The sequence below is a fragment of the Telluria sp. PB2R4 genome (genome assembly GCF_059685695.1).
In genome coordinates, this window is sequence record NZ_JCASIC010000001.1 from 574,406 (window position 1) to 685,575 (window position 111,170).

The following is a 111,170-nucleotide window of genomic DNA, read 5'->3' on the forward strand; positions in this document are numbered from 1 at the left end:
GGGCCGACGCGCCACTCCGGGACTGGAGACAGGTTCAACAACAGTTCGTTTCCGAGGAGCTGGACGTAACGGGTGCCGTCCCAGGAGTAGCGCACGATCGGCGCGGCCACGCCGTCGTTCTTGGTCGAGCCGTAGTAGTCCGGAGCACCGAACACCCCCAGACCGACCAGGTTGACCTGGTCAGTAAACGTGATCGGAACCTGGTCCTGCGCCTTGGCAGTGGGCGACAGTGCCAGGACGGCGCCGAGGGCAAGGCTACTGCTGCATAACTTCAGTTTTCTCATGACACACCTCATGGTTGCGGGACAGGAAAATTGCCCAGGATGGGCTCTGCCAGCGTATACACGATGCTGCAAGGCAGGCCCCTTCGGGAGCGCAGGTGGAACAAGAGGACCAAGGCAACGCGAGTCATGGTCAATTGCTCCTGAAAGTCAACAAGTTCGGCCACGATGCGCGCCAGCGCTCCAGCACCCACACCGTGAGCCATGCGTAGAGCGCCAGCGCAAGGAACAGGCAGACGCGAATCGTGGAAGCGTGGACGACGTCCTTGCCTTGGACGCTGTCCTCGATGGCGGGCCCCAGCAAGATCAACATGGTCACCAGGACATTTACCCAGTAGGAAGGCGGGAAGGAGCCAGTCTTGATGCCAAATATCCTGGCGCCTACCCAGAACGCCGCAGCCACGATCCACAGGACCAGCATGATCAGGTTCGGCCGCAGCGACAGTCCGGCCCAGATCAACGCCGCCACCAGCGCGCCGGTCAGGGTCGATCCCACCAGCTCCTTACCTGCGGAATGGGCTGTGCTGGCCCCGGCCTGCTGGGCCAGGGACACCGATTTGACGAGCGCCGCCAGATAGGACGCGGGGTTGGTCAGGGCCAGCACGAAGACCGGCAGGACCACCAGGGTCGCGCGCAGCGCGGTCCAGTCTTTTGTACCCGGGACCACGGGCGGGCGGGGCTTCGCCGGTGCGGCGCTGCCGGGTGCAGGCCTGTCCGGGACCAGGGCGTGCCCGAATCCGCTGACCAGGGCGCCGATGGCGAGGCCGAGGGCGAGACTCTCGGCAAGCTGGAGAGCGAGCGCCTGCTCGGCCACACCGGCAACCGGAATCGCCGTGAGGGCGATCGCCAGGATCATCGTCTTCGGACTGGCCACCCCGCCGCCGGCACGGAAGCAGGCGAACAACAGGGCTGCGGTGAGCACGACGCCCGCGGCGGCGTAGTGCTCGAGCAACGGGACCATCAGCACTCCCGCTACCACGACAACGCCGAGCGCCGCGGCCGCGACCAGGCCCTTCAGCAGCGGCATCGGCGGCCCCGGCTTGCATAGCACCAGTGCGGTCACCACGCACAGCACGAAAGGCAGCGACATGTCCAGGCCGTAGGCGAGCAGCACCGCCAGGCCGAGACCCGTCGCCAGCCGTAGTACGGCCTTGTCGGCCGGGTGCGTGGGCACGCGCTTAGTAGACATAGGAAAAGTAGCTCATCAGGTGGATGTAGACCGAACCGAGCCAGTTCAGGAAGCCATGGTCGCCCGTGTACACCAGCACGTCCGCCTGGCCCCCGATCCGCACGGCGTCCAGGTGGGCACGCTCCGATTGGGTGAACTCGACGGCGACCGGGAAGCGCTGCGCCTGGCGCAGCCAGTCACGGTCGTTCTCGATCTGGGGCAGGGCGCCGGCCTTCGCCTGCTGCCCGGAGTCGACCCCGGTGCCCACGCTGCGCACGCGCCCTGTCAACACCTGGCCGGGCAGCACGTCCAGTACGATCGCGACCTCGTCGCCGGGCTGGATATTGCCAAGGTTATTCTCGGTCATGTCCGCGCTGATCCAGAGGTCGTGGTCCGCGATCAGGGTCATGGCGGGCGAGCCGGCCTGGATGAACTGGCCGACGTCGGTACGCAGGTCGGTCACCCGGCCGCGGCTGGGCGCAATCACCCGGGTGCGGTTCAGGTCGAGCTCGGCCTTCTCGATGGCCGCACGGGCGCTGACCAGCTGCGCATTGTTCTCGCCGGGGTCGCCCGCGGCCTCCTGGGCACGGCGCAGGTCGGCTTCGGCGGCCAGCTCCTGGCTGCGCGCGGTGACCCGGTTGGTCTGTGCGTTCTGCACGCGCCGCACCGACAGTGCGCCCGGATCGGCCGCGAAGATCTGCTCCAGCCGCGCCGCATCCTGGCGCGCGTAGACGTGATTGGCTCGCGCGGCCTGCAGCGCCGCCTTCGCCGCCTCGACCGCCGCCACCGACGCATTGACCGAGCGCCGCACCGATTCGTAGTCCGATCGGCTGCGCTGCAACGCGATCCGGTACTGGCTAGGGTCGATGTCGAACAGGGCCTGGCCCCGCTGCACCTCGTCGTTGTTCCTGACATGCACCTTGAGCACGGTGCCCGCCACCTCGGCCGGCACCGGCACCACGAAGGCCTGCACCCTGGCTTGCGACGTGTAGGGCGTGAGCCGATCGGCGACGAAATACCAGGCCAGGCTTGCCACGATCAGGACCAGCACGACGATCGCGCCACGCCGGCTTCCCTGACCCTTCTTTGGCGCAGGCGCCGGTGCGGGCGGGGGCGGGGGCGGGTTCTCGGTCCCCGGCGTCGACGTCTGGGCCTGGGTCTGCACATATTTTGCGGCTTCCTGGTTCATGGCCCGGGCGTTCCGTGAGGTGAGTGCCGGATTGCGGCAGGAGGCGCCGGCAGCGGCGCGCGCAGGATGTCCTTCCAGTCGCTGCGCCGGACCATCACCGCCCGCGTCGCTTCATCTAGCACGGGCCGGGCCCGGCCTTGCTCCCATCCCCCGCCCATCGCCTTGTAGACCGCGATCAGGTTCTGCGCCAGATTGCCGCGACTGGTAAGGAGAAGATCCTGCTGGCTGAAAAAGGTTCGCTGCGCGTCGATCACGCGCTGGAAATCGACCAGGCCTTCACGGTACTGGAGGGTGGCGAGATCGAGCGTGCGCCGGGCCGCGCGTAGCGACTCGGTGAGCAGGGCGATCTGCTCGCGGCTCCTGAGCACCCCGACCGCGGCATCGTCGACCTCGCGCGCCGCGCGCAGGACCGCGTCCTGGTATTGCTCGTGGAGCTGCTGGAAGCGGGCGTCCTGGAGCAGCACGGTATTGCGCAGGCGGCCGTGGTCGAACACATTCCACACCATGTTGGCCCCGACCGCCCAGTCCAGGACACGGGGCGAGCGGTTCGCCGAGGTCGCCGACAGGCCCAGCGAACCGAGCAACGCGACCGAGGGATACAGGTCGGCGGCGCTGACGCCGATCAGCGCGGACTGGGCGGCCATCTGCATTTCCACGGCCCGGAGGTCCGGACGCCGGCGCAACAGGTCGGCCGGCATGTCGACGATGATGTGAAGGCCGGCCTCGGGAATCACGTCCTTGCCGGCGGCCATTTCCGGCAGGGGCCCCGGCGCCCTTGCCAGCAGCGTGCCGAGGGCATTCTGCGCCTGCCTCAGCGCGTTCTCGAGCTGGGGAATGGTCGAAAGCGTGCTCAGGTATAAGGTCCTGGCCTGTTGCACGTCGAGTTCGGATTCGATGCCACGCCTGAACAGCAGCTCCGTGATCTCCAGGCTGCGCCGCAGCAGCACCGTGTTCTGGCCGGCGACGAGCACGCGCGTTTCCAGCGTGCGGATGGCGCTGTAGAGGTTCGCCACCTGGGCGGCCATCAGCACCTGTACGTCGTCGTACTGTGCGATGCTGGCCAGGTAGGCGGCGTCGGCAGACTCGATGCCGCGCCTGAACTTGCCCCAGAAGTCGAGTTCCCAGCTGACGCGCAGCCCGGCATCGAACAGGCTCGCGCTGTTGTCCGGTGCGCCGGCCCGCTTGGCGCCGGCCCGCAGCAGTTCTCCGCTTGCCTGCTGGACCTGCGGGTAGCGCGTGCTGCCGGCGATTCCCTGCTGGGCGCGCGCTTCCATGATGCGCAGGCCGGCGATCCGCACACCCGGATTGACCCGCTGTGCCTCGGCGATCAGGCCATCGAGGACGGGGTCGTTGAAGTTGCGCCACCAGTCCTGTGGATGCGCGCCGGTGCGCCCGCGCGAACTTGCGGCCGCGTCAGCCAGCGTACCGCCTTCCCATGCGGTCAGTCCGGACGGCGTGGCAGGTGCGACGAACTCGGGCCCGGCCATCTTGCAGGCCCCCAGCAGCGCGCTTGCCGCCAGCGCCACAACGCCTGTTCCGGACCGATGCATGCGCGCACCCAGCACAGTCACTCCTGGGTGCTCGTGCCGGGCGCCGTCGGCACACTGTCGGGACTGTTCGCCACCCACCACATGAACGCCTGGTAGCCCAGGGCCAGAAAGACCGCACCGACGAACATGCCGAGGATGCCCTGGGTGGCCAGGCCGCCCAGGGCCCCGAGCAGGATCACCGGCATGGGCGCGTCGACGCCGCGGCCCAGCAACAGCGGTTTAAGGACGTTGTCGAGCATGCCGCCGATGAGGAACAGAATAGTGTAGAGGATGCCCATCGTGGCTTCGTAGCCGCCGCTGCTCCAGATCCAGACGATCACCGGCAGGGTGAGCAGGAGCGCCGGGGCCTGCACGATGCCCATCAGGAGGACCACCAGGGCAAGCATCCCCGCGAACGGGACGCCGGCGACGACCAGCAACAGCCCGATCACCATGGCCTGGATGAAGGCGACCCCGAGCACCCCGAGTGCCACGGCGCGGATCGTCTGGGTGCACAGGACCGAGAATTCGTCGCCGCGCTGGACGCCCACGAGCCGGCCGAAGATGGCCCGGATACTGCGCGCGCCGGGCTCGCCCCAGGCCATGACGATCCCGGCCACGATAAAGGAGAACAGGAACAGAAGTACGCCGCCCGCGGTGCTCGCCACGACCCCCAAGGCGCTGCGCGCCATGTCGGTGACCTGGGCTTGCCGGCTGCGCACGAGTGCCGGCAGGTCGGTGTGGGCCTGCGTCCAGATCTCGTGGATGCGCGCGCCGATGAGCGGCCAGTCGGCTACCCCGGGGGAGGGCGCTGGTACCTTCATGCTGCCGTCGCGTACGCTGGCAACCACGTTCTGGAGCGAATCTGCGAGTGCACCCATCAGGATCGCAGTCGGCGCGCCGATCAGCACCAGGCCGGCCACGACCAGCAAGGTGGCCGCAAGGCCCTGTTTTCCCTTCATTTTTCGGGCCATCTTCTGATGGACCGGATAGAGTGTCACCGCGAGGATGATCGACCAGGCCATCAGGCCCATGAAAGGCGCGAAGATCCGGTAACAGAAGATCGCCAGTCCAATGGCGATGGCGGCGCGGATGAGCACATCGAGCAGCTTCCTTGAAAGCCGCTGCTCGAGGTCGGAATCGGATCCGAAGGGTTGCGTCATCGGCTGGCTTCCGTTTTCGGGTGACATGCTGAACCCTTCGCCTGGTTGTCCACGCTGCTTGCTTGAAAGCCCAGATTAGCGCCGGCTCACAGCGCCAGCCATTGGACCTTGGTCCATGGCTGGCAGCGCCCTTGGCGCGCCAAGGGCGGAGCGCGTGGTCCGTACCAGACCCTTCAATGAGCGGTGTCGTTTTTTGCGAACAGTTTTTTGTAGAGCATCACGAGGCCCAGCACGAACGTACCGGCAACCAGGCCGGTGAGCAGGTTGCCGAGCGCGGGCGCGAGGTAGGTCAGCGCGCCGCCCTGGTGGCCGATGGATTCGATGAAGTGATGGATGGGCGGCGTGCCGTGCGCAATGATGCCGCCGCCGACCAGGAACAGCGCCGCGGTTCCCAGAAAGGACAGCGCCTTCATCAGGTAGGGCACGAATGCGATCAGGCCGCTTCCGGCGGCGCGCAGGCCGCGCCTTGCCGACTTCTCCAGGTAAAAGCCAAGGTCATCCAGCTTGACGATCGCCGCGACCAGGCCGTACACACCGACGGTGAACACCACGGCCACCATGACCAGGGTAAGCGCCTGTTGGTTGAAGGGAGCATCCGGCATGGTGCCGAGCGCAATGACGATGATCTCCGCCGACAGGATGAAGTCGGTCCTGATCGCCCCCTTGGCCTTTTCCTTCTCGTGCTGAACGATCTGTTCGGGCGACATCTGCGCCAGCCCCAGCAGCTGCTCATGGTGCACCTGGTCTTCCTGTGCGCTATGCAGGAATCGATGGAAGACCTTTTCGACTCCTTCGAAGCATAGGAAGGCGCCGCCCAGCATCAGGATGGGCGTCAACGCCCACGGTGCGATGGCGACCAGCAACAGGGCAACCGGAACGATGATCGCCTTGTTGATGGCCGATCCCTTTGCCACCGCCCAGACGACGGGCAGCTCCCTGCTTGGCGAAAAGCCCGACACCTGGTGGGCATTCAGGGCCACGTCATCCGACAGGACGCCGGTGACTTTTTTTGCCGCAACCTTCGTCATGGTGGCGACGTCGTCCGCCATCATGCTGATGTCATCAAGAATAGCCAGCAGGCCGAGTGCCATGGGAAGTCCTCTTCGGCGACGTACAGCGCGGGCCCGGGTACGACCGCCGATTAGCGTGCTCGGGAAGGTGTCATATCAAGCTAGCGCGTTTTCGGCGCAGCGAAATTGGACCATGGTCTGATGCGCTTGGAAGCCGCTCGGTCACGGTGTAGGCCCGAGGGCCAATTGCCAGCTGTGCTGCCCGTCATACATTGAACTGGTCACGCCAGGGCCGGGACGCGCAGTAGAGGCGGGCGGGAGCTGGCGGCCAACCGAGGACCTCCCGATATGGATACGCCTGCAAGACGCAGCACCTGGCTGATGAGCGCATGCCTGTCCCTGGTCGCCGTCCCCGCAGCAACGGACGGCGACGGATCCGCGACATCGCGTTGCGGGACGGACGGGGCAGGGGAGCGAACAGTGGGCGGCCCAGCCCCTGGATCGCCCGCCGCCGAGCGCGACCGGCACCCCATCCCGGAAAAGCAGTGCGCCGGCGCACAGCGTCCCGGACCACACACTGCTGAGGCGGGAACGGGTCCCGCGCGTGAAGGCAGGCAGAGCGTATCCCCGCCGGGAAGTGCACCGGATGAAAGCGGGGGAGCGCCCTGCGATCAGCAGCGGGCACGCCGTATGCATGAACTGTTGAGGAGCTTGCTGTACTGGCCGATCTGACCAACCAGAGCTGGCGACAAAGCACATGTTCATGCCATAGTGCACTCGACATTAGCTTATATAATGTCGAGTTATAGTCCCATGCGTGTTTCATATGCCTCCCGTACTCCCGGGGAAGTCGGCTTGCATGATCAAGCATTCCCGCATGTGCATCGGCCACGCCGCGACGTGTTTCGATCCCTGTCAAAAGGGAGAGGCAGGCGCCATACCGCACGCGCAGACGCTCGCTAAGTTGCGAGAACACAACAGTCCCATGAAATTGACTGCAAATTCAGTTAGAGCGTCAGATCGCTATTTGCTCGGATCAGCACGGCATGAACGCGTATCTCCTGCATATTTACCGAAACCGCTTGCCAGCGCCGCCGGACTATGCATACGTCCTAATTTCTATTTTGCAACTAGCGACGCCCAGCCTTCGTATTTACTAAATAGAATTGTCAAATTCCTCTTAGTCCGAGCAGACAAGCTGTGTATGGCTCAAGGGGAATGCAGCCTGCTGCCGACCCGGCGGCAGATCTACAGACAATAGGAGATCGTTCATGGCAGTAAAAACGAAACTGGCCCGTTCGCTCGCCCTCGCATTCGGGGCGACGGCACTGACGCTGGGCATGAGTTCGACGGTGCTCGCACAATCGAACACCACCGGTAACGTGTACGGCGCAGTCGAGAGCCCGGCCGGCGCCACGGTCGTCGTCGAGAACCTGGACACCAAGCTGCGCCGTACCGCCTCGGTGGAAAGCAACGGCCGCTTCCTGGCTACCTCGCTGCCGCCGGGCCGCTACGCGGTCCAGCTGGTGCGCGACGGTAAAGTGGTCCAGAGCCGCGAAGTCGAGGTGCTGATCGGCCAGGGCGCCGAAGCCGTCTTCTCGACCCAGCAAGTGCAGATCGTCGGCCGCCGCCGCGCGATCGACGTGACCAACACCAACAACGGCGCCATTTTTACTGCCAGCCAGCTGGAGAAGCTGCCAATCGCGCGTAACGTCGAGTCGATCATCCTGATCGCTCCCAACACCACGCAGGGCGACAGCCGCTACCCGAACGGCGCCAACAGCTTCGGCGGCGGCGCGGTGTCGGAGAACTCGTACTACGTGAACGGTTTCCCGGTCACCAATCCACTGACCCAGCTGGGTTACATGGAGCTGCCTTACGGCGCGATCAGCCAGGCACAGATCCTGACCGGCGGCTTCGGCGCGGAATTCGGCCGTTCGGTGGGCGGCGTGGCCAACATCACCACCAAGAGCGGCACCAACCGCTGGGAAGTGGGCGGCATCGCGCAATGGGACCCGAAGAACCTGTCGGCCAGCCAGGACGACATCTACTATCCAGTGCTCGGCGCGACCAATACGGCTGCGACCGATGGCACCCTGTACCGCCGCCGCTCGGTCAATGAGACCGACCGCAAGCTGCTGGGCGTGAACGTCGGCGGTCCACTGATCCAGGACAAGCTGTTCTTCTTCGGCTCGCTGGAGCAGTCCCGTACCGATTTCTCGGGTACCAATGCCGTTACCGGCCTGCGCACCAGCACGTCGGCCGCCGGCCGCGGCTGGGAAGAGTCGGAAACCGACACCACCCGCTACCTGGTGAAGCTCGACTGGAACATCAACGACAACCACCGCCTCGAGTACACCGGCTTCGGCGACACCTCGAAGAAGGACAAGTACCTGTCGGGTTACAACTATGCGACCGGCGCACGCAACGGCACCATCGGCGCAAGCGAGCACTACAAGAACTTCTCGGGCGAGACCCCGGTCGGCGGCATCGTCAACATCGCCAAGTACACCGGCAACATCACCGATAACCTGACAGTGCTGGCCCTCTACGGCAAATCGACCACCAAGCACGAGAACACCTATGGTGCCTATGCGGGCGTGAACCCGAACGTGTACCAGGTGTCGTCCACCCCGTCCACGCGCGTGCCGGAAATCGCCGCCAACTACGTCAACCCGAACCCGGTCAGCGGCAACGTGCCCGTGACTGGCGGACGCGATACGGTCGAGTCCGCACGTCTGGACCTCGAGTACAAGATGGGCAACCACACGATCCGTGCCGGTCTCGATGAGAACCGCCTGAGCTCGGAAGACGCGGGCGTGTTCCGCGCCGGCGGCGGCCTGTGGACCTATGGATTCACCAACACGCCGAATACGCCGATCACGCTGCAGAACGTCCAGGTGGCGACCGCCAGCGGCGGCGGTTACGGTACCCGGGGCTTCTACGTCACCGAAACCAAGTTCACCTCGATTACCGACGCATACTCGGACCAGTCGGCGCAGTACATCGAGGACCGCTGGCAGGTGAACAAGGATCTGCTGCTGACGATCGGCGTGCGTAACGAGCAGTTCGAGAACCGCAACGGCGACAAGCAGAAGTTCATGGACATCAAGGACCAGATCGCGCCGCGTTTCGCAGCATCCTGGGACGTGAACGGCGATTCCTCGTTGAAGGTGTTCGGTACTGCCGGCCGCTACTTCGTGCAGGTGCCGACCAACATCTCGGTGCGCGGCGCCTCGCGTTCGCTGTTCACCACCCAGTCGTTCACCTACACCGGCGTCGACCCGGCCACCGGCGCGCCGCTGGGCCTGAAGGCGCTGGCACCGGCGCCGTTCTCGGCGAACAACGAGTACTTCCAGGTCAAGCACCCGAACACCGTGGCTGCCACCAGCCTGGAGCCGACCTACCAGGACGAGATCACGCTCGGCTTCGAGCGCGCACTGTCGCGCGACATGACCTTCGGCGCGCGCGCGACCTACCGCACGCTGCGCTCGACCATCGACGACATGTGCGACGACCGTCCGTTCAAGGCCTGGCTGGCCCGCAACCCCGGTGTGAACACCAGCAAGTGGACCGGCTTCGGCTGCGCGGCCTTCAACCCGGGCGAGGACAACACCTTCCTGGTCGACTTCGCCAACACCGGCACCAACCTGACGGAAGTCAAGCTGAGCAGGGCGGACCTGGGCTTCGACGAAGCCAAGCGCACCTACAAGGCGATCGACCTGTTCCTCGAGCATCCATTCCGCAATGGCTGGTACGGCCGCGTGAACTATACCTGGTCGAAGAACGAGGGCAATACCGAAGGCCAGACCCAGTCGGACATCGGCCAGCTCGACGTGTCGCACACCATCAGCTGGGACAAGCCTGAACTGATGCGCGGCAAATACGGCCCGCTGCCGAACGACCGCAGGCACCAGCTGAAGGCCTTTGGCTTCTACCAGATCACGCCTGAGTGGATGGTAGGCGGCAACCTGCTGGCGCAGTCGGGCCGTCCGAAGAATTGCCTGGGCGCCGACCCGACCGTGCCGGCCGCGCACAGCTACGGCTCGTACTACGCGACTTGCTTCGGACGTCCTGCGCCACGCGGCTCGGAAGGCCGCCTGCCATGGACGACGCGCCTGGACCTGAACCTGGCCTACATGCCGGCGTTCCTGCCAGGCATGACGGCCAAGGTCGACGTGTTCAACGTCGCGAACCGCCAGACCGTGCAGTCGGTGTCGGAAATGCTGAACAGCGGCTCGACGCAGACGCTGCTGGACAGCTACGGCCGCGTGATTTCGACCCAGACGCCGCGTTATGCGCGCTTCACGGTCGAGTACAACCACAAGTTCTAAGCGTCGGACTGTTTGTGTGAATGGGAGCCGCGGGTGAATGCCCGCGGCTTTTTTCGTTCGGGAGGAGATGGCGTGGGAGGTTGGCAGTTCATTTTTAGATTCCGCATTTAACATAATATAGATTATGCGCAGTACGGGACTTACTAACCACAGTGTTTAAAAACACACTATGCCGGTACGCACCGACCGGAATTTGCAAGCCAGACACAATTTGTCTGGCTTTTTTTACAATTCGACCAGGAGGCAGCGTGCGATATCCGAATCTCCGTTATGGCAACCCGACCGAACTCGCCTACTACGCTATGGGCGTCCCGCTGACCGACCTGGCGCGCCGCCTGCGCCGGGACGAACGCACGGTGCGCGACTGGCTGTCAGGCCGCACGCGGGTTCCTTGGTGGGTTCCGGAGATTCTCAGGTTGCGCCACCTCGAGGCAGACCTACGGCACCGGCAGATGGGCATGGGCGCGCTTCCGGCCCGCCTCGGCGTCGTCAGCGCCGATGTATACATGCTCCCGGCCCAGGACGACAAAAAGCCCGCACGCGGCGGGCTTTCCTTGGTGCCGGATCAGGTCGACCGGCTTACTTGCGGCGCTTGAATCGGCCGTTCTTGCCGCGTGGCGGCGTGCGCTTCTTGGTCATGCTTCGACTCCGGTTCGCAGTTCAATTTTCAGCAAGCGGCGTTCCACCGCAAGCCCCCATTTGAGCAGCCCGAGGCCACCAGCGAGAACGCCGGTACTTACCGCAAGCTGGATGGCCTCGACCGCGCTCATTACTTCTGGCGCTCTGGCAGCAGCACGGCACCCGCCGCCAGCACAGCGCCGATGGCCTGCACGGTCAAGTCGATCTTGACCGGATCGCCACCGAACAACAGGCCCAGCATGGACAGGCCGGCCAGGCTCGACGGCTCGCGCAAACGTGCAAAGATTTTTCGCAGCATGGTGTTTCCTCTCTCAGTTTAATGGCCGCAGGAGCAGCCGGTTTGTTTTTGTCGGTGCCACAGGTACAGCGCGAGCGCCGCGCCGATCATCAGGTATTCGCGGCGCATCAGAACAAGCTCCCCAGCCAGGTTCCAGCGGGACAGGCGAACGAGGCATCCCAGGTGCGGCCCTCTCGGATCGCCCTTTCGCATTCGGTTTCGTTGGTGCGCGGGATGCCCAGGACGTCGCCGGTTCCCAGGACCAGGCCCGACCCGACATCGGCCACTACACCCGGCACCGCTTGCGCGACTTCGCCCAGGCGGCTTTGCAGATACCAGGCACCGACGAACAGCACGCCCGCCGCCGCCGCCAACAGGGTCAGGTCATCGCGGCGGATCATCACACCCATCCCGAGGCGTCGTAGACAGCCTCTTGCGAGATATAGCCCCGGTAGGCGTCGACCGGGTCGCGCTGGCTTGGGAAGTAGCTTTGGCTGGTGTTGTTCGCTGGCCCATTAACGATAGCGCCCAGGAGGCCCGCTACTGCGCCCTGCGCCATTTGCTGCCAGCCGTTGCCGGTGCTCGACGGCATGGACGGAACCGCACCTGGCGGCGGACCGTAGGCGACAGGCGCAGCCTGGCGGCGGCTCAGGAGGAAGAAACCGCCGACCAGGGCGACGGCCAGTAGGGTGTTGTTGTCGCTCATGCGTAGTTTGCTCCGGTTGCGTTGGCTTTCGCCAGGATGGTCGCGTAGTAGTCGCGGGTTTCAGCCGGCGCAGCCGCCAGGCCCTTGCGTTGCACGTTCCCGATACCCCAGTTGTAGGCAGCGAGAGCGTTTGTCCAGTTGCGGCCGGTCGCACGGTACAGCTTTGCCAGGTAGCGCGCCGCGCCGGGAATGGCTTGTTCAGGGTCGAGCGCCGCCGCCGCGCTGCCAAGCTCCTCGACGGCGGTGGCGGGCATGAATTGGGCGATGCCCATCGCGCCGACACGACTGCGCTTGACGCCGCTGATGACGTTCGGCAGATAGCGCGATTCTTTCCACAGCAGCCAGGCCAGTACCAGCGCCGGGACGCCGTAGCGCGCCGCCGCCGCCTCGATGTCCTGGCGGTACGGCGATGAGCCCGAAGGCCAGCCGGTAATCAGTGCTCCCATTTCATCAATCCCATCATAAAAAATGTTCGATTCGTCGTCGCCCGCGGTGCCCTGCTTTTCGTACTGGAAGGCGGCGTACAGCATCGCGCCGCCGACAGCGAGCAGAACCAGGAGCGTGCGATTTTCCATTACAGGACCGTGTAGAGAACGTAATGCGATGCGCCAGCCGGAGCCGATACATACAGCCCCTTGCCAGGCGCCAGCTTGATCCGCTTCGGGACCGGCTCGCCGGTTCCGATGTACAGCCACAACATATCAACGCCGTCGTCCACATTGATCGGTGCGGCGCCAGCCTTTGCAACCAGTGCCCCGCCTGCCGAATTGGTAAACACTTGCTCAACGATCACGCCGTTGATGTTGATGCCTGGCGCGATCAGGGTATTGATTGCCGGTACGCCGCCGTTGGTTACTTTTACTGAATTGGTATAGGACATAAGCGACTCTGCGGTGTTGAGTACCTGGCCGTCATCAAGCGTGACCGGCACGCGTTGAGCGGTGGTGTTGTTGACGCGAATTGACGACAGCGACACCGGCACGGTTTGCGCCAGGTCGAGCGTGACCGGGACGCGCTCGGCGGTGGTGTTCGTGACCTTCACGTTGTTGGCGAACGTCGCGTCCAGGGTGAATTTGTTCAGGGTGTTTGCATCATCGAACTCGCCGGAACCGATGATGATGGAGCCCGTGATTGCACTGGCGCCGTCGAACGATCGGACGAGCCATTGCGACGCCTTCGGGCCTGGCGGCAAGCGGAAACGCTGGCCGGGGCGGAGGGTGATTTCGCCTCCGCTGTCCGGCTTGACGAGGATGCGCGTGTCGCCCGCGCTGGTGCCGGACTCGTAGACGAACAGGTCAGCGGTCGCGCTGAACATGGCTTGCGACGCGGCGGCGGTCAGTTTGAGCGGGTAAGTCTGCATGGTTTTCCTTATCGGGTCATGGCGAAGGCGACGCCGACGACCGCGATGGCCCCCAAGGCGTACATGACGGTTTTCTGGTCGCCGCCATCGCTGGCGTTTTGAAACGCCGCTTGTGTTTTTTCGATTGCATCGGTTGCCATGCCGATCACGGCGGCGCTCGATGCCTGCGCATTCGCGCCCGACGAGCGCACCAGGTCAAACGCCTGCTTCGTCGCTTCCAGGCCGGTCTGGCTTTGCAGCTTCAGGTTGTCGATAGCGCCCTGAATCGACATCGTGGCCAGGCCCACGTTCTGGCCGTTCATCAGGCCCGCGACGTCGAGCGCCTTGGTGGACATGCCACCCATGAGGCCCAGGCTTGCATTCACGCTTCCGTAGTCGGTAACGGTCGAATGCACCGACATATCCCGGTTGTCGGTGAACACGGTATTGTTGCTGTTGCTGGTCGTGTTGTGACTCTGGAACGCCGTGCTGCGGTCGCTCAGGTCGGTGAACGCCGTGCTACGGTCGCTGTTGTCCGCAAAATTCGTGCTGCGGTTGCTGGAGTCGAAAAACGCGGTCAGGTTCGACGTACTGCGGTCGATACTGTTCCCATCGCCAGACAGCGAGACCGCCGAATCCTGCGCTACAGCGCGCTTATCGTTGTAGTCGGTCCAGTTCGTCGTCTGGTTCGTCGTGCTCGTGCTGGAATCGCTCTTGGAGTCGCCGCCGAAGTTGGCCAGGGTCGCAGAGCAGCCCAGGCGCATCAGCATCACTTGTTGCGGGTTGCGGATCATTGGATGGTTTTCCTCATAAAGTATTCGTTGCCTTCCTGGCGGTCGACCTGGTAGCCGATGGCGCGCGCCTTGCGCACCAGGCCGCGCCGCTCGGTACGAAAGCCGACGCCGGACAGGCCGCACTGTTTCGCCTGATGTTCAACGAAGCCAGATAGGACGGCCACCAGGTTGTCTCGCGCCCTCCCCGCCGCCGCAGTGACCCACAGCGCGCCGTTCGACGCCTCGACCAGGTATGCCGCAACGTCATTCCCGCCTTGGTCGTACACCCTGTACGCCGCGCCGCGCTCGACAAGGCGAGCCAGAGAAAACCGCCCCGCCGCGTCGGTCTTGGCCGATTGCGCAGCCGCCAGCAGGCGGCAGGCTTCGGCCTTGTCCATCACGGCCAGGGCGCTGTATCTCATCGGTTTTTCAGCAGCAGGACAGCCGCCGCCGCCAACAGCAGCCACTTCGGATCAAAACCAAGCATCGCGCCTAGACCCGCGCCTGGCGTGGTCTGTGCGGTCTGGTTTGCGTCGCGGTTGCCCGTCGCGGTGGTCGTGTTGCCCTGCCCCTGAAAATTGATGACCCAGCCCGAACCGTCGAAGTTGAACGGCGTGCTGATGGGCGTGCCGGTGGTTGCGTGGGACGACGAGCCCGAAGGCCCGCCGCCGCCCGCCGACAACGAAATGGGCATGGCGGGCATCGTCATCAGTCGGCGCCCATCACGATGAAGGCCAGGCCAGCCAGCAGGATCAGCCCGTTGAGGCCGGTCGAACTGGTCGACGGCTGGTGGCTGGTCGGGTACATAAGCTGACCCGAGGCATAGGCGCTGTTCACCTGTGCCTGAATCGCGCCCTGTGCCGCGCCGCGAATCCCGTTCGCCAGGATCGCGTTCCAGTCCGTTTCACCGTTTGCCTTCGCCGGGTTGACCATATCGGCCCCCAGGCTTTGGTAGGCGCTTACGGGGTTCCCGTAGATCGCCATCTGTTGCAGGTCCATACGGCCCCCTTTACAGGTTGGTCGGGGTGTCGATCACTTCGGCCATCGCCGTCACGACCGCGCCGCCTGCATCCTTGAGGAATGCGTTGAACTCGAAGGAGTCGTACACCATGCCCGATTGCGTGTTGCGCACGGTGGTGATGTGGGCGTCGCTGTTGTTGTCGATGATGAAGTCGACGACGAACACGTTCGCCTGCGGCACCTTCTTGAATTCCGACTGGTCGAAACGGTTGTCCAGGCATTCCTGGTCGAAGATGACGACGCCGTTTTTCTTGACCTCGACACGCTCGATGTTGCCGTTGACGGACGCGGTCCAGTTGGTGCCGTTGTAGAACAGCCATACGCGCTTGATCAGCGCGCCGCGCATGTTCAGCGGCAGGGTGAAGCGGCCCGACGCCGACTGCACGAACTGGAACGGCACCATCTTCAGCACGACCGGATTGCGCTGGCGTTGCTCGAAATAGCCGATGGCGGCGATGGCCGGCGCCACGGCGGTGGCGGCGATGTAGATTTCAACGAACACTTCGCCGATGGGAATCAGGGTCATCAGGTCGAGACCGCCGATTTCCTTCACCGGGAACAGGGCTTGGTCGCGCTCGGTGAAGTCCAGGCGCAGGTAGCGGGTGCTGTCCGCGCTGTTCTTGTAGTTGTTGACCTTGTTGAGCTGGTCGCCGGTGATGTCCCAGATGACGCGCGGGCCGACCTTGACGCGAACGCGCTCGATGTGCGACTTATTGAAAGTCGTGCCGGTCAGTTTGAACTTGATGCCGGTCAGGGTGAACTCTTCCGGCGCGATGCGCAGGGTGGCGATTTGACCAGCGGCGACGCCGACAGCTTGTTGCAACGGTTTATGGAACATGTGTTTTTATCCGTTCAGGGCAGATTGTACGAGGCGGCGCGTGGCCGGGATCTGGTTCGCCAAATAGATGATGGCGAGCGTGGCGATGGCGGTTTTAACCGCGTCTTGCAGCTTCATCGCTTAGTCCGCGATCAGCTTGTCGAGCGGGTGGTTCGGCAGCGCGTTGTTGATGTACTTGGCGACGCCGACAACGGCCAGAATGAACAGGGCTTGCTTGATGTAGGTATTCATGGGTTCCTCGATTAAGAAGTGATCTCGGTGTTGTCCTTCACCAGCTTCCGCAAGGCCGGGATGTGCTTGATGATGAGCGCGCTGATGATGATCGCGCCCAGCGTCGCCAGAATTTCCTGGCCTAGCTTTGCGGGTGTAGGGATGAACGGTCTCAGGTTTGGCATAGGCTTCAAAGGTAGCGGGCGGCACTACGAAAAACTAGAGGCCGCGCCGCCCCTACGCATACGCTTACCCCTAGGCAGGGACCGCCGCGCCCGTTCGGCGTTTTTGCACAGGTTTCATCTGGCTATCCGGCCTTTCTGGCGTGGCTTTCAGGTCGTCGCGCTCGATGAACTTTTCCTTAATGCGGCCGGTGATGGTGATTTCCCCGGCGCGGACCTGGCGATCCGATCGATGCCATTCCAGGTAGTGCAGGTCCGGCAACCGTCCGATCATGGCCGGGTCGACGTCCATTTTTCCGGCGATGGCGACGCGGTGCGGCTTCTCGGCCAGCCAGCCGCAATGAATCAGCGTAGCGTTCGACAGGAACGCCTTGTCGACCTGTGCCGGGAATTGGCTACAGCCGATAACCCACACGCCTTCGTGTCGACCGGAATTGCACATTCGACGCCACAGCGGCGGACCCCATGACGGCGTGGTGAAGTTCGATAGTTCCTCGACCAGGAGCGCGCAGTTACCCGCCGCATAGGCCAGGTTGCACACCAGGTCAAAAATCTTCCGGAAGTGTTCAGGCGTGCAGGACTTCGGGAACACGTAGCGCACGGCGAACGGCTTGGCCGCGCCCGCCGCCGCGACGGCGCGCGCCAGGTCGCCCGCGCTGGTCTTGGTCGCAAACTGCCCGTATTCGTCCTGCGGGTCGAGGATGATGATCCGGCGCGGTTTCAGGCGGCGCAGTTCCCGCTTGAGCCATAGTCCCTTGCCGGTGCCGGACTGGCCCATGACGGCCCATATCTGCGCCTTATTCTCGACTGCCATTGAGCACCTGTAGCGGCTCCGCGCCGTCGACCTTCGGTTCCTTCTTCGCTTCGGCTTCCGCCTTCACGGCCTGGCGCCCTTTGTAGGCGACGTAGGCGGGCATGCTGAAAAACGCTGTCGCCAGGACCAGGCCCAATTCCGGGGAATTGCCTGGCCCGTTCCAGCCGTACTTATCCGCGACAGGCACGATGGCGTTCGCCAGTTCCATGCACTTTTCCGGCGTGTAGGCGGCGGCGGTCTCAGGGAATACAGCGGTGATCGCCCAGGCCAGGGTCTGCGGGATGATGGCCCACTGTGCGGCCTTCTCGGCGGTCAGGTCGACCGGATCGGGCGGCGGCAGGACGTTGCCTTTCTCGTCCAGGTTGCCAGCGGCGGCGGCTTCGTCGTACGCAGCCGCGCCCGCGTCGATGGCGTCAGCCTGGCGGACCATCGCTTCCATCTGCTTGACGTCCATCACGCGCCCCCAATCGGCAGGAGCCAGCTAGCGCGCTTTTTCGGCGGCGGTTGCGTCGAAGTATCAACCGGGGCCGGATCGTCGCTCGGCGGCTGTTTTTGCGGCTCCGGTGCGGGTTCCGCGCCCCTTTCTGGCCGCGTGATCGCCAAAAGGTGCGTTGCCTGCTCCTCGCTTCGGGTATGCAGTTGCGTACCGCAAGCGGCGCAATGCACGTACGGGTAAGCGGTGCCGCTCGCCTTGTCGGTCTTGACCTTGACGAACGCGGCCTGGTGGCCGCACTGGATCGGGCAGACGACGCGCCCCAGGTTTTTCGATGCCATGTTGTTTTCTCTCTCTCAGGATGGACGCGCGCCGCACCCCCATGCGGCGCGCCGGGGCTTACTCGGTCGCGGGTGCAGGCTCTGCGGCCTTCGGCATCGCCGCCAGGACGTCGCCGCGCGTTTGCGCGATGGCGTCGATGACCGCGACGTCGCTGGCTTCGATAGCCCCGGTGATCGCGGTCACGATGACGTCCGGGTCGGTAGCGGGCGGGATCGCCGCGACGACGCGGTCGACCACGGCGTCGACCTGGTCAGGCGTCATCACAACCAGTTGCGGCGCGACGGCTTGGGGCGCGGTGGCGGTAGCGACGATGTCGTCCAGTTCCTGACGGGCGGCGCGGTAAGTGGTTTCGCCGTCGAGACGAAGCCAGCCACTGTCTACCATGCGGGTGAATTGCTCTTGCAGCCATACGAGGCGGGTCCGGGTTGCGTTGTCGATGATGGTCATTGCAGTTCCTTGGTGAGGTGTTGCCAGTTGAGGTATTCCGCCAGGCGGCGGAGGAAATCCCGGAGAGCTACGGTGCGCGCCCAGATCGGAATGCTTCGGTAGAACGCCAGGGCTTCGCGTTCCAGTTCGGTGTTTTTGTCGCTCATTCGTGTCTCCGTTTCAGGTGGTGCAGATGCGCCCCGGCGTATCGCGGGTGCAGTTCCTTGAACAATTCGGCGCGGGCTTGGTCGGCGCGCACGCTCCAGCCGCTGCCGGGGGACAGATCGCCCCGGTTTTCAGTCGCCATGTGGCGCGGCTTCTGCCAGTCGTGCTGCGGTTCGCCCGTACAGTTATTCACACCAGTCCAAGGGGCGGCATCGGCCGTTCCGGCCTCGCCTTCCTTCTCGATGGTCCAACGGTAGCGGGTCGATTCATAGACCTCATGCGGGTATGCGGAGGCGTAGACGCCTGCGGGCTTGTCGTCCTCGTATGTGGCGTAACGGCCCTTGATGGTCACAGTGCGCGCGGCGATCCGCACGGCCAGATTGCGGCGGGCTACCTTCGGGCCACCTTGAGCCATCATGTAATCGGCAAAGCTGGCTTGCTTCGCTACTGCCGGGTCTTCACTTTCGATTTTCTGGCATGCCGCGTGCGCAGCCTTGAGGGCATCAGGCGCATTTGCGATAGCCTCTGTCTTGACTCGGCGTAGTTCACGCCACACACCCACAGGAGCGCCGCCGATTTGCTGAAACTGGCGGATGCCCCACACCTGTGACCAGTAAGTAACGCGCTGACTAGGCGTGATTTCAACCTGGCCGAATATGTCCGTAGCGATGACATAGGTGGTTCCGTTCTCGAATGACTTGTGATCGCCTACGCCGTGGCCATCAATGTTTTTGCTCACATACTTGGCGATGTAGCCAGCAGCAGTTCCCTTGCCCGCTTCGATGTTGACCAGCTTGACGCGGTTCTTTTCCGCGCCCGCTTCGTCGCCATCTTCGGCCAGCGCATAGGTGCGGACGATTTCTTCCATTTGCGCCGCCTGGTCGCGGTCCACGAACAGCAGCATGTGCCAGTGTGGGCAACCGTCGCTGTGCGGCTCGGCGATCCGGAACCCGTACGGACGAATGCCGGCGCGATGCAGGGCGGCGCGGATCAGGCCCCACACGCCCACCAGGTAGGCTTGAGCGTCGCGCGGCGTCGCGCCGTTGTACTTCGGGTTCGTGCCGCCTACGGAGTGAAATTTCGACGGGCAAGTGATCGTCCAGAACATGCCGACATCGCGCAGAGCATCGGCCACCTCCTCGAACCCGCGAATGCGCGTCATCAACTCGCCACGGCGCAGGGTCTTGTTCGCCATGCCGAAGTCCGAAAGCTCCGCGACGGTGTATTTCTGCCCGTGCTCGTTGGTGGCAATGCGCTGTTCAAGTAGCTGGCGGTTCGAGCGGTTTTGCGCCTCTTGAATCAGTGCGGCCTCGCGGCTGATGTAGGGGTCAGCACGTACGGAGGTAAGGCCAAGCTGAATCGCCGTATGTTCGAGGCGGCGCTTCCACTCCGTGCGCAGGTGCTTGCGCCACCACGGTCTATCGAGAGCACGCGCGATCTGTTCGGCGTCGGTCTCGCCCTTCGGGGCGGCGATGCCGTGGCGATCGCACAGAACGGCGACAGCGGCCAGGATCGCATCGGCGGTCTGTAGGACGTAGCAATACTGGTGCACTTCGCGGGCGGCGGCATCGGCGGCATGCCAGATAGCCGGTTCGCCGACAATCACGCCCGCGTCCGTGGCGAGCGGGATGCGCTTGTCATCCTCGACCAGGTCGCGCAGGACATCGAATTTGCGCGCGTGCTTCTCCCGCCCATCACGCTTAAAAACCGCGTCGAGCGCGCGGGCCATGCGCTTTGGGATCGCCCACAGAGAAGGCCGTAACATCAGTGAACCTGACCCTGGCGCCGTAGCCCGCCGTTCATCACTTCCTGACGATCAGGCGCGGCCAGGCCCGGTGTTTCAGAGTTCCCGCCGTTCATGCACTTTTGCACCAGTTGCAGTTCGCCTATCAGCTTGTTCAAGGCCACCCACACGCGGCCACGCTCGAAAGCGTTGAACTTGTTCAGGGCGTCCTTTGCCCGTGCCTTCGGTAGACCAGCGGACAGCAGGGCCACGGTGCGCACGCCCTCGGGGATGCGGAGCCAGAACGCCGCCCGCACGGCTTCGGCGTCCGCTGGCCGCACCAGCAGATCGCGGACGGCCTGTACACGCTCTTGCCGCACTTCGAGCGGCGTCGCGTCGATCTCCCGGCAGATGGCCGTGAATTCCGCCAGGTAGGCGGCGGTCTCGATTTCCTGCGGAGTGCGTTGCAGGCCTGCGGCAGCGAGCGCGGCCAGTTCGATGCGCTCGGCTTTCATCGACGCTCCACACGCAGGTTGAGCGGGCCGGCCACGACAATCAGTTCCGGCCAGCGGCTGATCTTGACGACAGCAGCCAGTCCGACCAGTTCGAGACTCAAGCGGAGCGTGATGCGAGCCACGCACAGATTGACCGTGATATCCATGGCTTACCTCTTGCGCAGCAGTTGAGTGCGCAACAGGTGCGCGATGACCTCATTACGGTTTTTTCCGGTCTTCGCCAGGTAGGCATCGAACTCGTTTTTAACCGTGGCGTCGATGTTGACGGTGAAGGACGCGAGGCCCTTCTTTTCGCGCCAGGCCGCGCCGCGCGGCTTCTTCGGCGGACGCTCGCCCGCCAGGTCGTGATTCGGCAGCATGTCGCCGGTCGAGGAGTCGCCCACGGCTTGCGGGTCTTGGGACAGGCCGAAGCTCATACCCACCCCAGGAACCAGGCGACGAACGGAAGGGCAATACAGGCGGTCCCAGCCAGGGCGGCGAGACCGTTTTCTGTAACGGAAGTATCCAATTTGTAAGATTGTGTTTCGCGCAAGATGCCCTCCCAGGCTGTTTTTTTCCTCGTAGGCGGTAGGTGTCGGGCGGCGCGCATTCAAGCGTATTTGCCTAGGAGGAGGTGTGGATTTCCGCCCGACAACTGGATACTACTCCACAGCCGTGACATTGCGCAAGCGTGGAATGTCACGGCTGTGGGATTCCACGCGTGCGGTGCTTGTCGGGTGTGGAGTACCGTGATACGGTTCGCCCTATTCCTGCCTACGCCTAGGCGGGCCTAGCCCTAGGAGAGCTAAATGACAACAATCGAATACCTAGACGCCGTGAAGAAGCGGTATGGGATCGCGTCGGACTACGCGCTGGCGAAGCATCTTGGTTTCAAGCACACCGCCGTGAGCGGTTACCGGAATGGGCATCGGTTCTTCGATGATGACGCGGCCTTGGTCATTGCGACGGCGCTTGAGTTGAATCCGCTGGTGGTCATCGCGACGGCCAATGCAGAGCGCGCGAAAACACCGGAGCAGAGAGCCCGCTGGATGGGCGTGATGGAAAAATTTTCCGAGTCTTTCAGTAACCTCCTATCCCATTGGGACGGCGTCGACCGCAGGGCTACGCCCCGCTTTTACGCGCAGTGATAGGCAGTAAGTCCCGTACTTGCAAAATATAGATTATGCGGTTATCCATGCATGTCTAGTTTAAGGATGTTGGTCCAAGCGGCGGCCGTCGTGGACCTGAAACAAGATTGAATCTAGACTCGCTGGCTCAATCTTCACTGCAAGAAAGGTATGAACGCAGCCGATACGCCGCCCCCAGCGCAAGTCCCACCAGGGCCATCCAGAACGCGGAAGGCTCCGGCACGCCCGGCACCGGCGTCAGCAGCGTGGAGCCATAGCAAAACACGCCGGTCCGGTCGCACGACGGCGCCAGGATCTCGGTACGGTCATTGATCTCGTCGGCCGAGGTCAGCAACAGGTCGGCGTTGGGATCGATGCGGGTATTCAGGTCGATCAGTTCGCCGTCCGCATACAGGAAAGGACGCCCGTCGATGACGCCGACGACCTGGCCGCTGTTGTTGATGTCGAACGCCAGGCTGTTGGCAGCCCAGGGAGTCAGGTTGGTATAGGTCTGGCCGTCCCACAGGAAGGCATGGTTGCGGCCCGTGGCGCTCGTGAAGGAGCCGGTGACCCAGCCCGCGTCGTTGATGGCCTCGCCGAACACCGGCCTGCCGCCCACCAGCGGCAAATCGGTCAGCGTCCCGTCGCGGTACACGGCGCTGCGATACGCCAATCCGTCAGCCTGGTAGCTGAGCAGCAGCTCTCCACGTCCGTTCATGTCGCCGGGAGCGCTGTTGTCGGGGCCGAAAACATCGACCACACCGGCCCTGAGGATGGCTGCACGAAAGTCGGCGGTCCGGCCTGCGATCTCCCCACGGTCGTTGATGTCGCTGACGTCGTGGAGTCCATAGCGGGCGGTCAGGTCCTGCATGCGTCCGTCGGAATACAGGAAGGAATGGTATTCGCCGGTCTGTGTGCTGGAGATGCCCACCGCCTCTCCGAGGTTGTTGAGGGCGCGGATCTGCGTGACGAAGCCGCCCAGGCTGCCGATCCCCTCCCCCGTCGACCCGCCGTTGATCGATCCCCCCTGATAAGGAATCTCCGGTCCGAAGCTGTTGACCGCATATTGCCCTACGTCGTTGAGCGCCAGGGCATGCGCATACTTGCTGCCCGCAGGAGATGTGGAGAAGTATTCCGGGGCAGCGCCGGCACGCGACGCCAGCACGCCCAACAGCGTCGCCATGCAGGCGCAGCGCAAGCATTTGTTCATTATCCCCACCTCCGTGCGGCGATCTGGATGCCGCGTTTCAGGTATTCTGACCCGTCGCAAACGACCCCTGCCCTGTCTTTGACACACATCAACCGTCTCCAGTTCGCCCGACGGACACATAAGCCGCACATTTGAAACAGCGATATAGCAGATATTTTCTAAGCGATTTTGATGTCGATCAAATAAGCTTGCGCTCCACTTCGCTAAGCTGGGTGTTTGCCGGTCGACGGCGGGGGAATCGATGAGCATCCGCAACCTGCAGCACATGTTTGCCCCCACCTCGGTGGCCGTGATCGGCGCATCGGACCGCCCGGACAGCGTCGGCGCCACCGTCTGGCGCAATCTTGTCGCGGGCGGCTTCCACGGTGCGCTGTGGCCGGTCAACCGGCGTCACGCGCAGGTCGGTGGCTGCCGGGCGTGGGCCCGCGTCGCCGACCTGCCTGGCGTGCCCGACCTGGCGGTCATCTGCACGCCGGCCAGTACCGTGCCGGGCCTGGTCCGCGAACTGGGCGCTGCCGGCTGTCGTGCCGCGCTGGTCCTGAGCGCCGGCCTGGACGCCCCGGACGAGGACGCCGGCACGCCGCGCAGCCTGCGCCAGTCGATGCTCGAGGCGGCCCAGCCGTGGCTGCTGCGCATCCTCGGCCCCAACTGCGTTGGCCTGCTGGTGCCCGGCATCGGGCTGAATGCCAGTTTCGCGCCAGGCGCGGCGCTGCCGGGTCGGCTGGCGTTCGTGGCGCAGTCGGGCGCCCTGGTCACCACCGTGCTGGACTGGGCGGCCGGGCGCCGGATCGGCTTCTCCTGCTTCGTGTCCCTGGGCGACGGCAGCGACGTCGATTTCGGCGACCTGCTCGACTGGCTCGCAGCCGACCCCGGCACCGACGCCATCCTGCTGTATGCGGAGAGCGTGCGCGATGCCCGCAAGTTCATGAGTGCGGCGCGCGGAGCCGCGCGCGGCAAGCCAACCCTCGTGGTCAAGGCCGGCCGCGCAGCCGAGGCGGCGCACGCCGCCTTCAGCCATACGGGTGCACTGGCCGGTTCCGACCTGGTCTACGACGCTGCCATCCGGCGCGCCGGCATGCTGCGCGTGAACACGACGGCCGAGCTGTTCGATGCCGTCGCCATGCTGGCGCGCACCCGGCCGCCCACCGGAGAACGGCTGGCAATCCTCACCAATGGCGGCGGCCCCGGCGTGATGGCCACCGACGCCCTGATCGCCGCCAACGGTGTGCTGGCCCAGCTGGGCCCAGCCACCGTGGCGCGCCTGAGCGAAGGCTTGCCGCCGCTCTGGTCCCACGGCAACCCGGTGGACATCGTCGGCGACGCACCCGCCGAGCGCTACCGCCACGCCCTGGCCGCATTGCTGGACGGGCCTGAGCTCGATGCCGTGCTGTTGATCCATGCGCCGACAGCCATCGTCCACAGCGCCACGATCGCGCGCGCGGTGCTGCCCCTGATCGTGGGCGCCGCCCGCCCGGTACTGTGTTGCTGGCTGGGCGGGCCAAGCGTGGCCGAAGCGCGCCGCCTGAGCATCGAGGCCGGGGTCCCGGTGTTCGACACGCCCGAGGAAGCGGTGCGTGGTTTCCAGCAGCTGGTCGATTACCGCCGCAACCAGGCCGTCCTGACCCAGGCGCCCGGACGGGGCGAGCTGCCGGTGCCGGACCGCCGCGCCGCGCGTGCCCGCATCGACACCCTGCTGGCCGGCGGCGCCATGCAGGTCGGCGAGGTCGACACCAAGGCCTTGCTGGCGGCGTATGGGATCCCGACCGTGCCCACCGAGGCGGTACCGGACCGCGCCGGCGCGCGGGTGTCCGCGCGCCGCCTCGGCTTTCCGGTGGCGCTCAAGATCCTGTCGCCCGACATTCCCCACAAGACCGACGTCGGCGGCGTCGCCCTCGACCTGGCCGACGAGGACGCCGTGGCCAACGCCTGCGACGCGATGCTGCAGCGCGTGCGCGCACTGCGCCCCGCGGCCCGCCTGGACGGCTTCACGGTACAGGCCATGGCGCGCCGGCCACAGGCCATGGAATTGATCGTCGGGATCAGTACCGATCCCGTGTTTGGTCCGGTGGTCCTGTTCGGCCACGGCGGCATCGCGGTCGAAGTCACGGCAGACCAGGCGGTCGGCCTGCCGCCCCTGAACCGGGTGCTGGCGGCAGACCTCGTGAGCCGGACCAGGGTAGCGCGCCTGCTGGCCGGGTACCGTGGGCGGGCGCCGGCAGACCACGAGGCCCTGTATGACGTGCTGACCCGCGTGGGGCAGATGGCGGCCGACCTGCCCGAGCTTGTGGAACTCGACATCAATCCACTGTTGGCCGATGCCGACGGCGTCGTCGCGCTGGACGCCCGGATGCGGCTGGAAGCGCCGCTACCTGGGCGCGATGCGCGCACCCGGATGGCGATCCTGCCCTACCCCGATCACCTCGAACGCCAGGTCGACAGCAGCGTCGGCCCCCTGACGATCCGTCCGATTCGTCCCGAGGATGCACCGGCCCACGTGGCGTTTTTCCATGCCCTGAGCCCGGAAGACGTCCACATGCGCATGTTCGGCATGATGCGCGAGCTGTCGCCGCAACAGCTCGCGCGCTTCACCCAGATCGACTACGCGCGCGAAATGGCCTTCATCGCCACGCGCCCTGCGCCCGGGGGCGCCGAGACGCTGGGTGTGGCCCGCGTCGTATTCGACCCCGACGACCTGCGCGGCGAGTTCGCGGTGACGGTGCGCTCGGACCTGAAAGGGCGCGGCCTGGGACACCTCTTGATGTCCTGCATGCTCGACTACTGCACGGCGCGCGGCGTGCCGCTGGTCGAGGGCATCGCCCTGCCGGAGAACAAAGCCATGCACGCCCTGGCGGCAAGCCTCGGCTTCGCGCTCAGCACCGGCGCCGACGGCACAGTCAGGATGCAGCTCGGCCTTCACGGTCGACCCGGTAGCTGACTCAGTGCGCAGCCTGCCCGCCCGGCTGCGGCGGCCGGGCCGCCAGCCACTTCCGCAGTTCGAGGCCCGCCAGCGTCAGCACCGCCATGCCGCCGGCGGCGGCCAGGGCGCCCGGCGGCGGCGGCGCCAGCGCCAGCATGTCCGCCAGTGACGGAACGAACACGGCCAGGGCAAGCAGCAGCAGCGCCGTGGCGGCGATCGCCCAGAACACCGGGTTGACGACCCGTAAGGTACGCGTGAAACCCTCGCGCTGCCGGTTCGACAGCAGCAGCGCCAGGTTGCACAGCACGATGCCGGAAAAGGCGGTTGCGCGTGCCTCGGGTGACGGCAGCCACGACAGGGCCCAGCCGTACAAGCCCACCAGCAACGCCAACACCCAGATGCCCTGCATCAGTGCGCTGGTCACGGCGGCGCGTCCGAACAGCGCTTCCCCGGCTGCCCGGGGCGGGCGCCGCATCAGGTCGGGCTCGGGCGGCTCGTTCTCGAACGCGAGCGAACAGGCCGGATCGATCACCAGCTCCAGGAACACGATATGGAGCGGATACAGCATCACGGGCCAGCCCAGCAGCACCGGAACCAGGGCCATGCCTGCGATCGGCACATGCATCGCCAACACATAGCACATCGACTTGCGCATGTTGCCGAAGATCCGGCGCCCCGAAGCGATTGCCTCGACCAGCGAGGCAAATCGGTCGTCCAGCAGGGTCAGCTCGGCGGCCTCGCGCGCCACATCGGTGCCGCGCAGGCCCATCGCCACCCCGACATTGGCGGCACGCAGCGCCGGCGCGTCGTTGACGCCGTCGCCGGTCATGGCGACCACCGCGCCGCCGCGCTGCAGCGCCTGCACGATGCGCAGCTTCTGCTGCGGTGCGATGCGCGCGAACACGCTGCTGTTCCGAAGACCGCGCTCTAGCGCCGTGTCGTCCATTGCGCCGATCTGGGCGCCGGTGAGGACGGCCCCTGGTGTCTCGGCTTCGAGGCCGGCCTGGCGGGCGATCGCGCGCGCCGTCTCGGGATGGTCGCCCGTGATCATGACGACGCGCAGCCCGGCTGCACGGCAGGCCGCTATCGCGGCTGGAATATCCGGGCGCAGCGGGTCGGCCAGCGCCGCCAGGCCGAGCAGCTCGAATGGAAAGGAGCCGGGGTCCGGCGGCCAGCTCCCCGGCGTGGCAGGCCCGCTTGCGCGCGCCACCGCCAGCACCCGCAGGCCGGCCGCCGCCATCCGGGCGGCAGCCTCCAGCGCCTCCGCGCCGCCGCGCGCACCGGCCCCGCACATCGCTACCACGGTCTCCGGCGCGCCTTTCGCGGCAACCTGCACGCCGCCGTCGCCGCAGTCCCAGACGTGCACCAGGGCCGGACGCTGCGGACTGAGGCCGTACTCGTGCACCAGCACCCAGCCAGCCGGCGGCGCGCCGCCATCCGGCCATGCGCCACCCGCGAGCCGCCAGAACGCGGCCTCCATCGGGTCGGTGCCGAGCGCACGGCTGGCGCGCAGTGCACAGGCCAGCAATTCCCGGTGAGGCGCCGGCATCGGGCCGCCCGACGCCACGTCATGGATGGCGCCGGCATGCCACAGCTGCGCTACCGCCATCCGGTTCTCGGTCAGGGTACCGGTCTTGTCGACGCACAGCACGGAGGTCGAGCCAAGGATCTCGATCGCCGCCAGGCGCCGGGTCAGGACCTGGTTGCGCGCCAGGCGCCAGGCGCCGATCGCGGGAAACACGGTGAGGATGACCGGGAATTCCTCCGGGAGCATCGACATCGACAGCGCGATACCAGCCAGCAAGGCCTGCAGGGGCTCGCTGCCGCGCAGCACCAGCAGCAGCACCAGCGCAACGCTGACGGCGCCGCCCAGGATCGCAAAACGGCGCGCCAGCACCGAGGTCTCGCGCTGCAGGCGCCCTTGCGGCGGCGCAATACTCCCCAGCGTAGCGCCAATGCGGCCGATCTCGCTGCGCGGCCCGGTGGCGGTGACCCGTGCCAGGCCGTGCCCCTGCACCACCAGGGTGCCGGAATACACCCATGGCAGGTCGGCGCCACCGGGCGCCAGTGCGGCTCCCCGCGCCTGCGCTCCGGCTTCGCTGGCCTCGGGAGCTGCCAGCTTGCCGACCGGGACCGACTCGCCGGTCAGCAGCGACTCGTCCGCTTGCAGGCCCGCGGCCGCCAGCAGGAGGCCATCGGCCGGCACCCGGTCCCCCTCGCCCAATTCGACCAGGTCACCCTCTACCAGTGCGCTGGCCGGAATCCGCTGCGCGCGACCGTCGCGCCACACCAGGGCCGTCGGCGATCCCAGTTCGCGCAGCGCCTGCAGCGCGCGCTCGGTGCGTCCTTCCTGGTACAGCGTCATGCACAGCATGAGGAAGACCATGCCGAACAGGAAGGCGCCCTCGAGCGGCTCGCCCAGTACCAGGTACAGGATCGCGGCGCCGACCAGCAGCAGGTACATCGGCTCGCGCGCGGCATCGAGCGCGATGCGCCGCCAGCGCCGCCCACCGGTGTCCGGCAACAGGTTGGGGCCGTCGCGCGCCAGGCGCCGCGCGGCTTCCTTGCTGTCCAGCCCTGCGGCAATGGAGGGGCCGGCATCAATCTTCATGGGCTGCCCGGTCCGGCTGGCGCGCCGGCTAGCCGCGCCAGCTCGACCCGGTTGCGGCCGCTCGCCTTGGCACGGTACAGCGCCCCGTCCGCTGCTGCGAGCAGCTCGTCGATCCCGGCATGTGCGGGCGCGAGCTCGGCGACGCCAATGCTGATCGTACAGCGCACGACGGCGGATGCGGTCTCCAGGCGGATGGCGGCCACGGCCAGGCGCATGCGTTCGGCGCAGGCCAGGGCGTCGGCCTCGTCCGTCTCGGGCATGACGCAGACAAATTCTTCTCCGCCGACCCTGCCGAAGTAGTCGCTGGCCCGCAGTGCGCTGCTGCATGCCTGGCTCACGGCGCGCAGGAGCGCATCGCCCACCGGATGGCCGAAGTCATCGTTCACCCGTTTGAAGTGGTCGATGTCGACCATCCCGATCGCCAGCGGGTGGCCATAGCGCCGCGCCAGCGCCAGGTCATGGCTGGCGAGCTCGAGCAGGTAGCCACGCGCCAGCACGCCGCACAGGCTGTCGTGGCGCACCGAATACGTCAGCGCGCGCTCGGCCAGGAAGTCCTTGCGCAGCTGGCGGCCCCGGAACAGGGCGACGGCCACCGCCAGGCCGAGCATGACCGCATAGACCAGCACGCTGCTGAAATACACCTGCTCCTGCAGCAGCGCTGCGCCAAGCGCCAGGAACAGCAGGGTCGGGAGCACGACCAGGGCGGACAGCCGATGCAGGCGCGGCTCGACCAGGGCAAGCGGAAGCATGACGCCCGTGATCGCCGGCAGCGCCAGCAGCAGGCCGTCCGGCAGCCGGCTGGCGCTCAGGATCATGGCAGCGCTATGCGTGACGTAGATCAGGCCGCAGCGCCAGGCGAGCGCAATCCGCCCGCGCCAGTGCAGGTAGCCAATGGAACCGAGCAGGACCAGTGCTATCCGTAGTAATGCGGTGGTCGGCGCCTGCTGCGGCGCGATCCAGTAGTCCCATGCGCCGAACAGCACGACGCCGATGCCGAACAAGACGCCGTATGCCGGCAGCATGCCGGTCAGGGCGCGGTCGAGGGCCTGGTCAAATTCGCGCTCGTCTGGAGAATCCAGCTTGCCGAAGCCGCCGGCGGCAGGGCCGCGCCGGCGGCCCTGCCGCCGGCGCCGTGTCGGGGGCGTGGCCGATGCCGCGCGCGCGGCCGCCCCGTCTGCCGGAGCCGGCCCCGGCGTGTGCTCCCCGGCCGCTGCCCGAAGCGGGGGCGGCGTCGCTTTCACTCCCTGCACCGTGGCGCCCGTTCAGGTCGTACCAGGCGGCGGGGATGGCGCCCACGGCTGCGCACCTGTCTCGTCCGCAGATGGCCGAAGCACCATCACCGGCACGGGTGCGTGTGCCAGCACGCCCTGCGTGACGCTGCCCGCCAGCAGGCGGCTCAGTCCGCGGCGGCCGTGCGAGCCCATGATGATGAGATCGCAATGCTGCTGGCGCGCGGTGTCGACGATCGACTCGGCGGCATCCAGCGCATTGCAGGTGACCGGTGTGCAGGGCACATTGGCTTGCCGGGCGAGCGCGGCGACGGCGTCGACATGCTTCTTTGCATGTTCGAGCAAGACGTCTACCTGCAGGCCCGGGTCGTAGGCCATGGCGCCTTCGAGCGACTGGAAGGTCGGCTCGGGAACGGCAACGCCAAGCGCGACGATGGCGCTGCCGCGGGCCTGCGCGAAGTCGATGGCGGCAGCGACGGCCGCATCGGAAATGGTTGAGCCGTCGGTCGGCACGAGGATGCGTCGGTACATGGATTCCCTCCCTAGCGGTGCACCAGCACCGGGATTGCGCTGTGGACGAGGACCTTCTGGGTTTCGCTGCCCAGCAGCAAGCCCTTGACCCCCTTGCGGCCGTGCGAGGCCATGACGATCAGGTCGCACATGTGGTCGCGTGCGGCGTGAATGATGGCGTCGTAGGGTTCGTCGGACACTACCTGCACCGCGGTGCAGGGAACGCCGGCATTGCGGGCGGCGGCGGCCACCTCGTCGAGCATGCGCTGCGCACGCGTCCTGCTCGCCTCGGCATACTGCTCCGGGGTCTGCTCCAGCATCTCGCTGTCGCTGGTGAAAAGGTGGAACGCGGGCGTGGCCGTCATGGCGACCACTTCAGCCCCGATCTCCTTGGCAAAATCGATCCCGGACAGGATCGCGCGCTCGGAGGCGTCCGATCCGTCGGTCGGCAGCAAGATTCGCTTGTACATGGCAGGCTCCAGAAAGTGATGGTCAAGCAGGTTCGACGCTTCCCCGATACAGGATGACCGGGATGGGCGCGTAGGCGAGCACCAGTTGCGGTACCCGGTCGGCGATCAGCCGGTTGACGCCGCACTGTCCATGTGCCGCCATGAAGATGAGGTCGCAATGCAGTTCCAGCGCCACGCGAATGATCTCGTCGTGCTGCGAGGACGGCACCGCAGTCACCACACTGTGCCGCACCCCGGCCTCGTCAGCGAGGCGGGCAACCCAGCCCGCACGCCGGGCCGCCACGCCCAGGGCGCGTTCGCGTGCCGCGTCCGCCTCTTCGGGGCCCGGTGCACGTGCGTGCAGCGAAAGACCCGGCCAGGCCAGGGACAGGGCGACAATCTCGGCGCCGCTGCCGCGCGCGAGGGCGACCGCTGCGGCCGCCGCGCGCTCCGAGAGTGCCGACCCGTCCGTTGGCACGAGGATTTTCCTGATCATGGTGGGCTGGGAAGAGATCATCGATATTCGAGCAGATCGTACTGAGTCTGTTCTTCCCGACCGCGAAAATCTTTGACCCAGATCAAAAACCGACTACACGTAAGATTTCCCGCGCTACCACGGTGCATTGCCCTTGTCGCCGACACCTGCATTCGGTAATCGAAAGACCCCGGCTGCGAATGGCGAGGACGGCCACGGCCGGTGTGGCAAAACGTCAACAAAATAGTAATGGACGAGTTAAAAGACTGTCTATACCATGAATTCAATTGGTCGGACCAATAGCTCCAGTGGTAGGCTCGCAACAAAATTGGACTGATCAGTTTTGTAGTAAAAAAACCAATACACGGAGACATACAATATGACACGTACCCTGCAACGTACCAGCCTTGCGGCCGCAGTCGGCCTGCTCCTGAGTGCCTGTGGCGGCGGCGAAGTCGCCACGCCAACCGGCCAGATGTCAAAGACTTCTTCCCTCGTCGTCTCGTCCTCCTCGAGCACGGGTTGCCCTGCCCTGACCCTGGACGGAATCGACGCCCAGTCCCTCACCGGCGATTCCACCCCGCTCCAGTTGGGCACCTACGGCATCCGGCGGCCGGGCGCGCCGGTGGCCATCGACGGCAAGCATTCGCCATCCAACTACCGCGCCGCCCCGGCGCTGCCGACCTGGCAATTCGCCACCACCGACCCGACGGGCGGCGCCCTGAGCTTCGAATGCGACGTGGCGCCGACCGTCGGCTGGCACGGCTACAAGCGGAGCAGCAGCGGGCACGAGCAGGTGGTGGTCACGGGCGGCCGCAACGCGGCGCCCCAGCACATCTACACCGTGTACAACGGCCAGCAGCTGGTCGCGGCCCTGAACCAGGCCGGCCTGGCGCCCAAGATCATCCGCATCGTCGGCCACATCGACCTGCGCATGAGCGCCAACAACACGGTGTTCAAGGAATACGAAAGCTACAACGACCAGAAGTACGGCGGTTCGATCAGCATCCCGTCGAACACCACGCTGGTCGGCATCAACGACGCCCAGGGCCGTGCCGCACGCATCACCGGCACCACCCTGCTGGTCGGCGGCGAACTCGCGACCGCGCCGGGGCGCGATCCCGAAGCCGACTTCAAGGCCTGGGTCGCGGCCGGCAAGGACGGCGACCTGTACCCCACCTGGACCCGTAACGTCATCATCCGGAACATCGCGCTCGACACGCCGTGGGACGTGAACCCCGAGGATTCAGCCAATGCCTATGCGGACGGCGCGACGATCTCGCGCTCGCAGAACATCTGGATCGACCACCTTACCGTCAGCGACGGCGACACGCCGGACCGGCTGGCCAGCGATACGCGCCACGACGGCGCCCTGGACATCGTGCGCGGCTCCGACTACGTGACCCTGTCGAACAGCAAGTTCTACAAGCACGGCAAGACCACCCTGGTCGGCAACGGCGACAGCGGCCGCGCCTGGAGCGATGCCGGACGGCTGCACGTGACCTTCCACGGCCTGCACTGGCATGGCACCGCCAGCCGCCTGCCGCTGATTCGCTTCGGCCAACTGCACACCTTTAACAACCTGCTCGAAGGCGACACCAGTCCGCTCGACCCGGACATGAAATTCGCTGGCGGCCTGGACGTGCGATACCAGTCGGACGTGCTGTCCGAAAACAACTACTACCTGTTCAAGAACCTGAAGCCGTCTCAGGTCGGCGGCAAGGTCTCCAGCGGCAAGGATGCGCTCAGCTACCGCGCCTCGGGCGAACTGTTCATCAACGACAAGGGCGACGACACCAAGCCCTGGGTCGGCGGTGCGATCGATATCTCGAGCGCCCTGATGTCGGCCACCGGCCTGCCGCGCCTCACCAGGTGGACGCCGCCGTACAACTACACCGTCATGCCCGCCGATCAGGCCTGCGTCTACGTGCAGAACAACGCCGGCGCCGGACGCGTGAACAATCCGGGCACGGGCGCCACTTGTACGGCCGCCAGCAGCACGCCGCCGACCGATCCTACTAACCCAACCAACCCGACCAATCCAACCGATCCGACCGTTCCGACCGATCCGCCGCCGCCGGTGGGCACGCCGGTCTGCACCCGTCTGTTCACCTGCGACAAAGGGGTCGGCGAAACCAAGATGAACGCGGCGGTCACCGCCCCGGTCGGCAGCTCCCTGCTCAATGGCGTGTACACCATTAACGGTGGCGGTAATATTTCGACCTCGACCAGCTACAACTTCTACTTCAAGTACATGCCGCTGACCGGAAATTTCGTCATGACGGCAAGGATGCTGACCCAGGGCGGCAGCGCGAGCGGCGCCCGTGCCGGCCTGCTGGCGACCGAGTCGGTGACCAGCCAGGGCGTCTATGCCTGGACGGCGCGTTACGCCAGTACGGGGGAAATCCGGCGCGCCATCAATGGCGACAACAAGTCGGTCCTGTCCGGCTATTCGACGACCACGCTGCCGGTCTGGGTGCGGATCGAACGTCGCGGCAATGCCCTGTATTCGGCAGCCTCGCGCGACGGCCTGAACTGGACCGAGGCGACCAGCGTCAACGTGACGGCGCCGACGCTGTATGTCGGCATGGCGGTCTCGTCCGGCAGCAATACCCTTGGCCAGAGCGCCAGCTTCAGCAAGCTGAGCGTCGTCGGCGGCGGCCTGAATTAAACAGGAATCGCAACCGCCATGCCGCGGCATGGCGGTCCCCACCGCTTTCCCACCCTATCGATATCGAAGAACAGACAAAATGAAAACTAAACCGATCGCCCTTTTCCTCGCCCTGTGCGCCGGCCTGTCGACCGCTGGCGCCGCGAACATCTCGTATACCGGGGAATTCGCCTACGATAACGAGGTAAAGCTGTTCCAGTTCACCGTCGACACCCTGTCGACGGTCGGTTTGCGCACCTGGTCATATGCCGGCGGCGTCAATGCCGCTGGCGAGACGATTGCCCGGGGCGGCTTCGACCCGATCGTCGCGCTGTTCAACTCGGCCGGCCTGCTGATCGGCGGTGAGGACGATGGCGAGTGCGCCAAGGTCGCCAAAGATTCGGTCACGAAACAATGCTGGGATGTCAATTACGCGGTACAGCTGTCGCCCGGAACTTATACTGCCTCGCTCCAGCAATACAACAACTACAGCAACAGCGAGAACCTGGCCGATGGTTTCTATTACGAGGGAATCGAACACCGCAACTTCCGCGACGGCTTCGTCGACGAACTGCCCAACAAGCGCAATGGCTCCTGGGCGCTCGACATCCTGAACGTGAGCGTGCTGCAGGCTCCGCCGCCGGCCGAGACACCGGAGCCGGCGGCGTTGTTGCTGATGGGTGCAGCGCTGCCCGGTATGCTGGCCGCGCGCCGGCGCAGCCGGAAGGCCCGGGCCGGCAAGTAGCGCGAACGGCGCGGGGCGCCAGCCTAGCCCGCCGCCGCAGGCGCTGCGGGCGTCGCCGGCTTCGCGACCGGGCGTGGCGGCGGCCCCATGCGCTGGTTGGCGTTCTCGATATCGGCGGCGATTAGCCAGCGGCCGTCGACCTTGCGCAGCACCAGCACGAACTTACCGAAGTCGCGCCCCTGCCCGGCTGGACCGTAGGCGCCGACCACATAGGCAAGGTCGCCGGAAGCGCGGTAGTCGAGGGCACGCAAGGTGGTCGGCTGGCCGCCGCCGTGGGCGTAGGCCTGGCGGATATTGTCGTGGCCGCGCGCCGGCGGCTGCCCGCCCGGCAGCGCAAAGCCGTCGGGTGCGAACAGCGCCGCCAGGCCGGCGGCGTCGTTGGCGGCCCAGGCGCGCTCGTACAGACGCAGGACCTGGTCGACCTCGGCGGGAACGGGGACCGACGGCAGGGCTTGAGCGAATGCCGGCACGGCGAGCATGGCGGCAAATAGAGTGGCGGCGAGCGGCTTGCGCATGGGACGGCCTTTGCTGTTCAAGAGAAGATGCCGCCGATTTTAGCGAAGACTTTCATGGATGACTACGAGAATTGGATATGTACTTTGCCACCGACCCTGTCGCATATGCATAAGGCTCAGGGATGGTGTGATCGTTTCAATAACAGGGAAAATAAATTAAAAAATTTCCGCATGGAACTTAATGCCGTTGAGAAACCGGTCGCCCTGTACTTGTGAGCGCAAGTGATGCACTTGCCCACTGAACAGAACGCCCCAGTCAACCAGCCAACGGAAAAGACATCATGCTGAGCCTTCACACCAACAACGCCGCACTGTCCGCACAAAACTCGATCAGCCGCACCCAGAGCTCGCTGTCGACCTCGATGACCCGCCTGTCGACCGGCTACCGCATCAACTCGGCAATGGACGACGCCGCCGGCCTGCAGATCGCATCGCGCCTGAAATCGCAGACCTCGGGCATGGCCGTCGCCATGCGCAACACCCAGAACTCGACCTCGATGCTGCAGACCGCCGAAGGCGCGCTGGACGAAGTCGGCAACATGCTGGTCCGCATGAAGGATCTGGCCACCCAGTCGGCCGATGCCTCGTCGACCGCCAAGGACAAGGAAGCCATGCAGTCGGAATTCGACGCACTGGGCCTGGAACTGAAGAACGTCCTGCAGAACACCACCTTCGGCGGCACCAAGCTGCTGGTGGGCGGCACCATCGCCGGGTCGATGACCTTCCAGATCGGTGCTTCGTCGAGCGAAACCATGGCCGTGAACATGACGACCGACGTCGCGCAGGTCGTGACCGATGTCAGCGCCGCCACCTCGAACTACAACACCACCGCCACCGGCACCGAACTGACCGGCGCTGCCAACGCGACCATCGGCAAGCTCGAAACCGCCCTGGCATCGGTCAACAAGGTCCGTTCGAACCTGGGCGCCGCGGCCAACCGCCTCGAGCACGTGTACAACAACCTGTCGAACATCAGCACCAACAGCAAGGCTGCCACCGGCCTGATCATGGACGTGGACTTCGCGAGCGAAAGCGCGAACATGACCTCGAACCAGATGCTGCTGCAAGCCGGCACCGCGATGCTCAAGCAGTCGAACAGCATGTCCTCGATGGTCATGTCACTGCTGCAGTAATCAAGCTTCCTCAGCTTGAAACGAAGAGCCAGTCCTGCGGGACTGGTTTTTTTTGACGAAAGTGCATCCAAAACCCTTCGTCCCGCGTAGAGCCTGTATCCGCACTGCACCGCCCGTCACCGGCGGCGCAGCGGCGACCGGCAGCAATTTTTTCCACTTCTACGACAGGACGCAACCATGACACCTCATACTTTCGCCAAACTCATCCTTGCTTCGAGCATCACCGCCGCGCTGGCCGGCTGCGGCGGCGGCAGCAACGACCGCGACGACGACATGGCCGCTGCACCGGGAACGACTCCGCCCCCTGCCGCCGTGACGGCGGGCGATATGGTCGTCTTGACGGCCAGCAACCGCCTGGTTTCCTTCAACCGCGCCACGCCCGGCACCGCCCGCACCTCGGTCGCGGTCACCGGACTGCAGGCCGGCGAAAGCCTGGTGGGTATCGATTACCGTCCGGCCGACGGCCTGCTCTACGGGATGGGCAGCAGCGGGCGCATCTACACACTGAATGCCGAGAGCGGCGCCGCCACCCTCAAGGCGACGCTCGCTGCCGACGGCACCGACACCACCGCCCCCTACACTACGCTGGCCGGCACCGACTTCGGCATCGACTTCAACCCGGCCGCCGACCGCCTGCGGGTGGTCAGCAATACCGGACAGAGCCTGCGCATCAATGTCGATACGGGCGCCACGACGACCGACGGCAATATCAACGGCGGCGCCGCCAACAGCGCCATTACCGGCTCGGCCTATACCAATTCGTTCGCCGGCACCTCCGGCACGACCCTGTATGCGCTCGACAGCGCAACCGACACCTTGTATGTCCAGAACCCGCCCAACAACGGCACCCTCGCCACGCCGGTGGCGCTCGGCGTCGACGCCGGCGCGGTCAACGGTTTCGACATCGACGGCGCGACCAACATGGGCTACGCGGTACTGACGCTGGGTGGCGCCCGCACCATGTATACGATTAACCTGGCCGCCACCGGCAATGCGGCCGCGCCGGCCGGCGCGCTGGCCTTGACCGAAGACGTGCGCGGACTGGCGCTGCGCGCCACGACGGCGCCGGTGGTGCTCGGACTCACCGATAACAACCGGATCGTGGCCTTCCGGCCCGCCACCCCCAACGTGCTCGGCAGCGACATCGCGCTCGCCGGCCTGAACGCAAACGAGACCGTGGTCGGCATCGATATCCGCCCACGCGACGGACTGCTGTACGGGCTTACCTCGGCCGCGCGCATCGTCACCATCGACGCCGCCACCGGCGTCACCACGGTCAAGTCCAGCCTGAGCGCCGACGCCGCCGACACCACCCAGCCCTATGCCGGCATGGCGGGCACGATGTTCGCGGTCGACTTCAATCCGGTGGCCGACCGCCTGCGCGTGATCAGCAACACCGGACAGAACCTGCGCATCAATGTCGATACCGGCGCCACGACCACCGATGGGACGATCAACCGCGCCGGCGCGATGCCGATGGTGAGCGCGGCGGCCTACACCAACAGCGTTCCGAACGCGGCAAGCACCCAGTTGTTCGACATCGATACCGACAGCGACAGCCTGGCGCTGCAGAATCCGCCCAACGACGGCACCCTGGTGAACGTGGGCGCGCTGGGCGTGGCGGCAGCGGGCGACGCCGGCTTCGATATCGCGGGCGGCGCCAACGGCATCGCAATGGCTGCGCTGCGCACGACCGCCGGCGGTCCGTCGTCGCTGTACCGGGTGGACCTGGCAACCGGCGCCGCGACCCTGGCGGCCGGCAGCGCCAGCCCGGCGCTGTCGGTGGCGGGGAGCGGCCTGGGCTTGCGCGATATCGCCATCTCGCTCAGGTAAGCGGCAGTCGGAAGGGCCGTCAGATCATCTCGACGGCCCGGCCGATGAACAGGATCGGACCGGTCGGGCGTCCGATCGGCGAGCCGGCCGGCGGCTCGAGGGTGATCTCGAACAGCTGGTTGCGCTGCAGCGGCGGCAGCTTGCCGAGCGGGACCTCGACCGCCTTGCCCGGCTCGACCAGGCCGAGCGAGACCGGCCGGTCCCAGCCGTCCGCCTTGGTCCACAGCTGCAGCGAGCGCGCCGGCGGCACCGCGGTCGGGCGCAGCGGCACCAGCCGCAGGGCACCGTGGCCGCTGGATTGCAGCACCCAGCCGGGCGCCATGTCCTGGGGCGCGGCCAGCACCACCATGTAGCGCGGTGCATCCGGCTGCGGCGGCTGCAGCGTCACGACAGCCATGGCGATGGCGGCCGCGAAACCGGCTGCGGCCAGGCCGCGCCACAGGGCGAGTCCAATCCACCAGCCCTGAAGCCCCGGCGCCGGCGCCGGCGTGCGCACCGCATTCCGCCCCGCCAGCGAACCCGCAATGCGCGGCCACAGCTGCGCAGACGGCTCCACCGGATCGGCCAGCTCCACCAGCGGCAACAGCCGCGCTTCCCATTCGGCCACGGCCGCGCGCAAGCTTGCGTCGTGCGGCAACGCCCTTTCGAGCTCGCGCCGTGCCGAGGCCGGCAGGGTGCCGATCACGTACTGTCCCGCCAGGTCCTGCGGATCCCGATCTGCTGTCCGGCTCATCCCATGCACTCCCGCAAAGCGCTCAGACCGCGCTTGATCCAGGCCTTCACGCTGCCCAGCGGCGACTGCAGGCGCTCGGCGATTTCACTGTGCGAGCAGCCGTCCAGGTAGGCGTACAGGATGCTGTTCCGCTTGGGTGCGTCCAGTCCGACCAGGCAATCGTGCAGGCGCCCGATATCCTGGCGCAGCGCGATTGCGTCGTCCATGCCGGCGCCCCCATCCGCGCCCTGCTCCGCGCCATGGGCGAGGTCGTCGAGCGTCTCCTCGTCGACGCCGATCTCGCGTTCGCCGCTGCGCGCCAAGGTCAGTGCCTGGTTGCGCACCACGCTGTAGATCCAGCCGCGTCCCGCCCCGCGTGCGGGGTCGAAGCTGGCGGCGCGGGTCCAGATATTGATGAAGGCGTCGTGCAGCACGTCCTCGGCCACCTGGCGGTGGCGCACGATGCGCAGGGCCACGCCCAGCAGCCGGCGGGCGTCGCGGTCGTAGATCCGGCGCAGCGCGGCCTGCTCGCCGCGCGCGCAGGCGGCCAGCGCCGCTTCATAATCGAAGTCCGCCGCCGGGCTCATGCGGGACGCCGTTTGCTCATGGGGCACTCCATCCTCGAGATTGTTGCCATGATGTTAATCGAAAACGGCTGAGCAGGCCGCGAAATACGCCGCGGACGGCCGATAACGCGGCTGCGGGGGCGGGTCAATGCCGCTGCACTTGGCTTATGCGCCATTTTCCTTTATACATACTCGGTTTCCATTCTCATGAGCCGACGACGAACTGCATGAATGTCCTGCCACCCACCCTGCGCCTGACTGCGGGCACCGTCGTCAGCGCCACTTGCGTCGTCGCCCTGCTGTATTTCGGACGTGAAGTGCTCGAACCGCTGGCGCTCGCGCTGATCCTGAGCCTGGTCCTGGCGCCGCTGGTGCGCAGCATGACCCGCGTCGGCCTGGCGCGCATGCCGGCGGTGCTGCTGTCGGTCGCCCTGGTCGCCACCTGCGTGGGCGGGGTCGGCGCGGTGCTGTTCGACCAACTGGTGACGATCACGCGCGACCTGCCGCAGTACCGCAAGGCGATCAAGGCCAAGGTGGCCAATGTGCGCGAACTGGTCGAGCGCCCGATCACCCGTATCGAGGCCGAGCTGAGCGCGGTCGCGCCGGTGCCGGCGGTGGAGGCCGCGCGCGTGCGGCGCGGCAACCTGGTCGTCACGCCCAACCAGCCCCTGCCAGTCGAGGTGCGCACCCCGCGTACCATGAAGGACACGCTGGGCAGGGTCATCAACCTCGTATGGGGACCGATCGGCGAAGCCGGCGTGGTGCTGATCCTGCTGGTCTTCATCCTGCTCGAACAAGGCTCGCTACGCGACCGGCTGGTGCGCCTGGCCGGCCAGGCCGAGGTCAGCCGCACCATCCGCACGCTGGGCGACGCCGCCCAGGGCGTCTCCCGCTTTTTCTTCTCCCAGTTCATCGTGAACGCCACCTTCGGCGTGGTGATCGGCCTGTCGCTGTGGCTGGCAGGGATCCCGCATGCCATCCTGTGGGGCGTGCTGAGCGGCGTGCTGCGCTTCGTGCCCTACCTCGGCGTGCTGCTGGCGGGGACCATCATCGCGGTATTCGTCGCCGCCATCGACCCCGGCTGGTCGCTGGCGCTCACCTGCATGGCGATCTTCCTGGCGTTCGAGCTGGTGCTGGCCAATTTCATCGAGCCGAAGGTCTATGGCCACAGTTCCGGCCTGTCGCCGCTGGCCGTGATCGTCTCGGCGCTGTTCTGGGGCGCGTTGTGGGGGCCGGTCGGCCTGCTGCTGTCGACACCCCTGACCCTGTGCCTGGTAGTGGCCGGCCGCCACGTGCGCGCACTGGCGCCGATCACGATCCTGCTGGGCGACGCGCCCAACATGTCCGACGCCGAGCGCTTCCACCAGCGCGTGCTGGCCGGCGAAGCCGACGAACTGACCAAGGATGCGCGCGCCTACATGCGCCGCTACAGCTTCGCGCGCTATTGCGACCACGTGCTGCTGCCGGGCCTGCGGATGGCGGTATCCGACCTCGGCACCGGCGCGATCGACAAGGCCCAGGAAACCCGCATGCGCGGCGTCATCGCCAGCATCGCCGGCACGGTGGCCTCGGGATCGAGCAGCGGCACGCGCGGCCGCCGCAAGCCGGTGCCGCTGCTGGATGCGAACATCGGCACCCACCTGCGCCAGATGCGCGAAGCCCGTTTCGGCCGCTGGCAGGGTTCGCTCGACGTGCCGGCCGGCTCGATCGTGCTGTGCGCCGGCCTGCCCTCCGAGCGCGACGAGTTCCTCACCGAACTGCTGGTGCGCGCGCTGCGCGAGGGCGACGTCGATGCGCGCAGCCTGGTGGTCGGCGCACCGCTCGAACGTCCTGAAGGAAGTACCCCGGAACTGGTCTCGACCGTGTTCATCACCTATCCGCGCCAGGACAATTTCGATGCCTGGAGTGCCGCGGTGGCCGCGCTGCGGGCCGATCTGCCGGAGGCGCTGTTGGTCACCGTGCTGCTGCCCTACGACGAGCAGCTGCCCAAGCGGGCCCTGGTCGAGGCCTATGTCGACATGATCCTGCGCTCGTTCGAGGAAGGCCTGGCCTTCGTGGCGCCGGACCGCAGCGCGCCGGCCAAGCCGGTTGCCGCGCCTGCCGCCGCGCCTGCCACCGATGCCGCGCACTGACGGGACCGCAAGTGCACAGCTGTTGTTTTCCGGCCGCGAACGTGTGAAAAATCACGGGAAGTTGCTGCAGTCTTTACGGTTGATGATATTTCCCACGTAAAATGCTTTCCCATCGGCATTATTTCTATCACGGCGGAATATGAAATCGGTTCAACAAGAAGTCGACGAGCGCAGTAACCTGACTGGCACCAACAAATTCGAGCTGCTCCTGTTCCGCCTTGGCGGCGACGAGAACGGCGAGCGCAGCGAACTGTTCGGCATTAACGTGTTCAAGATCCGCGAGATCGTCGCGATGCCGGAAATCACGGCCGTGGCCGGCGCGATGCCGCACGTGCTGGGCGTGGTCAACCTGCGGGGCCAGATCATCCAGGTGCTCGATTTGCCGGCGATTGCCGGGGTCAAGCCGAAGACCGGCCTGAACATCATGCTGGTGACGGAATTCGCGCGCACCACCCAGGCCTTTGCGGTGGAAAGCGTGGAGGAAATCGTGCGCCTGGACTGGAGCCAGGTGATGTCCGCCGAGCACGCCGCCGGCAGCGGCATGGTGACCAGCATCGCCCGCCTGCCGGAAGAAAACGGCCAGCCGAGCCGCCTGGCCCAGGTGCTGGACGTCGAAACCATCCTGCGCAGCATGAATCCGGATTCCGGTCCCGAAATCAACCAACAGACGGTCGGCTCGAAGATCCAGATCAAGCCGGGTTCGGTCGTGCTGGCGGCAGACGACTCGGTGGTGGCGCGCGCCCTCATCGAGCAAGGCCTGGAGGCAATGGGCCTGCCGTTCATCATGGCCAAGAGCGGCAAGGAGGCCTGGGACCAGCTCAACAGCATCGCGAATACCGCCGAGCTCGAGGGCAAGACCGTGCACGACAAGGTCGCCCTGGTGCTGACCGACCTCGAGATGCCTGAGATGGACGGCTTCACGCTCACCCGCAACATCAAGAAAAGCGGCCGCTTCACCGGCCTGCCGGTGATCATCCACTCTTCGCTCTCGGGCACCACGAATGAAGAGCACGTCAAGAACGTGCAGGCCGACGCCTATGTGGCCAAGTTCTCGGCCGAAGACCTGGCGGGCACGATCCGCCGCGTGCTGCGGCAATAAGCCGCCGGTCATCGGCAAGCTGTGTCAACCCCGATCGCATGACATTCGTTGTGATGTAACAAACGTTAACATAATCACCTTCGTGCGCAGCAGCGAGCGATGTATTATTGGCAACAAGCCGGTACGTTATCGGGGGTACCGGCCAGGCAGAGGCGAAATCCTCTGCCGACCTGACAAGCGGTAAGACGCCTGCAGCACCGCAGCCGATTTCCGCAGAGAGCACACCATGCCGCAACGACGACGCGACGACGAGACCGCAGTAACCGCCGAGTACGCCTTCTTTCTGGCGGAAACCCGGGGCCTGCGCTTCGCCCTCGACTACCTCGACAACTGCCGCATCCCGCGCGACATCCTGCTGCGCGCCTTCGACCAGCCCGAGCGCCGCCGGCGCGTCGAGCGGCGCAAGTATCCCCGCAACGACTGATCCTGCCGGCGGCGCCGCCGCAAGCATCTCCGTGCTACCGTGTCGCCTGGACCGGAGGCGACCATGGCGCGCACCTACCACTGGCAGTCCGACGACGGCGTCGGCCTTGCACACCTGAGCTTGCAACAACTCGATGAGCTGATCGTCGCCGACGGCGTCGTCATCGGCGACCGGGGCGACGGTCCCTTCGGCTGCAGCTACCGCATCTGCTGCGATACTGGGTGGCATGTGCACTCGGCCGAGGTGCACGTGGCCGGCGGCGCCAGGCTGGTGCTCGTCAGCGATGGCGTCGGGCACTGGCACGATGGCGGCGGGCGCGAGCAGCCACACCTGAGCGGCTGCATCGATCTCGACATCGCCGCCCCCCCCTTTACCAACACCCTGCCGGTGCGCCGCCTCGGCGTGGCGCTGCGGCAGCGCACCCGCATCCCGGTCGTGTACGTGCCGGTGCCTTCCCTGGCGGCACACCGGATGGAACAGGCTTAAACCAGGCTGGCCGAGGGGCGCTATCTGTACGAAGGGCCGATCGGCGGCTTCCAGGCCGAACTCGCGCTGGACGCCGATGGCCTGGTGCGGCATTACCCTTCGCTGTTTTCCCGGCTCGGCACCGCCTGAGCGCTCGCGCGCAGGCCGGCCTGCACCCGGCCCAGCAGGGCCTCGAGCTGGCGCCGCTCGCCCTCATCCAGGCCGGCCAGGGCCTGGGCCGCCAGCAGCAGGCCGGCCTGATGCAACTCGGCATGCACGGCCTGCCCCTCGGCGCTGAGATAGAGCAGCGTGCTGCGGCGGTCGGCCTCGTCCGCACGCGCCTCGACCAGTCCCTTTTCGCGCAGCCCCTGCACCAGGCGCGTCACCTGCGCCTTGTCGCGGCCGGAACGCTGCACCAGGTCGCGCTGGCTGGCGCCGGGATGGCGCGCAACATAGCCGAGCGCCTTGTTTTCCATATGGGTGAGCTCGTGCGCGGCGGCGCGCAGCGAGCGGTACTGCTGCGCGCGATACAGATGCATGATTCCGTGGATCGCCTCGAACAGCTCGCCATCGCGCGCCAGCGCATCGTTGCCGCGAAGATGGTTGACATCATCAACTAGATTTTCCATAATGGGTGACATTATCAACTAATTTGGATCGACATGGAACAACTCAAGCAAAGGGGCGTACAACGTGTGCGCCACGAACTCCACATCCGCGACGTTGCCGTGGTTCGCGTCGAAGCGTTCGGCGCCGCGTTTGCACGCATCACCTTCCGGGGCGAGGCACTCGCGCAGTTCAGCTCCGCCTCGTTCGACGACCACATCAAGTTCATCTTCTTGGGCCCCGGTGGCGAACAGGTGCGGCGTGACTTCACCCCGCTCGACTACGACGCCGGGGCGCGCGAGCTGAGCCTGGAATTCGCGCTGCACGGCGACGGCGCCGCGTCCAGTTGGGCACGCAAGGCCGTCGCGGGGCAGCGCGCCATTATCGCAGGTCCGCGCGGCTCGATGATCATTCCCGACGACTACGACTGGCACCTGCTGGCGGGCGACCGCAGCGCCCTGCCCGCCATCCGCCGTCGGCTGGCCGAGCTGCCGGCCGGGAGCCGGGTGTTCGCGGTGATTGCGGCCAGCGGGGCCGACCGGCTGCCACCGGACACGCGGGCGGAGCTCAGCCTTGCCTGGGTCGACGACGACGCGGCGCTGGTCGAAGCGCTGCGCGCCTTGCCCCTGCCCGCCGGCGAGGGTTTCGCCTGGTTCGCCGGCGAAGCCGCAACCGCGAAGCGGGTCCGGGCGCTGTTCGGCGACGACAAAGGCATGGCGAAGGAAGCCATGCGGGTGTCGGCCTACTGGAAGCAGGGCGTGGCCGATCACCACGAAAACCTGGACTGAGCCCTGGATCAGCGCGGCGGGCATGACTTAACGCCTTGATTTGGCTATAATTTCGGCCTTCGCCCCAAGGATTTCGCCATGTCACTGTTTGATCACGAGCTTGAACTGCTGTCGCCTGCCAAAACCGCCGAGATCGGCCGCGAGGCGATCCTGCATGGCGCCGACGCGGTGTACATCGGCGGCCCGGCCTTCGGCGCGCGCCACAACGCCAGCAACCCGCTGGAAGACATCGCGGGCCTGGTCGAATTCGCCCACCGCTACCGCGCGCGCATCTTCGTGACCATGAACACGATCATGCACGACAGTGAACTCGAACTGGCGCGCAAGCAGATCTGGCAGCTGTACGAGGCGGGCGTGGATGCCCTGATCATCCAGGACATGGGCCTGGTCGAGATGGACCTGCCGCCGATCCAGCTGCACGCCAGCACCCAGTGCGACATCCGCACCGTGGAAAAGGCGAAATTCCTGGGCGATGTCGGCTTTTCGCAGCTGGTGCTGGCGCGCGAGCTCACGGTCGAGCAGATCAGGAAGATCAAGAGCGAAGTGGACACCCCGCTCGAATACTTCGTGCACGGCGCGCTGTGCGTGGCCTTCTCCGGCCAGTGCTATATCTCGCATGCCGACACCGGCCGCAGCGCCAACCGCGGCGACTGCTCGCAGGCCTGCCGCCTGCCCTACACCCTGAGCGACGGCCAGGGCCGCGTGGTGGCCTACGAAAAGCATCTGCTTTCCATGAAGGACAACGACCAGAGCCGCAACCTCGAAGCGCTGGTCGATGCCGGCATCCGCTCGTTCAAGATCGAGGGCCGCTACAAGGACATGGGCTACGTGAAGAACATCACGGCCCACTACCGCCTGCTGCTAGACGAGCTGCTCGAGCGCCGTCCGGAATTCGCGCGCGCGTCGAGCGGCACGACCCGCGTGCTGTTCAGCCCGGACGTCGACAAGAACTTCCACCGCGGCCACACCGACTACTTCGCCCTCGGCCGCCAGGAAGACATCGGCGCCTTCGATTCGCCCAAGTACATCGGCGTCGAACTGGGCACGGTCACCCGCATTGGCGCTGATTTCATCGACCTGTTCACCAATGCCGCCATGGCCAATGGCGACGGCCTGAACTACATGAACAAGCGCGAGACGGTCGGCATCCAGGCCAACAAGGCCGAGAAGCTGGGCGAGCTCGAAGACGGCCAGCGCTGGCGCGTGTTCCCGAACGAGATCCTGGGCGCGCTGCCCGGCCTGAAAGTCGGTACGGTCATTCACCGCAACCGCGACCACCAGTGGGAATCGGCGCTGAATAAAAAATCGTCCGAGCGCAAGGTGCGCGTCGACCTGCTGCTGGACGAGCAGCCGGGCGGCCTGCGCCTGACCCTGCGCGACGAGGACGGCATCGAAACCACCACCTGCGCCGACATCGCGCTGCAGCCGGCCCAGCAGGCGGCCCAGGCGGAAAGCGCGCTGCGCACCAGCATTGCCAAGCTGGGCAATACGATGTTCGACGCCGGCACGGTCGAACTGAAGCTGTCGCAGCCGTGGTTCGTCGCGTCGAGCGCCATCAATGCGCTGCGCCGCGACGCCGTCGCCGCGCACGAAGCGGCGCGCCTGGCCAGCTGGGAACGCCCGGCGCGCAAGGCGCCGGCCGAGCCGCCCGCGGTGTACCCCGAACAGCAGCTGAGCTACCTGGCCAACGTCTACAACGAACAGGCCCGGGCCTTCTATCACAAGCATGGCGTGCAGCTGATCGCCGCGGCGTATGAATCCCACGAAGAAGCGGGCGAAGTGCCCCTGATGATCACCAAGCACTGCCTGCGCTTCTCGTTCAACCTGTGTCCGAAGCAGGCCAAGGGTGTGCAGGGTGTGCAGGGCCAGGTCCGCGCCGAACCGATGACCCTGGTCAGCGGCAAGGAAACCTACACGCTGCGCTTCGACTGCAAACCCTGCGAGATGCACGTGGTGGGCGCGATGAAGGACAACATCCTGAAACAGCCGCCGCCGTCGGCCGTGCCGTATTCGCCGATGGTGTTCCACAAGCAGCGCCCGCGCGCCTGAGCGGTGACGCAGCCATAAGCAAAAAAAACGCCGCCCGGTTACCCGTGGCGGCGTTTTTCATGCAGCACGGCGCATCAGTCGACGGTCGCCCCGCTCTGCTTCACGACCTTGCCCCAGCGGTCGTGCTCGGCCGCGACGAACTTGCCGAAGTTCTCCGGCGTGTCGCCCACGAAGTCGGAACCGGTATCGGCCAGCACCTTCTGGAATTCCGGCGCCTTCATGACCTTGATCGCCTCGGCATTGATCTTGGCAATCACGTTCTTCGGCGTCTTGGCCGGTGCGAACATGCCGTACCAGGCATAGGACTCGATCTGCGGCAGGCCCGATTCGGCGAAGGTCGGCACGTCCGGCAGCAGCGCCGAGCGCTTGCCGCTGGTGATGGCGATCGCCTTGACCTTGCCGCTCTTAATGTGCGGCATGATGGCGATGGTGCTGTCGAACATCATCGGGATGTGGCCGCCCAGCAGGTCGGAAATTGCCGGCGCCGAGCCCTTGTACGGCACGTGAGTCATCGGCAGCTTGGTCACGCTGGCGAACAGTTCGCTGGTCAGGTGCTGCGGCGTGCCGTTGCCGGACGAGCCGTAGGAAAACTGGCCCTTCTTCGACTGGATGTGCGCCATCAGCTCCTTGATGTTCTTGGCCGGCATCGACGGATGCACCACCAGCACCAGCGGCACGCGCAGCAGGTTGGTCACCGGGGCCAGGTCCTTGAGCGGATCGAAGCTCATGTTCTTGTACAGGCTCGGGTTGATCACGATCGGCGCGCTCGAGGTGATCAGGAGGGTGTCGCCGTCCGGCTTGGCGCGCGTGACCGCCGCGGTGCCGATGTTGCCGCCGCCACCAGCGCGGTTGTCGATCACGAAGGTCTGGCCCAGCCCTTGGGTCAGACCCTTGGCCAGCGGACGCGCCGCGATGTCGGACGGTCCGCCCGGCGGCCACGGCACCACCACGGTCACCGTCGAGTCCGGCCAATTTTGCGCCAGCGCGCTGAAAGAAATCGCCGAAGCCGCTACTGCACATGCCAGCTTGAGAGTGGTACGTCGGGTGGTACCGAAGAGTAATCGCATAGTCTCCATCCTTTGTTGATGAATTGGTATTGAGCAGACAGTTTATCCTATTCGTCGCCCAGCAACACGGTCGCGGCACTACGGGAAACTACGTAGCGATTTGAGTAAATTATCCACGGATGGGCACGGAGAGCATCTATTTACAACATCGTCGTCAATTTTCACAAAGGAAATGTAGATTTATTAATAGAAATGAATTAGCCTGTAGGAACTCTCCTACTTTACCGCCCAATCATGGACCGCAGCTATCCCTACAGCCGCCGCCTGGTATCACGTGCCCGCCTGCGCAAGCGCGTGACTGCCGTGCTGGTTACCGGACTGGTCGGCGCGACCGCCTTGTACATGATGACGTGGAAGCCTGACCCGCTCGCCGCAGCCGGTCGCGCGCCTGTCTCGGCCCTGCTTGCCGTGAACGACAGCGTCGGCGCCCAGCCGGACCAGCGGACGGTGCGCCGCATCTATCCCTACTCGGTGGTGCCGGGCGGCGTCTCCGGCACGGCCGAACTGAAGCGCATCATCCGGACCGACAGGGTGGTCGCCGCCCACTATGCGAGCTTCGCCGTCGACCGGGCCAGCGCCGTCGTGGTCGACAAGCCGCGCGCCGTGTACGTTTCTTACCGCAAGGGCGACAAGGTGTACTGGACCGCTCGCAAGGTGATGCTGGCCCCGGGCGAAACCCTGCTCAGCGACGGCAGCAACGAAATGCGGACGCGCTGCGCCAACCGCATCTCCGACCAGCCGCAGTACCCGGTGGAAGCCCATCAGCCTGCCATGGAAGAGCTGGACCAGGCGGTCGAGCTGGCCGAAGGCGAACAGTATGCACTTGGCCCGGACGGCCTTCCGGTCGCCATGCCCGGCGAACGCGGCGCCGCAGGTCTGTCCGGCCAGCGTTTCGCCGTGCTCGGCGCCGGTAGCGGCAGCACCACGCTTGCCGGCAAATCCGCGAACGGCGCCAACGCGCCCGCCGCACTCACGACCATGGGATTGTCGGGTTCCTCGAGCAGCATGGGCAGCCGGCCGCGGCCCGCCGGCAGTCCGGCACCAGGCACGCCAACCACTTCGCCAACGACTGGGCCGACGACTACGCCGCCCGCGGCCTCGCCGGAGGCGGTTGCCGGCGCCGACAGCGGCGGCGGCAGTACCACGGCGCCCGTCCCGCAACCGGATGCCGGCCCGGTCGCGCCGGCACAGCATCCCGGGACCGACACGCTGTTGCCCCCAGCCGACGCCGCGCCGCGCCAGGACGGACCGGCCGGCGCTCCCCTGCCTGGCCCGGCGCCAGCGCCCGGCAGCACGCCGCTACCTGAGGCAGAAACAACGCCACGTCCGACCTTGCCCGTCACCCAGCCGGACGGACAACAGTCGGGGGGCGGTAACTCGGACCCGGTCGCGCCGACGCCGCCGGACGGCACCGAGCCCGTGCCGGCCGGCCCCGGCCCGGGACCGTCGACGCCACGAACAGGGCCGCAAACGGGACCACTACCGGGACCACTGCCGGAACCACTGCCGGGACCACTGCCGGGACCACTACCGGAACCACTACCGGAACCACTGCCGGGACCACTACCGGGGATCGAACCGCCCGCACCCACGGAAATCCCCGAGCCGGGCAGCCTGTGGCTGTTCGGCGGCGCCCTGGCCGCGCTGCTCGCGCTGCGGCGCCGGCGCCGGGCCTGAGGGCGCGCGCCTTCAGCCCGGTATTGCCAGGCCCGCCGCCACCGCGGGCCTGGCCCGGAATGCCTCGACCGCGGCCATCACGCGCGGAAAGTCCTGGATACCCACCAGCTCGCCCGCATCGTAGAAACCGACCAGGTTGTTCACCCACGGGAAGGTCGCGATGTCCGCGATCGTGTACTCGTCGCCCGCCAGCCAGCGGTGCTTCGCCAGCTGGCCCTCGAGCACGCCGAGCAGGCGCTTCGATTCGGTGACGTAACGGTCGCGCGGGCGCTTGTCCTCAAGCTCGCGGCCGGCGAACTTGTGGAAGAAGCCGAGCTGGCCGAACATCGGCCCGATGCCGCCCAGCTGGAACATCAGCCACTGGATCACCGTGTAGCGCTGCGCCGGATCGAGCGGCAGGAAGCGGCCGCTCTTCTCGGCCAGGTAGATCAGGATGGCACCCGATTCGAACAGCGGCAGCGGCTTGCCGCCCGGACCATTGGGGTCGAGGATGGCCGGGATCTTGTTGTTCGGGTTCAGCGACAGGAAGGCCGGCGACATCTGGTCGCCGGTCTCGAAGCTGACCTTGTGCGCCTCGTACGGCAGACCGGTTTCCTCGAGCATGATCGACGCCTTCACACCGTTCGGCGTGGGCAGCGAGTACAGCTGGATGCGGTCCGGGTGCTGCGCAGGCCACTTGGCGGTGATGTCGAATGCGCTGAGATCGTGCATGGCGGTCGTCTGTTGGTTGCAGGACTGCCCAGGCTAGCAAACTTCCGGCGATCCTGCCGAAGCCGCCCCGCCCTCAGCCGAACAGCTTGGCGGCCGTCTTTGCGATCAGTTCGCCCTGGTGGCGCGCCCCGCCCAGCTCGAGCTCGCTCGGCTGGCGCTGGCCCTGGCCGCCGGCGATGGTGGTGGCGCCATACGGGCTGCCGCCGACGATCTCGTCGAGCGTCATCTGCGGCGCGTAGCTGTACGGCAGGCCCACCACCGTCATACCGAAGTGCAGCAGGTTGGTGATGATCGAGAACAGGGTGGTTTCCTGGCCGCCGTGCTGGGTCGCGGTGGAGGTAAAGGCGCCGCCGACCTTGCCGTTGAGTGCCCCGCGCGCCCACAGGCCGCCGGTCTGGTCGAGGAAGGCTGCCATTTGCCCGGGCATGCGGCCGTAGCGGGTGGGGGCGCCGATGATGATGGCGTCGTAGTCCGGCAATTCGTCGACCGTGGCGATGGGCGCGTCCTGCTGCAGCTTGAAGTGGGCCTTGGCGGCGATTTCCTGGGGAACCGTTTCCGGTACCCGCTTCAGGTCCACCGTGGCGCCGGCCGCGCGTGCGCCCTCGGCCACCGCCTGGGCCATCTGCTCGATGTGGCCGTAGGTCGAGTAATACAGTACCAGGACTTTCGCCATGCCTTCCTCCGTGTCGTGATGTTCAAAAACCGCATTGTGCTGCCAATGCGGTTTCGGTGTCACGCGGCAGGAGGTCGGGCTTTAAAGCCGGGCTTTAAATCCAGTAGATGAAGGCGGCCAGCAGCACCACCAGCGCGATGCGGACGATGTTATAGGCCGTCTTGTTCCACGCCTTCAGGCGGCGGCGGTACTGGCCCATATAGTAGGAAATGCGGAACAGCTTGCTCACCAGGCCGACCTGGTCGCCGGTTTCGTTGGGCGAGGCGGCCGCGGTCATGACGGTGCGGCCGAACCAGCGGTTAAATGCGCCCGCCCAGCGGTAGCGCATCGGGCGCTCGATATCGCAGAACAGGATGATCCGGTCGCTCTCGCTGCCATTGATGGCCCAGTGGATATAGGTTTCGTCGAAGACGACGCCCTGGCCGTCGCGCCAGCTATGGCGTTCGCCGTCGACCTCGATGAAGCAGCGGTCGTCGTTCGGCGTGGCCAGGCCCAGGTGGTAGCGCATCGAACCGGCGAACGGGTCGCGGTGCGGGTTGAGCTTGCCGCCCGGCGGCAGCTCGGCGAACATCGCCGCCTTGACCGACGGAATCGACTGCAGCAGCGCGTAGGTCTGGGGGCACAGGCGTTCGGCCGACGGGTGGCTGGCGTCGTACCATTTCAGGTAGAAGCGCTTCCAGCCGTTCTTGAAGAAGGAATTGAAGCCGGCGTCGTCGTTCTGCTCGGCGGCCTTGATCTTCTTGAGGGCCAGCAGGTTCTCGGCCTCGGCGCGGATGATCGGCCAGTTCGCCTGCAGGCGCGCCAGATCGGGGAACTCGCTCACCGGAATGAACGGCGTGCTCGGGACCCGCGACAGCTTGTGCATGAAGATGTTAATCGGCGCCATGAACGACGAGTGGTCGAAGACCTGGCGCCGGAACGGCAGGCGCACCTTGCCACGAAAGTGGATGTGCAGGATCGACAGGACATAAAAACCGACCACTACCCATTTCATTGCGACCTCCGCCCGTGCTGGCTTCCTGATGAGGGACGCAGGATACCATAACGGCCACTCGGCCGCCGGTGGCCGGGTCGTAATCTTGGGAAACTATAATGCGCCAGCAACTTCTTGAGGGTTGCCGGCGCCGGGTGCTCACATGGGCTCGGGGCCGCAGCCGGGCTGCGGCATGCCAACCCGGGAAAACTCAGTGCTGGACCGAGGTGATGGCGTACCCTTTTTCGCTGATCTGGCCGGCCACGTTCTCGATATCGTAGTCCTGCAGCTGGTCGGCGTCATCATCGACTTCGACCGCGCGGGCCTCGATTTCCCAATCGGTGTTGGTTGCTTCCTCAGGGATGTTGCGTGCTTCCGGCACGGCCAGGTAAGACAACTTGCCGTCGTCGTTTTCAGGTCTGCGGTAAATATCCAGGCGCATAGTCGTTTCCTCAAGTCAAAGCCCGCTTTCCCAATGAAAGCGGGCAGTTCCACAGTAGAAGATCGAAGCGCTGTCGTCTGTTAATTGACCCACACTCAGCCGGGCAGTGCGGCAGGCTAGGCTCTGCGGCCGGGCGAGGCTCCGAGGATGCGCGCCGGCAGCATGACGATGGCGCGCAGCAGCTCGAAGACCGCCTCGACCCCGATGCCGAGCAGCCGGAACGGCAGCAGAAGCAGCCAGACCAGCGGGTACAGCACCAGGGCCAGCAGGGCGATGGGCCAGCACAGGAACAGCAGCAGCAACCATAGCAGGAAACCTAACATTGTTCTCGCTCCTTTGAAGAGTCCATGCTGCCAGGGGCAGCATGGACAGGCAGGAGAACTGTAGGTTGCCGCGCCGGAGGGGACAACCCGTCTGCGACAGACGGGTCAAAAAGCGGGCTGGATGGGGAAAACGCGTGGGTGGATGGACTGCGCCGGGATGTTCAATCAACATTCAGGCAAATGCCGCCACCCGCTCCTGCTCGGTAATGCGCTGGTTCACCACCTGCGCCTGCAGCGAGGCTTGCAGCGAAGGGATCGACCCGCCTGCCCGGTACTGGAAGGCCACGTGCACCAGGTCGCCCGCCTCCACCTTGACCGACTGGGCCAGCGGCAGCGTCATGTAATGGTTGAGCCAGTCGATCGTGTTCGACTCTTCCTGCACGATGGCCAGCACGTTCTTGGTAATGAAGCGCATGGCATTGAGCAGGCCGCCCTTTTCCATCACGATGCCACCTTCCCAGGCGAACACATTGTCCACCGGCTGGCTGAAGTCGATCAGGCTGTACACGGCCGGCTGGCCCAGTTCGACCGTGCCCGGATAGATCACGCTGGTTTCTTGGAACTGGACGATCGGCGCATGGAAGCCTTCGAAGTCGTATTCCTGCTCGATCGGCTGGGCCGCCATGATCACCGCTTCGGGCAGGAACACCGGCAGCGGGCCGCCGAACCTGGCCAGGTAGCGGCGCTTGAAGGATTCGATGACCTCGACCTGCTTTTCGCGCAGCATGGCGACGTGGATCATCTCGCAGATGACGACGTCGACCGGCTCCGGCGGCAGGTACTCGAAGGCGTCGGCATGGATCACCTCGACCTTGTGTCCGTTCGGGTTCAGTGCCAGGAACTTGCGCGCCTCGCGCACCATGTCCGGATTGAACTCGACGCAGTAGACCCTGGACGCCGCCTGGGCCGCGAAGAACGACAGCACGCCGGTGCCGCCGCCCAGTTCCAGCACTTTCGCGCCCGGACGGACCGCGTAATGGATGGCGGACTTGAAGCTGTGCATCCGGTTCTGGTCCATCAGCATATTGTGATGGTAGTGCACTGGAATGAACTGCCCCAGGTAGCAGCTTTCGATCTCGCGTTCGTTCAGCATGGTTGGCCCCGTCTTTCCTTCATGGTCGTTGTACCGTGAAGGCATTATGGGCAACTACCCATGCCGCCGATGCGCGGAGCTGCGGGGTGTTTACCGTCTAGTTCCGGGCGGCAATGTAAAAAATGCTAACGCTTGAAGCCGGAAATCGCTGCCGCGATCTCGGACTGGCCGGCGCGCTCGGCGATCTGGCTTGCCGTGAGGCCCTCGGTGTTCCTCAGCGCCGGGTCGGCGCCGGCCGCCAGCAGCAGGCGCACCATGCCCGGCTGGGCCTCGCGCGCCGCCATCATCAGCGGCGTGTAGGCGCCGCTCTCGCGCGGCGACACGGCGTCGAGTAGCGCCTTACGGGCAATCAAGAGGCGCGCGATGTCTTCGCTGCCGCCGGCTGCCGCATAGTGCAGCGCGGTCCAGCCGGCGCGATTCACCTGCGCTCCCTTGGCAAGCAGGGCTTCGGCGGCGCGCCGGTTGTTCTTGAAAGCAGCCATCATCAGCGCCGTGTTGCCGTTCATGGCCTGGGCCTCCAGGTCGATGCCGGGATGGGCCAGCAGCGCATCGAACACCCGCATCGCGCCCTCGCGCACGGCCAGCACCAGGGCCGGTTCGCCGCCCACCGGGTTGATGGCATTGGGATCGCCCCCCTTGCCGGCCATGGCGCGCACGGCGTCCGCGTTATCGACCTGCACCGCGCGGAAGAAGCTGGCGAGCTGCCCGGGCGTGGCCGCAGCAATCGGTGCGGCGTGCAGGGCTGCAGTGAACAAGCAAGCGATCAGGATGGCGCGGCGCGGTGGTTCCATGCTCAAGCCTTTGCAGTCTGGAACAGGTTGAAGAAATTCTCGCTGGTCTGGGCCGCGACCTCGCGCAAGGACACGCCCTTGAGCGTGGCGATGAATTCGCCGACGTGGGCGACATAGCCCGGCTCGTTCATCCTGCCGCGGAAGGGCACCGGCGCCAGGTAGGGCGAATCGGTCTCGATCAGCATGCGCTCCAGCGGCACCGCCCTGGCCACTTCCTGCAGCTCCTTGGCGCTCTTGAAGGTGACGATGCCGGAGAAGGAAATATAGAAACCTTGTTCCATGGCGGCCTGGGCGACTGCCAGCGACTCGGTAAAGCAGTGCATGACGCCGGCCACGCCGCCCGCATCGGTTCCGGCGCCCTCCTCCTTCATGAGGCGGATGGTGTCGTCGGACGCTGCGCGGGTATGGATGATCAAGGGTTTACCGGTCTCGCGCGAGGCGCGGATATGGGTGCGGAAGCGCTCGCGCTGCCACTCGAGGTCGCCCTCGAGGCGGTAGTAGTCGAGGCCGGTCTCGCCGATGGCGACGATCTTCGGGTGGTCCGCCAGCTCGACCAGCTGCTGCACGGTTGGCTCGGGCGTGTCTTCGTAATCCGGGTGGACCCCGACCGAGGCGAAGATGTGCGGGTGCTGTTCGGCCAGGGCAAGCACCTGCGGGAAGTCCGGCAGGTCGACCGAGACGCACAGCGCGTGCGTCACCTTGTTCTCGGCCATCTTGGCCAGGATCTCGGGCATCCGGGCAGCCAGCTCCGGGAAATTGATGTGGCAGTGGGAATCGATGAACATGCCGGTATTGTACCCGGTCGGCTTATGCGACCCGCTTGCCGAGGATGATCAGATCCCGCTCGATGCCATCCAGGTTGGCCACCCGCGGGAAATGCGCCCACTTCTCGAAGCCGTACTTGCCGAACAGCGCCAGGCTCGGCGCGTTGTGGCCAAAGATGAAGCCCAGCAGCGTATGCACCTTGACGTTCGGTGCAAAGGCGATCGCCAGTTCCAGGCAATAGCGCCCGATGCCCTTGCCGCGCGCCTTTTCCGCGATGTAGATCGACACCTCGGCCGTCCCCGAGTACGCCGGGCGGCCATAGAAATTCGAGTAGGACAGCCAGCCCAGCACTTCCGGCTGCGCACGCGTGTCGTCGGCAGCGTGGATCACCCACAAGGGACGGCGCTCCGGCGTATGGTCCGCAAACCATCCTTCGCGCGACGCGACCGTAATCGGGTCGGTGTCGGCCGTGACTTCGCGCGAGGCGACGGTCGAATTGTAGATGTCGACGATGACGGGCAAGTCGTCGCGCGTGGCCAGGCGGTGTACGTAAGACATAGAAAGGTGGCGAGATTAAGCGTAGCTGATGCAAGATCAGCAAAGATTAGAGAAACTGAATCAGAGGGTATGGGTCGCGCGCGCCGAGCGCAGCGCCGCGCCGAGGATTTCCTCGATCCGCAACTTGGCGCGCTGCCCGGCTTCGTCAGCCGGGAAATGCACGCCGATGCCCTGCGCCTTGTTGTTGTTCGCGCCCGCCGGGGTAATCCAGGCCACCTTGCCGGCGATCGGATACTTGTTGGGGTCGTCCATCAGCGACAGGATCAGGTAGATCTCGTCGCCGATCTTGTAGGGTTTCGTAGTCGGCACGAACACGCCGCCGTTCTTCAGGAAGGGCATGTAGGCGGCGTACAGCGCGGCCTTTTCCTTGATCGCCAGCGACAGCACGGACGGCCGCGGTTGCTGCGGGGCGTTCGGGTCGAGCGTGTTGGCGTTCATCGGTTTCCTTTCATGCGCAGCACGAAGTGTACTCAAGCAACATGTCTTCGACAAACAATTTTGCCGACAAGGGGTGGTCCGCCACCGCGCGGCGCTCGTTGGCGGCCTTGATTGCCCGGTTCAGGCTGGCCGTATGCACTCTGCCCGCCAGGGCCGTGAGTTCCTTCCGGTAGCGCGGGTAATAGCGGATCCGGCCAGAGAGCTTGTTCGATAACACATCGTACAGCCAGCGCTGCTGCCAGGCGACCAGCGCCGGCAGCGAGGCCTTCGACAGCTTGTCGGCCGCGCGCAAGGCACCGTCGACGCTTGGCGTGGCCAGGAAGTGCAGCAGCGCCTCCATGTCTTCGCGGCTGCCGGCTTCGGCTTCCTGCAGCGCCGCCAGTGGCGCGCCGCCCTGTTCGAGGAGCCAGCTGTCGGCGTCCGCCACCCCTTGCTGGGTCAGCCAGGCCAGCGCTTCATCATGGCCCGGCATCGGCAGCGCGAACTTGCGGCAGCGCGACAGGATGGTCGGCAGCAGGCGGTCCAGGCTGTTCGAGGCGAGCAGGAACACGGTGCCCGGCGGCGGCTCTTCGAGGGTCTTGAGCAGCGCATTCGAGGCCGGCATGTTGAGCGCTTCGGCCGGATACAGCACCACCACCCGCAAGCCCTGCCGGTGGGTGGAGATGTTCATGAAGTCGCCCAGCGCCCGGATCTGTTCGATCTTGATCTCTTTCGAGGGCGCCTTGGTCGACTTTGCCTTGCCGGCTGCGGGTGTGGCCGATTCTGCGCCCTCCTCGGCTTCGCCGCCCGGATCGTCTTCGAGCGCTTCCGGCCGCACGCGGCGGTAGTCCGGGTGGTTGTTCTGCAGGAACCAGCCGCAGGACGCGCAGGTCGCGCAGGCGTGGCCGTCAGGGCGTACGTTCTCGCACAGCAGCGCCTGGGCGAAGCTTTCCATGAAGTCGGCCTTGCCCACGCCGCGCGGACCGTGGAACAGGATGGCGTGCGGCAGGCGTTCGCGCATCTGCTGCAGCTGGGTCCATGCCGCATGCTGCCAGGGGTACATCGTCAAAACAATTTCTCCAACACTTGGGCCAAGTGGTCCTGGATGTCCGCGATCGTGCGGGTCGAGTCGATCACCACGATCCGCCCGGGGAATTGCGCTGCGCGGCGCAGGTATTCGTTGCGGCACTTTTCAAAAAAATCCGCCTGTTCGCGCTCGAACTTGTCGAGCGTGCGGGTGGCGTCCAGGCGCTGCCGCGCCACATCGAGCGGCACGTCGAACAGCAGGGTCAGGTCCGGCTGCAGCGCCGGGTGCACCCACTGTTCCAGCGCTTCCATCTTGCTGCGATCCATGCCGCGCCCACCGCTCTGGTAGGCGAAACTGGCATCGGTGAAGCGGTCCGACAGCACCCAGTCGCCACGCGCCAGCGCCGGCTCGATCACCCGCGCCATGTGTTCGCGGCGGCTGGCGAACATCAATAAGGCCTCGGTTTCCAGGTGCATCTTCTCGTGCAGCAGCAGGTCGCGCAGCTTTTCGCCCAGCGGCGTGCCGCCCGGCTCGCGCGTGGACACGACCAGCTTGCCGCGCCGGGCGAGCAAATCGGTGACGAAACCGATGTGGGTCGACTTGCCGGCGCCGTCGATGCCTTCGAAGGTGATGAATTGTCCCTTCACGCTCATTGGTTGGTCCGCCGCTGGAACTGGTTGACTGCCCGGTTATGGTCGTTCAGGTTGTCCGAAAACTGGCTGGTGCCGTCGCCGCGCGCCACGAAATACAGGGCTTGCGTCTTGGCCGGCGCCAGCGCGGCGCCAAGTGACTGCACGCCCGGCAGCGCGATCGGCGTCGGCGGCAGTCCGGTACGCGTGTAGGTATTGTAAGGGGTGTCGGCCAGCAGGTCTTTCTTGCGGATGTCGCCGGCGAAGCGCTCGCCCATGCCGTAGATGACGGCCGGGTCGGTCTGCAGCATCATGCCGACCCGCAGGCGGTTGACGAACACGCCGGCGATCATGTTGCGCTCGCTCTTTTGCCCGGTTTCCTTCTCGATGATCGAGGCCATGATGAGGGCTTCGTACGGGGTCTTGTAGGGCAGGCTCGGGTCGCGCCCTTCCCAGGCGGACTTCAGGTGGCTCAGCATGGCCTGGTGGGCCTGCTTGTAGATCGCCAGTTCGGACGAGCCCTTGGCGAACAGGTAGGTATCCGGGAAGAACAGGCCTTCCGGATCCTTGTATTCGGTCGAGATCTTCTTCATCAGCTCTTCGTCCGACAGCTTGACGGTGTCGTGGCGCAGGCGCTGGTGTGCGGCCAGGGCGGCGCGCATCTGCTTGAAGGTCCAGCCCTCGACGATGGTGACGGCTTCCTGGGCGAACTCGCCGCGCACGATCTGGGCCAGCAGGCGCCGCGGCGTGGTGTCGGGCTTGAGCTCGTAGCTGCCCGCCTTGATCTTGCCGGCCTGGCCGGTCACCCGCGCCAGGATGTTAAACAGCTGTGGGTTGACCGGCACGCCGGCCCTGGTCATCTGCTGGGCGGCCGCGCCCACGCTTGCACCCGGGTTGATGCTGAATTCGACCACCTTGCCGCCGGTATCGAGCGGGTTCTTGGCCCAGTACGAAAAGCCGGCGACCGCGGCCACCGACACGATGACGCCGGTGACCAGGAGTTTTTTAATGAATGCCATGTTTTTTTGTTGTGGTTTTTTGCGAGGGTTTGACTGCCCTCGGCGCGATTTTGCCGACATCTTTATAATGAACCCGTAATGATAAAGCTTATTTGCTACTTCATTTGCTAATTCAATTGCTAATACTAACTGGATTTATGCTCAACTGGACAGATACGCTTACCGCGCACGGCGCCCGCTTTTGTATTGACGACGCTACGCAAGTCGAGGACTTCGGCCGCGCCTTGAGCGCCGCCGAACTCGCCGACGGCTTCGTCGCCCCGGTCACCGACCTCGGCATCATCGCCGTTGCCGGTCCTGAAGCCGCCGCTTTCCTGCACAACCAGCTGACCAACGACGTCGAACACCTCGGCCGCGGCGAGGCACGCCTGGCCGGCTACTGCACCCCGAAGGGCCGTCTGCAGGCGAGCTTGCTGTACTGGCGCGACGATGATGCCGACAACGACGCCGTCTACCTGCAGCTGCCGCGCGCCATCCAGCCGCCGCTGCAAAAGCGCCTGAGCATGTTCGTGCTGCGCGCCAAGGCCAAGCTGCGCGACGCCACCGAGGAAGCGCCGTTTGCGGCCGTGCTGGGTGTGGGTGGCGCAAACGCCGAAACCGCCCTGCGCCGCCACGTGGCCGAGCTTCCGGCCGCGCCCTATGGCAAGGTCGACGGGCCGCTTGGTACCGTGATCCGCCTGCCGGACGCCTTCGGCGCCCCGCGCTACCTGTGGCTGGCGAATCCGGACACCGCCAGCGCCGCGTTGCCGAAACTGGCGGACGAGCTGGCGCTGGGCGGCAACCAGGCCTGGCACCTGGCCGCCATCCACGCCGGCGTTCCGCAAATAACGGCGGCCACCCAGGAACAGTTCGTGCCGCAAATGGTCAACCTCGAGCTGCTGGGCGGCGTCAATTTCAAGAAAGGCTGCTACCCGGGCCAGGAAATCGTCGCACGCAGCCAGTACCTTGGCAAGCTCAAGCGCCGTACGGCACTGGCGACGGTGGCCAATCCGGCGGCGCGCGCAGGCGACGAAGTGTTCTCCATGGCCGACCCCGACCAGCCCTGCGGCATGGTGGTCAACGCGGCCGCGAACGGCCTGGGCGGCGCCGACCTGCTGGTCGAGATGAAGCTGGCCGCGCTCGGCGAAGACGTGCGCCACGGCGCCGCGGGCGGACCGGCGCTGAGCTTCCAGCACATGCCTTATCATCTCGACGCGATCGACGTTTGACGATGATCGACCTGTACGTCTACTACAAGGTGCGCGACGCCGACGCCGCCAGCCTTGCTCCCCGGGTGCGCGCCATGCAGGCGCAGCTGGCTGGTAGCGCCAATGCGCCCGCACAGCTGAAGCGCCGGCCGGAAGCGCGCGACGGCCTGCAGACCTGGATGGAAGTCTATCCGTCGGTACCAGCCGGCTTCGCCGACGCCGTCGAGGCGGCGGCGCTCGCTGCCGGCCTGCACACGACTATCGAGGGGCCGCGCAGGTCCGAAATCTTTACGGATCTACTCCCATGTGCCTGATTGTCTTTGCCTGGCAAGTGCTGCCGGGTGTGCCCATCCTTGCCGCGGCCAACCGCGACGAATTCTACGACCGCCCGGCCACCCCGGCCGCGCCCTGGCCTGCGCACCCGCACGTGATCGCCGGCCGCGACCTGCTGCACGGTGGCAGCTGGATGGGTGTGACGACGACCGGGCCCAACGGCCCGAAGTTCGCCGCCCTGACGAATATCCGCGGCCCTGCCGAGCGACGCGAGAACGCGCCTTCGCGCGGCGACCTAGTGGCCGGCTTCCTCACCGGCTCGCAGTCTGCGCCGGCGTACCTGGACACCATCATCGCGCGCGGCGACGTCTACAACGGCTTCAACCTGGTGCTGGGCGACCGCGACACCCTGTACTGGTACTCGAACCGCGGCGGAGACGACCCGCGCAACGGCCAGCCGCTCGAGCCTGGCCGGATCTACGGCATCTCGAACGGCCTGCTGGATGCGCCCTGGCCCAAGGTGCTGCGCACCAAGGCGCAGTTCGCCAGCCTGCTGTGCCAGGGGGCGCCGGAAGACGCCTACTTCGAGATGCTGGCCGACACCACCCGCGCGCCCGACCTGCGCCTGCCGGAAACCGGCATGCCGATCGAGGTCGAGCGCATGCTGTCGCCGGTCTGCATCGAGATGGAAGGTTATGGCACCCGTACCTCGACGGTGGTCAAGCTGTACCGTGAGGGGGAGCCGGAATTGCATGAGCGGGTAGTGCAGCCAGATAGCCTCGCTACCTGAGCCGGCGCAAGCCGCCCCCACTCCCCCACGCGTGGGGGCATTACATTTGCGCGACATATTTACGCGCAAGGCGGCTCTAACATTGTTTCCCAATGGCAATCACATAAGGGAACACAATGAGCACTCCACTGAAACGCCTTGCCGTCCTGACCCTGCTGGCATGGGCCGCCGGCACCCCGTTCGCGGCCCACGCCGAGGCGCCACCGGCCCCGGCCAACAAATGGGTCACCGGCTACTACGGCGCCTACTTCTGGGACAACGCCGACTACCAGGCTCCCGAGCACGTCGACATGACCGCGATGACGCACTTCGTGTTCGCGCGCATCGGCCCGGGCGGCGGCAAGGCTGGCCGCGCGGGCGAGATCGTGCTGGGCGCCGGCAGCGCCCATGACCGGCGCGACCTCGGCCCCGGCGCGGCCTGGGACAAGACCGTCGAGGAATACCTGATCATGCGCGCCCACCAGGTGGGCACCAAGGCGATCATCATGCTCGGCGGCGAAGGGGACAACGCCGGCTTCATCGCTTCCTCGCAGCCGGCGGTGCGGCCAGTCTTCGTGAAAAACCTGGTCGACTACATGGTCGCCAAGGGCTACGACGGCGTCGACGTCGACTGGGAAGGCATCGCGGACAAGGCCGTCGAGGAGCAGGCCCTGTTGGAGGCCCTGATCGCCGACATCCGCAAGGAAGCGAATGCGCGTCCGCGCTACCAGGCCGAGCCGGTGATCATCACCTTCCCGGCCGGCATGCTGAACACCAACATCGACAAGGTCAGCGAGCACCACAAGCGCGTGGCCGGCCTGGTCGACCAGTACAACTTCATGAGCTACGGCATGGGCTGGTTCGGCCAGGGTTGGACCTCCACCACCTTCGCGCCGCTGACTGGCCACAAGGGCTCGCGCCCGATGTCGATCGCCAGCACCATCCAGATGTACGAGGACGCTGGCATCCCGCGTTCGAAACTCGGCATGGGCCTGGGTTTCTACGGCATGAACTACGCGCCGCCCTACACCGGTCCGGACCAGGAAACCGACGGCGACCTGAGCCAGTGGTCGGTGTTCGACGTGCGCTGGAACTACGCCCAGCTGCACAAGCACGGCTACCTGGACAAGGGCATCCATGCCTGGGACGAGGAGACTCAGACCAGCTACCGCACCTACCCGGGCGGCTACACCCCGGCCACCCGTACCGACTGGGCGACGGGCTACCTGAGCTACGAGGAACCGGCGACCATCGCCGCCAAGGGCGCCTGGGCGCACTCGACCCGCGCGGGCGAAGGCGCGGCCGGCACCATCATCTGGCTGGTCAACTACGGCAGCACCGACGGCGTCAACAACCCGCTGTTGACGGCCACCAAGAAGGCCTTCCTGGATCCGAATGCGGAGGAACCGGGCCCTTACCCGAACCCGCTGCCGCCAGCGCCCGTGCCTCAGGTAGCGGTGAGCTTCGCCAAGCCGAACGACTGGGGGAGCGGCTGGTGCGGCACCATGACGGTGAAGAACGTCGGCACGGTTGCCGGCTGGTTCGTGGCGGAGACCGACTTCCCGGACACCATCACCTCGCTCTGGAACGGCACCTACACGCTGGAAAACAACAAGCTGGTCGTGAAAGGCATGAACTGGAACAAGATGCTGCGTCCGGGCGACCAGACCGAGATCGGCCTGTGCGCGACGCGGCCGGCCAAGCCCGTGGAAACGCCGCCCGAACTGCCGGCCGGCGCCCTCACCGCCAGGCTGGTGATCACCGGCGACTGGGGCAGCGGCTACTGCGCCAAGGTGGCGGTGACCAATACCAGCACCGTGAAAGCAGTGCGCTGGACGGTAGCGTTGCCGGTGCAGGGTACGCCGAGCGGGCTGTGGAACGGCAAGTACACGCTGGAGAACGGCATCATGCGCCTGCAAGGTGCGGACTGGAATCCGGACCTGGCGCCGGGGGCGACCAATGATGATGCTGGGTTCTGTGCGAGCCGGTGAACTGCCAACGTGCGTTCAACGGTCGCAGGTCTAGTTGCGACCCCGGACACCCGCCCGCAACATGTCCCACAGCTGCGGCATCGCCGCATACGGATCGGCCGGCGGCTTCGCGTGCACCATCGCCTCGAAGCGTTCCACCGCCGGCTCCAGCGCGTCCGGGTGTGTGTAGATGTAGAACTGTCCCGCGCGAATCGCGTCGAAGGTGATCCGGGCCACATCCTGCGCCGTCAGCTTGCCCGACTCGACCGCCTTCTCGGTCAGCATCCGGGCTGCCATCTGGCTGGCGGTGGGGCGCCCGTGACTGGCCAGCTCGTCCGGACGGTTGCGCTCGGAATGGGCGATCCCGGTCGGCACGAAGTACGGGCACAGCACCGAGGCCTTGATGGGCGCGTCGACCAGCTGCAGGTCGTGGTGCAGGGTCTCGGTGAGCGCCACCACCGCGTGCTTCGAGACGTTGTAGACGCCCATCGCGGGCGGCGTCAACAGCCCGGCCATCGAGGCCGTGTTGACGATGTGCCCTTCGAAGTCGCCGTTGCGCGCCGCGCATTCGAGCATCACCCGGGTGAACACGCGCACCCCATGGATCACGCCCCACAGGTTTGCGCCCAGCACCCACTCCCAGTCCTGTTCCGAGCTCTCCCAGATCAGGCCGCCCGAGCCGACGCCCGCGTTGTTGAAGACCAGGTTGACGCAGCCGAAGCGGGCGATGGCCGAGTCAGCCAGTTCCTGCACATGCGAACCCTTGCTGACGTCGCACACCATCGACAGCACCTCGGCGCCTTGCGCCAACAGCTCTTCGGTGGCGTGTTCGAGCGCCTTCGGCTGGACGTCGGCCAGCACCAGTTTCATGCCCAGGCCGGCCGCCGTGTTCGCGAACTCGCGTCCCAGGCCGCTGGCTGCGCCGGTGATGACGGCCACCTTGCCGTGAAAGTCCTTCATCTTCGCTCCCCCTCGTATTCCGTTCAGACTGCCGACACGCCTCCGTCGACGGCCAGTATCTGTCCGGTGATGTGCTTGCCCGCATCGGAAGCGAACAGCACCACCGCGCCCTTCAGGTCCTCGTCGTCGCCCAGGCGGCCCAACGGCGCATCCTTGGCCAGGTTCTCGGCGCCGAACGCGGCCAGCACGCCCTTGGTCATTTTCGAAGGGAAGAAGCCCGGCGCGATCGAATTCACGGTGATCCCGTAGCGGCCCCATTCGCCGGCCAGCGCCCGCGTGAAGTTCACGACCGCCCCCTTGGAGGTGTTGTAGGCAATGGTCTGCATGGTGCCCGGCGGGTTGCCGGCCAGGCCAGCGATCGACGAGATACTGATGATACGCCCGTAGCGGCGCGGAATCATGGACAGTTTGGCGACCGCCTGGGTGACCAGGAAAATGCTGCGCACGTTCAGGTCCATCACCTTGTCCCAGGCCTCGAGCGGGTAGTCCTCGGCCGGCGCGCCCCAGCTGGCCCCGGCATTGTTGACCAGGATGTCGATGTGGCCGAGGCGGGCGATGGCCTCCTGCACGAAGCCCTGCACCCGGGTTTCGTCGGACAGGTCGGCGGCGATGGCGGAAGCATCGATGCCGCGCTCCTTCAGGTGGGCGACGGCCGCGTCGAGCTCGTCCTGCTTGCGCGCGGAAATCACGACGCGCGCGCCCTGCTCGCCGAGGGCTTCGGCCATCTGCAGGCCGAGGCCGCGCGAGCCGCCGGTGACGACGGCGGTCTTGTTCTGGAGTGAAAAGAGTTGCTGGGTGGTGCGCATGGGTGGCCTCCGTCCGCTCGTCAGATCTCGTAATCCATGCACTGGCGCCCTTCGCGCACCGCGCCGATGAAGGGCACCACCGCCTTGTGGGTCGGATGCTCGATATACGCCTGGAGCGCTGCGCGGTCGGCGAATTCCGAATACAGCACCACGTCGTAGGTCGCTTCCAGCCCCGGCTGGGCCAGTACCACCTCGAACCTCAGCTGTCCCGGCACGATATTCGCACATGCATCCAGCCGGCGCTTCATCTCGCGCGCATTGCTCGCCTTGTCAGCGCCTTCGGCTTCGTCCTTCAACTTCCACATCACGATATGTTTAATCATTCCACTTTCCTTACAAAAATCGATTTGGGCAAGTCGAGATTATCATGACAAGTACGGTCGTTCGTAAAGTTTTTGGCAAGTCACATTGCGCGCCGCAGCATGTCGATCGCCAGAGTGTAAACACACGCGCAGTTACAAAGTTGCTGCTTTTGCACAGCTCATCTGTAAGCTTCGTGTAAGTTTGGAGTAATCATCGTGTAAGGAAACCGGCACACACTCCGCGACAGCTGACAAACAATCAGCATTTCCGAAGCCTTTAATACCTATACGGAGACACACATGGCAATCACACCCGGAATGACCGCCGGCGGGAAGGCGGCACCTTCCTCCAGAGGGCTCACCAAGGAAGAGCGGAAAGTCATCTTCGCTTCCTCGCTCGGCACGGTGTTCGAGTGGTACGACTTCTATCTCTACGGCTCGCTTGCAGCCATCATCGCCAAGCAGTTTTTCATCGGCGACCCGACCACCACCTTCATTTTCGCACTGATGGCCTTCGCGGCCGGCTTCATCGTGCGCCCCTTCGGCGCCCTCGTGTTCGGCCGGCTCGGCGACATGATCGGACGTAAGTACACATTCCTGATCACGATCCTGATCATGGGCGCCTCGACCTTCCTGGTCGGGCTGTTGCCAAGCTACGCGACGATCGGCATCGCAGCGCCGATCATCCTGGTGTCCCTGCGCATCCTGCAAGGCCTGGCGCTGGGCGGCGAGTACGGCGGCGCGGCCACCTATGTGGCCGAGCACGCGCCGGAAGGCCGTCGCGGCTACTTCACGGCCTACATCCAGACCACCGCGACCCTCGGCCTGTTCCTGTCGCTGCTGGTCATCCTCGGCACCCGTACCGCCGTGGGCGAAGAAGAGTTCCAGGCCTGGGGCTGGCGTATTCCCTTCCTGATCTCGGTCGTGCTGCTGGGGATCTCGGTCTGGATCCGACTGGCGATGAACGAATCGCCGGCCTTTGCCAAGATGAAGGCGGAAGGCAAGACCTCGAAGGCGCCGCTGACCGAATCCTTCCTGAAGGCGAAGAACGCCAAGATCGTTTTCCTGGCGCTCGTCGGCCTGACGATGGGCCAGGCGGTGGTGTGGTACACCGGCCAGTTCTACGCGCTGTTCTTCCTCCAGCAGACCCTGAAGATCGATGGACCCACCGCGAACATCCTGGTCGCGATCGCGCTGGCACTGGCGACCCCCTTCTTCATCGTCTTCGGCATCCTGTCCGACAAGATCGGCCGTAAATGGATCATCCTCGGTGGCTGCCTGATCGCCGCGGCGACCTACTTCCCGATCTTCAAGGCCATCACCCACTACGGCAACCCGGCGCTGGAGCGCGCCATCCAGACCGCGCCGGTGGTGGTCGTGGCCGACCCGGAAACCTGCCATTTCCAGGTCGATCCGACCGGTACCAAGAAGTTCCCGTCCTCGTGCGACATCGCCACCCGCATGCTGACCGCCGCCTCGGTGAGCTACACCATCCAGGATGCGCCAGCCGGCTCGGTAGCGGCGGTCAAGGTGGGCGACACCACCTTCCAGTCCTTCAATGCCGTCATGACGCCGGATAACCTGAACTTCGACGCCGCGTCGAAGACCCAGGAAGACGCGCTCAAGAAACAGGTGACCGGCGCCTTGAAGGCCGCCGGCTACCCGGAAAAAGCCGACCCGGCAGAGGTGAACAAACCGATGCTGGTGCTGCTGCTGTTCATCCTGGTGCTCTACGTGACCATGGTGTACGGCCCGATCGCGGCCATGCTGGTCGAGATGTTCCCGACCCGGATCCGCTACACCTCGATGTCCCTGCCCTACCACATCGGCAACGGCTGGTTCGGCGGCATGCTGCCGACCATCTCCTTCGCGCTGGTCGCATTCAAGGGCGACATCTATTATGGCTTGTGGTATCCGATCATCATCGCGCTGATCACGGTCGTCATCGGTGGCCTGTTCGTCCGCGAGACCAAGGATAACCAGATCTACGCGGACGACTGATCATCGTCGGTCAACACGACAATGCCGCTGGAGACAGCGGCATTTTTTTTTATCCGGCGGCGCGTGCCGCGCGCCGGGGCCGGCTAGCGTCTGGCCGGATCGAGCAGCTTGCTGGACGGGGCGGTCAAGAGCACGGCGAGCCAGCCGATGAAGCTCAGGCACTTCCAGATACCGCCGAAGCACAGGAAGTGGACCAGCCACTGCGCCCAGTTCTCCGGCGAGCCCAGGCCGGCCGCGCGCAGCATCGGCAAGGTCAGGAGCGCGCTCAGCGCCGCCAGGCTGCCGACGAACCACCACTTTTGCGCCAGGTTCGTCCTTATCACATTCGTCATCGTCATCCCGTATTGGTTGAAACGCCATCGATGCTAGCACCGTCGGCGGTGGATAAACTCACGAATCCTCACATCCGTCGACACTAGTCCTCGCGCAGCGCGACGCCCGCCAGCTTCCAGCGCCACAGGCCTTGCCGGTCGAGGAGGAAGGCGACCCCGCCGCCGTCCGCCCGCTGCACGACGACCTGTTCCCAGCTGCGGTACGACAAGTCGTAGTTCACTTTCTCGCGCGGGCGCGCGTCCGCAGGCGCAGCCGGTTCCAGCGGCCGGACCCGGATATCGCCGGCATCGAGCATCGCCGCCACCCCGGCCGGCGATACGGCCGCATCGACCACCGGATCGACGACGGCCAGTACCATCCGCTGCCCCAGCGCCGCAAACGGGTTCTTGCGGCGCTCCTCCTGCGCCCCGCCGGCACTGAGGCGGCGCATCAGCTGGAGCTTGACGCTCTCGCGCAGCCGCGGGAAATCGACGTACTGGGCCAGCGCCTGGACGTCGCGCGCCTCGACGGCGGCGCGCATCCGGTACAGCTGCCAGTGCGGGCTGGCATAGACGGCGGCGGCCAGGAGGGCAGCGAGGATGGCGGTTCCAATCAGGGCAGGCTTTTTCTTCATGGCGAGTACGGGAAGGTGGCGAGGCCGCCAGTATAGGCAGGGCTGCGGCGCACACGCGCGCGCCAGGCGCCGGCATCGCGCTACCATCCGAACACAAACTCGAGAGGAGCGGCCCGTGTTCGAACAGGTGGAAGGCCAGGTACAGGCTGCGGTCGAATGGCTGCGGCTGTTCGTGGAAGCGCTCGGCGCGCTGGTGATCGCGGCCGGCGTCGCGCTGGTGGTGCTGGCGCTGGCGCGGCACCTGCTGTTCGACCGCGGCGGCAGCTTCATTCCGATCCGCCTGCGCTTCGCGCGCTACCTGACGCTCGCGCTCGAGCTGCAGCTGGCGGCCGACATCCTGTCGACCTCGGTAGCGCCGACCTGGGACCGGATCGGCAAGCTGGCCGCCATCGCCGTGATCCGGACCGCCCTCAACTACTTCCTCAACAAGGAACTGCAAGCCGAGAGCGCGGCCGAGGGTGCGCCCGACGCGCAGCGCCCCAAGGCGGCGCCGCCCGAAGCGCTCAGCCGCTGAAGCCCCTGCCCTCCGCGGCCAGGCGCTCGAGCAGCGGCGCCGGCTTCCATGCATCGCCATGACGGCCGCCGGCGTAGGTGCGGACCGCCTCCAGCACGGCCGGCAGGCCAACCGTGTCGGCGTAGAACATCGGGCCGCCGCGGTGCAGCGGGAAGCCGTAGCCGCTCAGGTAGACCATGTCGATGTCGGAGGCGCGCAGCGCGATGCCTTCTTCCAGGATCTTCGCGCCTTCGTTCACCAGTGCAAACACCAGGCGCTCGACGATCTCGGAATCAAGGATCTCGCGCCGTTCGAGGCCGAGGTCTTGCGAATGCCGCACGATCATGTCGTTCACCGTCTGCGAAGGCGTGGCCTTGCGCTCGCCCGCCGCGTAGTCGTACCAGCCGGCGCCGCTCTTCTGGCCGAAGCGGCCCGCTTCACACAACAGGTCGGCGGTCTTCGAATAGGCGATCTGCGGCGACTCGATCGCGCGGCGCTTGCGGATGTACCAGCCGACGTCGTTGCCGGCCAGGTCGCTCATGCGGAACGGGCCCATCGCGAAGCCGAAGCGCTCGATCGCACGGTCGACCTGTTCGGGCAGCGCGCCTTCGTCCAGCAGGAAGTAAGCCTGGCGCAGATACTGTTCCAGCATGCGGTTGCCGATGAAGCCGTCGCACACGCCCGAGACCACGCCCGTCTTCTTGATCTTCTTCGACAACCCCAGGCAGGTGGCCAGCACGTCCTTGCCGGTTTCCCTGCCGCGCACGATCTCGAGCAGCTTCATGACGTTGGCCGGGCTGAAGAAATGCAGGCCAATCACGTCCTGCGGGCGCGCGGTAAAGGCAGCGATGCGGTCCAGGTCGAGCGTCGAGGTATTCGACGCCAGGATCGCGCCCGGCTTCATCGTCGCGTCGAGCTGGCGGAACACCGACTCCTTCACGCCCATGTCCTCGAACACGGCTTCGATCACGATGTCGCTCGCGGCGATGTCGGCATAGGACAGCGTGCCCGTGATGAGACCGATGCGCTGTTCGCACTTCTCCTGCGTCAGCTTGCCTTTCCTGACGGTGTTCTCGTAGTTCTTGCGGATCGTGGCCAGGCCCTTGTCCAGCGCGTCCTGCCTGGTCTCGAGGATGGTGACGGGGATGCCGGCGTTGGCGAAATTCATGGCGATGCCGGCGCCCATCGTGCCTGCGCCGATCACGGCCGCGCGCTCGATTCTCCGCACCGGGGTGTCCGATGGCACGTCCGGCACCTTGCTTGCCGCACGCTCGGCCATGAAGGCGTGGCGCAGGGCTTGCGATTCCGGCGTTTGCATCAGGTGCAGGAAGCGCTCGCGCTCGAATTTCAAGCCGTCCTCGAAGGGCATGGTCACCGAGGCGGCGACGGTCTCGACACACTCCACAGGTGCCGGGAACGGGCCGGCCATCGCCCTGGCCGACTCACGCGAGGACTGCAGGAAAGCTTCGTGATTCGGGTAATCGACCTGGCGGTCGCGCACTTTCGGCAGGGGCCGAACACCGGCGACCTTGCAGGCGAAGGCGACGCTCGCCGCCACCAGGTCGGTCCCGGCCGGGAAGACCTCGTCGAACAGCGCGGTACCGGCCAGTTTTTCCGATGGCACCGGCGTGCCCGACACCACCATGTTCAGGGCCATCTCCAGGCCGACCATGCGCGGCATGCGCTGGGTGCCGCCGGCGCCCGGCAACAGTCCGAGCTTCACTTCCGGCAGCGCGATCAGGGCGCCAGGCAGCGCCACGCGGTAGTTGCAGCCCAGCGCCAATTCCAGGCCGCCACCCATGCAGACGCTGTGGATCGCCGCCACCACCGGCTTGCTGCAATCCTCGACCACCCGGATCAGGGTGTGCAGGGTCGGCTCGGCGAGCGCCTTGGGCGAATTGAATTCGCGGATGTCGGCGCCGCCCGAGAAGGCCTTGCCGGCGCCGGTGAGCACGATGGCCTCGATGGCGTCGTCGGCTTCGGCGCGGCGGATCGCCTCGACGGCGGCGGTCCGGGTCGCGAGGCCCAGGCCGTTCACCGGCGGATTGTTCAGGGTCACCACGGCAACATTGCCTTGCACGGTGTAGTCGGCGCTCATGTCTCTCGTTCTCCTTGTGGGTGGTATCGGCTATCCGCTTCACTATACAACACAAAAGCACGCCCGTATTATTTTACGAAGCCTCCGTGTATGCCAGAATAGCGCCCCGACCACGCTACCGCTTACGAACATGGAAAAACTGATCGCGCAACTTGTCCGCCTCTACCTGTTGCCCGAGCTGACCACGCCCGAAGAACTGGCACGGCACTTCGGCGAAGGCCATCCGCTGGCGCTGCCGCTGGTCTCGGGCGACGACCTGACGCGCGCCATCGTCATCGATTTCGCCCGGGACCGCCACAGCGCGCCGGACCGGCACTGGACCGACCTGTGCGCGGTAGCGAACCGCCTCCAGGAGGCCTACGGATTCCCGGCGCCCGCCGTCAGCATCACCGGGGTCAACAGCTTCCGCCTGTGGCTGTCGCTGGAGGAGCCGGTGCCGCTGGGCGATGCGCGCCGCTTCCTGTCGATGCTGCGCGACGCGCACTTCCCGGAACTGGACCTGCAGGCCACCACGACCGTCGAACTGCCGCCCTGCCGCAATGCGGCCTCGAGCAAGTGGGCGGCCTTCATCCATCCGGGCATGGGCGCCTCGTTCGCGGAGGAAGCGGGACTGGACGCGGCGCCGCCGGTGACGGCGCAGGTGGGCTTCCTGGAAGGGCTGGAAAGCATCGGCAAGGCGCAGTTTTTCGATGCGCTGGTGTCGATGAAGCAGTCCGATGCGGCGATGCCAGCTGCGGCGCCGATCGAGCCGGCGGCGAAGGAAGGCTTGCTGCTGAAGGATGCCACGCTCGAGGACATCGTGCGCCATCTGCACGCGATGAACATCGAGCCGACGTTCCGTCACCTGCTGTCCAGGTAGCGCGCCTGTGATGGCCCGGCAGACGCATGCTGCCGGCACCAGGGGAAGTTTTTTTTCATCGTCGGAATGGCGTTGCCGACGCTCACGCGCTGGGCAGCCGGTGCTCGAAATAGATGTCGCGCAGCTTGTTCTTCTGAATCTTGCCGGTGCCACCCATCGGCAGCGCCTCGGTGAAGACGACGTCGTCCGGGATCCACCACTTGGCCACCTTGCCCTCGTAGAAGGCCAGCAGCTCCTCGCGCGACACCTCCGCGCCGGGGCGCTTGACCACCACCAGCAGCGGGCGCTCGGCCCACTTCGGATGGGTCACGCCGATGCAGGCCGCCTGCAGCACGGCCGGATGGGACATCGCGATGTTCTCCAGGTCGATCGAGCCGATCCACTCGCCGCCCGACTTGATCACGTCCTTGCTGCGGTCGGTGATTTGCAGGTAGCCGTCGGCGTCGATGGTGGCCACGTCGCCGGTCGGGAACCAGCCGTCGGCAAGCACATCGCCACCCTCGCCGCGGAAGTAGCCGGAAACCACCCACGGTCCCTTCACCAGCAGGTGGCCTTGGGTAGCGCCATCCCAGGGGAGCTCGCTGCCGTCGTCGTCGACGATCTTCATGTCGACGCCATAGATCGCATGCCCCTGCTTGCGCAGCACGGCGCGCTGCCCTGCCTCCGGCAGCGCCAGGTGCTTGCCCTGCAGGGTGCAGGCGGTGCCGAGCGGCGACATCTCGGTCATGCCCCAGGCGTGCACGACCTGCACGCCGAGCTGGTCGATGAGGGTGTCCATCATGGCCGGCGGGCAGGCCGAGCCGCCGATCACGGTGCGGCGGAAGCTCGAGAAGCGCAGCCCGTTCTGCATGACGTGATTGACCAGGCCGAGCCAGACGGTCGGCACGCCGGCCGAGAAGGTGACGCCCTCTGCCTCGAACAGCTCGTAGAGCGACTTGCCGTCCAGCGCCGGCCCCGGGAACACCATCTTCGCGCCCGACAGCGGCACCGAGTACGGCAGGCCCCAGGCGTTCACATGGAACATCGGCACCACCGGCAGCACCACATCCAGACTCGAGACGTTGAGGGCGTTCGGCATGGCCGACGCATAGGCGTGCAGCACGGTGGAGCGGTGCGAATACAGGGCGCCCTTGGGGTTGCCGGTGGTGCCCGAGGTGTAGCACAGGCTTGCCGCCGAGCGTTCGTCGAACTGCGGCCAGGCATAGTCGCCCGACGACGATGCGACCAGGTCCTCATAGCACAGCAGCATGCGGATGCTGGTTTCCTGCGGCATGTGGGCGCGCTCGCACATCGCCACGTAGCCCTTGATGGTCTTGCAGTGGCGCGCCATCGCCTCGATCGCGGGCAGGAAAGTCATGTCGAAGAACAGGTACTGGCCTTCGGCGTGGTTGATGATGTAGGCGATCTGCTCCGGGTGCAGGCGCGGGTTGATGGTGTGCAGCACCGCGCCCGACCCCGACACCGCATAGTAGAGCTCCATGTGGCGGTAGCCGTTCCAGGCGAGCGTTGCGACCCGGTCGCCCAGGCCCACGCCGAGGCGCTGCAGCGCCTGGGCCATGCGGCGGGCGCGCGCTTCGCATTCGCGGTAGGTGTAACGGTGGATGTCGCCTTCCACCCGGCGCGAGACGATCTCGGTGCCGCCGTAGTGACGGGCGGCGAATTCGATCATGCTCGAGACCAGCAGCGGCTGGTCCATCATCTGGCCCATCAGCGGGCTGAGCGGGTAAGCGGCGGAAGCGTCGGTCGTCACGGCGGTCATCGGGTCTCCAGGGACGGATTAACAACGGGCGAGTGTCGGCCGCTCCGTGAGATTTCGTCAATGCAATTCGATTGCGCGGCGCAGCATGCCGGGGTGTTCAGGTGCGCTAACGGAATCGGCCCGGTACGGTAGAATCCTGCCAGTACCGCTTGCATAAGCAATGACGACCACTTCAACCGGATCGGAGCCGCTATTACTGCTGACGAACTGCCCTTCACCAACTCGTTCGCCGAGTTGCCGCCGGCCTTTTATACCCGGCTGATGCCGACGCCCTTGCCGTCGCCCTATTTCATCGCTGCCAGCGCACCCGCGGCGGCGCAGGTAGCGCTCGACCCGCAGGCGCTGGCGCAGGAGGATTTCGTCGCCGTCTTTACCGGCAACAAGGTCGCGGTGCGTTCCCAGCCGCTGTCCGCCGTGTATTCCGGCCACCAGTTCGGTGTCTGGGCCGGCCAGCTCGGCGATGGGCGTGCGATCGTGCTCGGCGACCTGCCAGGCCCTGGCGGCCCCATGGAAGTGCAGCTCAAGGGCGCCGGCCTGACGCCCTACTCGCGCATGGGCGACGGCCGCGCCGTGCTGCGCTCGTCGATCCGCGAATTCCTGTGTTCCGAAGCCATGGCCGCGCTCGGCATCCCGACCACCCGCGCCCTGATGCTGACCGGTTCGCACCAGCGCGTCATGCGCGAGAGCGTCGAGACCGCCGCCGTGGTCACGCGCATGGCGCCGAGCTTCGTGCGCTTCGGCTCCTTCGAGCACTGGCACTACCGCAACAAGCAGGACGAACTGAAGATCCTGGCCGACTATGTCATCAAGGGCTGGTACCCGGAATTCGCCGGCGCCGCCAATCCCTACAAGGAACTGCTGGCCGAAGTCACGCGCCGTACCGCGCGTACCATCGCAGCGTGGCAGGCGGTCGGCTTCATGCATGGCGTCATGAACACCGACAATATGTCGATCCTCGGCCTGACGCTCGACTACGGCCCCTTCGGCTTCATGGAAGCCTTTGACGCCAATCACATCTGCAACCACACCGACCAGGGCGGCCGCTATTCCTATGCCAACCAGGTGCCGGTGGGCCACTGGAACTGCTACGCGCTCGGCAACGCCCTGCTGCCCCTGATCGGCACCCCCGAAGACACCGAGGAAGCGCTCGATGCCTACCGCCCCGCTTTTGGGGCCCGGATGGACGAGCTGCTGCATGCCAAGCTCGGCCTGCTCGATACGCGCGACACGGACAGCGCCCTGTTCGACGACATGTTCCAGCTGCTGCAGGCCAACCACGCCGACTTCACGCTGTTCTTCCGGCGCCTGGGAGAGCTGCGGCTGGATGGCGGCCAGGAAGCCGACGCGCCCGTGCGCGACCTGTTCCTCGACCGCGAAGCTTTCGATGCCTGGGCCGGCCAGTACCGCGCCCGCCTGCGCCTCGAGGGCAGCAAGGACGAACTCCGGCGCGCGGCCATGCACCGCGTCAACCCGAAATACGTGCTGCGCAACTACCTGGCCCAGACCGCGATCGAACAGGCGCAGAACGGCGACTTCGGCGGCGTGCACAAGCTCCTTGGCGTCCTCGAGCGCCCCTTCGACGAGCAACCCGAAAACGCGGCCTATGCGGCCCTGCCGCCCGACTGGGCCGCCCACCTCGAAGTGAGCTGCTCTTCCTGAACCTGTTTTACGTTAGACGAGACCGACGAGACCGACATGAACGACAAAGTGACCAAGAGCGACGCCGAGTGGCGCGCCCAGCTCGACCCGATGGAATACCAGGTGACCCGCCACGCCGCCACCGAGCGCGCCTTCACCGGCAAGTACTGGGACCACCACGAACACGGGATCTACCACTGCGTCTGCTGCGACACCCCGCTGTTCGAATCCGACGCCAAGTTCGATTCCGGCTGCGGCTGGCCGAGCTATTTCAAGGCGCTCGACCCCGACAACGTCATCGAGAAGGTCGACCGCACGCACGGCATGGTGCGCACCGAGATCATCTGCGCGGTCTGCGACGCCCACCTCGGCCACGTGTTCCCGGACGGCCCGCCGCCGACCGGCTTGCGCTACTGCATCAACTCCGCGTCGATGCGCTTCGAACCCCTCTGAGGACAGGACCCGCACACCTATGATCAAGTTTTTGTTCGACATGCTGCCGGTGATCCTGTTCTTCGGCATCTATAAGTATGGGGAAAACAACCAGGAATGGGCCCACGGGCTGGTGACCGAGCATCTCGGCTTCCTGATCTCGGGCGGCGCGGTGCCGGCGGCGCAGTCGCCGATCCTGCTGGCGACCGCGGTCACGATCCTGGCCACGGTGCTGCAGATCGTCTACCTGCTTGCCCGCCGCAAGAAGGTCGACGGGATGCTGTGGCTGTCGCTGGGCGTGGTGGTGATCGCCGGCGGCGCCACCATCTACTTCCACGACGACACCTTCATCAAGTGGAAGCCGACCATCCTGTACTGGGCCTTCGGCATTGCCCTGCTGCTGGCGCAGCTGCTGTACCGCAAGAACCTGATGCGCTCGGCGCTCGGGGGTGCGATGAACCTGCCGGACGCGGTGTGGAACCGTGTTCTCTATGCCTGGATCGCCTTCTTCACCGTGCTGGGCCTGCTGAACCTCTTGATGGCCTTCGTGGTCTTCCGTAGCGATACCGGCGCCTGGGTCAGCTTCAAGCTGTTCGGCATCACCGGCATCCTGTTCGCCTTTATCGTGATTCAATCGCTGTTCCTGTCCAAACATATCCAGGAGGATGCTCAAAATGGAAGCTAACCGTACCGAACGCCTGCGCGAACGCCTGCAGGCCGAACTCGCCCCCTCCGTCCTCGAGATCAGCGACGACTCGCACCTGCACGCCGGCCATGCCGGCGCCGCTTCCGGAGGCAGCCATTACAGCGTCAAAATCGTGTCGGACAAGTTCCAGGGCCTGACGCTGGTCATGCGCCATCGTCTTGTGTATGATGCCGTTCACGAAATGATCAACAAGGCGGAAATCCATGCGCTGGCCATCACGGCCCTTGCTCCTTCGGACGCCGCCTGAACTCATCTTCAGTCTGCTTTAAGAATAGTGGTCGACAATCTGTAACGCGTAGTACCGGAACCTGAAGTACAAGAACTAATCAAATCACGTCCAAGCACATCCCTTCCCACAGGAATTCCAGAAATGACTTTTAAGCCAGCACGCCTGCTGTTAGCGCTGATCGCCGTTGCCGCAGCCCCTGCCTTTGCCCAGAACCTCGCCGTCGTCAACGGCAAAGCCATCCCGACCTCGCGCGTCGAAGAAGCCGTCAAGCAGCTGGTCGCCGCCGGCCAGGGCCAGGATTCGCCGCAGATGCGCAACGCGATCAAGCAAGAGATGATCGCCCGCGAAGTGCTGATGCAGGAAGCCATCAAGCAGGGCTACGACAAGAAGCCGGAAGTCCGCGCGGCCCTCGACAACGCCCGCCAGGCCATCGTCGTCAACCAGCTGGCACGCGACTACATCACCAAGAACCCGGTGACCGATGCCGAAGTCAAGGCCGAGTACGACCGCTTCAAGGCCCAGACCGGCGACAAGGAATACCACGTGCGCCACATCCTGCTGGAAACCGAAGCCGAAGCCAACGCCGTGATCGCCAAGATCAAGGGCGGCGCCAAGTTCGAAGACCTGGCCAAGCAGTCGAAGGACACCGGCACCGCCAACACCGGCGGCGACCTGGACTGGGCTGCCCCATCTTCGTTCCCGCCCGAGTTCGCCGCCGGCTTCACCGGCCTGCAGAAAGGCGCCGTCACCGACAAGCCGGTGAAGACCGCCAACGGCTTCCACGTCATCAAGCTGGACGATACCCGTGCAGCCAAGCTGCCTTCGCTGGAGGAAGTCAAGCCGCAGATCCAGGACGCCCTGTCCCAGAAAAAGCTGGCCGACTACCGCGACCAAATGGTCAAAAAGGCAAAGGTGCAGTAAGATGTACTACCCCGGTGCCGCGTGGCACCGGTTCTTGCCGCCGCGCGGCGAACTTTTTCGTGTTTAGATAGGACCTCAACAATGATTTTGAAGCCAGCCCGCCTGTCCTTGGCACTCAGCTTAGCCATGACCGCGATGATCGCCGCGCCTGCATTCGCGCAGAACGCCGCGACGGTCAATGGCAAGCCCATCCCGGCGGCAAAAGTCGACCAGATGGTCAAGCAAGTGGTCGCACAAGGCCGCGCCACCGATTCGCCGCAGCTGCGCGACGCCATCAAGAAAGACCTGATCGGCCGTGAAGTCCTGATCCAGGAGGCCGACAAGGCCGGTATCGGCGGCCGCGCCGAAGTCAAGGCAGCGATCGACAACGCGCGCCAGAGCATCATCATCAACGCGATGCTGGCCGACTACGTCAAGAAGAACCCGATCAAGGATGCCGAGATCAAGGCCGAGTACGACAAGTACAAGGCGCAGGTCGGCGACAAGGAATACCGCGCCCGCCACATCCTGGTGCCTACCGAAGACGAAGCCAAGGCCATCATCACCAAGCTGAAGGGCGGCGCCAAGTTCGAAGACCTGGCCAAGGCCCAGTCGAAAGACGGTTCGGCAGCCAACGGCGGCGACCTGGACTGGGCAAGCCCGGCCAACTACGTGCCTGAGTTCTCGAAGGCCATGACCGCCTTGCAAAAAGGCGCGATCACCGACACCCCGGTCAAGAGCCAGTACGGCTTCCACGTGATCAAGCTGGAAGACGTCCGCGCCGCCAAGATCCCGGCCCTGGACGAAGTCAAGCAGCAGGTCGCGGAACAGCTGCAGCAGCGCCAGCTGGCGCAGTACCGCGAAAGCCTGGTCAAGAAGGCCAAGATCCAGTAACAACGGCCCTGCCGAACCAGAAAGCGCTCCACCGGAGCGCTTTTTTAATGCCTGCTGCTCTGGCGCTACGTATCAATCTTCGTCGCAGTGCTGCGGACCGCCGGGATAGTCGCCGTTGTTGTACTCGTCGAGGATGCCGGCCCAGGCGCGCTGCAGCTGGCAGGCGCCTTTGACGCAGGTGCCGGGCGTGGCGGCCGCGAACCAGGCGCCGGCGGCCACGATCACCGAACGCACGCTGTTCGGGGCCGAGGCGCCGGCGGCGGTATTCAGCACGGCCGCGATGTACTGGTGGGCCAGGATGAAATAGGCGTCGCCGCGTACCGGGCTGTCGAGCACCTGCTGCCAGGTCAGGCCACTGCCGAAGAAGGCCGCATCGCGCGCGTAGCCCTTGGGCCAGACGACATCCGGTTTGTTGCCCCAGTAGCCTTGCGTGCGCACGCAGCCCTTCGGCGGGCAGGTGCAGTCCGCCAGCAGGGCGTCGGGCGTCACGCCCTGGACCGTGAGCAGGCTGTCGCAGCCGGCGGCGCCTAGGCTCGCTCGCAGCGGTTCGCTGGCCAGTGCCACCGTCGGCATGGCGGCCATGCCCAGCACGAGACCTACTGCAAGGATGAGTCGACGAGCGAGACGCGTGCAGCCGGTACGCAGTTTCATGAATTCCTCCGTGGAAGTGATTGACGGCCCAGACCGTCAGGCTTCCATCATGCGCATGCATCGGACTTGTTGGTTTGCGTGAGCTCATCCGTCCAAGCGCTTGATTTATAACCATATTCTTACGGAAATAATGGAGGCTTGCGCCGTGCTCCTACGTGCTCCTGCTCGCCCGTCCTATTGAACGTCGGGCCAGGATGGCTACCATCGAAGCGCGTGTCATCCAAAGGAGAAGAGCATGGGCAAGCAGCAATCGAAGACGGCGACGCCGAAGCAGGACACGGGGACGGGCGGAGGCAACGACGGGCTCTGGCATTACGAAGTACCCCGGCAGGAAGCCGGTGCGGGGGCGATGCAGTCCAACTCGGCCCACTACACGGGCGGCGCCCATGGCGGGGATAGCCAGCAGGGCGACTTCCTGGCATCGCCGCCGGAGGCCAATGCGATGCCGGCCGGCGCGCCGCAGACCAGCCGCGGCAGCGCGGCGGGGTCACGCGGGAGCGCGGGTGGTAGCGGGCCGGGTGCGGGCGGCGGCGAGCCGGCGCCGGTCGGCAATGGTACAAAAGACGAGCCGGTGTGGGGTTCGTAGGGTGGGCGGCTCTGCCGCCCACGCGGTGATAGCTCACCGTTGATATTGTGCACAGGCGGATCTCGCCCGGTTTGAACGCGTGGGCGTCCGTCATTCCCGGCATTGCCGGAAATGACCCCGCCCACCCTACAAAAAACGCCTCCGAAGAGGCGTTTTTGATTGCGAGCTCAAGCGTTTAGCCGACCCACTTGCGCGCATTGCGGAACATGCGCAGCCACGGCGCCTCATCGCCCCACGATTCCGGCGCCCACGAATGCACGGCGGCGCGGAACACGCGCTCGGCGTGCGGCATCATCGCGGTGAAGCGCCCGTCCTCGGTCGTGACGGCGGTCAGGCCGCCCGGCGAGCCGTTCGGGTTGAACGGATAGGATTCGGTGGCCTGGCCGCGGTTGTCGACGTAGCGCAGCGACTTGACCACCGCATCGAGATCGCCGGTCAGCGAGAAGTCGGCGAAACCTTCGCCGTGGGCGATGGCGATCGGCGCCTGCGTGCCCGCCATGCCGTCGAAGAAGATCGACGGCGAGTCCAGCACCTCGACCATGCCGAAGCGGGCTTCGAACTGCTCCGACTTGTTGCGGGTGAATTTCGGCCAGGCATGCGCACCCGGGATGATGGCCTTCAGGTTGCTCAGCATCTGGCAGCCGTTGCACACGCCCAGGCCGAAGGTGTCCGGACGCGCAAAGAAGGCGGCGAACTGATCCGACAGCTGCGGGTTGAACAGGATGGTCTTGGCCCAGCCCTCGCCCGCCCCCAGCACGTCGCCGTAGGAGAAGCCGCCGACGGCGATCACGCCGTGGAAGTCGGTGAGCGAAGCGCGGCCGGCGATCAGGTCGCTCATGTGCACGTCGATCGCGGCGAAGCCGGCCTGGTGCATTACCCAGGCGGTCTCGATGTGCGAGTTCACGCCCTGCTCACGCAGGATCGCCACGCGCGGACGCACGCCCGTGGCGATGAACGGGGCTGCCACGTTCTCGCCCAGCTCGAACGTGATCTTCGGCGAGATGCCGGGGTCGCTCTCGTCCAGCAGGCGCTCGTATTCCTGGTCGGCGCAATCCGGGTTGTCGCGCAGGCGCGCGATGCGCCAGCTGGTCTCGCTCCACAGGCGATGCAGCTCGCTGCGCTTCTCACTGTAGATCACCTTGGCGTCGCGCGTGAATTCGATCACGCCGCGGTCGTTCAGCTTGCCGATGATGTGGCTGCAGGCGCCCAGGCCAAGCTCGCGCAGCACCGCCATCACCGCCTGTTTGTCATCCGCGCGCACCTGCAGCACCGCGCCCAGCTCTTCACTGAACAGCGCGCGCAGGGTCAGCTCGTTGCGGCGCTCGCCCACTTGCGTGGTCCAGTTCTTGGCGTCGCCCCAGTCGGAGGCGTGCTCGCCTTCCATGGTGAGAATATCGAGGTTGACCGACACGCCGGCGCGGCCGGCGAAGGCCATTTCCACCAGGGTGGCATACAGGCCGCCATCCGAACGGTCGTGGTAGGCCAGCAGCTTGCCCTCGCGGTTCAAACGCTGCACCGCGTTGAAGAAGGCCTTCAGGTCTTCCGGTGAATCCACGTCCGGCACGCTGTCGCCGATCTGCTGGGTCACCTGCGCCAGGCTTGATGCGCCGAGGCGGTTCTTGCCGCGGCCCAGGTCGACCAGCACCAGGGAGGTCTCACCGAGATCCGTGCGCAGTTGCGGGGTCAGCGAACGGCGGATGTCCTGCACCGGGGCGAAGCTCGAGACGATCAGGGACACCGGCGAAATGACGGACTTGCTCTCACCGTCGTCGTTCCAGGTGGTGCGCATCGACAGCGAATCCTTGCCGACCGGGATCGACACGCCCAGCGCCGGGCACAGTTCCATGCCCACCGCCTTCACGGTGTCGAACAGCGCGGCGTCCTGGCCCGGCTGGCCGCAGGCCGCCATCCAGTTGGCCGACAGCTTGATGTCGCCGATCGCGTCGATGGCGGCGGCGGCGATGTTGGTGATCGCCTCGCCGACGGCCATGCGGCCGGAAGCGGCGGCGTCGATCACCGCCAGCGGGGTGCGCTCGCCCATCGCCATCGCTTCGCCCAGGAAGCCCTCGTAGGACATGGCGGTGACGGCGCAGTCGGCCACCGGTACCTGCCACGGACCGACCATCTGGTCGCGCACGCTCATCGCGCCCACGCTGCGGTCGCCGATCGTGATCAGGAAGGACTTGTCGCCCACCGTCGGCAGCAGCAGCACGCGGCGCGCCGCCTCAAGCAGCTCGATGCCGGTCAGGTCGATCGCCGGGAAGTCGTATTTCACATGCTCGACCTCGCGCAGCATCTTGGGCGGCTTGCCGAGCAGGACGTCCATCGGCATGTCGACCGGATAATGGGACGAGCTGCCTTCGGCCTGCGGGTCGATCACGCGCAGCTGGCGTTCCTCGGTGGCAGTCCCGACCACCGCGTACGGGCAGCGTTCGCGCTCGCACATCGATGCAAATTTATCAAGGTCCATTGGCGAAATTGCCAACACATATCTTTCTTGAGACTCGTTTGACCAAATTTCCTTCGGTGCCATACCCGACTCTTCGAGCGGCACCTTGCGCAGGTCGAACAGCGCGCCGCGCTTGGCGTCGTTGACGATCTCCGGGAAGGCGTTCGACAGGCCGCCGGCGCCGACGTCGTGGATCGAGATGATCGGGTTGTCCTCGCCCATCTGCCAGCAGCCGTTGATGACTTCCTGGGCCCGGCGCTCCATCTCCGGGTTGCCGCGCTGGACCGAGTCGAAGTCCAGGTCGGCGGTATTGGTGCCGGTCGCCATCGAGGACGCGGCCGAGCCGCCCATGCCGATGCGCATCCCCGGGCCGCCCAGCTGGACCAGCAGGCTGCCGACCGGGATCTCGTCCTTGTGGGTGTGCGCGCTTGAAATGCTGCCGATGCCGCCGGCGATCATGATCGGCTTGTGATAACCGTACACGTTGCCGGCCACGCCGACGTTCTGCTCGTAGGTACGGAAGTAACCGCCCAGTACCGGGCGGCCGAATTCGTTGCTGAAGGCGGCGCCGCCGAGCGGGCCGTCGATCATGATCTGCAGCGGCGAGGCGATGCGCTCCGGCTTGCCCACGATGGCGTCCACGCGGCCGGCCGCGCCGGCGCTGACGTCGGAAGCGTTCTCCCACGGCCGCTGCGCATCCGGCAGCAGCAGGTTCGACACGGTGAAGCCGGTCAGGCCGGCCTTCGGCTTGGCGCCGCGGCCGGTCGCGCCCTCGTCGCGGATCTCGCCGCCGGCGCCGGTGGAGGCGCCCGGGAACGGGGAGATCGCGGTCGGGTGGTTGTGGGTCTCGACCTTCATCAGCGTGTGCACCAGTTCCGTCGACGGTGCGTACTCCTGGCCCTGGCGCGGGAAGAAACGGGTCACGGTGGCGCCCTCGATGATCGAGGAGTTGTCGCTGTAGGCGACCACGGTGCCGCGCGGGTTCAGCTGGTGGGTGTTCTTGATCATGCCGAACAGCGACTTGTCCTGCTTCACACCGTCGATGATCCAGTCGGCGTTGAAGATCTTGTGGCGGCAGTGCTCACTGTTCGCCTGCGCGAACATCATCAGCTCGACGTCGGTCGGATTGCGCTTGGCCTTGGTAAAGGCTTCGTGCAGGTAGTCGATCTCGTCGATCGACATCGCCAGGCCCAACTCGGTATTGGCGCGCACCAGCGCTTCGCGGCCCTGCCCGATCACGTCCACGGTCTCGAGCGGACGGCCTGCGAGCTCGTCGAACAGGCGCTGGGCCTCATTGGCGTTGCGCAGCACGGTCTCGGTCATGCGGTCGTGCAGCAGCGCGGCCACGGCCTGCAGCTCCTCCTCACCCAGCTTCTTCGGCGCACCGAAGCCGGTGCCGAGGATGCCGCCCTTGAGCACGACGGTATAGCCGACGCCCCGTTCGATGCGGTGCACATGCGCCATGCCGCAGTTGTGCGCGATGTCGGTGGCCTTCGAGGCCCACGGCGAGATCGTGCCCAGGCGCGGAATCACGAAGAACTCCTCGGTCACGCCTTCGTACAGCGTCTGCGCCGCAGGCTCGCCATAGGTCAGCATGGCGGCCAGGCGCTCGGTATCGTCAGTACTCAGCGCTGCGCTGCTGTCGATGAAATGAAAGAAGCGCGCCTGGACTGCGGCAATCGACGGTGCGACGGCTTGCAACTGCGACAGGAGGCGTTGGCTACGGAAGGCGGAAAGGGCGTTGGAACCCGGCAGAATCAACATGGCTGAGAAGTTGGTTGATGCAGCGTCGCTGCTTGGGTGGAAGATAGCCCGCCATTATACAGTGTTGCAATGCAGCGTTGCATTCCCACCAGCGAGTTCATTGTAGAACGGACATTTCTTGATCCTGGGGGAACTGTTCGGTATTGTAAGGGATATATAACTAAAACAAGGTGCATAGGCACCAGACAGGAACCGACGCGAGATGCAAGAGAACGCCAACCTGACCGTACTGATCGTCGATCCCAACGGCGGCATGCGCGCCAGCCTGCAGAACATGCTGAACCAGGCCGGCATCACCAAGGTCGAGTCGGCGGTCAATGCCGGCACCGCGATCAAGCAGCTCGCCAAGCGCAGCTACGACATCGTCCTCTGCGAATACGACCTCGGCGGCCCGCAAGGCGACGGCCAGGACGGCCAGCAGCTGCTCGAAGACCTGCGCCACCACCGCCTGATCACGGCCTCGACCATCTTCATCATGCTGACCTCCGAGGGCGTGTACGACAAGGTGGTCAGCGCCGCCGAACTGACGCCGACCGACTACGTGCTCAAGCCCTTCACCGTGGACATGCTCGGCACCCGCATCAAGCGCGCGCTCGAGCGCCGCACCGCCCTGCTCCCGGTCTGGCAGCTGGCGGCGCAGGGCAAGCCGGTCGATGCGATCCGCGCCTGTACCACCGCCGCCCTCGCCAGCCCGCGCTATGCGCTCGACTTCCTGCGCCTGAAGGCCGAGCTGCACGTCTCGGTGGCCGAGCACGCGCAGGCCGGCGCCATCTACCGCGACGTGCTGGCCGAGCGCCCGCTGGGCTGGGCCGGGCTGGGGCTGGCGCGCACCATGCTGGCCCAGGGCGAGACCGAAGAAGCGCGCGCCACGCTGGCGGAACTGGTGCAGGCCAATCCTCGCCTGATGGCCGCCTACGACCTGCTGGCGCGCTGCCATGAGCAGTTGGGCAGCAAGGCCGACGCCCAGAAGGTGCTCGAAGAAGCGGTGTCGATCTCGCCGCACATGGTGCGCCGCCTGCGTAAACTCGGCGAGGTTGCGCTGGAAAACGGCGACGCCGATGCCGCCGAGAAGTCGTTCAAGCAGGTCGTGACCAAGGCCCGCTATTCCGAGTTCCGCAATCCCGAAGACCACGTCAACCTGGTCAGGGCGATGGTCACGCGCGGCGACGTGGCAGGCGCCGGCGGCGTGATCCGCGACCTGGAGCGCTCGCTGCGCGGCAGCGTCAACGTCGATGCCTGCAAGGCCTACTCGAACGCCCTGCTGCAGGAAAAGATGGGCAACGTCAGCGCGGCGGTGGCCGAGCTCTCGAATGCGGTGAGCGCCGCCCGCACCAGCAGCGGCTTGTCTTCAAACCTGAAGATCGGCCTGGCGCAGGCCTGCCTCGAGCACCAGCTGGACGAGCAGGCCTCCAGCGTCATGCTGAACGTGATGCACGACGTCTCGAACCAGGTGACGGTCGACCAGGCCATGGGGGTGTTCGTGCGCGCCGGCCGGCCCGACCTGGCCGACGGCATGGGCGAACAGCTGCGCGCCCAGGCGCACATCCTGCTCGGCGTGGCCGACGAGAAGCGCAACATGGGCGACGTGCGCGGCGCAGTGCAGACCCTGCTGGAAGCGCTGCACATGGCGCCCGGCAACCTGCAGGTGATGGTCGCCGTGGCAGGGGGCATCCTGCGCCAGATCAACGAGCTCGGCTGGGATCACACGCTCAGCGAGGTCGCAGGCGCCCAGATCGAACGGCTGCGGACGGTGGACCCCGGGCATCCGCGCCTGGTGGCGCTGCTGGACGAATTCCAGCAGGCCAAGCGCAAGTACGGTATTTCGACCTGACGGGCCCTGGGCGGACCAGGTGCGGCATGCTGTATCATCCCGCACCTGAAAACGAAAGCCGCACATGCTCATCATCACCATCAAACAGGGCAAGGAAAAAAGCCTGCTCAACGGCGACCCTTGGGTCTACCTGTCCGCCATCGACAAGGTCGAAGGCAAGCCGCAGGAACGCAACAAGCTCGGCGCCACCGCCATCGTGCAGACCTCGGCGCGGCGTTTCCTGGCCAGGGCAGCCTATAACGCCAAGTCGCAGATCGCCGCCCGCGTCTGGACCCTGCGCGAGGACGAACCGGTCGACCACGCCATGATCAAGCGGCGCGTGGGCGCCGCCATGGAGCGCCGCCTGGAGGCATTCCGTACCGCCGATCCGCAGGCGCTGGTCCAGCTGGTCGACGGCGACCAGGATGGACTGTCCGGCCTGCTGGTGCACAGCTACGGCGGGGTTGCCGGCTACCTGGTCTGCCAGTTCAACGCCGCCGGCGTCGACCTGTGGAAGGTGCCGGTGGTGCAGGCGCTGATCGCCAGTACCGGCTGCCCCAACGTCTATGAACGCTGCGACCTGCTGGTGCGCCGGGCCGAAGGCCTGTCGAACACCTCGCGCGCGCTGGCCGGCGACGAGCCGCCACAGCGCCTGATGGTGCGCGAGGGCGGGCGGCTGGCGCCGATGGATATCCGGACCGGGTTTACTTACCCACGCTGAGCGGGCCGCATCAGCGTCAGTGCGCTGGCCAGCAGCACCAGGTGGGCGGCGCTCGAATAGAACGGCGTCAGCGCCGGCTGCGCGACCTCAACTCTTGCAAAGGTATCGAGCAGGCCGTTGCTCAGGTTCCAGCCCCAGTGCAGTCCAACCGCCGCCCACAGCGTGCCGGTGCGCCACAAGGCCGCAGCGTAGGCCAGGCCAAAGCAGAACAGCGTCAGCCAGGTCACCGGCCCCTCATGCAGGCGGTAGATATGGTTCAGCACATACAGCCCGGCCGAGACCGGGATGAAGATCCAGCGCCGGCCCAGGTGCGGGAAGGCGCGCCGCACCAAGCCCCGGGTGAGGATGTCTTCGGCCGTGGAGGCGATGAAGGTCCCGAACATGAGGAAGGCGAGCCCGCCGATCAGCGCCGTGCCCGGGACGGCTCCCAACCAGGCAACGGTGTACACCCCGGTGTGCGTGCCGATCGCGACCGCCGCGAACTTGGCCGCGATCGCCAGCGCGAGTCCGAGCGCAAGCAGCCACAGGCAGCCCGTCCGCGCATCCAGGTACCAGGCCTGCACTCCGCTGAACCCGAGCACACGCGAACCCCACCATGCGAGAACCGGGAACAGCAGCATCAGGTAAAGGTTCCCGGCAGCCTGCGGCAGCTGATAGAAGACGAACAGCAGGACGGCGACCGCTAGCAGGCGCGAGCGGGCCGGGAAAGGAGCGAGTGTTTCGGTGTTGGTGTGCATGCGATGTCGCGGAACGTGGCGGCTGCCATGGTGTCGGATGCGCGACCATAGCATTCCGCTCCCGGGATCCGCAGGGCCGTGTGACAAACCGTCACATCGAGGGAGCGAACAGCATCGGGGCCGGAATGAAACGGGCTGAACCAGCCTCTTCCGGCAGGTCCTTTTTATGTTAGATTGGAAACCCCGCGCCAAGACGCTTCGAGGATAGGAGACGCACATGAAGATCCTGATTCCGCTACTGCTCGCAATCCTCGCCATTCCCCTTGTGGCCCAGGCCCACGACCCCAAGCCGAAGCCCGGCGCAGCAGCGGAACCCGCCAGCAACTACGTCGTCAAGCTCGAGCAGATGAGGAAGATCGACGCCGGCGTCGGCGAGACGATCTACTTGCTCAATGGCGAATCGCACGGTTTCAGCAGGCTGTCGTTCATCCTGACCGAAACCGCGCCCGGGGGGGGGCCGCCGCTGCACACCCACGAAAGCGAAGAGGCGCATGTGCTGACCTCGGGCACGATGTCCTACGTGGTCGGCAAGCAGCGCTTCGTCGCCACCGCGCCGTACATCATGCGGGTTCCGGCAAACACGCCCCATACCTTCATCAACGCGGGCAGCACGCCGCTGCAGCTGACGGCCGTGTTCGACAGCGCGCACTATACCTTCAAGCCGCTGGCGCCCAATCCCCTGCAGGCGCCACCGGCCAAGTAAGGCTGGCTCGCCCGCCACTCAGGCTGGACCGTACCCGCCACCGCCCGGCGTCTCGATCACGAACAGGTCGCCCGCCTCCATCCCCACCTTGCCGATGTGGCCGAGCGTTTCCACCGTCCCGTCGGCCCGCGCGACCGTGTTGCGGCCACGCTCGCCCGGCTCGCCGCCCGCCATCCCGAAAGGCGCGTGAATCCGGTTGTTCGACAGGATCGCCGCCGTCATCGGTTCCAGGAAGCGCACTTTGCGCACGCCGCCGTTGCCGCCATGCCAGCGCCCCGCCCCACCGGATCCGTGGCGGATCTCGTAGCTCTCCAGGCGCACCGGGAAGCGGAACTCGAGGATTTCCGGATCGGTCAGGCGAGAGTTGGTCATGTTGGTCTGCACCACGTCGGTGCCGTCGAAGCCCTCGCCGGCGCCCGAGCCGCCCGAGATGGTCTCGTAGTACTGGTAGCGCGCGTTCCCGAAGGTGAAGTTGTTCATCGTGCCCTGGCTGGCCGCCATCACGCCCAGCGCGCCGTACAGCGCATTGGTGATGCAGGTCGAGGTCTCGACGTTGCCCGACACCACCGAAGCGGGATAGTGCGGGTTGAGCATCGAGCCGGGCGGGATGATCACCTTCAGCGGCTTCAGGCAGCCGGCATTCAATGGAATCTCGTCGTCCACCAGCGTGCGGAACACGTACAGCACGGCGGCCATGCACACGCTCGAGGGCGCATTGAAGTTGTTCGGCAGCTGGCTGGACGTCCCCGTGAAATCGATCTCGGCGCTGCGCGCGCCGCGGTCGACCCGGATCGCCACGGCGATGCGCGCTCCATTGTCGAGTTCATAGGTGAAAGCGCCGTCCTTCAGGGCCGAGATCACGCGGCGCACCGCTTCCTCGGCGTTGTCCTGCACATGGCCCATGTAGGCGCGCACGACGTCCAGCCCGAAGTGCGCCACCATCTTGTGCAGCTCCTCGACGCCCTTCTGGTTGGCCGCCACCTGGGCGCGCAGGTCGGCCATGTTCTGGTCCGGATTGCGTGCCGGGTAGCGCGCACCCGTCAACAAGCTACGTGTCTCTTCCTCGCGCAGCACGCCGTCAAGGCCGTCGACCAGCTTGAAATTGTCGATCAGGACACCCTCCTGCTCGATGTGCTCCGAGTCGGGCGGCATCGAACCCGGGGTGGTGCCACCGATGTCCGCGTGGTGGCCGCGCGAGCCGACATAGAAGAGGATGTCTGTCCCGGCCTCGTCGAACACCGGCGAAATCACCGTCACGTCCGGCAGGTGCGTGCCCCCGTTATAGGGGTCGTTCAGCATGTAGACGTCGCCGGCTTTCATGTGGCCGGCGTTCTTGCGCATCACGCTCTTGATGCTCTCGCCCATCGATCCGAGGTGCACCGGCATGTGCGGGGCATTGGCAACCAGGTGGCCAGCGGCATCGAAGATGGCGCAGCTGAAGTCGAGGCGCTCCTTGATGTTCACGGAATAGGCCGTGTTCTGCAGGCGCAGGCCCATCTGCTCGGCGATCGACATGAACAGGTTGTTGAAGATTTCCAGCATCACCGGGTCGGCCGTGGTGCCGATCGCGCGCCGCTCCGGCAACGCTTCCACGCGCCGCAGCACCAGGTGATTGTAGGGCGTGACCTGGGCCTGCCAGCCCGGCTCGACCACGGTCGTCGCATTCGCTTCGGCGATGATCGCCGGGCCGCGCACGATGTCGCCCGGCTTGATCGCATCGCGCAGGAACACGCCGGTGTCGACCCAGGCGCCGCCGCTGAACATGCGTACCAGCTCGCCCGGCGCCGGCCGCGCCCCATCGGAGCCTGTCTGCGCGGCTGCTTCAAACGGCGCGTCGGCGCGGCCGATGGCTTCCACCGAGACGGCTTCCACCACCAGGCCGCGCGAGGGCATCAGGAAGGAATAGCGGCGCTTGTAGGCCGCCTCGAATGCGGCCTGCATGCCGTCCAACTCGCCGAGCGGGACGACGATGCTTGAGTCCGTACCTTCGTAGCGCAGGTGCACGCGCTGCAGCAATTCGATGCGGCTGGCGGCCACGCCCTGCCCCAGCAGCTGATCACGCGCTTGCTCGCCCAATGCGGCCAGGCGCACGGCCAGCGCGTCGCTGCCGGCGTCCAGCAGGAGCAGCTCGACGGCCTGCTCGCGCATCGCGGTCTGGTCGGCCAGGCCCATTCCATAGGCCGACAGCACGCCGGCCAGCGAATGGATGAACACCGTCTTCATCCCGAGCGCATCGGCCACCAGGCAGGCATGCTGCCCGCCGGCGCCGCCGAAGCTGGTCAGCGCATAGTCGGTCACGTCATGGCCCCGCTGCACGGAGATCTGCTTGATGGCATTGGCCATGTTGCCGACCGCGATCTGGATGAAGCCCTCGGCCACCGCTTCCGGCGCCGGCGTGCTGCCGGTGGCCGCGCCGATCTGCTGCGCCATCGCGGCGAAGCCGGCCCGCACCGCATCCAGGTCGAGCGGCTCGTCGCCACCCTTGCCGAACAGGCGCGGGAAGTGGCGCGGCTGGATCTTGCCGAGCATGACGTTGCAGTCGGTGACCGCCAGCGGGCCGCCGCGGCGGTAGCTGGCCGGGCCGGGATTTGCGCCGGCGCTGTCGGGGCCGACGCGGTAGCGGGTGCCGTCGAAGTGCAGGATCGAGCCTCCGCCCGCGGCGACCGTGTGGATACTCATCATCGGGGCGCGCATGCGCACGCCCGCCACCTGGGTTTCGAACACGCGCTCGAACTCGCCCGAATAGTGCGACACGTCCGTGGAGGTGCCGCCCATGTCGAAGCCGATCACGCGCTCGAAGCCGGCCAGCCGGCTGGCGCGCACCATGCCGACGATGCCGCCCGCGGGGCCGGACAGGATGCTGTCCTTGCCCTGGAAGGCGCGCGCGTCGGTCAGTCCGCCGTTCGATTGCATGAACTGCAGGTTCACGCCCGGCAGCTCGCCGGCCACCTGGTCCACGTAACGGCGCAGGATCGGCGACAGGTAGGCATCGACCACGGTGGTGTCGCCGCGCGCCACCAGTTTCATCAAGGGGCTGACGTCGTGCGACACCGACACTTGCGTATAGCCGATCTCGCGCGCGATGCGGGCGGTGGCCGCCTCGTGGGCCGTGTAGCGGTAGCCGTGCATGAACACGATGGCGATCGAGCGCAGGCCGCGGTCCCAGGCCTCCTGCAGCGCAGAGCGGGTGGCCGTTTCGTCGAGCGGCTGCACCACCTCGCCGTGCGCGCCGATGCGCTCGTCGACCTCGACGACGTCGCCGTATAGCAGCTCCGGCAGCACGATGTGACGGTCGAACAGGCGTGGCCGGTTCTGGTAGGCGATGCGCAGCGCGTCGCGGAAGCCCCGGGTGATCGCCAGCACGGTCGGCTCGCCCTTGCGCTCCAGCAGCGCATTGGTGGCCACCGTGGTGCCCATCTTGACGGCTTCCACCTGCGCGACCGGCACCGGCTCGCCGGGCGCCACGCCCAGCAAGTGGCGGATGCCGGCAACCGCCGCGTCGCGGTACTGTTCCGGGTTTTCGGACAGCAGCTTGTGGGTGAGCAGCCGCCCGTCGGGCTTGCGCGCGACGATGTCGGTGAAGGTGCCGCCGCGATCGATCCAGAACTGCCAGTCCATGTATGTACCCCTTGCCGCGTGATCCGAAACGCTTATTGTAGTCCGGCCGCGCGACTGTTTTGGCGAAAATGCATGACAATGCGGCCATGGAAAATCATCTTTACACCGTCGCGCAGTTGCGCGAGATCGAACGGGCCGCCTATGCGCATCTTGAACCCGGCACCCTGATGCGGCGCGCAGGCGAAGCCGCCGCCGGGTTCGCACTCGAACTGCTGGGCGAGCGGCGCGGCCTGCCGGTACTGCTGCTCGCCGGCCCCGGCAACAACGGCGGCGATGCGCTGGAAATGGCCGCCATCCTGGCCGACGCCGGGATCGATGCGACCGTGCTGCACTTGCCCGGCCAACGCGAAACCTCGAGCGAAGCGGCGAGCGCGCACGAACGCGCACGTGAAGGCACGGTCGGGTTCATCGACATGCTGCCCCCTGGCGCGCAGTGGGGCCTGGTGGTGGACGGCTTGTTCGGCATCGGGCTCACGCGTCCGCTCGAGGGCGAGTACCGCGAGCTGGTCGCGTCGCTCGACGCCATCCGCTGCCCGATCCTGGCACTGGACGTGCCCAGCGGCCTGGATGCCGACACCGGCGCCGTGATCGGGCCCGACGGCATCGCGGTGCGCGCCACCCATACCATCACCTTCCTCGCGGACAAGCCCGGCCTGCACACCGCCGACGGCCGCGACCATGCCGGCCAGGTGCGCGTCGCGCCGCTCGGCATTGCGCCCGAATCCCTGCCGCCCCCAAGCGCGCGCCTCGGCGCGAGCGAGGCCTTCGCGCACCGCCTCAGGCCGCGCCGCCAGAACAGCCACAAGGGCAGTTTCGGCGACGTGGCCGTGATCGGTGGCGCGCATGGCATGGCCGGCGCCCCCGTGCTGGCCGCGCGCGGCGCGCTGTTCGCCGGCGCCGGCCGCAGCTTTGTCGCCATGATCGATCCGGGCCCCGGCTACGACAGCGTGCAGCCGGAGATCATGTTTCGGCCAGCCGACGACTTCGACATCGACGGGCGCACCCTGGTGGTCGGGCCGGGCATGGGCGGCTCGGCCACCGCCATGCGCCTGCTGGCGAACGCGCTGGACAGCGGTAGTCCGCTGGTGATCGATGCCGACGCGCTCACCCTGATCGGCGCGAGTCCGGATTTGCTGGGGCGGCTGGTTGGGCGCAGTGCGCCGGCGGTGCTCACGCCGCATCCGCTGGAAGCCGCGCGCCTGCTGGGCACGACGGCGGCAGCCATCCAGGCCGACCGCCTGGCGGCGGCGCGCGAGATCGCGCTGCGTTCCAATGCGACAGTCATCTTGAAAGGCTCGGGATCGGTGATTGCGGGGCCGGACGGCGGCATCCTGATCAACCCGAGCGGCAATGCCGGGCTGGCGACCGCCGGCAGCGGCGACGTGCTGGCCGGGATCTGCGGCGCGCTGCTGGCGCAGGGCTGGCCGGCATGGGATGCGGCGATGGCGGCGGCCTGGATCCACGGCGCTGCTGCCGACCTGCTGGTCGCGCATGGCGTCGGGCCGATCGGGATGACGGCCGGAGAACTGCCGGCTGCCGCGCGGGCGGTGCTGAACCTGCTGGTGGTCGAAGCAAGCTTGTCGTAGGGTGGGCGGGGTAACTCAGGCCGGTGGCCTGAGTTACGGACGCCCGCGCGTCCAGCTATCGGACGCGTAGTCGCAACGCATGCCGTAGCTGAACGCGCGGACGGCAGAGCCGTCCACCCTACGTGTTCAGGCTAGGCGGCCTGCCGCGATGGTGATCGTGCGGCCGCAACGCGCCGCCATCGCCGGGTCATGCGTCACCAGCACCAGGGTCGAACCGCGCTCGCGGTTCAGTTCGAACATCAGCTGAATGATCGATTCGCCGGTGGCCGCATCGAGGCTGCCGGTCGGCTCGTCGGCGAACAGCAGCGGCGGCTCGGTGACGAAGGCGCGCGCCAGGGCCACGCGCTGCTGCTCGCCGCCCGACAGGTATTTAGGATAATGGCGCAGCCGGCTCGACAGGCCCACGCGGCCCAGCATCGCCTCGGCCTTGGCGCGCGCCTCGCCGTCGCCGCGCAGCTCCAGCGGCAGCATCACGTTCTCCACCGCGTTCAGGTGGGCCAGCAACTGGAACGACTGGAACACGAAGCCCAGCTTGGCCTTGCGGAAGGCGGCGCGGCCGTCTTCATCGAGCGCAAAGATATCGGTGCCGTCAAGCAAGACCTTGCCCTCCGAGGGCGTGTCCAGGCCGGCAAGCAGGCCAAGCAGTGTCGACTTGCCCGAGCCGGAGGCGCCGACGAGCGCGAGCGTCTCGGCCGGTTGCACGGTAAAATCGATGTTTTGCAGGATGGTGAGTTCGCCGCTGGCGTCCGCCACCCGCTTCGACAGGCCGCGCACGGCAATCGCCGGCGCCCTGCCTGCCTCGCTCACGGTTTCATTGGCCGCGCCATTCTTGTACGCCTCGGGGTAATCACGCATGCGAATTGTTCTTCACAGTCTGAAAAAGTTGTCGGTGGCTGCCTGCCTGCTGCTGGCAGCATCGGCGAGCGCCTATTCTGCACCAAAAACCGTGCTCGTGGTGGGCGACAGCCTCTCGGCCGAATACGGCATCACGCGCGGCACCGGCTGGGTGGCCCTGCTGGAACGCAAGCTGCAAGCCGAAAACATCGCGGCGAAAGTGGTCAATGCCAGCATCAGCGGTGAGACCACGATCGGCGGCCGCACCCGCCTGCCCGCCCTGCTGGACCAGCACAAGCCCAGCATCGTCGTGCTCGAACTGGGCGCCAACGACGGCCTGCGCGGCCTGCCGGTGGCCGCCGCCGAAGGCAACCTGCGCGCCATGGTCAACATGGCGCAGCAGAAGCAGGCCAAGGTGGTGCTGGTCGGGATGCGCATGCCGCCGAACTACGGGCGCGCCTATACCGAGAGCTTCTTCAACATGTTCAAGAAACTCTCCACCGAGACCAAGTCGCCGCTGGTGCCCTTCATGCTGGAAGGCGTGGCCGACAAGCCGGCCCTGTTCCAGCAGGACCGCCTGCATCCGACCGCGGCCGCCCATCCCATCATCCTGAACAACATCTGGCCGCAATTCGCGCCGCTCGTGAAAAAACAATGAAATACCCTGCCGTCCTGAGCTTTGCCGAGATCCTTCCGGAACTCGATTCCTTCGACACCATCATCGATGCGCGCAGCGAGTCGGAGTACGCGCTCGACCGCATTCCCGGCGCGATCAATGCGCCGGTCCTGGACGACGAACAGCGCGTCAAGGTCGGCACCCTGTACAAGCAGGTCGGCGCCTTCGAGGCGAAGAAGCTGGGCGCGCCGCTGGTGGCTGCGAACATCGCGCGCCATATCGAGACGCTGTGGGCGGACAAGCCGCGCGACTGGAAGCCGCTGGTGTACTGCTGGCGCGGCGGCAACCGCAGCGGCTCGCTGGCGCACATCCTGGCCAAGGTCGGCTGGCCGGTCTACCAGCTCGACGGCGGCTACAAGGCCTTCCGCGCGCACGTTGCCGCCGCGCTGGACGCCGCACCGGAACTGGACTTCCGGGTGGTGTGTGGAACCACCGGCAGCGGCAAGAGCCGCCTGCTGGAGACCTTGGATCGCATGGGCGCGCAGGTGCTCGACCTGGAACAACTGGCGGCGCACCGCGGCTCGGTCCTGGGCCACCTGCCGGACGAACCCCAGCCCTCCCAGAAGATGTTCGAAAGCCGGGTCTGGGACAAGCTGCGGCACTTCGATCCGAGCAAACCGGTGTTCGTGGAGTCCGAGAGCAAGAAGGTCGGCAACCTGCGGGTGCCGGACGCGCTGATGCAGCGCATGCGCGCCTCGCCCTGCATCTTCCTGTGGCTGTCGCGCGAGAACCGGGTACGGCTGCTGATGGAAGACTACGATCACTTCTGCAAGGACCCGGCGGCCCTGTCCGGCCAGCTGGCGCACCTGGCGCAACTGCACGGGAACGAGAAGATCAAGTCCTGGCACGACATGGCGAACGGCGGCCTGATGCCGGAGCTGGTCGACCAGCTGCTGGTGGAGCATTACGACCCGGCCTACCTTCGCTCGATCGACCGCAATTTCGTGCAGTTCTCGAAAGCCGAAATGCTGGAGCTGAGGGATATCGCCGAGGATGATTTCGTGGGAGCGGCACGCCGGCTGCACACCGCCTGATCCTCCTGGCCCGGTGCACATCGGGCCAGGAAGCAAAAAAGCCCGGCTGCTCACACAGCCGGGCTTTTTCATGCACGCTTACTTCGAGGCGATCACTCGCCGTCAGGCTTGGCGCCGAGCTGCGAGGCAGTCACATTGACCTTGGCCTTGGCCTTGGTCTTGAGCGCTTCGACGTAGTTGAACAGTTCGGCCTGGCCCACCACGTTGGAGATCTGCTGCGCTTCCTGCTTGCGGCGGTTCAGGTCCGGCGCGGCCGGCTGCGACACCTTGTTGATGCGGTAGACGCCGTAGCCCTGGCCCGGGATCTCCACGCCGACATAGGCCGGCAGCTTGGTGGCGTCTGCCTTCAGCACCGCGATCGCCGCCGTGGTGTTGATGCTCGGTTCCTTGGTGCGCGTCACGACCTTCGGCTCGCCGAAGCCGGCGGCATCGCCCGAAGCCTTGGCCGCTGCCAGCTTCTGTTCGCCGGCGGCGCGCGCCAGCCTGGCTGCTTCCTCGATGGTCACGCGCTGGCGGATCTGGGCATCCACTTCAGCCAGCGGACGCTTGGAGGCCGGCTTGAACTCGAGCACGCGGCCCGACACCAGCACACTCGGCGCCACTTCCACCGCTTCGGTGTTGCGCTTGTTCTTGATGGCGTCGTTGCCGAACAGCGCAGTCAGGAACTTCTCGTTGTTGAACGGCGCCTGGCCCAGTTGCGGGTTCGGCTTGCGGGTCAGGTTGTCGACGGTCTCGATCTTCAGGCCCAGCTTGTCGGCCACGGGTTTGAGGCTTTCCGACTGCTCGTACACCATGTTGGTGAAGGTCTCGGCCATTTCCGAGTAACGCTTCGACATCTTCTGCTTCTTGAGGTCGGCGGCGATGTCGTCTTTCGCGGCGTCGAGCGGCTTCTGCGCGGCCGGCTGCAGGCCGGTCACGGTGATGATGTGGTAGCCGAATTCCGACTGCACCACGTTACTCACTTCGCCCGCCTTCAGCGCGTAGATCGCGTCTTCCACCGGCTTGACGAAGGCGCCCTTCTCGACCACGCCCAGGTCGCCGCCCGATGCGGCCGAGCCCTGGTCCTGCGACTGCGCCTTGGCGATCTCGGCGAAGTTCGCCGGATTCTTGCGGACTTCCGCCAGCACCGCTTCGGCCTTGGCCTTGGCGGCGGCCTGCTCGGCCGGCTTGGCATCGCGCGCCAGGTTGATCAAGATGTGGCTGGCGGTACGCTGTTCCGGCGTGGTGTAGCTCTTGACGTTCTTGTTGTAATAGTCCGTGATCTCGGCATCGGTCACCTGGACCTGGCTTTCGACCGCGGCGGCGTCGAACACGACATACTCGGCCTTCACTTGCTCCGGGATCGTGAACAGCTGGGCGTTCTTGTCGTAATAGGCCTTCACCATCGCATCGGTGACCTTCACCTGCGGCAGGTACTGCGCGACCGGGAACAGGATTTCCTGGACTTCGCGTTCCTGGTCACTGATGCTGGACAGGCGCTCGCTCACCGAGCGCGGCGCGAAGGCGGTCGCCTGGATCGAACCGGTGAGCTGTTCCAGGGTGAGGTCGCGGCGCAGGCGCTGGTCGAACATCGTTGGGGTCATGCCCTGCGCGGCCAGTGCGGCGGTGTACTGTTCCATGTCGAAGCTGCCGTCCGGCTTGCGGAACTGCTGGTATTCCCCGATCTTGCGGGCCAGCGCGGCGTCGCCCACGGTCATGTGGGTGCGCGCGATCTCGGCGTTGATGGCGCGTTCGGCCACCAGGTTGTTCAGGATCGCCTGCTTGGCTTCCGGCGTCTCGAACATCTTCTGGTCGAACTGCGGGCCCATCATCTGGCGCGCCTGGTCGATCTGGCGGCGCTGGGCTTCTTCCCATTCCTGCTGGGTGACCTTCTGGCCGGCCACGGTTGCCACGCTCGACGCGGCATCGCCGCGATCCTGGTAGCTCTCGACACCGACTAAGACGAACGAAGGCACGATCAGGACCAGCAGCAGGCCCTGCATCACGCGCTTGTTGTTACGGACAAAATCAAACATGGTCAGCCTGGATTGATAATGCTTTAACAGCACAAGTTAAAAAAAAAGGCGAACTCGCGTTCGCCCCTTCTTGTCGCTGGAGCGTAAGCCCAGCACTACTAGCATTCTGGCGGAGCGGACGGGGCTCGAACCCGCGACCCCCGGCGTGACAGGCCGGTATTCTAACCAACTGAACTACCGCTCCAGAATAATGTTGTGGATGTTGGCGGAGCGGACGGGGCTCGAACCCGCGACCCCCGGCGTGACAGGCCGGTATTCTAACCAACTGAACTACCGCTCCAACAAAAACACATCATCGCATCGGCTTTTCAGCTTCTGCTCTCTGCATGTCACTGCAGAGAAGGCATTAGTTTACAGCATCTTTCAGAGCTTTACCAGCCTTAAATTTCGGAACCTTTGCAGCTGCAATCTTGATCGGTTCCTTGGTGCGCGGATCGCGGCCGGTACGCGCGGCGCGCTCGCCCACGGTGAAGGTGCCGAAGCCGACCAACGTGACGCTGTCGTTCTTCTTCAGGGACTCGGTCACCGCCACGATCATGGCGTCGAGAGCACGCGTCGCCGAGGCCTTGGTAATGTCCGCGGACTTCGCGATTTCTTCGATCAGTTCTGTCTTGTTCACTCTAACCCTCGTTTATTCATTCGACGCTGGTGCGCCTGCATGCAAAAGTGCAAGCGCGTATTAAACAAGGGCAACATTGGTCTGTCAAGCAACATCCGTTGTCAGCAGCGTCCGGTTGCATGCTTGCGTCACTGCAGGTGCGCCCTGCACGAAATAAAACAGGCGCCGCAGCGCCTGTCTTGTCGATCATGGAGAAACGATCAGTGCTTGACCACCTCGGTCGCGCCTTCGGCCGCCGGCGCCGGGGTCACCGCCACCGTGGCCGCCACGTCGGCCAGCGCTTGCGGCTGGCGTTCCAGCGCAACCTCGAGCACCTTCTCGATCCAGCGCACCGGCACGATCTCGAGCTTGTTCTTGACGTTGTCCGGGATCTCGGCCAGGTCCTTCACGTTCTGCTCGGGGATCAGGACCGTCTTGATGCCCCCGCGGTGCGCCGCCAGCAGCTTCTCTTTCAGGCCGCCGATCGGCAGCACTTCGCCGCGCAGCGTGATCTCGCCGGTCATCGCCACATCGGCGCGCACCGGGATGCCGGTGAAGGCCGAGACCAGCGCCGTCGTCATGCCGATACCGGCCGACGGACCATCCTTCGGCGTCGCGCCTTCCGGCACGTGGATGTGGATGTCGGTCTTCTCGAAGGCTTCGGCCTTGATGCCAAAGCGCTGGGCCCGCGAACGCACCACGGTGCGGGCCGCTTCGATCGATTCCTTCATCACGTCGCCCAGGGTGCCGGTACGGATGATGGCGCCCTTGCCCGGCACGTTCACGGCTTCGATGGTCAGCAGGTCGCCGCCCACTTCGGTCCACGCCAGGCCAACCACCTGGCCGATCTGGTTCTCTTTCTCGGCCACGCCGAAGTCGTAGCGGCGCACACCCAGGAACTTGTCCAGGTTCTTGCCGTTGACCAGCACGCGCTTCTCGGTCTTGGTGAGCAGCAGCATCTTGACGACCTTGCGGCAGATCTTCGAGATCTCGCGCTCGAGCGAACGCACGCCCGCTTCACGGGTGTAGTAGCGGATGATGTCGCGGATCGCCGATTCCTCGACCTTGATCTCGCCTTCCTTCAGGCCGTTGTTCTTGATCTGCTTCGGCAGCAGGTAGCGCTGCGCGATGCTGGTCTTCTCGTCCTCGGTGTAACCCGACAGGCGGATCACTTCCATCCGGTCCAGCAGCGCCGGCGGGATGTTGAACGAGTTCGAGGTCGCCACGAACATCACGTCCGACAGGTCGAAGTCGACTTCGACGTAGTGGTCGCTGAAGGTGTGGTTCTGCGCCGGGTCCAGCACCTCGAGCAGGGCCGAGGACGGGTCGCCGCGGAAGTCCGCGCCCATCTTGTCGATCTCGTCGAGCAGGAACAGCGGGTTGCGCACGCCGACTTTCGACAGCGACTGCAGCACCTTGCCCGGCATCGAGCCGATGTAGGTACGGCGGTGGCCGCGGATCTCGGCTTCGTCACGCACGCCGCCCAGGGCCATGCGCACGTACTTGCGGCCGGTTGCGCGGGCGATCGATTCGCCCAGCGAGGTTTTACCCACGCCCGGAGGACCGACGAAGCACAGGATCGGCGCCTTCAGCTTGTCGACGCGCTGCTGCACCGCGAGATACTCGAGGATGCGTTCCTTGATCTTGTCGAGACCGTAGTGGTCCGATTCCAGCACCTGCTGGGCCTTCTCCAGGTCGATGGTGACCTTCGATTTCTTCTTCCACGGCAGCCCGACCAGAGTGTCGATGTAGTTGCGCACCACGGTGGCTTCGGCCGACATCGGCGACATCATCTTGAGCTTCTTGATCTCGGCCTGCGCCTTTTCCATTGCCTCTTTCGGCATCTTGGCGGCGATGACTTTCTTCTCCAGCTCTTCGATGTCGGCGCCGTCTTCACCTTCGCCGAGCTCTTTCTGGATGGCCTTGACCTGTTCGTTCAGGTAGTACTCGCGCTGCGATTTTTCCATCTGGCGCTTGACGCGGCCGCGGATGCGCTTTTCGACCTGCAGGATGTCCAGTTCGCCTTCCAGCTGGCCGAGCAGGTGCTCGAGGCGCTTGGCGACGTTGAAGATCTCCAGGATGACCTGTTTCTGCTCGAGCTTGAGCGGCAGGTGCGCGGCGACGGTGTCGGCCAGGCGGCCGGCGTCGTCGATGCCCGCCAGCGACGCGAGGATCTCGGGCGGGATCTTCTTGTTGAGTTTGACGTACTGGTCGAACTGCTGGACGATGGCGCGGCGCATGGCCTCGACTTCGGAATCGTCGCCGATTTCCGACTCGACCGGGGTCAGCTCGGCCGTGAAATGGGTGGCGCCATCGGTGATCGTGTCGATGCGCGCGCGCTGGGCGCCTTCGACCAGCACTTTCACCGTGCCGTCCGGCAGCTTCAGCATCTGCAGAATATTGGCCACGCAGCCGATCTCGTAGATGTCTGCGGCCGAAGGTTCGTCCTTGGCAGCGGCCTTTTGAGCGGCGAGCATGATGCTCTTGCCCTGCTCCATCGCGGCTTCGAGGGCCTTGATGGATTTCGGACGTCCGACGAACAGAGGTATCACCATATGTGGGAACACGACCACGTCGCGCAACGGCAGAAGAGGCAGCGTCGTTTGCTCGGTTAATTTCGAAGTTGTCATGGCATACCTTATAGAAAGCGTGTTGCTAACTTGGGCCTTACGCCCCTAAATCTCAAGGGCGGTCCAGTAAATATTTCTACGAGTAAAAGAATATCAATGGCCGTTCCAATAAAATCCGCATTTAAAATGAAAAAGCCACCGCAGGGGTTTCCCGGCGAGTGGCTTTTCGATTGAAGCCGGCGTCTTTTATTGAAGTAAATTGTACCTTCAAGAATCCGTACGGCAAGACTTTTGTGGCAAGAGTGCGCGCCTTTTTTTAATTTTCGCCAGATGCTTTTGGCGTTTCGCTGTAAATAAGCAAAGGTTTCGCAGCATTCGTGATCGTATTTTCATCAATCACGACTTTCACCACATTTTGCTGGCTTGGCAGTTCGTACATGACATCGAGCAGCGCGTGCTCGAGGATCGAGCGCAGGCCGCGGGCGCCGGTCTTGCGTGCCAGGGCCTTGCGCGCAATCGCGTGCAGTGCCGCAGGACGTATTTCGAGTTCGGCGCCTTCCATTTCAAGCAGCTTCGAGTACTGTTTGATCAAGGCGTTCTTCGGCTCGATGAGGATCTGGATCAGCGCCTCTTCCGTCAGCTCGTTCAGGGTGGCGACCACCGGCAGGCGGCCGACCAGTTCCGGAATCAGGCCGAACTTGATCAGGTCTTCCGGCTCGGCGTCCATCATGATTTCGCTGGCGGCGCGCTGGGTCTGGCTCTTGACCGTGGCCGCGAAGCCGATGCCGCTCTTTTCGGAGCGGTTCTGGATGATCTTGGCCAGGCCGTCGAAAGCGCCGCCGCAGATGAACATGATGTTGGTCGTGTCGATCTGGACGAAGTCCTGGTTCGGATGCTTGCGCCCGCCCTGTGGCGGTACCGAGGCCATCGTGCCTTCGATCAGCTTCAGCAGTGCTTGCTGCACGCCCTCGCCCGACACGTCGCGCGTGATCGACGGATTGTCCGATTTACGCGAAATCTTGTCGATCTCGTCAATATAGACGATGCCGCGCTGGGCCTTCTCGACTTCGTAGTTGCAGCTCTGCAGCAGCTTCTGGATGATGTTTTCGACGTCTTCGCCGACATAGCCGGCTTCGGTCAGCGTGGTCGCGTCGGCGATCACGAAGGGGACGTTGAGCATGCGCGCCAGGGTCTGGGCCAGCAGGGTCTTGCCGGAACCGGTCGGGCCGACGAGCAGGATGTTGCTCTTTGCCAGTTCGACGTCGTCTTTCTTGCCCAGGTGCTTGAGGCGCTTGTAGTGGTTGTACACCGCGACCGACAGGATACGCTTGGCCGTCTGCTGGCCAATCACGTACTGGTCGAGCAGCTCGGTGATTTCGTGCGGAGTCGGCAGATCGGACTTGGCGCCCGCCACCGATTCGACGTTGGAGGTCTCGTCGCGAATGATGTCGTTGCACAGGTCGATACATTCATCGCAGATGAACACCGACGGTCCCGCGATCAGCTTCTTGACTTCGTGCTGGCTCTTTCCGCAAAACGAGCAGTACAGAAGTTTTTCGCCGCTGGAGGATTTTTTGTCAGACATGGGGCAGGTAATTTAATGAATTGCAATGAATATATCGCTAATACGGGTACGCAACAAGTGCGTACACGAACATGCTACCTGAAATAAAAACGAAACGCCCGAACGACCATCCGCCCGGGCGTTTTTTGGCAACACCTTGGCGGCGTCGCAACGGCGCACTTTACGCGCGGTTGGTCAGCACGCGGTCGATCATACCGTATTCGACAGCCTCTTCCGCCGACATGAAGCGGTCGCGGTCGGTATCGCGGTGGATCTGCTCGATGCTCTGGCCGGTGTTCTCGGCCATGATGCGCGCCAGGCGCTCGCGCAGGTACAGGATTTCCTTGGCCTGGATTTCGATATCCGACGCCATGCCCTGCGAACCGCCGGACGGCTGGTGAATCATGACGCGCGAGTTCGGCAGCGAGAAACGCTTGCCCTTGGCGCCGGCAGCCAGCAGGAAGGCGCCCATCGAGGCGGCCAGCCCGGTGCACAGCGTGGAGACGTCCGGCTTGATGAAGTTCATCGTGTCGAAGATCGCCAGGCCCGCGGAGACCGAACCACCAGGCGAGTTGATGTACAGCGAGATGTCCTTGTCCGGGTTCTCGCTCTCCAGGAACAGCATCTGCGCCACAATGAGGTTGGCCATCTGGTCGTTGACAGGACCGACCAGGAAGATCACGCGCTCTTTCAGGAGGCGCGAATAGATGTCATAGGCGCGCTCGCCGCGACCGCTTTGTTCGACCACCATCGGCACGAGGCCGAGGGCTTGGGTATCCAATGCCGGATTACGATTCATACCTGTCTCGTTCCTTGTAAATAGGGGGTTCAGAAATCCAATTTTAACAGTTGCGCGCGCGTTCCACAGACACGTAGGGTGGGCGGCTTCGCCGCCCACGCGTTCAAGCAGCGATGGAGCAGCCGCGCGGGCAGCATCACCACGGTTTGAACGCGTGGGCAGGAGACCTGCCCACCCTACGATTGAACCACAACGCACCCTTTCGGGTTGGAAATTCCTTAACCCTGAGCGTTGCCGCCCATCAGTTCATCGAAAGCGATGGTCTTGGTGCTGACCTTTGCCTTGCCGAGGACATAGTTGACGACGTTTTCTTCCAATACAAGTGCTTCCACTTCGGCCAGGCGGCGGCGGTCGCTGTAGTAGTATTTCAGGACTTCCTTCGGATCTTCGTAGCTCTGCGAGAAGTCTTCGATCTGGGCCTTGACCTGCTCTTGGGTTGCCTGCAGGTCGTTGTCGCTCACCAGTTGCGACAGGATCAGACCCAGGCGCACGCGGCGCTCGGCCTTGTCGGCGAACATTTCAGGCGGGAACGGCATTGCCTTGACATCCATGCCACGCTGCATCATGTCCTGGCGGGTCATCTCGGCCAGGCGCTCCGAATCCTGCTGGATCATTGCCTTCGGCACTTCCATGTCGGTGGCCTTGACCAGGGCGTCCATCACGGCTTCCTTGTTGCGCGCCTTGATGCGGGCGTTGACTTCACGCTGCAGGTTGGTCTTGATGTCTTCGCGCATCTTCTCGATGGCGCCGTCTTCGATGCCCAGCGACTTCGCGAATTCCGCGTCGACTTCCGGCATGTGGGCCCATTCGAGCTTGTTCAGGGTGATGGTGAACTCGGCGGTCTTGCCGGCCACATCCTTGCCGTGGTAATCCTCAGGGAAAGGCAGCGGGAAGGTCTTGCTCTCGCCGACCTTCAGGCCCACGGTTGCCGACTCGAATTCCGGCAGCATGCGGCCTTCGCCCAGCACGAAGGTATAGTTCTCGGCCTTGCCGCCGGCGAACTCTTCACCGTCGATCTTGCCGACGAAGTCCACGGTCACGCGGTCACCGTTGGCAGCCACCGGCTCGCCGCCGTCGCCGTGCTCGCCTGCTTCGCCCTTGGTGTGGTAGTGCACGCGCTGCTTGCGCAGGATGTCGATGGTCTTGTCGATTTCAGCATCGCTCACGTCGGCCGAGACGGTCTCGACTTCGACGCCGGCCAGGTCGGCGGACACGACTTCCGGATAGACTTCGAAGGTTGCATCGAAGGCCAGCATGCCTTCCGGCGCTTCTTCTTTCGGCTCGATTTTCGGGAAGCCGGCAACGCGCAGCTGGTTCTCGTTGGCCGCTTCGTTGAACGCGCGGCCGACTTTGTCGTTCAGCACGTCCGATTCGATCTGGTAACCGTATTGCGCGGCGACCATCTTGAGCGGCACCTTGCCAGGGCGGAAGCCTGGGGCTTTTGCCGACTTGGCCTGCTGCTTGAGGCGCTTTTCGACCTCCGTACGGACGTCAGCTACCGGAAAAGTGATCGTCAGGCGACGTTCGAGTTTACCCAGGGTTTCGACTGCAGTTGCCATTATAAAAATCGTCCAAAAAAATAATTATTCGTGGTGCGAGGAGGGGGACTCGAACCCCCACACCATTGCTGGCGTCAGGACCTAAACCTGGTGCGTCTACCAATTTCGCCATCCTCGCGGAAGAATTGCATTTTTGCCACAAAAACAAAGGGCGCCCGACAGTGAAACCGGCCGCCCTGCACGCTTCTGTTTAGGGGCTACAACTTCAATCGATTATTTTACTGGATTTTCTGACATTACTGGGTGCTTTTTTACGCGGTGTGCTGGGCGTACAGCTCATCCATATAGACATCAGACGGTTTTCGCGCCCACCGGTTTCTTTACGCGGAACCACGCCGCATACAAGGCCGGCAGGAACAGCAGCGTCAGCGCGGTGGCCACCAGCAGCCCACCCATGATCGCCACCGCCATCGGCCCCCAGAACACGGAGCGCGACAGCGGAATCATGGCCAGCGCCGCTGCGGCGGCAGTCAGGAGGATCGGCCGGCAGCGCCGCACCGCTGCTTCGACGATCGCATCCCATGCTTCGGCGCCGCCAGCGATGTCCTGTTCGATCTGGTCCACCAGGATCACCGAATTGCGGATGATCATGCCGAACAGGGCGATCACGCCCAGGTTGGCCACGAAGCCGAACGGCCGGTCGAACACCAGCAACGCCATCGCCGCCCCGGCAATGCCCAGCGGCCCGGTGAGGAAGACCAGCAGCGAACGCGAAAAGCTGTGCAGCTGCAGCATGAGCAGGGTGAACACGATGAACAGCACCAGCGGCACATTGGCCATGATCGAGGCTTCCGCGTCCGAACTGTCGGCCGCGGCGCCTTCCACCGTCACCCGGTAGCCGGCCGGGAGCCCGGCGCGGATGGCGGCCAGCTTGTCGTCCACCTGCGCGGTCACGGTCGGCCCCTGGATGCCTGCGACCACATCCGACTGGACCATGATGGCCCACTCGCGGCCCTCGCGCCAGACCACGCCCGGCTCCCACACGAACGCCACGCGCGCCACCTGCCCGATCGGCACGGCGGCGCCTGTACCGGTGGGCACCAGGGCTTCCGACAGGCGCGTAATGGTCGAGCGCTCTTCGATCGGCTGGCGCACCACGATGTCGATCAGGCGGTTGGTTTCGCGGAACTGGCCGACCGGCGTGCCGGTGAGCGTGGTATTGATGACGCGCCGCACCGCCTGCGACGTGACGCCCAGTGCGCGCAGCTTGTCCTGGTCGAGATCCAGTCGCAGCACCTTCACCGCCTCGTTCCAGTTGTCGTTGACCCCCATCGTGTTCGGGTTGGCGCGCATGACGTCCTTCACCCTGTCGGCCACCTGGCGCACGACGCCGATGCTGGGGCCGAGCACCTGGAACTGCACCGGATAGGCCACCGGCGGTCCGTTCGGCAGCAGCTTGACGCGTCCGCGCACTTCCGGGAATTCGTTGCGGAAGGCGTCCTCGATCTTGATGCGCAGGGCGTCGCGCGCCTGCGCATCGACAGGCAGGACGACCAGCTGCGACACATTCGACTGCGGGAATATCTGGTCGAGCGGCAGGTAGAAGCGCGGACTGCCGGTGCCGACATAGCTGGTGACGCTCTGCACACCCTGCTGCTTTTGCAGGTAAGCTTCAAAGCGCTTCACCACCGCCTCGTTGGCGGCGAAGCTGGTGCCCTCGGGCGACCACATCTCGACCATCAGCTCGGGGCGGCTGGAATCGGGGAAGAACTGCTTCTCGATGAAGCTGAAGCCGAACACGCCCAGCGCAAACACGCCCAGGCTCAGGGCGATCGTGGTCTTGCGCCATTCGACGCACCGAGTGACCAGGCGGCGAAAGCGTTCGTAGGCCGGGCTGTCGAACACGTCGTGCGAGGACTCGCCCTGCCCGTGCGGCTTTACCCTGAGCAGGATGTAGCCGATATAGGGCGTGAACACCACCGCCGCCACCCATGAGATCAGGAGGGCGAGCGCGTTCACCGAGAACATCGTGAAGGTGTACTCGCCCGCCGCCGACTTGGCCAGGCCGATCGGCAGGAAGCCCGCCGCCGTGATCAGGGTGCCGGTCAGCATCGGCATCGCGGTCGAGGTGTAGGCGAAGGTGGCCGCCTCGAAGCGCGACAGGCCTTCTTCCATTTTACGCACCATCATCTCGACCGCGATGATGGCGTCGTCCACCAGCAGGCCGAGCGCGATGATCAGGGCGCCCAGCGAGATCTTGTGCAGCGAGATGTCGAACACCCGCATGAACAGGAAGGTAATCGCGAGCACCAGCGGAATGGTCAAGGCCACCACCAGGCCCGGGCGCACGTCGATGCGCAGCTTGGGCTTGGTGTGCAGGCCGAGCGCAATGAAGGAGACAGCCAGCACGATGATCACCGCCTCCACCAGCACCTTGATGAATTCGTTGACCGAGGCGGTGACGGCTTGCGGCTGGTCCGCCACGCGTTCCAGCTCGATCCCGACCGGCAGCTGGGCGCGTATGCGCGCCACGGTGTCGTCCAGGCCCTCGCCCAGCCGGATGATGTTGCCGCCCTTTTCCATCGACACGCCCAGGCCGATCACTTCCTTGCCGTTGAAGCGCATCTTGTCCTTGGGCGGGTCCTGGTAGCCGCGCTTGACGACGGCGAAGTCGCCCAGGCGGAAGGTGGTGTTCCCTGCCCGCAGCTGCAGGTTTTCCAGCAGCTCGACGCTCTTGAGCGCGCCGGTGACGCGCACCTGCAGGTTGTCCGTCGGCGTCACCAGCACGCCGCTGGCCTCGACCTGGTTCTGGGTCGCGATCTGGTTGACGATCTGCTCGAAGGGCACGCCCAGCTGGGCGAACTTCTTGCTGGAGAATTCGATGTAGACCTTCTCGGCCTGCACCCCGAACTGCTCGACTTTCGCCACCAGAGGCACCTTCAACAACTGCTGGCGCACGAAGTCGGCGTAGTCGCGCAGCTCCGCCTGGTTGAAGCCGTCGCTGGATAACGCGAAGATCGAGCCGTAGGTGTCGCCGAATTCGTCGTTGAAGAAAGGCCCGGTCACGCCCTGCGGCAAGGTGGCCGCCATGTCGCCGATCTTCTTGCGCACCTGGTACCAGGTCGGCGCCGTGTCGCCCGGGGGCGTCGATTCGCGCAGCTCGATGATGATGGTGGTCTCGCCCGGCTTGGAAAAACTGCGGATGCGGTCGATGTAGGGCGTTTCCTGGAGCTTGCGTTCGAGCGGATCGGCAACCTGTTCGGCCATCTGCACGGCGGTCGCCCCCGGCCACACGGCGCTGATCACCATCGCGCGGAAGGTGAACGGCGGGTCTTCGTCCTGGCCCAGCCCCTGGTAGCTCAGGATGCCGCCGATCAGCAGCGCGGCGATCAGGTAGCGCGTGAGCGGGATGTGTTCGAGCGCCCAGCGCGACAGGTTGAACCCTTTCATTGGCGGGCTCCGCCCACTGCCGCGGCTTCGGTGTCGCCGCGGCGCGCGACGTCGGCCGCCAGGATCCGCACCTTCTGGCCCGGCTTGAGCAGGTGCACCCCGGCCGTCACCACGGTCTGGCCGGGCTGCACACCCCCTCGCAGCAGGATGTCGTTGCCCGACTGGCCCGCCACCTCGACCTTGCGCAGCTGGACGCTCCCCTTGTCGACCACCCAGACGCTGGTAGCGCCCTTGTCCTGCACCAGGGCGCTGAGCGGCACCCTCAGCGTGGGTGCATTCGCCGGGCCCTTGGTGGCGATTTCCACGGTCGCCGTCATGCCCAGGCGGACGTCGGCGCTGGCCGGGATCGACACCTTGACGGTGTAGGTACGGGTGGCGGGATCGGCCACCGGCGACACCTCGCGGATCTTGCCCGGGATGGCGACGGCGCGATTCGCCCACAGGCGCACGCTGACGCTACTGGCCTCGCGCAGCTGGCCGACCCGGTCTTCGGGAATGCCGATCACGACTTCCTTCTCGTCGGTGCGGGCCACGCGCACCACCGGCGCGCCGGCGGCCACCACCTGGCCGACCTCGGCATCGACCGCCGTCACCACGCCGTCGGCGTCCGATTCCAGGTTGGCATAGCCAGCCTGGTTGGACTGGCCGCGGAAGCCCGCGCGCGCCGCGTCCACAGTGGCCTGGGCAGCGCGCAGGGCGGCCTGCTTGGCGTCGAGGACCGCCTGGCTGACGAAGTTCTGGGCCCGCAGGTTCTGGTGGCGCTTGTAGTCGGCCTGGGCCAGGTCGCGCTCGGTCTCGGCGGCGCGCAGGGTGGCGCGGGCCTGGGTCTCGGCCAGGCGCAGGTCCTGCGGGTCGAGCCGCATCAAGACCTGGCCGTCCGTCACCAGGGCGCCGACATCGACCCGGCGCTCGACGATCTTGCCGCCGACACGGAAACCCAGGCGCGATTCGTAGCGCGGGCGCACGTCGCCCGAAAATTCGACGCGCTCTGCGCCATTGCCGGCGGCCAGCTGGATCGCGCGCACCGGGCGGACCTCCTCGACCCTGGGCGCGGGCTTGTCGCAGCCGGCCAGTAACACCAACAGGATCGGCGCGACACATGCAGCGCGGGTAAAGCGGAAAGATGCAAGAGCAAACACGTGTAGTCCCCTGTCGATGCGTTGCCAAGTTAGGGCATTTATAATCAAGCAATTATAATCAGTGAAACAGTCAAGAACCCGAGATTAGAGTCAACAGTCAAATATGCCAGTCGAGCATTACGAGAACTTCCCGGTTGCCTCCTTCCTGCTGCCGCGCCGCCTGGTACCGGCGGTCGAGGCCATCTATGCCTTCGCGCGCAGCGCCGACGACATCGCCGACGAAGGCGACGCCGCCCCGCCCGAGCGGCTGGCGGCGCTGGAGCGCTACGGGCGGGAAATCGATGCCATCGCGCGCGGCGGCACGCCGGCCGACCCGCTGTTCGCGCGCCTGGCCGGCGTGGTGCGTGAATTTCGCCTGCCGGTGGCGCCCATGCACGACTTGCTGTCCGCCTTCCGCCAGGACGTGGTCACCACCCGCTATGCCGATTACACCGCACTGCTCGACTATTGCCGGCGCTCGGCCAACCCGGTCGGGCGGCTGATGCTGGAACTCTACGATGCCGTGGACGAGCGCAACCTGCGCGATTCGGATGCGATCTGCACCTCCCTGCAGCTCATCAACTTCTGGCAGGACGTGGCGATCGACCTGCCCAAGGGCCGCATCTACCTGCCGCTCGAAGACCTGGAACGCCACGGCGTGACGGAGGCGGAGCTGGCTGCCAGCTCGTCGACCCCGGCCTGGCGCGCCCTCATGCGCTTCGAGGTCGAGCGCGCCCGCGCCCTGATGCTGAGCGGCTCCCCGCTGGCGCACCGCCTGCCGGGCCGCATCGGCTGGGAACTGCGCCTGATGGTCCAGGGTGGACTGCGCATCCTGGAAGCGATCGAGAAGGCGGACTACGACGTATTCCGGCGCCGGCCGGCGCTGGCTGCGGCCGATTGGGTCGTGGTGGGCTGGCGCGCGCTGCGCATGTAACGCCATCGCATTACCGTAGAGGCACCGGCATCGGCTAAGATAGCGGATTAGCTCAGCACACCAACAGCAATAATTACATGTCCCCCGACGAATACTGCCAGCAAAAGACCGTCCAAAGCGGCTCCAGCTTCTATTACAGCTTCCTGTTTCTGCCGCCGGAGCGCCGCCGTGCGATCACCGCGCTGTACGCCTTCTGCCGCGAGGTGGACGACACCGTCGACGAGACCCACGATGCCTCGGTCGCGCGCATCAAGCTGGCATGGTGGCGCACCGAAGTCTCGGCGATGGTCAAGGGCAGCCCGACCCACCCGGTAACCCAGGCGCTGCAGCCGCACCTTGCTCCCTTCAAGCTGGAAGAGCAGCACCTGCAGGCGATCATCGACGGCATGGAGATGGACCTGGACCAGAGCCGCTACCTCGACTACCCCGGCCTGCAGAAGTATTGCTGGCGGGTGGCGGGCGTGGTCGGCATCCTGTCGGCCAGCATCTTCGGCTATACCCGGCCGGAGACCCTGGCCTATGCCGAGAAGCTCGGCCTGGCTTTCCAGCTCACCAACATCATCCGCGACGTCGGCGACGATGCGCGCAAGGGCCGCATCTACCTGCCGGTGAACGAGCTGCAGCAGTTCAATGTGACGGCAGCCGACATCCTCAACTTCCGCCACAGCGAAAAGTTCGAGGCGCTGATGCGCTTCCAGAACGAGCGCGCCCAGCGCACCTACGACGAGGCGCTGGCCCTGCTGCCGAAGGAAGACCGGCGCGCCCAG

107 protein-coding genes, 3 tRNA genes and 1 pseudogene (2 of these 111 running past the window's edge) are annotated in these 111,170 nt (G+C 65.6%); 37 read left to right on the plus strand and 74 right to left on the minus strand.

The window, feature by feature from the left end:
- The 6 genes from AC56LU_RS02430 to AC56LU_RS02455 all read right to left on the minus strand — a co-directional run.
- A protein-coding gene (locus tag AC56LU_RS02430) for a MipA/OmpV family protein (protein ID WP_497174002.1) crosses the window boundary here: on the minus strand, window positions 1-284 show its 5' end (the start). 565 nt of this gene lie to the left of the window's left edge; the window shows 284 of its 849 coding nt (coding positions 1-284); it begins with the start codon at window positions 282-284; its stop codon lies off the left edge, out of view.
- 130 nt (window positions 285-414) lie between these two features.
- Entirely contained in the window at window positions 415-1,470 is a 1,056-nt protein-coding gene (locus AC56LU_RS02435) for a DUF2955 domain-containing protein (protein WP_497174003.1), read from the minus strand.
- Window positions 1,460-2,638 carry an HlyD family secretion protein gene (locus AC56LU_RS02440; RefSeq protein WP_497174004.1) on the minus strand — a complete coding sequence of 393 codons (1,179 nt, stop codon included), beginning with the start codon at window positions 2,636-2,638 and terminating at the stop codon, window positions 1,460-1,462. Before AC56LU_RS02440 ends, AC56LU_RS02435 begins: the two co-directional genes overlap by 11 nt.
- Window positions 2,635-4,188, minus strand: coding sequence for an efflux transporter outer membrane subunit (locus tag AC56LU_RS02445; RefSeq protein ID WP_497174005.1), 1,554 nt, complete (start codon window positions 4,186-4,188; stop codon window positions 2,635-2,637). Before AC56LU_RS02445 ends, AC56LU_RS02440 begins: the two co-directional genes overlap by 4 nt.
- A gap of 17 nt (window positions 4,189-4,205) precedes the next feature.
- Entirely contained in the window at window positions 4,206-5,330 is a 1,125-nt protein-coding gene (locus tag AC56LU_RS02450; RefSeq protein WP_497174006.1) for an AI-2E family transporter, read from the minus strand.
- Between the two features lie 173 nt (window positions 5,331-5,503).
- Window positions 5,504-6,421, minus strand: coding sequence for a DUF808 domain-containing protein (locus tag AC56LU_RS02455; protein ID WP_497174007.1), 918 nt, complete (start codon window positions 6,419-6,421; stop codon window positions 5,504-5,506).
- A 1,190-nt stretch (window positions 6,422-7,611) separates the two neighbouring features.
- On the opposite strand from AC56LU_RS02455, the gene AC56LU_RS02460 reads away from it, so the two are divergent.
- Together AC56LU_RS02460 and AC56LU_RS02465 are read left to right on the plus strand one after the other, a co-directional pair.
- Window positions 7,612-10,674 carry a TonB-dependent receptor gene (locus tag AC56LU_RS02460; RefSeq protein WP_497174008.1) on the plus strand — a complete coding sequence of 1,021 codons (3,063 nt, stop codon included), beginning with the start codon at window positions 7,612-7,614 and terminating at the stop codon, window positions 10,672-10,674.
- 248 nt (window positions 10,675-10,922) lie between these two features.
- Window positions 10,923-11,270, plus strand: coding sequence for a hypothetical protein (locus tag AC56LU_RS02465; RefSeq protein ID WP_497174009.1), 348 nt, complete (start codon window positions 10,923-10,925; stop codon window positions 11,268-11,270).
- Between the two features lie 39 nt (window positions 11,271-11,309).
- Here the strand turns inward: AC56LU_RS02465 and AC56LU_RS02470 are convergent, their stop codons facing one another.
- The 21 genes from AC56LU_RS02470 to AC56LU_RS02570 all read right to left on the minus strand — a co-directional run bounded on the left by AC56LU_RS02470 (window position 11,310) and on the right by AC56LU_RS02570 (window position 21,492).
- Window positions 11,310-11,444: a hypothetical protein gene (locus AC56LU_RS02470; protein WP_497174010.1), complete on the minus strand. Its 135-nt coding sequence runs from the start codon at window positions 11,442-11,444 to the stop codon at window positions 11,310-11,312.
- Complete coding sequence (locus AC56LU_RS02475; protein ID WP_497174011.1) at window positions 11,444-11,611, minus strand: hypothetical protein; 168 nt, start codon at window positions 11,609-11,611, stop codon at window positions 11,444-11,446. The genes AC56LU_RS02470 and AC56LU_RS02475 overlap by 1 nt, the downstream gene beginning before the upstream one ends.
- Before the next feature lie 107 nt (window positions 11,612-11,718).
- The gene (locus AC56LU_RS02480) at window positions 11,719-11,991 is read right to left on the minus strand and encodes a hypothetical protein (protein WP_497174012.1); all 273 of its coding nucleotides are present in this window, start codon (window positions 11,989-11,991) and stop codon (window positions 11,719-11,721) included.
- A complete protein-coding gene (locus AC56LU_RS02485) occupies window positions 11,991-12,296 on the minus strand; it encodes a hypothetical protein (RefSeq protein ID WP_497174013.1) in 306 nt (101 codons plus the stop codon). Before AC56LU_RS02485 ends, AC56LU_RS02480 begins: the two co-directional genes overlap by 1 nt.
- Window positions 12,293-12,871, minus strand: a complete 579-nt coding sequence (locus tag AC56LU_RS02490; RefSeq protein ID WP_497174014.1) for a transglycosylase SLT domain-containing protein — start codon at window positions 12,869-12,871, stop codon at window positions 12,293-12,295. Before AC56LU_RS02490 ends, AC56LU_RS02485 begins: the two co-directional genes overlap by 4 nt.
- Complete coding sequence (locus AC56LU_RS02495; protein WP_497174015.1) at window positions 12,871-13,656, minus strand: hypothetical protein; 786 nt, start codon at window positions 13,654-13,656, stop codon at window positions 12,871-12,873. Before AC56LU_RS02495 ends, AC56LU_RS02490 begins: the two co-directional genes overlap by 1 nt.
- 8 nt (window positions 13,657-13,664) lie before the next feature.
- Window positions 13,665-14,429, minus strand: coding sequence for a hypothetical protein (locus tag AC56LU_RS02500; RefSeq protein WP_497174016.1), 765 nt, complete (start codon window positions 14,427-14,429; stop codon window positions 13,665-13,667).
- On the minus strand, window positions 14,426-14,830 hold the full coding sequence (locus AC56LU_RS02505) for a hypothetical protein (RefSeq protein WP_497174017.1): 405 nt from the start codon (window positions 14,828-14,830) through the stop codon (window positions 14,426-14,428). The genes AC56LU_RS02500 and AC56LU_RS02505 overlap by 4 nt, the downstream gene beginning before the upstream one ends.
- Window positions 14,827-15,117 carry a hypothetical protein gene (locus tag AC56LU_RS02510; protein ID WP_497174018.1) on the minus strand — a complete coding sequence of 97 codons (291 nt, stop codon included), beginning with the start codon at window positions 15,115-15,117 and terminating at the stop codon, window positions 14,827-14,829. Before AC56LU_RS02510 ends, AC56LU_RS02505 begins: the two co-directional genes overlap by 4 nt.
- A complete protein-coding gene (locus AC56LU_RS02515; protein ID WP_497174019.1) occupies window positions 15,117-15,407 on the minus strand; it encodes a hypothetical protein in 291 nt (96 codons plus the stop codon). The genes AC56LU_RS02510 and AC56LU_RS02515 overlap by 1 nt, the downstream gene beginning before the upstream one ends.
- Window positions 15,408-15,417: 10 nt before the next feature.
- Window positions 15,418-16,266: a major capsid protein P2 gene (locus AC56LU_RS02520; protein WP_497174020.1), complete on the minus strand. Its 849-nt coding sequence runs from the start codon at window positions 16,264-16,266 to the stop codon at window positions 15,418-15,420.
- 242 nt (window positions 16,267-16,508) lie between these two features.
- Window positions 16,509-16,661: a hypothetical protein gene (locus AC56LU_RS02525; protein ID WP_497174021.1), complete on the minus strand. Its 153-nt coding sequence runs from the start codon at window positions 16,659-16,661 to the stop codon at window positions 16,509-16,511.
- A 70-nt stretch (window positions 16,662-16,731) separates the two neighbouring features.
- Window positions 16,732-17,472 carry a hypothetical protein gene (locus AC56LU_RS02530; protein WP_497174022.1) on the minus strand — a complete coding sequence of 247 codons (741 nt, stop codon included), beginning with the start codon at window positions 17,470-17,472 and terminating at the stop codon, window positions 16,732-16,734.
- Window positions 17,456-17,926 carry a hypothetical protein gene (locus tag AC56LU_RS02535; protein WP_497174023.1) on the minus strand — a complete coding sequence of 157 codons (471 nt, stop codon included), beginning with the start codon at window positions 17,924-17,926 and terminating at the stop codon, window positions 17,456-17,458. Before AC56LU_RS02535 ends, AC56LU_RS02530 begins: the two co-directional genes overlap by 17 nt.
- Complete coding sequence (locus AC56LU_RS02540) at window positions 17,926-18,246, minus strand: hypothetical protein (RefSeq protein WP_497174024.1); 321 nt, start codon at window positions 18,244-18,246, stop codon at window positions 17,926-17,928. The genes AC56LU_RS02535 and AC56LU_RS02540 overlap by 1 nt, the downstream gene beginning before the upstream one ends.
- 58 nt (window positions 18,247-18,304) lie before the next feature.
- Window positions 18,305-18,694, minus strand: a complete 390-nt coding sequence (locus AC56LU_RS02545; protein WP_497174025.1) for a hypothetical protein — start codon at window positions 18,692-18,694, stop codon at window positions 18,305-18,307.
- Complete coding sequence (locus AC56LU_RS02550) at window positions 18,691-18,840, minus strand: hypothetical protein (RefSeq protein ID WP_497174026.1); 150 nt, start codon at window positions 18,838-18,840, stop codon at window positions 18,691-18,693. Before AC56LU_RS02550 ends, AC56LU_RS02545 begins: the two co-directional genes overlap by 4 nt.
- Entirely contained in the window at window positions 18,837-20,567 is a 1,731-nt protein-coding gene (locus AC56LU_RS02555) for a replication endonuclease (RefSeq protein WP_497174027.1), read from the minus strand. Before AC56LU_RS02555 ends, AC56LU_RS02550 begins: the two co-directional genes overlap by 4 nt.
- Window positions 20,568-20,602: 35 nt before the next feature.
- Window positions 20,603-21,076, minus strand: a complete 474-nt coding sequence (locus AC56LU_RS02560) for a hypothetical protein (protein WP_497174028.1) — start codon at window positions 21,074-21,076, stop codon at window positions 20,603-20,605.
- Window positions 21,073-21,222 carry a hypothetical protein gene (locus AC56LU_RS02565; RefSeq protein ID WP_497174029.1) on the minus strand — a complete coding sequence of 50 codons (150 nt, stop codon included), beginning with the start codon at window positions 21,220-21,222 and terminating at the stop codon, window positions 21,073-21,075. The genes AC56LU_RS02560 and AC56LU_RS02565 overlap by 4 nt, the downstream gene beginning before the upstream one ends.
- Window positions 21,223-21,225: 3 nt before the next feature.
- On the minus strand, window positions 21,226-21,492 hold the full coding sequence (locus AC56LU_RS02570) for a hypothetical protein (RefSeq protein ID WP_497174030.1): 267 nt from the start codon (window positions 21,490-21,492) through the stop codon (window positions 21,226-21,228).
- 372 nt (window positions 21,493-21,864) lie between these two features.
- Here AC56LU_RS02570 and AC56LU_RS02575 point away from each other — a divergent pair, with 372 nt between their 5' ends.
- A complete protein-coding gene (locus AC56LU_RS02575) occupies window positions 21,865-22,203 on the plus strand; it encodes a hypothetical protein (RefSeq protein ID WP_497174031.1) in 339 nt (112 codons plus the stop codon).
- Between the two features lie 127 nt (window positions 22,204-22,330).
- Here AC56LU_RS02575 and AC56LU_RS02580 read toward each other — a convergent pair whose 3' ends face one another.
- Window positions 22,331-23,392, minus strand: coding sequence for a hypothetical protein (locus tag AC56LU_RS02580; RefSeq protein WP_497174032.1), 1,062 nt, complete (start codon window positions 23,390-23,392; stop codon window positions 22,331-22,333).
- A 241-nt stretch (window positions 23,393-23,633) separates the two neighbouring features.
- On the opposite strand from AC56LU_RS02580, the gene AC56LU_RS02585 reads away from it, so the two are divergent.
- The gene (locus AC56LU_RS02585; RefSeq protein ID WP_497174033.1) at window positions 23,634-26,327 is read left to right on the plus strand and encodes a bifunctional acetate--CoA ligase family protein/GNAT family N-acetyltransferase; all 2,694 of its coding nucleotides are present in this window, start codon (window positions 23,634-23,636) and stop codon (window positions 26,325-26,327) included.
- Between the two features lies 1 nt (window position 26,328).
- On the opposite strand, the gene AC56LU_RS02590 is transcribed toward AC56LU_RS02585, so the two are convergent.
- From AC56LU_RS02590 to AC56LU_RS02610, 5 genes are read right to left on the minus strand one after another with little or no spacing between them, the layout of a single operon-like run.
- Window positions 26,329-28,920 (minus strand): cation-translocating P-type ATPase, encoded by a 2,592-nt coding sequence (locus AC56LU_RS02590; protein ID WP_497174034.1) that lies wholly within the window; start codon window positions 28,918-28,920, stop codon window positions 26,329-26,331.
- Window positions 28,917-30,161, minus strand: a complete 1,245-nt coding sequence (locus tag AC56LU_RS02595) for a GGDEF domain-containing protein (protein ID WP_497174035.1) — start codon at window positions 30,159-30,161, stop codon at window positions 28,917-28,919. Before AC56LU_RS02595 ends, AC56LU_RS02590 begins: the two co-directional genes overlap by 4 nt.
- A gap of 21 nt (window positions 30,162-30,182) precedes the next feature.
- The gene (locus tag AC56LU_RS02600; protein ID WP_497174036.1) at window positions 30,183-30,680 is read right to left on the minus strand and encodes a universal stress protein; all 498 of its coding nucleotides are present in this window, start codon (window positions 30,678-30,680) and stop codon (window positions 30,183-30,185) included.
- An 11-nt stretch (window positions 30,681-30,691) separates the two neighbouring features.
- On the minus strand, window positions 30,692-31,129 hold the full coding sequence (locus AC56LU_RS02605) for a universal stress protein (protein ID WP_497174037.1): 438 nt from the start codon (window positions 31,127-31,129) through the stop codon (window positions 30,692-30,694).
- A gap of 22 nt (window positions 31,130-31,151) precedes the next feature.
- Window positions 31,152-31,625, minus strand: coding sequence for a universal stress protein (locus AC56LU_RS02610; protein ID WP_497174038.1), 474 nt, complete (start codon window positions 31,623-31,625; stop codon window positions 31,152-31,154).
- A 337-nt stretch (window positions 31,626-31,962) separates the two neighbouring features.
- Here AC56LU_RS02610 and AC56LU_RS02615 point away from each other — a divergent pair, with 337 nt between their 5' ends.
- Window positions 31,963-34,254 carry a pectate lyase family protein gene (locus AC56LU_RS02615; protein WP_497174039.1) on the plus strand — a complete coding sequence of 764 codons (2,292 nt, stop codon included), beginning with the start codon at window positions 31,963-31,965 and terminating at the stop codon, window positions 34,252-34,254.
- A 79-nt stretch (window positions 34,255-34,333) separates the two neighbouring features.
- Window positions 34,334-34,978 (plus strand): DVUA0089 family protein, encoded by a 645-nt coding sequence (locus AC56LU_RS02620; protein WP_497174040.1) that lies wholly within the window; start codon window positions 34,334-34,336, stop codon window positions 34,976-34,978.
- A gap of 23 nt (window positions 34,979-35,001) precedes the next feature.
- Here AC56LU_RS02620 and AC56LU_RS02625 read toward each other — a convergent pair whose 3' ends face one another.
- Window positions 35,002-35,493: a YybH family protein gene (locus AC56LU_RS02625; RefSeq protein WP_497174041.1), complete on the minus strand. Its 492-nt coding sequence runs from the start codon at window positions 35,491-35,493 to the stop codon at window positions 35,002-35,004.
- 281 nt (window positions 35,494-35,774) lie between these two features.
- On the opposite strand from AC56LU_RS02625, the gene AC56LU_RS02630 reads away from it, so the two are divergent.
- Window positions 35,775-36,626, plus strand: a complete 852-nt coding sequence (locus tag AC56LU_RS02630) for a flagellin N-terminal helical domain-containing protein (RefSeq protein WP_497174042.1) — start codon at window positions 35,775-35,777, stop codon at window positions 36,624-36,626.
- Between the two features lie 177 nt (window positions 36,627-36,803).
- Window positions 36,804-38,459 carry a DUF4394 domain-containing protein gene (locus tag AC56LU_RS02635; protein ID WP_497174043.1) on the plus strand — a complete coding sequence of 552 codons (1,656 nt, stop codon included), beginning with the start codon at window positions 36,804-36,806 and terminating at the stop codon, window positions 38,457-38,459.
- Between the two features lie 19 nt (window positions 38,460-38,478).
- On the opposite strand, the gene AC56LU_RS02640 is transcribed toward AC56LU_RS02635, so the two are convergent.
- Both AC56LU_RS02640 and AC56LU_RS02645 read right to left on the minus strand, forming a co-directional pair.
- On the minus strand, window positions 38,479-39,192 hold the full coding sequence (locus AC56LU_RS02640; protein WP_497174044.1) for an anti-sigma factor: 714 nt from the start codon (window positions 39,190-39,192) through the stop codon (window positions 38,479-38,481).
- Window positions 39,189-39,758, minus strand: a complete 570-nt coding sequence (locus AC56LU_RS02645; protein WP_497174045.1) for a sigma-70 family RNA polymerase sigma factor — start codon at window positions 39,756-39,758, stop codon at window positions 39,189-39,191. The genes AC56LU_RS02640 and AC56LU_RS02645 overlap by 4 nt, the downstream gene beginning before the upstream one ends.
- Before the next feature lie 206 nt (window positions 39,759-39,964).
- Here AC56LU_RS02645 and AC56LU_RS02650 point away from each other — a divergent pair, with 206 nt between their 5' ends.
- The 4 genes and pseudogenes from AC56LU_RS02650 to AC56LU_RS02665 all read left to right on the plus strand — a co-directional run bounded on the left by AC56LU_RS02650 (window position 39,965) and on the right by AC56LU_RS02665 (window position 44,007).
- Window positions 39,965-41,869 (plus strand): AI-2E family transporter, encoded by a 1,905-nt coding sequence (locus AC56LU_RS02650; RefSeq protein WP_497174046.1) that lies wholly within the window; start codon window positions 39,965-39,967, stop codon window positions 41,867-41,869.
- A gap of 139 nt (window positions 41,870-42,008) precedes the next feature.
- Window positions 42,009-42,968 (plus strand): chemotaxis protein, encoded by a 960-nt coding sequence (locus AC56LU_RS02655; protein ID WP_497174047.1) that lies wholly within the window; start codon window positions 42,009-42,011, stop codon window positions 42,966-42,968.
- 226 nt (window positions 42,969-43,194) lie between these two features.
- On the plus strand, window positions 43,195-43,392 hold the full coding sequence (locus AC56LU_RS02660; RefSeq protein ID WP_497174048.1) for a hypothetical protein: 198 nt from the start codon (window positions 43,195-43,197) through the stop codon (window positions 43,390-43,392).
- Between the two features lie 63 nt (window positions 43,393-43,455).
- Window positions 43,456-44,007, plus strand: a pseudogene (locus AC56LU_RS02665) (putative glycolipid-binding domain-containing protein).
- Here the strand turns inward: AC56LU_RS02665 and AC56LU_RS02670 are convergent.
- Window positions 43,971-44,486, minus strand: coding sequence for a MarR family winged helix-turn-helix transcriptional regulator (locus AC56LU_RS02670; RefSeq protein ID WP_497174049.1), 516 nt, complete (start codon window positions 44,484-44,486; stop codon window positions 43,971-43,973). The pseudogene AC56LU_RS02665 and the gene AC56LU_RS02670 overlap by 37 nt on opposite strands.
- A gap of 33 nt (window positions 44,487-44,519) precedes the next feature.
- On the opposite strand from AC56LU_RS02670, the gene AC56LU_RS02675 reads away from it, so the two are divergent.
- Entirely contained in the window at window positions 44,520-45,251 is a 732-nt protein-coding gene (locus AC56LU_RS02675; protein ID WP_497174050.1) for a siderophore-interacting protein, read from the plus strand.
- 78 nt (window positions 45,252-45,329) lie between these two features.
- A complete protein-coding gene (locus tag AC56LU_RS02680; protein ID WP_497174051.1) occupies window positions 45,330-47,300 on the plus strand; it encodes a peptidase U32 family protein in 1,971 nt (656 codons plus the stop codon).
- A 74-nt stretch (window positions 47,301-47,374) separates the two neighbouring features.
- Here the strand turns inward: AC56LU_RS02680 and AC56LU_RS02685 are convergent, their stop codons facing one another.
- Complete coding sequence (locus AC56LU_RS02685; RefSeq protein WP_497174052.1) at window positions 47,375-48,367, minus strand: Bug family tripartite tricarboxylate transporter substrate binding protein; 993 nt, start codon at window positions 48,365-48,367, stop codon at window positions 47,375-47,377.
- A gap of 234 nt (window positions 48,368-48,601) precedes the next feature.
- On the opposite strand from AC56LU_RS02685, the gene AC56LU_RS02690 reads away from it, so the two are divergent.
- Window positions 48,602-50,044, plus strand: coding sequence for a PEP-CTERM sorting domain-containing protein (locus tag AC56LU_RS02690; RefSeq protein ID WP_497174053.1), 1,443 nt, complete (start codon window positions 48,602-48,604; stop codon window positions 50,042-50,044).
- Window positions 50,045-50,056: 12 nt separating this feature from the next.
- Here AC56LU_RS02690 and AC56LU_RS02695 read toward each other — a convergent pair whose 3' ends face one another.
- The 13 genes from AC56LU_RS02695 to mltG all read right to left on the minus strand — a co-directional run bounded on the left by AC56LU_RS02695 (window position 50,057) and on the right by mltG (window position 59,465).
- Window positions 50,057-50,755, minus strand: a complete 699-nt coding sequence (locus AC56LU_RS02695) for a glutathione binding-like protein (RefSeq protein WP_497174054.1) — start codon at window positions 50,753-50,755, stop codon at window positions 50,057-50,059.
- A 73-nt stretch (window positions 50,756-50,828) separates the two neighbouring features.
- Window positions 50,829-51,428 (minus strand): NAD(P)H:quinone oxidoreductase, encoded by a 600-nt coding sequence (gene wrbA, locus AC56LU_RS02700; protein ID WP_497174055.1) that lies wholly within the window; start codon window positions 51,426-51,428, stop codon window positions 50,829-50,831.
- A 94-nt stretch (window positions 51,429-51,522) separates the two neighbouring features.
- The gene (lpxO, locus tag AC56LU_RS02705) at window positions 51,523-52,422 is read right to left on the minus strand and encodes a lipid A hydroxylase LpxO (RefSeq protein ID WP_497174056.1); all 900 of its coding nucleotides are present in this window, start codon (window positions 52,420-52,422) and stop codon (window positions 51,523-51,525) included.
- A 190-nt stretch (window positions 52,423-52,612) separates the two neighbouring features.
- Window positions 52,613-52,843: a DUF6139 family protein gene (locus AC56LU_RS02710; protein ID WP_497174057.1), complete on the minus strand. Its 231-nt coding sequence runs from the start codon at window positions 52,841-52,843 to the stop codon at window positions 52,613-52,615.
- A 116-nt stretch (window positions 52,844-52,959) separates the two neighbouring features.
- Complete coding sequence (locus AC56LU_RS02715) at window positions 52,960-53,166, minus strand: hypothetical protein (RefSeq protein ID WP_497174058.1); 207 nt, start codon at window positions 53,164-53,166, stop codon at window positions 52,960-52,962.
- A 172-nt stretch (window positions 53,167-53,338) separates the two neighbouring features.
- Window positions 53,339-54,259: a class I SAM-dependent methyltransferase gene (locus AC56LU_RS02720; RefSeq protein ID WP_497174059.1), complete on the minus strand. Its 921-nt coding sequence runs from the start codon at window positions 54,257-54,259 to the stop codon at window positions 53,339-53,341.
- A gap of 125 nt (window positions 54,260-54,384) precedes the next feature.
- Window positions 54,385-55,050, minus strand: coding sequence for an ankyrin repeat domain-containing protein (locus AC56LU_RS02725; protein WP_497174060.1), 666 nt, complete (start codon window positions 55,048-55,050; stop codon window positions 54,385-54,387).
- Between the two features lie 2 nt (window positions 55,051-55,052).
- Window positions 55,053-55,835 (minus strand): TatD family hydrolase, encoded by a 783-nt coding sequence (locus AC56LU_RS02730; protein WP_497174061.1) that lies wholly within the window; start codon window positions 55,833-55,835, stop codon window positions 55,053-55,055.
- 22 nt (window positions 55,836-55,857) lie between these two features.
- Window positions 55,858-56,373 carry a GNAT family N-acetyltransferase gene (locus AC56LU_RS02735; RefSeq protein ID WP_497174062.1) on the minus strand — a complete coding sequence of 172 codons (516 nt, stop codon included), beginning with the start codon at window positions 56,371-56,373 and terminating at the stop codon, window positions 55,858-55,860.
- A gap of 60 nt (window positions 56,374-56,433) precedes the next feature.
- On the minus strand, window positions 56,434-56,811 hold the full coding sequence (locus AC56LU_RS02740; RefSeq protein ID WP_497174063.1) for a PilZ domain-containing protein: 378 nt from the start codon (window positions 56,809-56,811) through the stop codon (window positions 56,434-56,436).
- Between the two features lie 10 nt (window positions 56,812-56,821).
- Window positions 56,822-57,853 carry a DNA polymerase III subunit delta' gene (locus AC56LU_RS02745; protein WP_497174206.1) on the minus strand — a complete coding sequence of 344 codons (1,032 nt, stop codon included), beginning with the start codon at window positions 57,851-57,853 and terminating at the stop codon, window positions 56,822-56,824.
- A gap of 2 nt (window positions 57,854-57,855) precedes the next feature.
- Window positions 57,856-58,470 carry a dTMP kinase gene (gene tmk, locus AC56LU_RS02750; protein ID WP_497174064.1) on the minus strand — a complete coding sequence of 205 codons (615 nt, stop codon included), beginning with the start codon at window positions 58,468-58,470 and terminating at the stop codon, window positions 57,856-57,858.
- On the minus strand, window positions 58,467-59,465 hold the full coding sequence (mltG, locus tag AC56LU_RS02755) for an endolytic transglycosylase MltG (protein ID WP_497174065.1): 999 nt from the start codon (window positions 59,463-59,465) through the stop codon (window positions 58,467-58,469). Before mltG ends, tmk begins: the two co-directional genes overlap by 4 nt.
- Window positions 59,466-59,602: 137 nt before the next feature.
- Between mltG and ygfZ the strand changes: the two genes are divergently transcribed.
- The 4 genes from ygfZ to AC56LU_RS02775 all read left to right on the plus strand — a co-directional run bounded on the left by ygfZ (window position 59,603) and on the right by AC56LU_RS02775 (window position 63,685).
- Window positions 59,603-60,673: a CAF17-like 4Fe-4S cluster assembly/insertion protein YgfZ gene (gene ygfZ, locus AC56LU_RS02760; RefSeq protein WP_497174066.1), complete on the plus strand. Its 1,071-nt coding sequence runs from the start codon at window positions 59,603-59,605 to the stop codon at window positions 60,671-60,673.
- A 2-nt stretch (window positions 60,674-60,675) separates the two neighbouring features.
- A complete protein-coding gene (locus AC56LU_RS02765; protein ID WP_497174067.1) occupies window positions 60,676-60,966 on the plus strand; it encodes a DUF4936 family protein in 291 nt (96 codons plus the stop codon).
- Complete coding sequence (locus AC56LU_RS02770; protein WP_497174068.1) at window positions 60,957-61,715, plus strand: NRDE family protein; 759 nt, start codon at window positions 60,957-60,959, stop codon at window positions 61,713-61,715. The genes AC56LU_RS02765 and AC56LU_RS02770 overlap by 10 nt, the downstream gene beginning before the upstream one ends.
- Window positions 61,716-61,831: 116 nt before the next feature.
- Window positions 61,832-63,685: a glycosyl hydrolase family 18 protein gene (locus AC56LU_RS02775; RefSeq protein WP_497174069.1), complete on the plus strand. Its 1,854-nt coding sequence runs from the start codon at window positions 61,832-61,834 to the stop codon at window positions 63,683-63,685.
- 30 nt (window positions 63,686-63,715) lie between these two features.
- Here the strand turns inward: AC56LU_RS02775 and AC56LU_RS02780 are convergent, their stop codons facing one another.
- The 3 genes from AC56LU_RS02780 to AC56LU_RS02790 are packed head-to-tail and all read right to left on the minus strand — an operon-like array spanning window position 63,716 to window position 65,753.
- Complete coding sequence (locus AC56LU_RS02780; RefSeq protein WP_497174070.1) at window positions 63,716-64,624, minus strand: SDR family oxidoreductase; 909 nt, start codon at window positions 64,622-64,624, stop codon at window positions 63,716-63,718.
- Window positions 64,625-64,647: 23 nt separating this feature from the next.
- Window positions 64,648-65,430, minus strand: a complete 783-nt coding sequence (locus AC56LU_RS02785; RefSeq protein WP_497174071.1) for an SDR family oxidoreductase — start codon at window positions 65,428-65,430, stop codon at window positions 64,648-64,650.
- A gap of 20 nt (window positions 65,431-65,450) precedes the next feature.
- Entirely contained in the window at window positions 65,451-65,753 is a 303-nt protein-coding gene (locus tag AC56LU_RS02790; RefSeq protein ID WP_497174072.1) for a Dabb family protein, read from the minus strand.
- A gap of 279 nt (window positions 65,754-66,032) precedes the next feature.
- On the opposite strand from AC56LU_RS02790, the gene AC56LU_RS02795 reads away from it, so the two are divergent.
- Window positions 66,033-67,733, plus strand: coding sequence for an MFS transporter (locus AC56LU_RS02795; protein ID WP_497174073.1), 1,701 nt, complete (start codon window positions 66,033-66,035; stop codon window positions 67,731-67,733).
- A gap of 83 nt (window positions 67,734-67,816) precedes the next feature.
- On the opposite strand, the gene AC56LU_RS02800 is transcribed toward AC56LU_RS02795, so the two are convergent.
- Together AC56LU_RS02800 and AC56LU_RS02805 are read right to left on the minus strand one after the other, a co-directional pair.
- Window positions 67,817-68,065: a hypothetical protein gene (locus tag AC56LU_RS02800; protein ID WP_497174074.1), complete on the minus strand. Its 249-nt coding sequence runs from the start codon at window positions 68,063-68,065 to the stop codon at window positions 67,817-67,819.
- Window positions 68,066-68,148: 83 nt separating this feature from the next.
- Window positions 68,149-68,679: a DUF2939 domain-containing protein gene (locus AC56LU_RS02805; RefSeq protein WP_497174075.1), complete on the minus strand. Its 531-nt coding sequence runs from the start codon at window positions 68,677-68,679 to the stop codon at window positions 68,149-68,151.
- Window positions 68,680-68,794: 115 nt separating this feature from the next.
- On the opposite strand from AC56LU_RS02805, the gene AC56LU_RS02810 reads away from it, so the two are divergent.
- Window positions 68,795-69,193, plus strand: coding sequence for a DUF1622 domain-containing protein (locus tag AC56LU_RS02810; protein ID WP_497174076.1), 399 nt, complete (start codon window positions 68,795-68,797; stop codon window positions 69,191-69,193).
- Here the strand turns inward: AC56LU_RS02810 and AC56LU_RS02815 are convergent.
- A complete protein-coding gene (locus AC56LU_RS02815) occupies window positions 69,183-71,270 on the minus strand; it encodes a 3-hydroxyacyl-CoA dehydrogenase NAD-binding domain-containing protein (RefSeq protein WP_497174077.1) in 2,088 nt (695 codons plus the stop codon). The genes AC56LU_RS02810 and AC56LU_RS02815 overlap by 11 nt on opposite strands.
- A gap of 130 nt (window positions 71,271-71,400) precedes the next feature.
- Here AC56LU_RS02815 and AC56LU_RS02820 point away from each other — a divergent pair, with 130 nt between their 5' ends.
- The gene (locus AC56LU_RS02820; protein ID WP_497174078.1) at window positions 71,401-72,129 is read left to right on the plus strand and encodes a hypothetical protein; all 729 of its coding nucleotides are present in this window, start codon (window positions 71,401-71,403) and stop codon (window positions 72,127-72,129) included.
- An 82-nt stretch (window positions 72,130-72,211) separates the two neighbouring features.
- Here AC56LU_RS02820 and AC56LU_RS02825 read toward each other — a convergent pair whose 3' ends face one another.
- A complete protein-coding gene (locus tag AC56LU_RS02825) occupies window positions 72,212-73,888 on the minus strand; it encodes a 3-(methylthio)propionyl-CoA ligase (protein ID WP_497174079.1) in 1,677 nt (558 codons plus the stop codon).
- Between the two features lie 180 nt (window positions 73,889-74,068).
- Here AC56LU_RS02825 and AC56LU_RS02830 point away from each other — a divergent pair, with 180 nt between their 5' ends.
- The 6 genes from AC56LU_RS02830 to AC56LU_RS02855 all read left to right on the plus strand — a co-directional run bounded on the left by AC56LU_RS02830 (window position 74,069) and on the right by AC56LU_RS02855 (window position 78,687).
- Window positions 74,069-75,547 (plus strand): protein adenylyltransferase SelO, encoded by a 1,479-nt coding sequence (locus tag AC56LU_RS02830; RefSeq protein WP_497174207.1) that lies wholly within the window; start codon window positions 74,069-74,071, stop codon window positions 75,545-75,547.
- Window positions 75,548-75,583: 36 nt separating this feature from the next.
- Window positions 75,584-75,979 (plus strand): peptide-methionine (R)-S-oxide reductase MsrB, encoded by a 396-nt coding sequence (gene msrB, locus AC56LU_RS02835; RefSeq protein ID WP_497174080.1) that lies wholly within the window; start codon window positions 75,584-75,586, stop codon window positions 75,977-75,979.
- A 22-nt stretch (window positions 75,980-76,001) separates the two neighbouring features.
- The gene (locus AC56LU_RS02840) at window positions 76,002-76,643 is read left to right on the plus strand and encodes a septation protein A (protein ID WP_497174208.1); all 642 of its coding nucleotides are present in this window, start codon (window positions 76,002-76,004) and stop codon (window positions 76,641-76,643) included.
- Complete coding sequence (locus tag AC56LU_RS02845) at window positions 76,633-76,911, plus strand: BolA family protein (RefSeq protein ID WP_497174081.1); 279 nt, start codon at window positions 76,633-76,635, stop codon at window positions 76,909-76,911. Before AC56LU_RS02840 ends, AC56LU_RS02845 begins: the two co-directional genes overlap by 11 nt.
- A gap of 123 nt (window positions 76,912-77,034) precedes the next feature.
- The gene (locus tag AC56LU_RS02850; RefSeq protein WP_497174082.1) at window positions 77,035-77,814 is read left to right on the plus strand and encodes a peptidylprolyl isomerase; all 780 of its coding nucleotides are present in this window, start codon (window positions 77,035-77,037) and stop codon (window positions 77,812-77,814) included.
- Window positions 77,815-77,895: 81 nt separating this feature from the next.
- Window positions 77,896-78,687 (plus strand): peptidylprolyl isomerase, encoded by a 792-nt coding sequence (locus AC56LU_RS02855; RefSeq protein WP_497174083.1) that lies wholly within the window; start codon window positions 77,896-77,898, stop codon window positions 78,685-78,687.
- A gap of 72 nt (window positions 78,688-78,759) precedes the next feature.
- On the opposite strand, the gene AC56LU_RS02860 is transcribed toward AC56LU_RS02855, so the two are convergent.
- On the minus strand, window positions 78,760-79,338 hold the full coding sequence (locus AC56LU_RS02860) for a hypothetical protein (protein WP_497174084.1): 579 nt from the start codon (window positions 79,336-79,338) through the stop codon (window positions 78,760-78,762).
- 349 nt (window positions 79,339-79,687) lie between these two features.
- Here AC56LU_RS02860 and AC56LU_RS02865 point away from each other — a divergent pair, with 349 nt between their 5' ends.
- Complete coding sequence (locus AC56LU_RS02865; RefSeq protein WP_497174085.1) at window positions 79,688-79,924, plus strand: hypothetical protein; 237 nt, start codon at window positions 79,688-79,690, stop codon at window positions 79,922-79,924.
- Window positions 79,925-80,099: 175 nt separating this feature from the next.
- Here AC56LU_RS02865 and purL read toward each other — a convergent pair whose 3' ends face one another.
- Window positions 80,100-84,137, minus strand: a complete 4,038-nt coding sequence (gene purL / locus AC56LU_RS02870; RefSeq protein WP_497174086.1) for a phosphoribosylformylglycinamidine synthase — start codon at window positions 84,135-84,137, stop codon at window positions 80,100-80,102.
- Window positions 84,138-84,339: 202 nt separating this feature from the next.
- Here purL and AC56LU_RS02875 point away from each other — a divergent pair, with 202 nt between their 5' ends.
- Complete coding sequence (locus tag AC56LU_RS02875; protein ID WP_497174087.1) at window positions 84,340-85,968, plus strand: response regulator; 1,629 nt, start codon at window positions 84,340-84,342, stop codon at window positions 85,966-85,968.
- A gap of 64 nt (window positions 85,969-86,032) precedes the next feature.
- Window positions 86,033-86,668, plus strand: a complete 636-nt coding sequence (locus AC56LU_RS02880) for a class I SAM-dependent rRNA methyltransferase (protein ID WP_497174088.1) — start codon at window positions 86,033-86,035, stop codon at window positions 86,666-86,668.
- Here AC56LU_RS02880 and AC56LU_RS02885 read toward each other — a convergent pair.
- A complete protein-coding gene (locus AC56LU_RS02885) occupies window positions 86,656-87,405 on the minus strand; it encodes a CPBP family intramembrane glutamic endopeptidase (protein WP_497174089.1) in 750 nt (249 codons plus the stop codon). The two genes, AC56LU_RS02880 and AC56LU_RS02885, sit on opposite strands and share 13 nt — an antisense overlap.
- Window positions 87,406-87,622: 217 nt before the next feature.
- Here AC56LU_RS02885 and AC56LU_RS02890 point away from each other — a divergent pair, with 217 nt between their 5' ends.
- Window positions 87,623-88,108: a cupin domain-containing protein gene (locus AC56LU_RS02890; RefSeq protein WP_497174090.1), complete on the plus strand. Its 486-nt coding sequence runs from the start codon at window positions 87,623-87,625 to the stop codon at window positions 88,106-88,108.
- An 18-nt stretch (window positions 88,109-88,126) separates the two neighbouring features.
- On the opposite strand, the gene AC56LU_RS02895 is transcribed toward AC56LU_RS02890, so the two are convergent.
- Entirely contained in the window at window positions 88,127-91,726 is a 3,600-nt protein-coding gene (locus AC56LU_RS02895) for a hydantoinase B/oxoprolinase family protein (RefSeq protein WP_497174091.1), read from the minus strand.
- Window positions 91,727-91,812: 86 nt separating this feature from the next.
- On the opposite strand from AC56LU_RS02895, the gene AC56LU_RS02900 reads away from it, so the two are divergent.
- A complete protein-coding gene (locus AC56LU_RS02900; RefSeq protein WP_497174092.1) occupies window positions 91,813-93,312 on the plus strand; it encodes an NAD(P)H-hydrate dehydratase in 1,500 nt (499 codons plus the stop codon).
- 126 nt (window positions 93,313-93,438) lie between these two features.
- Here the strand turns inward: AC56LU_RS02900 and AC56LU_RS02905 are convergent, their stop codons facing one another.
- Window positions 93,439-94,167: an ABC transporter ATP-binding protein gene (locus tag AC56LU_RS02905; protein ID WP_497174093.1), complete on the minus strand. Its 729-nt coding sequence runs from the start codon at window positions 94,165-94,167 to the stop codon at window positions 93,439-93,441.
- Between AC56LU_RS02905 and AC56LU_RS02910 the strand changes: the two genes are divergently transcribed.
- Entirely contained in the window at window positions 94,166-94,804 is a 639-nt protein-coding gene (locus tag AC56LU_RS02910) for an arylesterase (protein ID WP_497174094.1), read from the plus strand. The genes AC56LU_RS02905 and AC56LU_RS02910 overlap by 2 nt on opposite strands.
- The gene (gene mnmH / locus AC56LU_RS02915) at window positions 94,801-95,856 is read left to right on the plus strand and encodes a tRNA 2-selenouridine(34) synthase MnmH (protein ID WP_497174095.1); all 1,056 of its coding nucleotides are present in this window, start codon (window positions 94,801-94,803) and stop codon (window positions 95,854-95,856) included. The genes AC56LU_RS02910 and mnmH overlap by 4 nt, the downstream gene beginning before the upstream one ends.
- A gap of 92 nt (window positions 95,857-95,948) precedes the next feature.
- Here mnmH and AC56LU_RS02920 read toward each other — a convergent pair whose 3' ends face one another.
- The 11 genes from AC56LU_RS02920 to AC56LU_RS02970 all read right to left on the minus strand — a co-directional run bounded on the left by AC56LU_RS02920 (window position 95,949) and on the right by AC56LU_RS02970 (window position 109,490).
- Complete coding sequence (locus AC56LU_RS02920; RefSeq protein ID WP_497174096.1) at window positions 95,949-97,871, minus strand: SurA N-terminal domain-containing protein; 1,923 nt, start codon at window positions 97,869-97,871, stop codon at window positions 95,949-95,951.
- Window positions 97,872-97,978: 107 nt separating this feature from the next.
- A tRNA-Asp gene (locus AC56LU_RS02925) sits at window positions 97,979-98,055 on the minus strand.
- Between the two features lie 19 nt (window positions 98,056-98,074).
- Window positions 98,075-98,151, minus strand: a tRNA-Asp gene (locus AC56LU_RS02930).
- A 66-nt stretch (window positions 98,152-98,217) separates the two neighbouring features.
- Window positions 98,218-98,490 (minus strand): HU family DNA-binding protein, encoded by a 273-nt coding sequence (locus AC56LU_RS02935; RefSeq protein ID WP_436106104.1) that lies wholly within the window; start codon window positions 98,488-98,490, stop codon window positions 98,218-98,220.
- Between the two features lie 200 nt (window positions 98,491-98,690).
- Complete coding sequence (gene lon, locus AC56LU_RS02940) at window positions 98,691-101,099, minus strand: endopeptidase La (protein WP_497174097.1); 2,409 nt, start codon at window positions 101,097-101,099, stop codon at window positions 98,691-98,693.
- Window positions 101,100-101,355: 256 nt separating this feature from the next.
- A complete protein-coding gene (gene clpX, locus AC56LU_RS02945) occupies window positions 101,356-102,624 on the minus strand; it encodes an ATP-dependent Clp protease ATP-binding subunit ClpX (RefSeq protein ID WP_497174098.1) in 1,269 nt (422 codons plus the stop codon).
- Between the two features lie 160 nt (window positions 102,625-102,784).
- On the minus strand, window positions 102,785-103,402 hold the full coding sequence (clpP, locus tag AC56LU_RS02950) for an ATP-dependent Clp endopeptidase proteolytic subunit ClpP (protein WP_497174099.1): 618 nt from the start codon (window positions 103,400-103,402) through the stop codon (window positions 102,785-102,787).
- 218 nt (window positions 103,403-103,620) lie between these two features.
- A complete protein-coding gene (gene tig / locus AC56LU_RS02955; RefSeq protein WP_497174100.1) occupies window positions 103,621-104,961 on the minus strand; it encodes a trigger factor in 1,341 nt (446 codons plus the stop codon).
- A gap of 31 nt (window positions 104,962-104,992) precedes the next feature.
- A tRNA-Leu gene (locus AC56LU_RS02960) sits at window positions 104,993-105,079 on the minus strand.
- Between the two features lie 173 nt (window positions 105,080-105,252).
- Window positions 105,253-108,351, minus strand: a complete 3,099-nt coding sequence (locus tag AC56LU_RS02965) for an efflux RND transporter permease subunit (RefSeq protein ID WP_497174101.1) — start codon at window positions 108,349-108,351, stop codon at window positions 105,253-105,255.
- On the minus strand, window positions 108,348-109,490 hold the full coding sequence (locus AC56LU_RS02970) for an efflux RND transporter periplasmic adaptor subunit (protein ID WP_497174102.1): 1,143 nt from the start codon (window positions 109,488-109,490) through the stop codon (window positions 108,348-108,350). Before AC56LU_RS02970 ends, AC56LU_RS02965 begins: the two co-directional genes overlap by 4 nt.
- Before the next feature lie 103 nt (window positions 109,491-109,593).
- Here AC56LU_RS02970 and hpnC point away from each other — a divergent pair, with 103 nt between their 5' ends.
- Both hpnC and hpnD read left to right on the plus strand, forming a co-directional pair.
- The gene (hpnC, locus tag AC56LU_RS02975; protein ID WP_497174103.1) at window positions 109,594-110,403 is read left to right on the plus strand and encodes a squalene synthase HpnC; all 810 of its coding nucleotides are present in this window, start codon (window positions 109,594-109,596) and stop codon (window positions 110,401-110,403) included.
- Between the two features lie 77 nt (window positions 110,404-110,480).
- On the plus strand, window positions 110,481-111,170 hold the 5' portion of the coding sequence (hpnD, locus tag AC56LU_RS02980) for a presqualene diphosphate synthase HpnD (protein WP_497174104.1). Its footprint extends 144 nt past the window's final position; only the first 690 of its 834 coding nucleotides appear in the window; the start codon lies at window positions 110,481-110,483; its stop codon lies beyond the right edge, outside the window.

Coding starts and splice junctions, on each gene's coding strand:
- AC56LU_RS02435 (WP_497174003.1), bottom strand. CDS start 1,470: ATGTCTACTAAGCGCGTGCCCACGCACCCGGCCGACAAGGCCGTACTA.
- AC56LU_RS02440 (WP_497174004.1), bottom strand. CDS start 2,638: ATGAACCAGGAAGCCGCAAAATATGTGCAGACCCAGGCCCAGACGTCG.
- AC56LU_RS02445 (WP_497174005.1), bottom strand. CDS start 4,188: ATGCATCGGTCCGGAACAGGCGTTGTGGCGCTGGCGGCAAGCGCGCTG.
- AC56LU_RS02450 (WP_497174006.1), bottom strand. CDS start 5,330: ATGACGCAACCCTTCGGATCCGATTCCGACCTCGAGCAGCGGCTTTCA.
- AC56LU_RS02455 (WP_497174007.1), bottom strand. CDS start 6,421: ATGGCACTCGGCCTGCTGGCTATTCTTGATGACATCAGCATGATGGCG.
- AC56LU_RS02460 (WP_497174008.1), top strand. CDS start 7,612: ATGGCAGTAAAAACGAAACTGGCCCGTTCGCTCGCCCTCGCATTCGGG.
- AC56LU_RS02470 (WP_497174010.1), bottom strand. CDS start 11,444: ATGAGCGCGGTCGAGGCCATCCAGCTTGCGGTAAGTACCGGCGTTCTC.
- AC56LU_RS02475 (WP_497174011.1), bottom strand. CDS start 11,611: ATGCTGCGAAAAATCTTTGCACGTTTGCGCGAGCCGTCGAGCCTGGCC.
- AC56LU_RS02480 (WP_497174012.1), bottom strand. CDS start 11,991: ATGATCCGCCGCGATGACCTGACCCTGTTGGCGGCGGCGGCGGGCGTG.
- AC56LU_RS02485 (WP_497174013.1), bottom strand. CDS start 12,296: ATGAGCGACAACAACACCCTACTGGCCGTCGCCCTGGTCGGCGGTTTC.
- AC56LU_RS02490 (WP_497174014.1), bottom strand. CDS start 12,871: ATGGAAAATCGCACGCTCCTGGTTCTGCTCGCTGTCGGCGGCGCGATG.
- AC56LU_RS02495 (WP_497174015.1), bottom strand. CDS start 13,656: ATGCAGACTTACCCGCTCAAACTGACCGCCGCCGCGTCGCAAGCCATG.
- AC56LU_RS02500 (WP_497174016.1), bottom strand. CDS start 14,429: ATGATCCGCAACCCGCAACAAGTGATGCTGATGCGCCTGGGCTGCTCT.
- AC56LU_RS02505 (WP_497174017.1), bottom strand. CDS start 14,830: ATGAGATACAGCGCCCTGGCCGTGATGGACAAGGCCGAAGCCTGCCGC.
- AC56LU_RS02510 (WP_497174018.1), bottom strand. CDS start 15,117: ATGACGATGCCCGCCATGCCCATTTCGTTGTCGGCGGGCGGCGGCGGG.
- AC56LU_RS02515 (WP_497174019.1), bottom strand. CDS start 15,407: ATGGACCTGCAACAGATGGCGATCTACGGGAACCCCGTAAGCGCCTAC.
- AC56LU_RS02520 (WP_497174020.1), bottom strand. CDS start 16,266: ATGTTCCATAAACCGTTGCAACAAGCTGTCGGCGTCGCCGCTGGTCAA.
- AC56LU_RS02525 (WP_497174021.1), bottom strand. CDS start 16,661: ATGCCAAACCTGAGACCGTTCATCCCTACACCCGCAAAGCTAGGCCAG.
- AC56LU_RS02530 (WP_497174022.1), bottom strand. CDS start 17,472: ATGGCAGTCGAGAATAAGGCGCAGATATGGGCCGTCATGGGCCAGTCC.
- AC56LU_RS02535 (WP_497174023.1), bottom strand. CDS start 17,926: ATGGACGTCAAGCAGATGGAAGCGATGGTCCGCCAGGCTGACGCCATC.
- AC56LU_RS02540 (WP_497174024.1), bottom strand. CDS start 18,246: ATGGCATCGAAAAACCTGGGGCGCGTCGTCTGCCCGATCCAGTGCGGC.
- AC56LU_RS02545 (WP_497174025.1), bottom strand. CDS start 18,694: ATGACCATCATCGACAACGCAACCCGGACCCGCCTCGTATGGCTGCAA.
- AC56LU_RS02550 (WP_497174026.1), bottom strand. CDS start 18,840: ATGAGCGACAAAAACACCGAACTGGAACGCGAAGCCCTGGCGTTCTAC.
- AC56LU_RS02555 (WP_497174027.1), bottom strand. CDS start 20,567: ATGGCCCGCGCGCTCGACGCGGTTTTTAAGCGTGATGGGCGGGAGAAG.
- AC56LU_RS02560 (WP_497174028.1), bottom strand. CDS start 21,076: ATGAAAGCCGAGCGCATCGAACTGGCCGCGCTCGCTGCCGCAGGCCTG.
- AC56LU_RS02565 (WP_497174029.1), bottom strand. CDS start 21,222: ATGGATATCACGGTCAATCTGTGCGTGGCTCGCATCACGCTCCGCTTG.
- AC56LU_RS02570 (WP_497174030.1), bottom strand. CDS start 21,492: ATGAGCTTCGGCCTGTCCCAAGACCCGCAAGCCGTGGGCGACTCCTCG.
- AC56LU_RS02575 (WP_497174031.1), top strand. CDS start 21,865: ATGACAACAATCGAATACCTAGACGCCGTGAAGAAGCGGTATGGGATC.
- AC56LU_RS02580 (WP_497174032.1), bottom strand. CDS start 23,392: ATGAACAAATGCTTGCGCTGCGCCTGCATGGCGACGCTGTTGGGCGTG.
- AC56LU_RS02585 (WP_497174033.1), top strand. CDS start 23,634: ATGAGCATCCGCAACCTGCAGCACATGTTTGCCCCCACCTCGGTGGCC.
- AC56LU_RS02590 (WP_497174034.1), bottom strand. CDS start 28,920: ATGAAGATTGATGCCGGCCCCTCCATTGCCGCAGGGCTGGACAGCAAG.
- AC56LU_RS02600 (WP_497174036.1), bottom strand. CDS start 30,680: ATGTACCGACGCATCCTCGTGCCGACCGACGGCTCAACCATTTCCGAT.
- AC56LU_RS02605 (WP_497174037.1), bottom strand. CDS start 31,129: ATGTACAAGCGAATCTTGCTGCCGACCGACGGATCGGACGCCTCCGAG.
- AC56LU_RS02610 (WP_497174038.1), bottom strand. CDS start 31,625: ATGATCTCTTCCCAGCCCACCATGATCAGGAAAATCCTCGTGCCAACG.
- AC56LU_RS02615 (WP_497174039.1), top strand. CDS start 31,963: ATGACACGTACCCTGCAACGTACCAGCCTTGCGGCCGCAGTCGGCCTG.
- AC56LU_RS02620 (WP_497174040.1), top strand. CDS start 34,334: ATGAAAACTAAACCGATCGCCCTTTTCCTCGCCCTGTGCGCCGGCCTG.
- AC56LU_RS02625 (WP_497174041.1), bottom strand. CDS start 35,493: ATGCGCAAGCCGCTCGCCGCCACTCTATTTGCCGCCATGCTCGCCGTG.
- AC56LU_RS02630 (WP_497174042.1), top strand. CDS start 35,775: ATGCTGAGCCTTCACACCAACAACGCCGCACTGTCCGCACAAAACTCG.
- AC56LU_RS02635 (WP_497174043.1), top strand. CDS start 36,804: ATGACACCTCATACTTTCGCCAAACTCATCCTTGCTTCGAGCATCACC.
- AC56LU_RS02640 (WP_497174044.1), bottom strand. CDS start 39,192: ATGAGCCGGACAGCAGATCGGGATCCGCAGGACCTGGCGGGACAGTAC.
- AC56LU_RS02645 (WP_497174045.1), bottom strand. CDS start 39,758: ATGAGCCCGGCGGCGGACTTCGATTATGAAGCGGCGCTGGCCGCCTGC.
- AC56LU_RS02650 (WP_497174046.1), top strand. CDS start 39,965: ATGAATGTCCTGCCACCCACCCTGCGCCTGACTGCGGGCACCGTCGTC.
- AC56LU_RS02655 (WP_497174047.1), top strand. CDS start 42,009: ATGAAATCGGTTCAACAAGAAGTCGACGAGCGCAGTAACCTGACTGGC.
- AC56LU_RS02660 (WP_497174048.1), top strand. CDS start 43,195: ATGCCGCAACGACGACGCGACGACGAGACCGCAGTAACCGCCGAGTAC.
- AC56LU_RS02670 (WP_497174049.1), bottom strand. CDS start 44,486: ATGGAAAATCTAGTTGATGATGTCAACCATCTTCGCGGCAACGATGCG.
- AC56LU_RS02675 (WP_497174050.1), top strand. CDS start 44,520: ATGGAACAACTCAAGCAAAGGGGCGTACAACGTGTGCGCCACGAACTC.
- AC56LU_RS02680 (WP_497174051.1), top strand. CDS start 45,330: ATGTCACTGTTTGATCACGAGCTTGAACTGCTGTCGCCTGCCAAAACC.
- AC56LU_RS02685 (WP_497174052.1), bottom strand. CDS start 48,367: ATGCGATTACTCTTCGGTACCACCCGACGTACCACTCTCAAGCTGGCA.
- AC56LU_RS02690 (WP_497174053.1), top strand. CDS start 48,602: ATGGACCGCAGCTATCCCTACAGCCGCCGCCTGGTATCACGTGCCCGC.
- AC56LU_RS02695 (WP_497174054.1), bottom strand. CDS start 50,755: ATGCACGATCTCAGCGCATTCGACATCACCGCCAAGTGGCCTGCGCAG.
- wrbA (WP_497174055.1), bottom strand. CDS start 51,428: ATGGCGAAAGTCCTGGTACTGTATTACTCGACCTACGGCCACATCGAG.
- lpxO (WP_497174056.1), bottom strand. CDS start 52,422: ATGAAATGGGTAGTGGTCGGTTTTTATGTCCTGTCGATCCTGCACATC.
- AC56LU_RS02710 (WP_497174057.1), bottom strand. CDS start 52,843: ATGCGCCTGGATATTTACCGCAGACCTGAAAACGACGACGGCAAGTTG.
- AC56LU_RS02715 (WP_497174058.1), bottom strand. CDS start 53,166: ATGTTAGGTTTCCTGCTATGGTTGCTGCTGCTGTTCCTGTGCTGGCCC.
- AC56LU_RS02720 (WP_497174059.1), bottom strand. CDS start 54,259: ATGCTGAACGAACGCGAGATCGAAAGCTGCTACCTGGGGCAGTTCATT.
- AC56LU_RS02725 (WP_497174060.1), bottom strand. CDS start 55,050: ATGGAACCACCGCGCCGCGCCATCCTGATCGCTTGCTTGTTCACTGCA.
- AC56LU_RS02730 (WP_497174061.1), bottom strand. CDS start 55,835: ATGTTCATCGATTCCCACTGCCACATCAATTTCCCGGAGCTGGCTGCC.
- AC56LU_RS02735 (WP_497174062.1), bottom strand. CDS start 56,373: ATGTCTTACGTACACCGCCTGGCCACGCGCGACGACTTGCCCGTCATC.
- AC56LU_RS02740 (WP_497174063.1), bottom strand. CDS start 56,811: ATGAACGCCAACACGCTCGACCCGAACGCCCCGCAGCAACCGCGGCCG.
- AC56LU_RS02745 (WP_497174206.1), bottom strand. CDS start 57,853: ATGTACCCCTGGCAGCATGCGGCATGGACCCAGCTGCAGCAGATGCGC.
- tmk (WP_497174064.1), bottom strand. CDS start 58,470: ATGAGCGTGAAGGGACAATTCATCACCTTCGAAGGCATCGACGGCGCC.
- mltG (WP_497174065.1), bottom strand. CDS start 59,465: ATGGCATTCATTAAAAAACTCCTGGTCACCGGCGTCATCGTGTCGGTG.
- ygfZ (WP_497174066.1), top strand. CDS start 59,603: ATGCTCAACTGGACAGATACGCTTACCGCGCACGGCGCCCGCTTTTGT.
- AC56LU_RS02765 (WP_497174067.1), top strand. CDS start 60,676: ATGATCGACCTGTACGTCTACTACAAGGTGCGCGACGCCGACGCCGCC.
- AC56LU_RS02770 (WP_497174068.1), top strand. CDS start 60,957: ATGTGCCTGATTGTCTTTGCCTGGCAAGTGCTGCCGGGTGTGCCCATC.
- AC56LU_RS02775 (WP_497174069.1), top strand. CDS start 61,832: ATGAGCACTCCACTGAAACGCCTTGCCGTCCTGACCCTGCTGGCATGG.
- AC56LU_RS02780 (WP_497174070.1), bottom strand. CDS start 64,624: ATGAAGGACTTTCACGGCAAGGTGGCCGTCATCACCGGCGCAGCCAGC.
- AC56LU_RS02785 (WP_497174071.1), bottom strand. CDS start 65,430: ATGCGCACCACCCAGCAACTCTTTTCACTCCAGAACAAGACCGCCGTC.
- AC56LU_RS02790 (WP_497174072.1), bottom strand. CDS start 65,753: ATGATTAAACATATCGTGATGTGGAAGTTGAAGGACGAAGCCGAAGGC.
- AC56LU_RS02795 (WP_497174073.1), top strand. CDS start 66,033: ATGGCAATCACACCCGGAATGACCGCCGGCGGGAAGGCGGCACCTTCC.
- AC56LU_RS02800 (WP_497174074.1), bottom strand. CDS start 68,065: ATGACGAATGTGATAAGGACGAACCTGGCGCAAAAGTGGTGGTTCGTC.
- AC56LU_RS02805 (WP_497174075.1), bottom strand. CDS start 68,679: ATGAAGAAAAAGCCTGCCCTGATTGGAACCGCCATCCTCGCTGCCCTC.
- AC56LU_RS02815 (WP_497174077.1), bottom strand. CDS start 71,270: ATGAGCGCCGACTACACCGTGCAAGGCAATGTTGCCGTGGTGACCCTG.
- AC56LU_RS02820 (WP_497174078.1), top strand. CDS start 71,401: ATGGAAAAACTGATCGCGCAACTTGTCCGCCTCTACCTGTTGCCCGAG.
- AC56LU_RS02825 (WP_497174079.1), bottom strand. CDS start 73,888: ATGACCGCCGTGACGACCGACGCTTCCGCCGCTTACCCGCTCAGCCCG.
- msrB (WP_497174080.1), top strand. CDS start 75,584: ATGAACGACAAAGTGACCAAGAGCGACGCCGAGTGGCGCGCCCAGCTC.
- AC56LU_RS02845 (WP_497174081.1), top strand. CDS start 76,633: ATGGAAGCTAACCGTACCGAACGCCTGCGCGAACGCCTGCAGGCCGAA.
- AC56LU_RS02850 (WP_497174082.1), top strand. CDS start 77,035: ATGACTTTTAAGCCAGCACGCCTGCTGTTAGCGCTGATCGCCGTTGCC.
- AC56LU_RS02855 (WP_497174083.1), top strand. CDS start 77,896: ATGATTTTGAAGCCAGCCCGCCTGTCCTTGGCACTCAGCTTAGCCATG.
- AC56LU_RS02860 (WP_497174084.1), bottom strand. CDS start 79,338: ATGAAACTGCGTACCGGCTGCACGCGTCTCGCTCGTCGACTCATCCTT.
- AC56LU_RS02865 (WP_497174085.1), top strand. CDS start 79,688: ATGCAGTCCAACTCGGCCCACTACACGGGCGGCGCCCATGGCGGGGAT.
- purL (WP_497174086.1), bottom strand. CDS start 84,137: ATGTTGATTCTGCCGGGTTCCAACGCCCTTTCCGCCTTCCGTAGCCAA.
- AC56LU_RS02875 (WP_497174087.1), top strand. CDS start 84,340: ATGCAAGAGAACGCCAACCTGACCGTACTGATCGTCGATCCCAACGGC.
- AC56LU_RS02880 (WP_497174088.1), top strand. CDS start 86,033: ATGCTCATCATCACCATCAAACAGGGCAAGGAAAAAAGCCTGCTCAAC.
- AC56LU_RS02885 (WP_497174089.1), bottom strand. CDS start 87,405: ATGCACACCAACACCGAAACACTCGCTCCTTTCCCGGCCCGCTCGCGC.
- AC56LU_RS02890 (WP_497174090.1), top strand. CDS start 87,623: ATGAAGATCCTGATTCCGCTACTGCTCGCAATCCTCGCCATTCCCCTT.
- AC56LU_RS02895 (WP_497174091.1), bottom strand. CDS start 91,726: ATGGACTGGCAGTTCTGGATCGATCGCGGCGGCACCTTCACCGACATC.
- AC56LU_RS02900 (WP_497174092.1), top strand. CDS start 91,813: ATGGAAAATCATCTTTACACCGTCGCGCAGTTGCGCGAGATCGAACGG.
- AC56LU_RS02910 (WP_497174094.1), top strand. CDS start 94,166: ATGCGAATTGTTCTTCACAGTCTGAAAAAGTTGTCGGTGGCTGCCTGC.
- AC56LU_RS02905 (WP_497174093.1), bottom strand. CDS start 94,167: ATGCGTGATTACCCCGAGGCGTACAAGAATGGCGCGGCCAATGAAACC.
- mnmH (WP_497174095.1), top strand. CDS start 94,801: ATGAAATACCCTGCCGTCCTGAGCTTTGCCGAGATCCTTCCGGAACTC.
- AC56LU_RS02920 (WP_497174096.1), bottom strand. CDS start 97,871: ATGTTTGATTTTGTCCGTAACAACAAGCGCGTGATGCAGGGCCTGCTG.
- lon (WP_497174097.1), bottom strand. CDS start 101,099: ATGACAACTTCGAAATTAACCGAGCAAACGACGCTGCCTCTTCTGCCG.
- clpX (WP_497174098.1), bottom strand. CDS start 102,624: ATGTCTGACAAAAAATCCTCCAGCGGCGAAAAACTTCTGTACTGCTCG.
- clpP (WP_497174099.1), bottom strand. CDS start 103,402: ATGAATCGTAATCCGGCATTGGATACCCAAGCCCTCGGCCTCGTGCCG.
- tig (WP_497174100.1), bottom strand. CDS start 104,961: ATGGCAACTGCAGTCGAAACCCTGGGTAAACTCGAACGTCGCCTGACG.
- AC56LU_RS02965 (WP_497174101.1), bottom strand. CDS start 108,351: ATGAAAGGGTTCAACCTGTCGCGCTGGGCGCTCGAACACATCCCGCTC.
- hpnC (WP_497174103.1), top strand. CDS start 109,594: ATGCCAGTCGAGCATTACGAGAACTTCCCGGTTGCCTCCTTCCTGCTG.